The following is a 115,343-nucleotide window of genomic DNA, read 5'->3' on the forward strand; positions in this document are numbered from 1 at the left end:
ACCTCACTTCCACGTCATTCTCTGTTTATCTGATAAACAAATACTCAATACAACTTGAATGAATATTTTCTACTTCCTTGAATTAAGCACTTCCTTTTAATTCAACTTTCCATTGATCCCATTTTTAGCCAAAAATTCAAGATTAGCTTTTTTTATTCCCGTTATCTTTTTGTTAACTGGAATCTTTGATTTCTCTTTATTTCTTAATTGAGGATTGTCAAACATCAATAATTCTTGCTCATTCATATTACCCTTATCATCGAGTAATTCATAAATAGAATTCTTAGATATAAATTCAGGTACAAGCTCTTTCATTCTAGCAACAAGCATATTATCATCTTCAACATTGAGATAATACAAAATTTGTGAAATAGAAGTGTTTACCTCTTCATAATCGTGAAGACGAACTTGACCTATCATGATTTTATCATTGTGAGTTGGCAAGGTATTTTCACTTCTTGCTAATAACTCTTCATAAAGTTTTTCTCCAGGTCTAAGTCCTGTAAAAATGATATTGATATCAACATTTAATTTTAAGCCAGCCAATTGAACCATTTTCTTGGCTAAGTCGAGGATCTTAACAGGTTTACCCATGTCAAAAACAAATATTTCACCACCTTGCCCCATACAACCGGCTTCCAAAACTAACTGACATGCTTCTGGTATGGTCATGAAATAACGCGTAATATCGGGATGTGTAACCTTTATAGGACCTCCTTGCTCAATTTGCTTCTTAAATAGTGGCACAACAGAACCATTTGAACCTAAAACATTTCCAAACCGAGTTGTTATAAATGCCGTTTTAGTATTTTCTTTTTGCGACAATGCCTGAATATAAATTTCACACATACGCTTTGAAGCTCCCATAATATTAGTGGGATTTACCGCCTTATCAGTCGAAATCATGACAAATTTTTCGACGTTAAATTCAACAGATAAATCAGCTAGATTTCGTGTCCCCCTTACATTAACATTTATTGCTTCGTAAGGGTTATCCTCCATCAAAGGCACATGCTTATATGCCGCAGCATTAAAAACAAAGTCAGGATTAAACTTTTCAAAAACGTGACGCATTCGTAGCTCATTTGAAATATTACCAACTATTATCTCAAATGATGCCTTTTTATACTTGAACTTTATTTCTTGTTGTAAATCATACAAAGCTGATTCTGCCTGATCTAAAAGAACTATTTTTTTTATTGGAAATCTCAATAGTTGACGAACAATTTCAGAACCTATTGACCCCGCAGCTCCAGTCACTAATATTGTTTTTCCAGATAAACTTTGGCGAATTCGTTGTAGATTCAGATGGATTTCATCACGTCCCAAAAGATCTTCAATTTTTACATCTCTAACACTTTTAGCAGACATTTTACCATCTATCCAATCATCAATTGTAGGTAAAACTTTTACTTCCCAATTATTTTCCAAACAAATTTCAGTAATCTCACTTATTTTCTCCTTGCGCATTCTAGATGCGGCCAAAACAAGCATCCCAACACCTTTTTTCATACCCGAAGACAGAGCTTTAGGAAAGCCACTAACTTGAATATCTCTTAAATTTGTTGTCCATTTGTTTTTATCATCATCTACAAAACCCACAACTTGATAATTTTCTTTTCGCTCCTTATTTAATATCTCCAAAGCTAAAAGACCTAAATCACCTGCCCCATAGATTAAAGTCTTCTTCGTTTTCTCACATCTCGACAAATAAGTATATACACCTCTAACAAGCAATCTAAATCCTGTTAAGAAAAATAAAGTAAATGTAAATTGAAGAACTAATACTAAATAAGGAATATGAATAACACCTAAGTTAAAAGTTTGATTAATAAAATCTAAAGCAAATAGACTTACAACAGAACTGAAATTAGTGTAAACTAAACGTATCAACTCATTAAGTTCTGTATGACGAATAACCCCTTTATACGAAGAAAAAAGTAAAAAAAACAGAGCATATACACCAATACATATTCCTCCTGCTATAAGAAAATCTGATACACTAATAGTCGGTAATTTAAAATTCAAACGAACAATATATGCAATAATAAATGCAAAAGCGACTAATGCCAAGTCTATCAAGAAAATCCACCAAGGGGATAGAATACGCTTATTTAATAGGTTAAATAATATCTTTTTCATATCGGCAAGTTTATCTAAGTCGAAGTAATACGTGTAGCTAACTAGAAATTAAAATTAACCACAGAGATAACATTAATGTATATTGAGATATCCATTAAAATAAACTAGAGTATAATACCAGACTTAAATTAGGTTCTAATTTTTTAAAACTAAAACTTCAATATCTGTTTCAAAGTTCTTTTTATACGTTCCATATCATTTTCACTCATATTACTTCCCGATGGAAGACACAAGCCTTTTTCAAATAGTGATTCTGAAACACCAGTACTATAAAAAGGATATTTGGAAAAAATAGGTTGCAAATGCATCGGTTTCCATAAAAGTCGGGATTCAATATTCTCTTTCTCTAAAGCCAAGCGGATATCATTATGAGTAATTCCTCCTGTTTCCTTTGGATCAACAATAATTGAAGTCAACCAATAATTAGAATAGTAATCCTTTGTGGGTGCATTATGAAAATGAATTCCTTTTTGCTCAGCTAGTAATATTTTATACCAAGCATTTACTTTTCTACGTTGTTTAACTCTATCACTAAGCACTTCCATTTGTCCTCGCCCAATACCAGCTACAATATTACTCATACGATAATTGTAACCAATTTCACTATGCTGATAATAGGGTGCATCGTCTCGAGATTGAGATGCTAAAAAACGAGATTTTTCAATTAATGTTTCATCATCAGAAACTAAGGCTCCTCCACCTGAAGTTGTTATTATTTTATTCCCATTAAAAGATAAAACACCTAATTTTCCCCAAGCTCCCATTTTTATTCCGTCAAGCGTAGAACCCAATGCTTCAGCAGCATCTTCAACAATAGGAATAGAATAAAAATTCGCTATCTCTTTTATTTCCTTCATTTTAGCAGGCATCCCATATAAATGAACAGGAATAATCGCTTTAGGTTTCTTACCTTTTGAAATTCTATCATCAATAGCTTCTTTAAGAGCTATAGGACTCATATTCCAAGTATCTTCCTCTGAATCAACAAAAATTGGTGTTGCTCCTAAATATAATACGGGGTTAACAGAAGCCGAAAAAGTAAAACTTTGTACAATAACTTCGTCTCCAGCTTGAACTCCAAGCATAATAAGAGCCAAGTGCAAAGCAGCTGTGCCTGCACTTAAGGCAGAAGCCTGCTTCACATCAATATAATCTGCTAAGGATCTTTCAAATTCATTTACATTATGACCTAGGGGAGCAACCCAGTTTGTATCGTACGCTTCTTGCACATAAGTCATTTCATTACCTCCCATATGAGGAGACGAAAGCCATATTTTATCTTGCATGATCAACAATTTTTAAACTAATTGAATATATTTTAAATCTTAAAAAACTTCATAATTATAAAAAAGAGACGGTAATTTATCTAGGAATACATTCGGAATAAAAGGAAAAGGTCAATTCACGATATAAAACATCAAAATGCGTCAACAATTCCTTTTCTTAAAATCAACGAATAGACAATACAACTTGGAGTTGTGAATATTATACCCCACATAAAAGGGAATAATTTCCTCTGGGGAAAGATTTTTTATGGGAAACTATCTATGGAATTGTAAAAAAGATCAAGAATAGATAAGCTTAATTTCTTCGAAACAACTTAGCCAGACATGAGGTTGAAATGTAATGTCTAAAGGTATATCTTGAGAATGAATATTATCTCCTTTATCTTTGATACCTATTGTATACCATCCCATACTATTAGGAGTTATAAAATCTTTTTGTGGATTATCTCCAATGTAAATAAAGTTTGAACCAATATATTTTTGAGAGATAGTTCTATAATTTTTAAAATTGGGCTTTTCTGAACCTAACTCCTCAGAAATTACAATCTCATTAATCCAATCATTCAATCCTAGAGCTTTAATTTTATGACGTTGGCTTAAGGAACGTCCATCAGTAATAAGCCCCATCACGATAGAATAATTATATAATTCTTCAATAAATAATTTTGCTCCAGAGTTTAGTTTTATGTTAGGGAAATGCTTTCTATACTGCTCTATCAGTTGTAATTTATTTTTTCTTAGATCATAATTTTCATAAAGATTCTGAAAAACATCCTTTCCCTCTCGAAACCAAGACATCATCTGCATATACATAATACGAGAACTAACATAAGGATCAACAATCTCTTTATAAGCTGATTTTAAATAATCAACTTCCTGATAAAGCGTATCATCCAAATCAAAAATAATTACCGATTTTTTATTTATATGTAGATCCATGAACTAATATTTCATCATCATAACGAAGCATAACCAAACCATCTTCCCAGTCATCAAATTCTTCAATTGATTTACCTAAAAGATACTCTTCTATAATCCATTTAGGATAGTTGGCACCAGCATGATAACTTAGGGGATATCCTCCTCCAAAACGAGGGTTAATTTCTATTCCACACACAAAATTAGTTTTAGCATTATAAAAGAGTTGTAAAGTAATACATCCATGAAAACCTTTTTCTTGAGAAAAATGATTTTTCACATAGTCAACTAATTTATTTTTGGATGTTATCCCCTTGGTAATTTCCCCACTACGAACCTCTATACGTTCTCTTGGAACCACACATTTAAGATCGCCATGCCTATCGTAATATAAATCAAGCGTATATTCTTTATGTTTTTTAGGATTAATATATTCTAAAAACATTAATTTTTTATTTTCAATTAAATCCAATGTTAACTGAGATTCATCTTCGATAAAATACAAACCCTTACTTGAACTACCATCAATTGGTTTTATGAACATAGGAAACTGTGGTGAATCATGAGAAAATTCCTTTGCAAAAGGAACATGATATTTTTTAAAAAGCTTATGGGTTAAGCGTTTGTTTCTGCAAGCTCCTACAAGCTTTTCATCAGCCACCAAACAATGCACACCTATATCGGCAAATCTGCCTTTATTACATACTAACGGAATCAGTTCCGTATCAATTGTAGGTATAATTATTTTGATACGATTATCAATACACAAACGTATTAAATAGTCAATATATCTGTCATCTGTTACTTTATTTACTTTAAAGGAACCGTCAGCCACTTGACAGGCAGAAGACAGTGTTGGATTCACATCTGTAGTATAAACCTTACCATCAGGAAAATATTGTTTTAACTCTTTTTGAAAAGCACGTACCAATGATACTCGTCTTCCTGCTGAAGTAATTAATATATTCATAAAATGAATAATAAAATTAAGATTTGAAAAACTTTATTTAATAATTTTTAAGCAGCTATTTAATTTCATAAAAAAGAACAATAATGTTTTATGATTAAAAATCGTTGTTAATATTTTAAGTTTTATTGAATTATAATCAAGACCAATAAAGTTATTTAAAGGATATACATTAATGGAATCCATTTCTAGAATAAATTGTTTAATCTCTTTAAAAGACACATTGTCTTTAAGTAACCTAATGAAGAGAAAAAACACATAAGATTCCTGCCTAGCCCTCAATCTTTTAATAGCATTACTATCAGCACCTTTGCGATCAGCCAACTTTATGAGATTTGTAAATTTATGCACTATAAATTTGAAATCCTCGCTTATCTTTGCCAGGTGAGATTTCGACTTATTATGCATAATAGAATCTTCATTAATAAAATATCTATAAATATTTAAATCTAAATACGAAGCCCGCTTGCAATTAAGAAGCAATTCTGTAGTAAAAATTCCATCCTCAATAATCTTTCCTTCCTCAAATAACAGGTTTGTAATAACAAGTATATCTCTTCTAAACAAATACCACCATACTGTATTATAATAATTAAAGTTTGATATATATGAAAGCCCATCATATACCTGGATATCATCTGGATTAAATTTTGAAAAATCTACAATTGACTTGTAATTCGAACTAGACGTGTTAGTCATAGAAAAACCTAAGAAATCTAATTGTGAAATAACTGCAATATTTATAAGATTTTTTAAAACAAGTGGAGCGATATAATCATCTGAGTCAACAAAAAATAGATATTCACCTTTAGCTTCCCTTATGCCAATATTTCGTGCGGCACTTTGGCCTTGATTCTCCTGACTTATAATTTTAAGATTTTCATATTTACTCTTATAAATATTAACTATATCTAAGCTTGAATCTGAAGATCCATCATTCACAACAATAACTTCATAATCTCGATGATCTAAATCTTGATTAAATAAACTATCAAAACATCTAGCTAGATATTTTTCTCCATTATAAACTGGAATAATAATACTTAACAACATAATTAATAGTTTTATTTAAATTTCTCTATTGCAACATGATTACAAACTCTAATAACCTCAGTAATCTAAACTTTTTTCACACTCATAATCAATTGATGGGAATCTAATTTCAAGACAAATTATAAAAAATATGTTAATAAAATCACATATTGCATTAATAATATTCTAACGAGATTTAAAAGTTAACTCTTTTCGTTTTTCTATATTAATTTGTAAATCGTGCATTGTATAAAAAGTACTTCTTTATTTTTAGGTAAAACGATATGTCTTTAAATCCATTTTCAATAATTTCATTGCAAATATTTATGTAGTTACAATACAAAGCAGTAACAGAACTCTAGCTTCATAACTCAAATTGGAAAAAGACTCTTGAAAAAAATAAGTGAAAATATTCTAGAATTAAAAAAAACGTATATCTTTTTTTAAAGAGAAACTCTAATTCATTTAAGACTGCATCCGGTATAGAGGAAAAAACTCGGAATCTCGATTCAGGACATCGAAATTCTCCAACAATTTTTTTTCCTTAAGTTCAACCAACTGACAATACAACTTAGGGTTATAGATTTTTTTCCCTACATAAAAGGGAACAACACCCTCTGGAGCAAAGGCTTTTTTATAGGAAAATAACGAATCTAACAACTTATGACCTCCTCCTAAAACGTAATAACTTTTATTATTATCTATTCCCCATTGAATAATGTTATATTTAACAAAATCATTTGGCCTGTATTGAAAAGAATCTCTATCTGTAGCCGAAAGAAATGAGTAAATTTTATGATCTGATATTAAAACTAAATCAACAGATAGAATTTGATTACCCTTTTTTGCATAGAAATAAACAAAATGACCTTTCAATTTATCATGAATTCGTTCAAAAAATTCACGCTTAAAATAATATTTTTCATTTGCCATTAGTCTATCCATTGTACCATAATAAATATCCAAAAAAGCTTCAATCTGTTTTCCATCAAGATCTAAGACTAAACTCAAATCATTTTTAACAGCTTTTCTTACATTATTTCTCACCTTAGGTTTAAATTCCTTCCAAAGCTGATCTTTACCTTTCCGTAAATCGCATACAATATTCTCATTATTATGACTTACTTCACCATTAAATTTTTCACGACTTTTGCTGTATAAATCAAAACGAATAAACTCACTAATCACGTTTTGCGATATGGCCCATTTTTCAAATTTTGAGTAAAATTCATCCAAAATCGAGTTGAAATCACCCTCACCAATAAGGTACAAACCTCCATATCCATAAGGAGAGATAATATCTTTGCATTTTTTATAATCATGGTTTTCGTTAAATTCAACAGATAAACTTCTTAAACAAAAGGGATAAATAACCATTAGATCACCCCTGCTCAACACAGCACATAATGCTTCTGAATAGTCATCAAAAAGATTTAAATAATCAGGATGTGCAAAAATTTCTTTTCCATTCCATCCTTTCCAAATATTTAACCAAGCTTGATAATCTGCTTCTTTTTTGACATAAAGTATTTTCATATGACAATATTTTCAATATAAAAGACGATCTTCTTTAATAGAAATTTGAAATCTAACTTCAAACATTATTTAATTAAAAAATTAAAGACTAGAACTCAAATTCGATTTATTTTTTAGAGAATCACCCAAAGACCATAATTTTTGTTGAGGTTCATAATACCTTATAATACGACCTGGGTTACCAACCACAATCGCATAATCTGGCACATCTCTAATAATCACTGCACCAGCTCCAATAATGCCCCAACTACCAATTTTTATTCCAGGTATAACAGTTGCTCCAGCTCCAATTTGAGTACCCTCTCCTACCTTAACATTACCACACAAGGTTGCCTGAGGCGATATATGTACAAAATCGGACAAAGTACATTCGTGACCAACGGAAGATCCCGTATTAAGAATTACATGCCTACCAATTTTACAATCAACCTGTAAAATGGCATTTCGTATAATGACTGTTCCTTCTCCAATTTGAGCCGTTGGAGAAATGCTAGCAGAAGGATGTTGAATTGAGCCAAATAAAGCTCTAACCTGTTCAACAATTCTTTTTCGAATTCGATTATCGCCAATAGCCACAATCAAAGGATGTGTGTGATTTTCGCTTCGATATGCACCTAAAAAAGGAACATCCTTAAAGCCTGTCAATTCGGGGTTATCATCAAAAAAACCCATAACATTCCCATGATTAGCCTTAATACATTCTACAACAACCTTGGCATGCCCGCTACCTCCATAAAGTAAATAGTTTCTATCTTTCATTTCCTAAAAACTCCTCCATTATTTCAGCATTAATAGGCGTTTCATCTTTCCCCATCAACACATTAAAAATTGTTTTAAATAATATCTTTAAATCCAAACCAAAACGAATATGGTCCACATAGTAAATATCTAAACCAAATTTCCTACTCAAAAAAAAATTCCAACAAGATTCAATCATAAAAAGCCATAAGCACAAAGCCCTTTATAATGCACAATCCTCTTTCTTATTCTTCCCAGAGAAACTGGTAACCATAATCTCAAAGATCACTAGACTATTTAAGCAATATAAACAGTCTATTACACGTTTTTTTATCTATAACCACTATATTTTTTCTTTCCGTTCATAATCTAACCTATCGCCATTAACATTAGATATCACGACAATATCTTTACAAATAATTACATTTTTAATGGTCAGTAGAAAAATAGAAACATCTTGTTTAAGTGACATATTATGGACGTATTCAACGTCTAATTGTAACTTGTTCTCCCATGATAAATTATTACGACCTAAAACCTGAGCCAAACCTGTAATGCCTGGACGAACAGTATGTCTTAAAGTTTCTTCTTTGGTGTAATAGGGTAAATATTCTGGAAGTAATGGTCTTGGTCCTATCATACTCATTTCTCCTTTTAGAACATTAAATAATTGAGGCAATTCGTCCAAAGAGGTTTTTCGAATAAAGTTTCCAATTTTAGTTAAACGTTGGGCGTCAGAAAGTAATTCTCCATCAACACCCAGCTCATCTGTCATGCTTTTAAATTTAATAAGCTTAAAGATTTTTTCATTTTTACCAGGTCGATACTGAGTAAAAAAAGGATTACTATTATTAACAATAAAAAGTGCAATCGTAATAATAAAAAAAAAAGGTGAAAAAACTATCAAACCTAAAAAAGCTAGAATCCTATCCAAAATCCATTTAACACGTAAATACATATTCAATTCGTTTTATTAGAAATAACTCACTTCAAGTTATTCTTTGATCTCATTCAATAGACTTTCATATTCCTTAAGTAACTCATCCCATACAAATTGCCTTTCATATCTATCAATAATATTTTGACGAGCTGTAAGAGTCAACATTTTTCGTTTCTCTTTATTCACAAACAAATCCTTCATTGCAGCATAGAGAGCTTCAACATCTTTAGGTGGAATGATAATCCCATTATGACCATCTTCAATAATTTCATTAGACCCATTTATATTGGTTACAATACAAGGTAAATCCATAGCTCCAGCCTGCATAACAGCATTAGGAAAACCTTCTCTATAGGACGGTAAAATGAAAACATCAGATATAGCAAAAAAAGGACGCACATCCTCTTGATAACCTACCCAAATAATTCCAGGATGATTTATTATTTTTTCTTCTGTTAATGGTAATAATGGATCTAATTCTTTTTCGAAAGGACCAACTAAAAGTAATCGAGCAAGGTCATCAAATTCATAAAGTCTACTAAATGCTGCAACCAATTCATTAATTCCCTTATCACCAACAATTCGACCAACAAAAATATAAACAATATGATTCTTATTAACATCCAATTTAGAACATAAAGCCAACTGTTTATCTTCAGATATCTCACACTTAGAAAAGTATTTCGTATCTATACCATTAACATTACCGTTGCCTATCACTTCTAGAGGTTTTCTAGTTATCCAATTATTTATCAAATCATTTTTAACCCCTTGTCCTTCAGGAATAATCTTTGTCGCAAATAAGCATGTTAAACAATCCATGGTTTTCAATAAAAAACACATAAAACCATATTCGCTAGGAAAAATTAACCCAGTAAAAGTGTGAATTCGTATAGGTACTCTTGCAAAAAAGCCAGCAGTCATGCTTAACAAACCAGCCTTAGGAGTCATAGAATGAATTATATCTGGTTTTTCCCTTCTGAATAAATGATATAACTTGAACAATGATATTAAATCCTTACGCATATTTATTCTACGCTCAATATTTATTTCAAAACTACCAACACCTTCGCCTTTATGAATATCAGAATGGGCACTCCCTGGCGATGCAACAGCATAAATATCAAAATATTTATTCAGGAAGCGAAGTTGCCCTTTCAGAAAACCAGATAGCGTTACTGGAACCGCAGCAATACGAAATATTTTTCTTTTACTCATTGATACAAAGTCAACCATTTTTCAACTACAACATCCATCAAATATTCTTCTCGGATTTTCTCAATAGAATACGCTCCCATTTGTTTTCTATCACCTTCTGAAAGATTCATCATTTTTTGCATTGAAATTGCAAGCTTTTCAGAATTTCTAGGAGAAACTAAAAAACCATTTTTATCATTCTCGATAATTTCAGAACAGCCTCCAACATTTGTAACCACAACTGGTAATCCATGACTTGCAGCTTCTAAAATCGATATGGGTAATCCTTCCCAAGCTGAGGACATTACAAATGAATCAGCTTGACAGATTAAATCTGCAATATCATTTCGTCTTCCTAATAGCTTAAAGTACGAAGCCAAGCCTTCAATCTCAATTAATCTTTGTATTGATTCCTGCCCTTCTCCATCACCAGCAATTAATACCTGAAATTTCCGACTATTTTTATCAGCTAAAAATTTAACAGCATTCACGAGATTAGGATAATCTTTTTGAATATTATAACGTCCAATAGCTAAAAAAATAAAAGGTTTATCATTCTTTAAACTAGGCTGTATTGTAAATAATTTATTTTTCTTTTTTGGTAATTCAATACCATTAGGAACAAAGGTTGTTTTATCTTTTGAAAACAAACCTTTTTCTATATATAAATCTGTACCTACTTGACTTACATTAGTATTATAGGATGACAAAAAATCTGTATATCGATAAAAATAATCTCTAATTCCACCACCTTCATCAATATTATGGGCAGTGGATATTAAACGAGGAAACTTCTTAGAAAATATCTTACTAATTCGGGCTAAAAAAACTGCATGTATCATGTGTGCATGCAGAACATGTGGCTTTAACTTTTTAATTATCCTTAACAACCTAGATATAGCTCTCACATCAGGATATCCCTTTTTCATTCCAAGACTAAGAACATCAATACTCAACTTGTTTGAAAGATTTAAAAACTCATCATCAGGTTTAATCATTGAAATTACAGTAACTCGATGCCCCAATTTAAGCATTTTTTCTGCTAAGTGCATTACTTGAAACTCAGCACCACCATAACTCCAAGAAGTAATTAAATAAATGATATTAAACTTTCTATTTTTTATTACATTCATGATATAATTTGAATAATGGACCTACGAAATAATCTGTAAAATATATTTTACTCATATATTAAATTATACATCAGAAATTCTTTATTATAATTTGTACTTGGGATCTTTTAGAAACATGAAAAATCCAGGAACAATAGAGATTAATGTATTCAAAACACCAATCTGTCGTATTTTGTCCTTAATTGATTTTTTAGAATAGGGTGCAAATCTCCAAAAATTGATACCTGCCCTCAATTTATACCACAAGGGAATTTTGTATTTACTCAATTCTGAGTAATGCAATAGATAGGCATCTGGTGTACTTTGTCTGTTTTGAACAATTGTGCTAGACATACTACCCGGCTCGTATTCGCAGAAATAAAGTTTCTCATTAAAAAAACGCAGCATCTTCTTATGGGACATTCTATTCCACAAAAGAGCATTTGGGGCATATTTACCCTCAAATATTGGAAATAAATGTTCCTTGATCAATTTAGTTTTAAAACATTCATACTTATCACCAGTATACTTGTATTTATACCTATAATCAATATTCGTACAATCAAGCGTATCATAATCGACCTCACCTCCGACACAGCTTCCATCAAAATATGCTTTTAGGCCTGCAACACCCGCGAATTCATCATTACTTTTAATTTTTTCGAAAAAATAAATTAAACGCTCAATAGCATTGTCTGCCAAATAATCATCACTATCTAAAAATGCAAAAAGTTCACTATTCGCATTAGTAATTGCTGTGTTAGTTGCAAAATATTGTCCTCTGTTTTCTTGATAGATATAGACAATATCAATTTCATTTTCTAAAATATAACTTTCAATTAAAGCTCGCGTTTCATCCTGACTTCCATCATCAATAATTAGCCATTCGAAATTTTTGCATGTTTGCCTTTTTAAACTATCGTAAGCTCTAGGTAATAATGCAACGCGATTGTAGGTAGGAGTGAAAATTGTAATCTTTTTCATATAGAATTTGATTGCTTAATTACTAATCCTTTAAATAAATTCAATTAATATTCCCTAAAAGCCAGACACCAATAGGGCTATTTCATTGCCCCCTCCAAGAGGTTCACGCATACCGAGATAATAAAACATGAAATATGTAAAAGAGAAATACAGCAGAATCACAAGCCCTATTAAGGCGTATTGATACTTCAACATTTTTTCCTTTAGAAGAGGGTATATAATAACGATAGCCATTAAAAACCAGGATAAATAGGCAAAACGATTGGAAAAACTGGCACGGATAACTAAAATCCAAAAGGCATTACTCAGTAAATAGGTATTATAAATTTGATGATATAACTTATCCTTAAAATGATATTTATATATATATACTGCTCCTGCTGCTACAGCTGTTGAACTATACAATAAGAAATCCCATCGAAAACCAGTATGTGAAAATTGATCAGCATTCCCTGTACTTGTTAAATAACCAGCAAACCTATCATCAGCAAAACCCAAGCTTGCAAAGAAATGCTCCCAAAAGCCACCCATTGTTACAGAAAGAACAATAGAACATATCCAAGCATATAGGTACAGTTTTGAACTGTTATTTATAAATGTTAAGCCAAAAGCTAATAAAGGCAAAAGCATCGACTTGTGAAAAAGAACCGAAATCAGAAATAATATCGACATGATGCCTATCGATTTTCTGTAGGATAATGCACAAATAAAAAAAGAACTTGCTATACCTGCCCGAATACCATTTGTTCCATAAGACCAAAAAGAAAAACTACCAATAAAAATTAAAAGAGCGAAAAAAGTGTAATTGGAATACCAACGAGTAAATGCCAAATAAACAGGTAAAATATACAAGAGACTACACAATACAAAAAATGCATGCACATTCATTACAGATGCACTCTTACTCATGAAAAATTGAAAAACAATATCCTTTTGAACTTGTTTGTTACCACCACTTGCAAGGTATTCAAATTGCTTAGCATAAGTTGCCATATCCCCAAAATACTTACCACTAATAGGTCGAACCCCCATATATAAAACTACAAATAGAAGCGTTAAAAGTGCAGCTGTTTTATTAAACACAAGACAACTAGATTCATATCCAACAAAAGAATTGGTATGAATAATAATAATCAGAACAAGCAGTAAGATTACATTGTAATATACCTCAGTATAATACTCTAAGGGAATTTCAAACATTTATTAAACTTCTAGTTATTAAACCCGATGAATTATCTAGAATTAACGCCCTCCAGTAATTTTGGTGTAAAAGAGAGGATGTCTTTTTAATAATTTTTTACCAACAAAAACACTCAATAATATCACTACTAGTGGTACTAAAAAATAAAACAGCAACTCCACATAAGAATTATCACCCAAAATTCCAGAAAAAAACTTTTTGAAAATCACAATAGGAATACCATGAAATGCGTATATGATAAAAGTAAAAGAATAGATATTACTTTTGATTTTCTTAAATGACTTAGGTAATAAATCATAACCGAACCACAATGTTAGAACACCAATCATTATTTCTATTTTGCCTAAAAAATCTATAGCAAAATCAGAAAATCCATTAGATATATTTGAAATACGACAAATAATTAAAATTATCCAAACTACTGATATAAGTAGCCACTGATACAATTTCAGTTTTAAGATTAATGAATACTTACGAAGCCCTGCTATGGAACCTGCAACGAAAAACAGAAATGAAAAAAAATGAATAAACGGAACTTTCCAAATAATTACAAGAGACGTTTGAATCAACGATACACCAAATATCACTAGCAAAAATAATATCTGTGCTTTTCTAGGGACAAAATATAATGGTGGAATTAAAAATATATAAACTATCAATTCACGAATAAACCAAAATGGATAATTAATCGGTTCATAAAATGCATTCCAAATATTATCGGCAAAGGACATTTGATACAAAGGATGACTAAAATAAACTTTGCTTATTGGTAATATCTGCAGAATAAAAATAAAACAAAACCAAAAAGCACACCAGTAAAAATAAGGTAAGATTAAAGTATTAATCCTCCTTTTAAATTTTCTCTTAATATCTTGAAAAGTTTCTGTAAAGTTCCGAAAAAAAAGGAATCCCGAGATAAAAAAAAATGTAGGAACTGCAATTTTAACAATTCCATTTGAAATGAAATTTTGTATAAAAAAATTAAATGATGATTCCGAAACATTCATAACTTCATAACTATATGCATGCAGAATGACTACCATGATAATAGAAAGAAATGAAATCTGTCTAATTTTAATACTCGTATGTATATCCATACTGATATGATATCAATGAATATTCCTAATCAAACGCTGCAATTAATCCACTTTTAGTCAATAAAATAACACTCTTATAGATATTGATTTTAAATTGAACAAAGGTGCTTCACAACTCTATTTACTTTACATATTGCAAAAAATAATTTTGAATTAACAATTGTAGTAAAAAGCGATCTTTTACAAGTTAATCCACTCCTAGAAACAGGATAAATACCCTGACTTTTCATCTCTCTAATAATTCGTTTTATAAATTCTAAATCATATTCAAATCGATATAAACTGAAAAACAAACCAAACCAGAAATTATTGAGCCACTTTTGGAATTGAATCTTCTTATAATCATTATTATTATTTTGAATAAATCTTTCCAAATCAGACCCTACAGACAAACTATCTATTGCAATATTTTCTAAATGTTTATGTCCTCTCTTATTACTAATAGATATAGGGTTATATAACCAATTGTAAGCATAAAAATCAGTCATAATTATCTCCTGTGCATAAAACATAACACGAAAACTCATATGAAAATCATCCGCCATTAAAGTATCATCTTTAAACAACAAACTATTTCGTTTCATTAATTTAGAACTAATAAGCTTATTCCACAATTGATTAGGAAATATACCTCTTTTCATCAAAGAAGTTCCATCGGTTATTCCATTTTTATATTTAGTATGAGATTTTATTTCACCATCACTGGTTACATGTTTCCATCCCATCAAAACAACATCAGGTGAATGAGCATTTAAAATTTTATAAATTTTACTTAAAACAAGACTATCTATGAAGTCATCCTGATCAATAAACCATAAATACTCACCCTTAGCATATTTTAAGGCTGTATTTCGAGCTGCTGCAGATCCAGAATTTTTTTGTTGAACAAGAACAACATTAGAATATTCTAACTGGTACGCTCTAATTATCTCAACACTTTTATCCGTGGAACCATCATCAACCAAAACAATCTCATATTCAAATCCAATATCTTGATTCAAGATACTTTTTAAACACTTATGTAAAAGGTCTCCAGCATTATATACTGGTATAAGTAAACTTATTTTCATACTCATTTTGTTAATGGCAACATAACAATCACTACAACACTAAACATAAATTAGGTTTAATGCTATATCAATTAAAATATTGTCAATAGAACTTTTTTTAATTATCACACACAAGTAAAAGAACTTAGTCTTGACATATAACTTTTGCTGGATTGCCAACCACAGTTGCTCCACTAGGTACATCCTTAACAACAACTGCTCCAGCCCCTATAGTAGCATTATCGCCAATGGTAACACCTCCTATAATTATAGCATTTGCACGGATACTAACATTCGCCCCAATAGTAGGTGTCTCACCATTTTTCGCTCCAATAGTAACTAAATGATTAATAAAAAGATTAGGCCCAATTTCCTTTGCATTAATTATTGTAGAGAATGGGTGTCCTAAGAATATTCCTCCAGCTAAATTTGTATGAGGAGAAATTAGAAAACTAGGATCTTTGGGATAGAAAATTCGTAGAATCTTAGAGAAAAATCCAGGTGTTCTGAAATAAAATAAGGTTCTAAAATATCTATTGGTTAACAATTCAAGAGTTAAATAGTACCACAAGCACCCTTCCTTCTCTGCTCTTTGTGCAAATAAATCCACAATAATTACTTTCTTATTCTTTGAAAAAGAAAATAAAATAAAATGAGGTAAAAAAAATAATTGACCAAAAAAAAATAATAATTTCATAATCATTAATAAATTAAAATTTAATAATCCTCTACATTATAGTATCAGCTAAGATTCAATTTTAAGAGCTTTTAAAAAAAAAGCCTATAATTATACTCTTTTGATATTAATATCAAAACACAAATTATCAAAAACATCAAGAAACCTATATTATTATCTAATACACCAATGTCATTAGTATAAATAATATTAAATTTCCTATCGAACAATCGAATTAAATAAGTGGAAATTCAAATGGACAAGCTTCTAAAAAAGTATTCAAAACAACCCAAATACTAATTTACAAAAGCTTCATACAATATTATAGATCTTGTTTACTTCAATCTCATTTCCATAGTCTGTAGAATGTAAGTTTGTAATTAAACGTATTTGCATATCTTTATTTTTAATAAAACTTTTCAATTCTCTCGCCACACTATCATTATCTATAGGAACTATAATTCCATCAACTCCATCAGTCAACTGACTTTTTGCTGTTGGAAAATTTGTAATAACAACAGGTTTATAAAGCATCTGTGCTTCCCGAACTGTTACAGCTTTCCCTTCATATCTTGATGGTTGAACATAAATATCACAAGCTTTCATAAAAGGGTAAGGGTTATTTTTTTTCCCTAATAAAATAACATGTTCTTGCATTCCTTCTTTTACAATATTCTGTTTAATAAGATTTAAGTCACCACCAAACCCGATGATATACCACCTAACATTTAAGCCAGCTCTAATAATTTTATTACAAATACTTGGAACATTATCAAAGTTTTTTGCTCTAGTAAATCTGCCAACAGAACATAACTTTATCACCCCTTCCTCATTAGGCATTTCTGATTCTACATTTTCAGATTCTGCTTGTTCTCGAACAAAATTGGGAGAAAGGATATTCTCTATCAAGACAATTTTATCTTCTAGAGATGGAAAGACTTTCAAGAATGTTTTTGAAACACTTTCTGAAATTGATATAATATTATCATAGGAATTCCAAACCGGTAATTCAAGTTTTTTATTTATCTGTACATTGGAATAATCTGTATGTATCCAAGCAATCTTCTTTTTTGCCAATACCTTATCACGTATAATATTATGTGGCGTAACAAAACTAATAGCTAAATCATATTCTCCTAATTTATTAAGGGATGGAAGGAGAGGCGTAGTTGCATTAGCTATAAATTGGAAACTTGATGAATGATCAATTAACTTATTCTTTGAAATATATCGTTGATACTTATACTTCGCAATTAATCTAGCAATGACAATATCAACAAAACCCTCTTTTAAAACATCAATCATAGGACGTTCAATTGTGGAATATTTTTTTATCTCAGGAAGTAAATTTATATTTTTTGGAATTAATGACATAAACTCACCTGTATGCTGATACACAAATAAATCAACATCAAATCTACTCAAATCGAAAGCGTTTAATAAACCCAATAAGCTTCGCTCCGCTCCACCAATTTCCATATAATGAATACAAATAAATACACGCTTCTTTTTAAACATAAGACAAAACAATTAAATATTCATCAAAAAACATTCTACATATAAATGTTTAGATTATCCAAAAGGCAAAAGTTTATCCATAAAAAGAAAAGAGAACGACATATTTGGAAAATTTTATGAGTGAAAAGTTCCATGTCAAGAATAAATATACATAGTATTTAATTACGATTTATTCTCAAGTAAAAAGAGTTTAAACCCTTGTCTAGTATATAAATTAAAGGTTATATTGATTGTCTATGCTAGTAATTGTAATTTCACAATTAAAATTTACAACCCAATAATTAATTTTTGTTGCTGACTTTTTCATAAAACCTATATATTCTGTGGATTAGCTGAACAGTATTACGATTCTCTTTACACTCAAGTTGTTAAATAACGGAATAAATTATCCCATTGATTCACTACTTTAGCAGGACTGTATCTAAGAACATTTTTCCTCGCAAGTTTTCCCATATCAGATCTTTTGTTAGAATCTTTTATTAACAATTTGATACGATCAGCAAACAGATCAATATCCCCATTTGAAACGAGAAAACCATCGACTCCATCTAGTATAATATCAGAGGGGCCATACGGACAATCAAATGAGATACATGGTACTCCATAGCTCATTGCTTCTATTAGAACCATACCAAAACCTTCGAAGCGTGAAGTCATTAAATAAATAGAGGCACATTTATATTTATCTCCAATGTCCTTCACTGGAGGATAAAAATTTACTGATGGACCTATATTAAAATCTTTCACCAATTCCTCCAAGCCCGAATTAGGATCTAATACTCCATAAATATCAAGCTTCCAATCTGGATAGTCTTGATGAACTTTTCTCCAAATTTCTAGTAATCGATCATAGCCTTTTTGATACGATTGTTTTCCCACCACAAGAATATTTTTACTATTAAGTTCTGAAAATTCCGAATCATAAAATGGTAAGGGATTGGGTATAACCATTAAATTATTTAGATTCCACTCCTTTAAATTTCCTTTAGTTAAAACAATAAATTTATGAAATTTAGATCCTCCATAATTCATTAATAGGGCTTTAATTCGTAGCCACAACTTATCATGTACTGAAATCTTATCACTTCTGAATTCGATTTGTCGAGAAACATGACGTTCAAATATAACAGGTATCTTTTTTCCAAAAATAACGGGAAACAACATTCCTTTTAAACCGTCATCACACACAGATATTACATCAGGCTGAATCTTATTAATAATTCTTTTGATACCTTTTATATAATCAAATATGTATAAGAAAGAATTGTTTTGTCTGACACTGATATCATGATAATTAAGAGACTCACTAAAGTTATAAAAAAGAGATTTATCTCGCTGATTTAGCGTTATAATATGAATTTCATAGCCTAAAATATCAGCTAAATAATTTGCTTTAACAGAAAGAACACGTTCTAAACCACCCGAACCATAAATTTGATTTGTTATATATAATAATCTCATTTTGAAATTTCTCTTTTGGTTAAAACACTATTCAAATATTTTTTTGATTTCTGAACTAAATTATCAATTTGAATATTTACTTGAGAATAGTTAATTGCTTGTAATGGTTGATAAGTTGTTATTAGTCGTTCTTGAATATTTAAATTCTTTAAAAGGTCAATCATTCTAGCATTGATTCCTTCCGAGCGTTCTACGACAACAAATTCTTTTTCAAAAATCAAGGCAAACGCTGTTCCATGAAAAGAATTGGAAACAACATATTTGGAATATTTTATTAATGAAAGAAAAGTTTCTGGTCCTGAATAAGAGAACTTCTTATCGATATATGAACTTGTACAATTAATTGAAAAAATTTTCAATTTATGTTCTTTGGCAATTTTCAAACAAATCTTTTTTATTTGCTCACTGCCTTCAAAATCATAAACAAACAAGTATTCATCGTTATAATATTCTGTAGCCAAAGCATTCCAGTAGGTCTTATCGAGAAGAAAAACGGGATCTAGAACTTGTTTTGCATTATTGATTCCAATTTGTTTAAGAATTTCGAGACCACTTGATTCCCGTACGGAAACGTAGTTTAAAAACGATACCCTTTCTTTTACCATATTATGGTATTCTTTATCTAATGTTGACCCAGCAAAACTAGCTGCATAAGAAGCTCTTACCTTTTCTTTAGGTACAAAATCAAGATAAAAAGCAGGATCTCTACCATTTGGAAATAAACAATTCCATATTTGATCACTACCTGCAATAAACACATCTCCCTCAGGACAATTAGCTTTTAACTCCTCATTAGATTTATATCTATGAGTTGAAATCTTTAAATATTTCTTTGCAAATACATCAAAAGAACGCTTCCTTTTTAAAGAGATAAGTCGATTGGGTAATTTTAGTAATACATATATAATTCTAAGTATTATATATTTATAATAAAAAGGATTCCCCACTAACCATAAATCATAGTGTTTACTTAAATAAGGAGGCTTATAATCGATGATTTCCACATCATGACCTAAACTCTCCAAATATGTTTGTAAAGCATAAGTTTGCAAACTTGCTCCATGATTATACACTTCGTGACAGGTAATTGTCTTTATTTTCATTTCCTTTAGTGAAAAATTTTAATTACGTTTTTTATTATAATCAATATACTCAACAAGGCAACCCTTCATTGATTTTAAAAAGCTGTCATACCAATCTGAATCAAATTCATAATATTTATCCCGTTGAATCATATGTGTTATCTTCACTCTTCCAAAAGTTGTTAGAGGAAATGGCAACGACATTTCTTTCTATAATATGATATTCTTTTGTTAATTTAGGTCTTAATATATCTTTATCTCTATGAGCAATTATTAAAAATAAATACTTAACAAATAGGAATAAATCGTATATCTTATTTAAAATATCCAAATTGAATTTGGGAAAAAAAAACATAAAAGTTAGCTGTTATTCTTTCAATCATATTGTTATTTTTTAAGTATCGAATTAAAAAACGACTCCCATTTAGGAACAATATTTTTATATGTGAATAATTTACTCTTTTCAACAGCCGCAGCACCCATTTTACGTCTTAAATCTATATTTTCTATAAGCTGCTCCAACTTAATTATAAATTCATTTTTATCATTTTCTGCTATCAAAAAACCATTCAATCCATCTTCTATAATGTCAGAAGGTCCTGTGGGACAATCATAAGAAATACAAGGCAAACCAAATGACTGTGCCTCAAGCAATACCATAGGCAATCCTTCTGCAGACGATGTGAACATAAATATAGACGAGGAAAGATAATTATCAGGCATTTTATCAGAACTACCATGTAATATAACTTGTCCATTCAAATCCAAATTATCAACCAATTGAGTATAATAACTACGCCTAGCTCCATCGCCAAATAAATGTAAAATCCATTCAGGATGTTTCTTAGCAATATCTTTCCAAATAATTATTTGTTTTTTGAAACCTTTACGCTCATCTGACATACTCCCAACACTTATAACACTTTTAGCTTTTAAGTCAGAAACTCTATTTTCTCCTTCAAACTCAACAATATTGGGAATAACGACAGTATTCGTTTTATAATTTCCTTCTTGTTGATCTTTATTGGTAAGTAAGATTAAATAATCATATTTATTAAATTGACGAAACAATAGAAAATATAAAAATCGATAATGTAAACTTGCTATTAATGGTTTAATAATTTTACTATTGTTTTTTACTGCTCCTTTTGCAAAATGGAATTCACGAACCTTAGGTACAGATTTACATATATATGGCAAAATAAAATCATCAAAACCTCTCTCACATACAATTATTACGTCAGGATTTATTTTGTTTATTCTAGCTTTATACACCTTTCTAAGTTTCCTAATAATTACAAAAAAAGAGATACCTTTTATAACTAATTTAGGAGCGTATTGACTTGTAGCCATATCATGAAACTTGATATTTTTAGAAAATTCATAACAAAACGGAAGTCCTTTCTGATCACTAATAAAAATATGAATTTCATAACCCAATTTATCAGCAAAGTAATTTGCCTTATTAGCTAAGACTCTTTCTGTACCACCTTTTTTTGCTAACGAACCAATACAGTATACAATTTTCATGTTATCAATTTTATAATTAAACTTAATAAAAACTCACCTTAAATACTTTGAAGTAAATTCTTCTGCACTTAACTCAAAATCCTGTATTCTATCTTTTATATCATCCAATCTCCAGTTCCACCATTTAATCGTGTTAAGCCTTTCAATTATAGAATCGCTATATTTAAAACGTATAATTTTTGCAGGAACACCTGCTACAATTGCATAATGAGGTATATCTTTTGTTACTACAGAATTAGCTGCTATTACAACTCCATTACCAACTATAACACCTGGCATTACATATGCTCCCATTCCAATCCAAACATCATTCCCAATAATAATACCTTGTTTTTGAATATGTTTATCTTTAAAATCATCACACGTCATTCTTGTATTCATATTTAATATTTCATTATTATCAAATAGATTATTAAATATTGGGAAAGATGTAATTGAAGACGAATTATGAAATGCTTCATCAACTATAAAATTAACGCCATTAGCAATACTGCAAAATTTACCTATTATAACTTTTGCTTTTGTCCATCGCCATATCTTTGCTCCATTTTCATATGTATGTTCACCAATTTCAGTATATGGATCACTTGATAAATATACAGTATCATTATTACGAAGAACATTTTCATAACTAAACCCTAGAAAACGCCAAAATAGTTTTCTGATTTTAAATACAATAGATCTCATATAGACGTTTACATAGTTGATTTCATTGTGATTAAAATCACCCTTTAGAAGAAAAAAAGAATGATAATGCAGGTTTGAATATTTGAGAAAACAAATCTTTTTCAGATTGAATCATTCCAATTTTATACATGAAAACTGCATATATTACAGTATATATAGCGGCAACAAAAACAAATGATAACCACGTAGTTATATCCATTATACTGAGGAAGTATGCAGGTACAAGTATTAAACATAGTGCCATAATTATTTTATGACTCAATTGTTTATAGAATCTATAAATATTTAATCCAATAACCCGGTGGTAATATACATTCATGATCAATTGAAAAGTGAAAAGCGAAAATGAAATACCTAAAATCATTCCTGTAGCACCATAAACTTTAACCAAAGCGATGCCTATAGCAGTCCCAATTACAATCATAGATAAATTAATATAGGCTTTAAAAGCGAGCTTATTCTTGGCTTCCAAAATAGAGCTACCAAAACCTTGAATTAAAGGTAAAGTCATCGCACACATAATGCAAAGAGCTATTTGCCAAGATTCAAGATATTCTGGTCCTACCCAAAGTAGAATAAACTGCCTCCCAAATAAAATGAAAGCAATTAAAATATATAACAGAATAATAAATGATATTCTTCCAATACGAATCATCATATCGGTAAGTGTCTCTCCAGTATTATCACTTACAACCATTTGCGTCGCTCTTGGTAAAAATACACCTGATATTGCACCTGAAAATGCTCCGTAATAAGTTCCTAACATGACTCCTATTGCATAAATTGCGACAAGAGTCGTATCAGTAATTATACCTAAAACTACCTGACCAACTCTCCATTGAAATTGCTGAACAATAGCAAAAACAAAAATAAAACTAGAGTATCCTAACATCTCTTTCAATAAAAAACTATCAAATCGATGTAGTTTTATGCGAACCTTCAGTTTTCCAAATACAATCGTAGCATTAACACCTATTATTAGAATATTCATTACTGTATCAAGAATAACAATTGAAATCGCTTTTCCTCCAAAGAATAAAATAGCTACAAGGACTCCACTCCGAAGTAAATAACGAAATATATTGACAGTACGAGGCAATATGAATTCTTCATATCCTGTACAGATACCTCTTAATGATCCTCCAGGTAGAGTAATTGCTAGATTAAAAATTAGAATTATGAACATTACTTTTGCCTTTTGAATTTCATCAAAAGTTAAAGATGATCCAAAAATCTCATCAATATTTAAGTAACATACAAATCCAATTATTATAACTAAAACAGAAATACAAGCATAAGTAACCATACTTAAAGCAAGAAAGTTTTCTTCCCCTTTTCTATCACCTTCAGCTCGATATTTTGCGACAAAACGAACAATTGTATTATTTAAGCCCAAATCTAATACTGACATATAACCAACAAATGCACCAATCAAAATATATAAACCATATTCAGCAGTTCCTAACATCTTTAATATATAAGGTGTTAGAAACAATCCAATAATATTGGTCAAAAATATAGTTATATAAGAAAGAGCGGCCCCTCCTTTAAGCTGATTTATTGCCATAGTCTTAAACTCTTATATAATAAAAAAAACATTGAAATCTCTTTCTTTACTATTCAACATATTCATTTGATCTATTGGTGACAAAATATTAGTTTTTAAAATTAGAATATTAGATTACTTATCTTCCTCTTTTCTGTAATCGGGCTCATATATAAACCATTATAATAGTTTATATATATTAAGAGTCTTCTTATTCATTTCATGAATTTATTTTTGTTTCAATTCTTCTAATATATTTTTAATATGAGAGCTTTTTAACAAACCTCCATATGCGATATCACTCGCTGGTAAATCGGGCTGCCAATTAGCTTCAACTATTATAGGGCCATTAGGTGTAATCGCAACATCCCAACCTATAAATCGATCTGGAATAACCTTAACGCCCTTAAGAACTTCGTCACAAGCTTCTTTAAAATAAGGCACTTTAAACCCTTCAAATTTAAAATGGCTATCTGGATGTTCATAAACTACTTTTCCGCCATTATTAAGATCATTGTACCCCTCTTTTTTTAATGTGCCATTATTCATATTTACTCCAACAAAAAAACCACCTGAAGTAACATTATCAACAACGGAATTACCAACTCCAAATCTCATAAACGCACAAATAATTTTAGGTTGATTTTCAGAAGTAATCAAAGATATTATTCTTAATGTGCTTACTGATTTATCGTGAATCTTATTAATTTCGCTATGCTGTTTTATGATTTCAGTATGCACATAATACCCACTTATAATCGCGTCAAATATATCATCTAATTCTTTTTTTAAACAGGCTCTGTTTATTTTAAAACAGCCCTTACCTCCATATTCCGATGGTGGTCTAAAAAAAAGACCATCTAGCTTATCTTCCGTAAAAACATGTTCAAAAAAGCTAAGCAGTTCACTTTTGTTAAAAATTTGTGTGGTTGTATTGTTGTGATAGAAGATATTCCCCAAATTATAACTGATTAACTTTGGTATGTTAAGAGAAGATTTTTCACATAACAGCGCAAAAAATAATTTATTTTCTAATAAAGACCGGTAAGCAGGATTATGCAATATAAAACTACTCCCAATAACATTAACTTCTCCAGTGCTTAAGTAATCCAAATAATTTTCAACCTCTTTTCTAAAAAAATATTTAAAATAATAGAATGGAATTTCTCTTTTTATAAAGAACAGTACAAATACCTCTTTAATTATTTTTAAAAAACTCTTTTTATTTGAGTCTTTAATAAAAACCATAATTTGTCCTATATTCTCAAAATGACGCATCCTCTTTATTGTTTAATGATCATGAAATCTAACATGTTGCTTTCTTTTCTTATTGCTAATCACAAATATTTTTCAAGCTCTTTTCTGATTCCTCTTTTAAGTGCTTTTTCAATAAGAAATATCCCCCAATCATGATTTCCTTCAATAAAATCAACTCCATCGGCTGTGATTGCCAAATCCCAACCAATGGTTCTTACCTGTGGAAAAACTTTAGCAGCTTTTTTCACAGTATTAATAAGAAGTTCCCAATGTGGAAGAGAATAAGCATCTAAAACAACCTGTGTAATAGGATGTTTAAAAAAAGTTGAAGGTTCAGATTGAGCCAACTTAAATCCCTCCCCAGTAAGACATCCTGTATTAATATCAATATTTACTGCTATTCCACCTGCTGACAGATTATCAACATCATTTTCCACTCCTAATCTCAGTACTGCTCCAATAATATTTACATTATTATTTTTATCAATTACAGTAACGATTCGTACAGTATTTAAACAACTCGGATTTAGTCTATTTATTTGTTCATGCTGAACAACAAACTCTTCCAGAATATCATGTTTTTTTATACTTATAAAAGCATCTTTTAATTCTTTATTATTAAAATATATAACACCCTTATCTTTATGAATATCTATTTTTTTAATTCCCAAACCACCAAGACCATTGGCTTTTTTAAGCATCAGAGAATTTCCCTCTATATTATCAATCCATTCTCTTAATTCCTCAAGTGTGATATTCTTAAGGTTCAAGAATTTGTGACACATGTATGACTTAAAATATTTATTAAAGAGTCTCTTATCCGAAAAATATTTTATGAAAGCCTTATTATTTAGTCTTTTTTGAAAATTATACGTAAAAAGCGAATTTGCATGTTCATTAGGATCAAACTCCTTATCCCCATATGCATCAGTATAAAAATAATATAAAGGATGCATACTGTACTTTAATGCGTATATATAAGCCATAAAAAGAAAATAGCCTGACGATCGCTTATATTTTTGCTTATAAAAACGACTATACGAAATAAGTTTGTTTCGATGCTTTACATATGTTAAAACCACAAAAATGAAATAGAGTAACTTTTCCATAAAATGCATTTCTAACTAATTATCTATTAAGCTTTATAAATCTATCAACTAATTATTCTTTCTTATAAGAGAAGACTCTTTTATATGTCACATTTTATGACTCATCATAAATATGCCTCAAGCTCTTTTCGTATACCTCTTTTAAATGCTTTTTCCATAATAAGCTTGTTCCAATCATGATTTCCTTCAATTAAGGTAGGCTCATTGGCTGTGATTGCCACGTCCCATCCAATAGTTCTAGCTTGTGGAAAAATACTAGAAGCTTTTTTCACAGTACTTATAAGAAGATCCCAATGTGGAAGAGAATAACCATCCAAAACAACTTGTGTAGTAGGATGTTTAGTGAAAAACTCCGGTTCAGATGGAGCCAACTTAAATCCGTCTCCACTAAGACAGCCAGTATCTACATCAATATTTACAGCAATTCCTCCAGAATGGAAATTGTCTTTATCATTATTTACACCTAATCTTAAAACTGCTCCTAGAATATTTACCTTATTATATTTGTCAATTATAGTAACAACTCTTATCGTATTTAAACAACTAGGATTTAGTCTATTAAATTTTTCATGCTGAACAACAAACTCTTCCAAAAGATCATATTTTTTCAAACTATGAAAAGCATCTTTCAGTTCTTTGCCATTTACATATATAAGACCTTTCTCTCTTTTAATATCTAATTTTCTGACTCCAAAGCCTCCAACACTATTGGCTTTTTTAATCATCAAATGCTCTCCCTTTATATTTTCAATCCATTCTTCTAATTCCTTAAGCGTAATATTTTTAAGATTAAGGTTTTGGTGTCCCATATATGCCTTAAAATATTTATTAAAGAGTCTCTTATCAGAAAAATATTTTACAAAGGCCCTATTATTAAGCTTTTTATGAAATTTGTACATAAAAAACGTGTTGGCATGTTCGCGGGGATCAAATTCCTTATTTCCATAAACATCAGCATAAAAATAATCTAAAGGATGCATACCGAACTTTAGATAATGCAACCAAGCCATATAAAAGAAATAGTATACTGATCGCTTATATTTTTGTTTATAAAAACGACTATAAGAAATAAGTTTCTTCCAATGTTTTAGGGACGATAAAACCACATAAATAAAAAAACGAATCTTCTCCATAAATATATTTTTATTTAATAAGCTGATGATCGTTATAAATATGAAATAGAATTGAACTTAAAAATATTATAACATTGTGCTGATAGAATAAGTTTCAAGCTCAAATTCTACACATCCATTTACAAGACATATTTATAAGAAATATCATTCTCCAATTGTTTCAAATAGTCACCATACACATTATTTCCGTAGTGTTGAATCGCTTCATCTAGTTTAGTTACACTAATCCAATGTTTTTTAAAAGCAATTTCTTCTAAACAGGCTACTTTTAATCCTTGTCGTTTTTCTATAGTTTGAATAAAACTACCTGCCTCCATAAGCGATTCATGCGTTCCTGTATCTAACCAGGCAAATCCCCTTCCCATTTTTTGTAATATCAATCTTTTCTCATCAAGGTAAAGTTGATTTAAACTTGTAATTTCCAATTCACCACGTACAGAAGATGTTATATTTCCAACTTTTTGAACAGCATCGTTCGGATAAAAATAAAGTCCAACAACAGCATATTTAGATTTAGGATTTTGAGGCTTTTCTTCAATACTTATAACGTCTCCTTCCTGATTAAACTGAGCCACACCGTAACGCTCAGGATCATTTACGTAATAACCAAAAATACAAGCTTTTCTATTTTCTGTAACTTCAAAAACGGCATTTTTTAACAAAGGAATCAATCCTGTTCCATAAAAAACATTATCGCCCAAAACCAAACAGACATCATCACGTCCAACAAAAATTTTACCCAAAATAAGGGCATGAGCAATTCCTTCTGGTTTTAACTGCACAATGTAAGACAGCTTTATACCCCATTGTGAGCCGTCTCCTAAAAGTCTAATAAACGCTTGTTGATCTTCAGGTGTTGTTATTATTAAAATTTCACGAATATCAGCTAACATTAATACAGATAAAGGATAATAAATCATCGGTTTATCATAAATAGGAAGCAATTGTTTTGAAACTCCCTGCGTAATAGGATGTAAGCGAGAGCCTACTCCACCTGCTAGTATAATTCCTTTCATGCTGATTTATATATTAATAAACGATAAATTCCTTACAACTAGATACTAGATTAAATTCTCCCAAAACCATTCAACAACTACTTTCAGTCTATCCTCACCAAAACATTGAGTTTTTTGCAAAAGAAGCTTGGATTTCTCACTTAAACCTAAAAAATGAGGCATATAGATGAATTTATCAGAACTAAACAAAAACATCAGCGATCGACAACAAAAAAGAATTGCTGTATTTCCATTGAGCAATAAAAACTCACACCGCTATAAATTTAGTTATGTTCCTCACTAAATTCTCCATACTCATCACCATAGCCTTGTCCGTAGGTGTATCCATAACCATATTTTTGAGATTTAATACCATTCATAACAAGACCCATATTTTTAATATTAGCCTCTCTCAACATTTTCAAATTTTCCTCTAAGAATTGTTTATGCGTAAATTGGTGTCTTACCACAAAAATATTTGTATTGGCATATGGAGTTAACAATAAAGCATCCGTAACAATACCTACCGGACTGGTATCTATAACAATACAATCGTATCGCTTTTGTAATTCCATAAATAGGGTCTGAGTTTCTTTAGAATCTACTAATTCAGCAGGATTAGGAGGAATAGGTCCCGATACAATACAATCTAAATTTTTATATTTTGTAGAATTAATCACCTCATCAAGCGTATTATTACCTATTAAATAGCTCGTTATGCCTTTTTCTTCGGATAAACCGATATACTGTCCTAATTTTGGTTTTCTAAGATCAAAACCTAGAACGATAGTTTTACGACCAGCTAGGGCAAATATTCCAGCCATATTAACTGCACAAAAAGTTTTCCCTTCTCCTCCAGTTGAAGAAGTTACAAGAATGACTTGTTTATCACTACCATTTTTAAAGTAATCTAAACGTGTTCTAAGTGATCTAAAAGCCTCAGTAATTGGAGCCCTCGGGTATTTTTGTGTCAAAACATCTCCTTCTTTTTTACTTAAAGCAATATTTCCAACTATTGGAATAGAAGTAATCTCCTCTAAATCTTCTTTAGATTGTACTTTATTATTAAAAAACTCTTTCAGAAAAAGGAATAATGCAGGTAGAATTAAACCTAGCAACATAGCCATTTGAAATATCTGATTTGTTTTAGGTGCAATTATATCTTCAAAATAGGCTTGTTCTATAATTTCATTGTCAGGAAGATTAGATGCTTTCTGAATTTGAGCTTCAACCCGTTTCTCCAATAACATGGTGTAAAGGTTATTATTCAAATCGAAATTCCTTTTTATATTCATAAACTGCTGTTCCTTACCAGGAAGCAAATTCTGTTGTCTCGAGATCTGAATTTTCTGATTTGATAAAACAGTTTGTTGATGAATAATATATTCTTGTTGTGAATTTATGTTTTCGTATAGGTTTGCTAAAATAGTAGCCTCTTCCCTTTCCAGTTTCTCTAAAATAGGATTATTCAATTTTTCTTTTCCTTTGTATTGAAAAAGAGCCGATCGAACTTTAGCTAACTGTGTAATATATTCATTTAAAACACTATATTCCAAACCGACTGAGGCAGGAGAAATCAAATTATTATAATCTTCTCTTTTATTTAAATAGCCTTTTAAACGGTCAAAAAATGAAGCCTGCATCTGAAGTTTTAAAGCTTGTGCATCTATTTCTTGCAATCGGGTATAACCAGCCTCGACCTGTACTGTAGGCATAACCACTTTATTCGACGTTCTAAACCGTTGTAGTTTTGCTCCCATACGTCCTAAAGTATCTCCTAAACCATAAAGTTGTTGATCAATAAAAGAGATAGTATTATTGGCAATCAAATTTTTCTGATCCAAGCCATTTTGAATCCACACCTCCATCAATTTATCTAAAAAGGCTTTCGACTTTTCAAAACAAGTTCCGGTGGTAGACATTGTTGCGATGGAAGCGCCTTTAGCGGCATAAGAAACTTTAATGTCTTTAAAATCCTTAACCATCCTCTTATTATTGCGAATAATAAAGAAGAAATCATTTTCATATAATAATTCTTCGAAATCTGGATTTATACTTTCGATTGTAAAACCAAAATTCTGACCAACTATAACCTTACCCAATTCAATCTTTTCATCCAAATTAATACTAGGTATCAAATCAACATCTTCATTTTTAGCGAAATTATGTGCTATAAGCTCCTCACCTTCGGCTATTAATCTCAGTTCTCCAAGTTCATTTCTTCTAATATGGAATTCAACATCTACAAGCTGAGCTTGAGTCGGGTCCAAAATGACCTTAAAGGGATTATTCAAATATAATTCTTGAGCACCATTTTGACTATGAGGAAATAAAAATGAGTTTATCGATTTTAAAATATTATGAGTATTATATCCTTTGATATCTTCCCTCATAAAATAACTCACATTAAAATCAAGTTGATCTAAAGTTTGTAATATTTGAGATTCTGTTTTTAACAAAACAACTTGATTCTCGAAATTTTGCATATCGGGAGTAGAGAATCCACCCATCATAGACATTTCGTCAGGTAATTGACCTGCAGATTCACTTTTTATTAACACTGTAGAATTAACTCGATAAACAGGTGTTGTGTTTATATTAATAAAAAATGCAACTACTAGTCCAATTAAAACGCAAATCACAAACCAATGCCACTTTCTCAAAAAAAGGTAAATCCATTTCTTAATATTTGGCTTTTCACGCTTAGACGTGTTCTCATGGTTAAATACATCACTGTTCATTGAATTATTTTGATTATTTGAGTGATACATGACTTAGTGTATTTGATGAGATAAAATAGTGAGACTATTAAAATCTATTATTTAATAGAATCAGCCAATAAGAAGAAAGTTATTAAGCTAGTAATTAAGCTTAATGAGAATGTTTCTCCGAAACCAAACATCTTAGCTTTTATAGGTTCTACATAGATAAGATCGTTAGGTTGGATATAATAATTTTTGCTATCAACAAGATTTACATCTGTTAAATCAATATTTATGGTCTTAGTCCCATCAGTAGATGGACGAACAATTCTCACTTTCTTTCTTTTCCCATATATAGTCAAATCCCCTGCTAAAGAAATCGCTTCAAATATCGTTAGTTGATCCCTACTCATGTTATATTGCCCAGGATCGTTCACTTCACCTAAAATTGTAAACTGAGTGTTAGTCAACTGAACCTGAAGCGTAAACGTATCGATATGCTTTTTCAAGATAGCTTGCATTTTTGATTTAACTTCTTTTATAGTTAAATCAATAACATTGACCTGACCAACATATGGGAAATCAATCTCTCCTTCATCACTTACTTGGTAACTCTGGAACTTAACACTACCCTCTTGCCCCATATTTGTTGTAGCCTGTGCACCTCCTAAATTATATAGACTAGCCACTGCTTCATCTGGAGTAAGAACTCGAATATAAATATAATCTCTAGGTTGAATTGTATAAGCTTCAGTTACCTCAACAGCCTTTGTATAAAGATTTATATAATTTTTCTTTCCACTCACATCTCTCATATAAATGGTCTTTTTCTGAGGGATACAGGAAACAATAAAAAATAAGAGTAGCAGTAATAATAGTTTATGGGATTTCATGATTTATCGTATAAGTTTAACCATTAAATTAATTCTTTATTTTCATACCTTTTAAACTGAAATTTAAATTCTTTTTAACACGTCTAGGCTTGAATATTTTATTTGGCAAAATTCAAGTAGTTAAGCCTAGGAACTCATATGCAAGATAATATGCTATTGAAAAACACACTGCTCAAAAACCTTAACGTATTGTAGCTTTTTGTTACCAAAATTAAAAAGCAGACCTAATGGTGGATCAACATCTGTTAAGCTATTCTTAAATACATTTTCTTGATCTTCCGACAAGAATAAATGCGTATTTAACTCAACGAGTATTTTATCAAAACACACAAACGACTCGCTCTTCTCTTGAGTATTGGAGTCTAATTTTTTATTTCTTGAATAAGGAATATTCCTCAACTCCAACTCAAGTTCTAGAACTTCTTTGTAAACATCCTCTTGGCAACCTTGTCCAAGTTGTTTATAAATATAATTTCCAACTTCTATGAGTTTATCAACTTCTGCTTGATATATATTATTTTCCATGGCAGGTATCAGTTTTAGAATTAATATTATTTACTTTCTAAGACTTCACTATTGTTATTTCTAGTTTTACGTGCAATCTATCCACTCATTATTTGAAGCTAATTGTAATTGAGGATTCCAAAAGAAACAGAATAAATAAACAAATGTATTCTCCCTTAAATCTAGCGTATATGCTTCGTGCTTTCTAAGTGCATCGCAAGGGAATTCTTTTACTTTTAAATCCAAGTTCATCCCAAATAATTTGAACTGATTTTCTTCACTTGTTTTTTTATCTCTAGAATTATTATTCCATTTAAATCGAATAATATTATCACCAGCCTTCTCTACTCTTAAACCATTAACCTCACCTAAATCTCCTGTAGTTAGTTTTAATCTTGTGATATCTGGGAAACCATTAGAATTAAAAGCATGCGTATTAAGTTTACAAAATAAGTTTTGACCACTCATTGCGTTGCGTCTTCCTTCTGGATTCCAATAGGGTCTGATTAATTCATCTAGATTCCGACTTACAAATTGACTAGCAGATTTAAATTTACTCCTTTGTATAACTTGCCCTGGAGTTCGAGGGTTTTTAACCTTAATTGGCTTGCTCCTGATATAAGATTTACCGTAACGATGTGAAATAATCACAGGTCCGACTAATCCGCTTATTAATTTATCTTTAATACTTGCCATGGTTATTGATATGTATATATACAGAAGAGGAAGTCTAATCTATATTTCTGTAATATTGCAAATTCTAAAAGAGCATACAGTATAATTATTCAGGTAAGAATAATTATCTTCACGGGCTTTATAAACGAAACAAATCGCTTTCTACAATGGATAATAGTCATACAATAGACCATCAATAGGAAAGAATAGCCTTAGGGAGTACAATAAGCCCCTATCTAGACTATAACATAAACGGCTATATCCAAGCTTGTTCCAAAGAGCATCCAGTCTTGATCCAGCTTTGTTTGAAAGACAAAACAAAAAAATAAATTAATCTAAAGCATAATTTATCTCTACAGGTATTTTCAATCTTTTCACTTCGTCCATCGAGATATCAGCATGAACACAGCAGCCTAGACTTAAGAAACGAAGAACAATTCTATGTTGTCCTCTCAATTCAAGAAGTTCCCCACGAACGCCTTTTAATGGACCAATAGTTACTTCAAGATGATCTCCTTTTTTCAAAGTATTTTGGGTAAGCTCAACATGACGATTCGTATCTTCTAGAAGCAACTTTAATGATTCAATCTGAGAATCTGGAATTGAAACCGCACGATTTTCAAAACAAACGTAGCGAACAGCCCAACAAGATTTAATAGCATCATAATATTCACTATTACTAACCTTAACGAACACGTAGGATGTAAACAAAGGTGTTTCTACCCATTTTTTTCGATCACTCCAAACTCGGAGTTCCTTTTTCAATGGCAAATAAGCTTCAATACCTTTTTCTTCAAGCTCTCTATACAACTTCTTCTCCGACCGAGATCGTGTATATAAAGCATACCATTTGTATGTTCTTTTTAGTATTTCCAATGGTTTTTTTTTAGTGTGAAAATGATCAAATAAACTAAGTAGAATCAACGATTTACACAATAACTTAGCAAAGCTCCGCTCATTCGGCCCCAATTCATATTTTAGAATTGCACCTACTATTATGAACATTTTCAGTTAGTACTTATTAAAAACTGAAGAGTCGTTAAGTAAAACTATTATACTTTTAAATAAATTTCAATACCCTAAAAAAATGTTTAGGCCAAAATTTCCCTAGAAATACTATTTTATAAAGTCCTATTATTCACGTTTCTTTTAAAACTTAAGATCCTTAATAGTTCCTTATTTTGGAGTGAGAGAGTTTAGGGTCGTATAGTAATTACTCAAGTCTATATTTGATATATCCTTTTTCTACTATCACATATTCAATTACAATAGTTTCGATTCATCAAAATTATGAACTTTTATTTAGATATGAAGAATATATCTTTAATCCATTTGATGAATGCAACATCAATATAGACAAACTGTCAAAATACAATGATCTAATAGATAAATATATTGTTAACACATACTAATCTAAATTATTAAATATTACAATATAAATAGACAAATCCCAAGTAATAAAAACACATATATATTGATAAATTAAATACATAAAAAACCTATTATCCATACTCTCACAAACCTCCCAAAACTCCTATTTACAAATACATACAAAACATCAACAATTAAACAAAACATTCAAAAAATGAAAAATAAACGACACTCCATATCAATAGGCTTTTTGATAATTAAACCTGAATAAGTTATCTTTTTTAAGTAATATAGTGTACTTGTTAATTTATTCTTATTTGACCATAATTTCCGTCAAATAGAGATTATTATACCACTCAAAAGTGTAGATGAAAAATTTAATTAAATATTTCTATTGTACATTATTTAAGAGAGGTATCAGAGGACTAATCGAAATAAACAAGACTAAAAAAAGCCCTATATAGATTCTATTGATTAAAAGGAGAAACACATTTATTCCCTTCAATCATATAGTCAACTTTCTTTCTCTGATCTTGTAAAAATTTCATGATATATTAGGGCAAATCGAACTCTTATAATTTTCCTTTCAATCAACAATAATGAAGGACAAAACCTTAAAAGACATCTTTCCAATATTCATTAGCATTCCTTCTATATTTTAATCTGTATGTCTTGATTAATATAGTTGATTCTAAATTTTATTCTTCTGAAAGAATAAGATGTACAAAATCAAATCGGGAATATCGCTTATTTTAGTGCAAATTCAGATTGAATCTGTCTTATTATTTGTGGAGATCCCAATATGGGAACTAGGAACAATCAAGTTTGTAACTAATTTTTATTGAAGGCAAACAAAAATTCTCAAGATCAAGAATGATATTTTTTACATTCAATAAAACTTCTTAAAAATACATATTCAACTTATTAAGAAAATGCTTTTTCGATTTATCTTTCATTTAGCAATATTGTTTCTAACATCAAAATCACTTGAATTACAGAATTAATTTTGAAAATGAATTTGTCTCACATACTTATGAGCTTGAAAAAAAATAGAATAAGTTCCATTATAAATAATATTATACTTACAAGTAAATAGTCGAACTGATACTATCAGATGTAAGGTTGATGTTCTATAATTGTAACAAATCAAACTTAAAGACACATTTTATTCTTAAAGGAAGAAAACCCAAAGCAATATTAAAACCCGAAACTTACAAGCACTGCAGAAAAAAATAAAGCAATCGCAAACAACAACACCAACAACAACCTTCATGCCTGAAAAGCATGAGTGGTGCAAGGCACCATTGGCCAATTTTTCTGTTTCCACAACAAAAAAAAGCATCAAGGTTTACAAACCTTGATGCTTTTTTCTTAAGATTCAACAAATTCTTATTCAACAACAATTCCGTTTGAGTTAGAAACACTCACTTTTCCACCTGATAATTCATTTCCTGATACGCTTACGGTATTACTTAACTGACCAACCTCAAGATTAACATTTATAAAAGCAATTGACTGATAAGAAACGTCAATATCATTGTTTTTAATTTCAACATTATTTACGCTAGCTACATGAACAAAAATACCATAACAGTTAGCTTTTCTACTTGTAATTGTATTATTATAAATCTCAGCATCAGTCATGTCCTTAATACTTATACCTGTAGAACAATCACTAATTATATTATCAAATACCTTAACACCTTTGTTATAAACAATAATTCCTTGTCTTGATGAAGAAACAATATTACCAGAGATTTCGTTACCATATGTAGTAAGTGATTCCTTAGCAACTCCTCCCGAAATAGCAGCTGATAAATCTTTTCCAGTAACCGTGTTATTTCTAATCTTAACTCCATTGGCTAAAGAAAATCCTAAATTCTTTTCAACTGTATTATTTTCTATAATAATATCCTGTCCAATAGCTACTAGAAAAGAACTAACCACACTACCTTTTGAAATATTATTTCTAATTGTAATGTCTTTTGCGACTTGATAAAGAACTAAATCACCGCTAGAATTTCTTTGTCTATATGCTTCAATATCAATTGCACATTTAGGAGCTGTTCCTTTTGAATATTGCGTATCAACTCCCGCATTTAAAAATAAATTATTTTCCACCAACATATTATATCCATCTGTAATAGACAAGTTATTACGTCTGTTACTATCAAAAGTACAACCTGTAATTGTAATATTATTAGATGGTTTGTAATCATTATTATAAGTAAATCCAATACTTTGAATAAATATTCCATCACCTGTTGCATCAGATAGCTTCACATTTTCTACCTTAATATTTATTCCTGTAACAATATCTATTAAATATCCCCATTCATGAGTATACTGAATACTTCCATCTGGATTTACTACTGGCGAATAATCATGATTATCACGATCACCATATAAATTTCCACCATTGATTGTCACATTCGAAACATCTCTTAAGCCAAAAAGTGAATATGCTTTGTATTTATTTCCTTGTACACGTAGGTGAGTTTTCTCAGACATTTGAATCGTTATATCACTTGGAATTGAAATTGCAGCATCTTTCGAAGGGATAAAATTCTTATCCATACTAACTAAGAAATAAGCATCAATTTCATCAATTTCAAAAATGGCTGCTTCATACATTTTAGCCTCAGCTATTGCATTTTCAAGTACTTGCTTATTAACCAGAGCAGTAGCATCATTAATTTCACCTTCAGTAATATTCCAATTCTCCGTAATAAACTTGTAGGTGTTTTCTTGCAATGTTGGCTTGCCTTCAATTTTCAAATCCTTATTGAATAACTCACTAGCTATTTCACCTTGTGTAAAAACAAGAGTTCCATGTATTAATTTCCCTTGATTGTAATTAATGACTACACCAGCAGGAATAGCAATAGATTCTCCTCCAAGATCGTGAGTATAAGTAATATTCAAAGTGTCGCCTGCTTGTAATGTTGAAAAGTCATAATCGCTCGGAGTATTCTTGTCATCCGACTCGGCAGTTGGTATAACTTCCTCTTCAGGTGTTATAATTTCCTCATCAATACTAATGAGCTCATCACAAGAAGTGAATAAAAGAGCTGAAATAAAATAAAGACAAATTAGATTTTTCATGATAATATTAATAAAATTTAAACAATAAACTCAAGACTGTTATTCAGTCTATTATTGCAAAGCGAAATCATCATAAAAATTAATGTCATAATCTCCAAATCTGGATAAATAATCACTTTTTTATCCAATCAAAAACGTTATTTAAAGCAACACAAATATCCAACTTCACAAACGTTTCTCTTCTTCCTTCAAAAAAACTTAACCTAATTTACTTCGTAAATTATATTGTTAACATGTGTAAAAAACAATACTTATTCCTGAAAACTATTCAAACACTATGAATAACTACTTTACTTACACTAAACACAAATAAATACTGACTAACTTAAATTAAGGCTTATTAAAGTTTTTAATTAATCGACATTAATTCTTATTTTGATACGCAATAACAATTATCGTCTATTTCAATTTTTGTTCCAGTTTATGCCAATATTAATGAAGCACAAACACAATAACACAACTATCTAACATACAGACAACTTAATAATTAATTTATTTTTATCATCTAAATTCACTCTTCTAACAAAAATTCATTTTGGGGAATTAAGTCTCAAAATTTGGGGAAATAATCTACACATTAAATACAAGTATCCTTAGATCAATTCTAGATAACAATCTAATAATCAAACATAAAAACAAATGCCCCTTTGGAAATAATTCCAAAGGGGCATTAAAAATAGTCGTCTATATAAATGACATGAAAGATATCTTATCTAGAGTAAATTCTTATCTGTAATATAAATTTTAGATATTAAAGATTTACAAATTTTGATTATTAGATATAACTAGAATCAATCAATTTTTGCTTTCTTAAACTGAGTATACTTTTCTTTTTCAACTTAGGATTCATCTCTTTTATTTTAGATAAATCAATAACAGATTTGTTACTAACATCTAATTCAGCCTTGATAGAAATTGATTCCTTTTCTTTAGATTCTATTGAATCATTATCAAACATTAATAATTCTGTATCTGTTTTCTTACCACGCTCATCAAGTAATTCATAAACAGAATTCTTAGAAATAAATTCTGGTACGAGATCCTTCATTCTAGCTACAAGCTTATCATTATCTTCTATATTCAGATAATCCAAAATTTGTGATATAGCAGTGTTTACATCTTCATAATCATGATGACGAACTTGACCAATCATTATTTTTTTATTGTGTGTTGGCAAGGTGTCTTCACTCCTAGCTAATAATTCTTCATACAGCTTCTCTCCAGGTCTTAATCCAGTAAAAGTTATATTAATATCAACATTTAGCTTTAAACCAGCCAATTGAACCATTTTCTTAGCTAAGTCGAGAATCTTGATAGGTTTTCCCATATCAAAAACAAATATTTCTCCCCCCTGTCCCATACAGCCAGCTTCCAAAACTAATTGACAAGCTTCCGGAATAGTCATAAAATATCGGGTAATATCAGGGTGTGTAACCTTAACTGGGCCACCTTGTTCAATTTGCTTTTTGAACAAAGGAACTACCGAGCCATTGGACCCTAGAACATTTCCAAATCGAGTTGTTATAAATGCCGTATTTATATTTCCTCGTTGGGATAATGCCTGAATATAAATTTCACACATACGCTTCGAAGCTCCCATAACATTTGTAGGATTCACTGCCTTATCAGTTGAGATCATGACAAATTTTTCGATATTAAACTCAACTGATAAATCAGCCAAATTTCGTGTCCCTCTTACGTTTACATTTATTGCTTCGTACGGGTTACCCTCCATTAATGGAACATGTTTATATGCTGCAGCATTAAATACAATTTGAGGCTTATATTGTTCGAATACTTTTCGCATTCTATCTTGGTTAGAAATATCTCCAACTATCGATTCGAATGATGCCTTATCATACTTCGAAACTATTTCTTGCTGCAAATCGTACAAAGCAGATTCTGCCTGATCTAAAAGAATTAATTTTCCAATTGGAAATCTCAATAATTGACGTACAATTTCAGAGCCTATTGATCCTGCAGCTCCAGAAACCAAAATTGTTTTTCCAACTAAACTTTGACTAATTATTTCTAGATTCAATTTAATTTCATCTCGTCCTAGGAGGTCCTCAATTTTCACATCTCTTACACTTTTAGTAGGCATCTTACCATCTATCCAATCATCAAAATCTGGAAGAACTTTTACTTCCCAATTATTTTCTAAACAGATCTCTGTGATCTCACTAATCTTTTCTTTACGCATCTTGGAGATAGCGAGGACGACCATAGTAACACCTTTTTTCATTCCCGACGACATCGCTTTCGGGAATCCACTTACTTGAATATCTCTTAAATGTGTTGACCATTTATTCTTATCATCATCAACAAAACCAACTACTTCATAATTCTCTTTTCGCTCCTTATTCAATATCTCTAAAGCTAAAAGACCTAAATCGCCTGCTCCATATATTAGCGTTTTCTTAGTTCTCTCAAATCTAGATAGATAAGCATATAATTCCCTTACCAGCATTCGAAAACCTGTCAAGAAAAATAAAGTAAATACAAATTGGAGTACCAAAACTAAATAAGGTATATGTATAACTCCAAGATTAAAACTTTGATTTAATAAATCTAATGCGAATAGGATTACAACTGAACTAAAGTTGGTGTAAATTAAACGTATCAACTCCCTTAATTCTGTATGACGAATAACGCCTTTATACGAATTAAAAAACAAGAATGACATAGCATATACACCAACGCTTATTCCTCCAGTTATTAAAAAATCTAGTAGGCTAATTGTAGGTATCTTGAAGTTCAAACGAACAACATAGGCAACAACAAATGCTAAGGATGCTAATAACCAATCTATTGAAAAAATCCACCAAGGGGATAAAACACGCCTATTGAATAGGTTAAATAATTTCTTTTTCATAACGGAGAGCTTATATAGGTCGAAAAATTGCTGTAGTAATTAAAAAATAGGTTGTTGAAATCAAATAACGAATATTGAGATATTCATTAGAATAAGGTAATATATTATACGCTACTTAGAGTCTGAATAATATCATTTAGAACTTTAATATCTGTTTCAAAGTTGTTTTTATGCGTTGCATATCATTTTCGGACATATTACTTCCAGATGGAAAACATAAGCCCTTTTCAAATAGCATTTTTGAAACGCCAGTACTATAAAAAGGATATTTTGAGAATATGGGTTGTAAATGCATCGGTTTCCATAAAGGTCGAGATTCGATATTCTCTTTCTCTAAGGCCAATATAATATCGCTATTAGTAACACCTCCAGTTTCTTTTGGATTTACAATAATTGAAGTCAACCAATAATTAGAATAATAATTCTTTGTAGGCTCATTGTGAAAGGTAATCCCTTCCTGTTCAGATAGCAAAGCCTTATACCAAGTATTTACTTTTCTTCTCTGTTCAACTCTTTCATCTATAACTTCCATTTGTCCTCGTCCAATTCCTGCTACAATATTGCTCATGCGGTAATTATAACCTATTTCACTATGTTGATAATGTGGTGCATCATCTCGAGATTGTGATGCTAAAAAACGAGATCTTTCTATTAGAGTTTCATCATCAGAAATTAAGGCTCCTCCTCCTGAGGTTGTTATTATCTTATTCCCATTAAAAGATAAAACACCTAATTTTCCCCATGTTCCCATTTTTTTATCGTTAAGCTTAGAACCGAGAGCTTCGGCAGCATCTTCCACAATAGGAATAGAATAGAAGTCAGCAATTTTTTTTATCTCATTCATTTTAGCAGGCATTCCATATAAATGAACAGGAATAATAGCTTTGGGTTTTTTACCCTTTGAAATTCTATCATCTATTGCACGCCTAAGTGCTAATGGACTCATATTCCAAGTATCTTCTTCTGAATCGATCAAAATAGGTGTTGCTCCCAAATAGAGTATTGGGTTTACCGTTGCCGAAAAAGTAAAGCTTTGAGCAATCACCTCATCCCCAGCCTTAACACCTAATAAAATTAAGGCTAAATGAATTGAGGCAGTACCTGCAATTAACGCAGATGCTTGATTGAGATCTAGATATTTTGCTATTGATTTTTCAAATTCGCTTACATTTTTACCAAGGGGTGCAACCCAATTTGTATCGTACGCCTCTTGCACATAGGTCATCTCATTACCTCCCATATGAGGGGGAGAAAGCCATATCTTATCTTGCATATTCAACAATTTTTAAAGTGATTGATAAGGTCTCACAACTAAAACAACATAAAACCTGTGTTTTATAGAGACATCCAGTTTATTTAACTATTCATTCTATATAAAGGGAAAAAATCAGAATCTCGATCCAAAACATCAGAATTCTCTAGTAATTCATTCTCCTTAAACTCAACCAACTGATTATACAACTCGGCATTATAAATCTTTTTACCCACATAGAAAGGAATAATACCTTCTGGAGCAAAAGATTTTTTATAAGAAAATAAACTATCTAACATCTTATATCCCCCTCCAATAACGTAATCTGTTTTATGCTCATCTACGCCCCAATTGATAATGTTGTATTTAACAAAATCGTTAGGTCTATATTGAAAAGCATCCCGATCTGTCCCCGATAAGAATGAATAAATTTTTGTATCTGATATTAGAACCAAATCGGCTGAGATTACTTCCCCATTTTTTTCTGCAAAGAAATACACAAAATTTCCTTTAAGTTTTTCATGGATTCGTAAAAAGAATTCTCGATTAAAATAATAAGTTGCTTGAGCTAACCTTCGATCCATTGTTCCATAATAAACCTTAAGGAAATCGTCAATTCTATCTCCATTAAAGTCTAATTTTAGACTGATATTATTAGAGGTCGCTTTTCTAACATTATTTCTAACTTTTGCCTTAAATTCTTTCCAAAGAAGCTCTTTCCCTTTTGTTAAATCACAAACAATATTATCATTGTTATGAATAATATCACCATTATACTTATCACGACTTTCATTAAATAAATCGAAACGAATAAATTCACTAATGATATTTTTCGATACTGCCCACTCACTAAATTTAAGATAGAACGCTTCAATAATAGCATTGAAATCGCCATCACCAATTAAATAAAGACCACCATAACCATATGGAGAAATAATATCGTTGCTTTGCTGAGCTAATGAAAAATCGGTAGATAAATCTCTCAAGCAAAATGGATAAAGTACTATTTTGTCATCGTGTTTAAAAACTGCACACATGGCATCTGAATAATCATCATATAGGTTAAGATAATCGGGATGTGCAAATATTTCTTTTCCATTCCACTCTCTCCAAATATTCAACCATGTAAGATATTCACTCTCTATCTTAGTAGATAGTATTTTCATAGTAATTGATTTTATGAAAAATTATATTTCTTATTATAACAAGTAAAAGGATCAATCCATTTTACAATAAACTCTTTAGAGGATTTTTGATTAAATACCATCAAAAATTAGTTATTGTAATCTTCTTATATTCAAGTATCATTGCCAAACCATTCGGCCATTGTTTCTGATGCTTCAGGACTCTCGTCCTTGCCAGATAAAACATTGATAACTGTTTTAAAGAGGATTCTTACGTCAAGAAGGAAACTCTGATTTTCAACGTAATATAAATCCAACTTGAACTTTTCATTCCAAGAAATAGCATCTCGCCCATTAACTTGAGCCCAACCAGTAATTCCAGGTTTTACATTATGTCTTCGAGCTTGATCAGCATTATACAAAGGGAGATAACTCATAATCAATGGTCTTGGTCCTACTAAGCTAATGTCTCCTTTCAAAACATTGATTAACTGCGGTAATTCATCTAGTGATGTTTTTCGAATGATTCGACCTATTAATGTCAAACGATCTTCATCGGGTAACAATTTTCCATCAATATTCTTTTCATCAGTCATTGTCTTAAACTTATATATTTTAAAAGGTTTCCCTTTATATCCAGGCCGCATTTGTATAAAAACCGGATTCATTTTAGACCCAATCAATAGAATAAAATATGTACAAACTAATACTGGTGAGAATAGGATTAACAGAATTAATGCTAAAAAAAAATCTATCACAGGTTTTAAAAAATTCATATACATATTATTAATTTACATTCATCATTAAACATTTTAAATAGAAAAGCAACTAGAAACTTCTATTGCACTATCTATAACAAACTGATTTACTGAATAATCTTGATTTATTCTTTTTACGACACCTATAATTCTTATATCGTATGTTAGAGTACTCACTTCAATATATTTATTCGAAATAGATACTATCGTTCCAGGTTTATTTTGTGAATCACAATTTAAAATTTCAACTTCCAACACTCTATAACAATTTCCTTTGTATTCCAAGCAAGCCCCAGGACTTGGATTTAAACCTCTTACTAATCTTGAAATTTTAAGTGCATCATATTCCCGCCATTTAATAATTGTTTCATCGTATGTCGGATAAGAGTAATAACTACCCTTAGATCGTTTTTCAATAAATGGGAAGTATCCTTCTTCTTGGAAAAACTGGATTGTATCTGCAAGCAATTTGGCACTCGTTAATGATACCTTACTAAAGAGAGTTTTTGAAGTGTCTGTTTCTGATATTAATATTTCTCTTTGTGCTATTATCTCACCATCATCAAGCTTATCAGTTAAATAATGAATGGTTACTCCTGCCTTACTTTCACCATTAATAATACACCACTTAGAAGCATTAGGTCCTCTGTAATCTGGCAGTAATGAATCATGAATATTAACAGCAGCTATCTTCGCTAACTTTATAATCTTATGCGGAATTTTTAAATGAAATCCAGCAACAACAATTAAGTCAAAGTCTAACTGTTTAAAAGTATTTATAACATATTCACAATTAAGAGATTTAGCTTGAAACCATAATAAATTATGCTTTTGTGCTAATTCAATAACCGAATCACTTTGATATACAGAATCGTGCTTTGTAATCACAGCAATGACTTCAACAGTAGGTAATAAAAGTAACTCCTCCAAGGTTTTTATTCCTATTTCATAAATTCCAAAAAATAATATTTTCATAAAATTATTGAGTTTATTTCTATCAAGATTACTTGCTACTTTACCTCTTAACTATTACTAAAAACACTGTCTTTTCTTTCTTTACTTAAGTCTTTAATATTTGCCATAGGATCGATATGCCCACTCTTAAAAGATAAAATGATAGCCACAGATTTTAATACAATCCAAATATCATTTTTAAAAGAAAGCGTCTTAACATACTCAACATCATAAGCCAACCTTTCATTCCAACCCAAAGTGTTTCGTCCATTAATTTGAGCTAATCCTGAAATTCCAGGTTTCACATCGTGTCTTAATTGTTCCTCTTTTGTATAAAAAGGTAAATACTCTGGGATTAAAGGTCTTGGACCGATAAAACTCATCTCACCTTTTAGAATGTTTACGAGCTGAGGAAGTTCATCTGCAGATGTTTTTCTTACAATTCTCCCTAGAAGTGTTAATCTTTGATGATCGGGTAATAAGCTTCCATCTTTATCCCTCTCATCAGTCATGGTTTTGAATTTAATAATCTTGAATATTTCACCATGGAAACCTGGACGTTCTTGAATAAAAAAAGGCATACCCCTGTTTGTAATCCATAAAAAAATGGATATAACTAGTAGTATCGGAAAAAGAAACAGAAGTAAGACCAAGGAGAATATTCTATCCCCAAATGGCTTTAAATATTTTCTATACATCAAAATAAATATGGTATTTATATTAGCTCACTAATCATTCCTTTTCTATATAAAGGAAAAAAATTAGCATCATCTAAAATCTCGACTCCAGATGATACAACTAGTTTATCGTGAACATCGTGGTTATAAATTTTCTTTCCTACATAGTATGGTAAAATGCCAGTTGGAGAAAAATCCTTTTTAAAAGAGAATAACCCATCATTTTTGCCATAACCGCCACCGATCACATAATTCTTCTTCCCTTTACTTATGCCCCATTTTATTATCTCATTCTTAAGCAATTCATTGGGATGTAAATGAAAAGAAGCTTCATCAGAAGCGACTAAAAATGAATAAATATTTTCATCAGAAATTAAAATTAACTCAACAGAAACATCTATACCATTATGAGTTGCATAGAAATAAATGAAATGGCCTTTTAATTTCTTATGAATCATTTCAAAAAATTCTTTCTTAAAATAATACTTATCAAGAGCATTTCTTCTTTTCATGGTACCATAGTACAATTGTAAAAAAGAATCTAAACGCTCACCTTTAGAATCGAATTCAATAGAAACTTCAGCCTTCAATGCCTTTCTAGCATTCTGCCTTATTTTGGGTTTAAATTCTTTCCATATTTGTTCCTCTCCTTTAGTCAAATCACAAACAATATTATCGCTATTATGGATTATTTCACCATGATAATCGTCGACACTTTTACTAAAAAGATTAAATCGAACAAACTCACTCACAATACCATAAGATGAAGCCCATTCTTTAAAATTTAAATGAAATTCTGTTTTCACTGTTACTGAATCACCTTCACCTATAACATATACATCGCCATAACCATATGGTGTAATAATATCGTAGAACTTCTTTTCATCGCTATCTTGATAAACGTCTAGTTCAATTTCTCTTATCGAAAAAGGAAATAAAACGGTAAGATTATTCTGAACCAATATAGCACACATCGCCTCTGAACAATCGCCATAAAGTGACAAATAATCAGGATGAGCATAAATTTCCTTTCCTTTCCAATTACTCCAAATAGATACCCATTCGTTATAATCATTTTTATTTTTAGCTTGTAGTATTTGCATATCCAATATTTTATCGAAATAGTAAACTGTATTTATATTTTTAATAACTCTGCGTTAATCACTTGACTCATCCAGTACATATCCATTTCAGAATATCTAAAGTCTATGGGTAGTGTCAACATTCTTTTTGAGAAATCAACAACTTTATTATTAGCCTGTAGGTTTTCAATCTCCCAAAGTACAATTGGGTATATATTACGTTTAATTAATTCCTGACGAATCAAATTACGTTTCGCATTATTCTCAAATAAAAGAACAAATGAAAAAGGCGTATGTGTTTCTTTACAATGCACAACTTTACATGTTCTAGTCTCAATCAACCTAAGTAATATCTCATAATTGTCTTTTTTCTTTTGATTGAGATAGGATGGTATTTGTCTAAGAATTTCCTCGGAAAAAGAAGAAAGTCTCGAAATCTCTTCATTACCAATAACTGCTTCTGTCTCATTAAATAAATTCAAATAGTCACTTTTTGAAATAGATTTTTTTGAATCTAGATACAAACGTTTCATCATCATTGCTCTATAACGATCATCTGACAATTTGGTGTGATTTTGATTAATAGTTGGCTTTTCAATATTTGAAATTTCATGTTTAGGAGACCATAACATACCTCCATCTGGAATAGGTAGACTTTTTCTTAACGAAGCAATACACCAATCAGCATTACTATTTAAAGCCCACTCTGAAAACAAATCGTGCGTATGGTCTTCAATTACAGGTACATTTAAGTTAGAATTATCTCTAGGACTTCTTAAACCAAAATAGTTCATCCTTAAAAGAACATCTCCCTTTATAAAATCGATGTTATCAATTATAGTCTCATCATCTTCTAACGGTGAATCAGCGTAAAAAACAAGTTCTATTCCTGTTGTTCTTATTGCACCAATAACTTTATAACAGAAGTATTCTGGGACATATAATCGTTTCCATTCACCAATTTTGATATGATGAATGATAAGAGCATTTATCGCATATCGCCCACATCCATAATACAATGCTTCGTCTGGGAAAGAAAGATATTGGGTAGCTGGTGGAAATTGACAGGTATGAAAAACCGATCCTATTTCTTTTATTTCCATAATAGATTTATAAAATATTAGATAACAATGTTGATTTAAACTAAGCTTTTATAAAACTTCAACCATTCTTTTGATAGGTATGCTCCAGAAAAATTATCGTGAATATTAACTTCACCATTTTCACCTAATCTCTCTCGCAAATCTATGTCATCAGTGATTTTCTTCATTTGAACAAATAATGAATTGCTATTCCCGACCTCATGCCTTAATCCAGTAACATCATTAATCATTGCATCCATTAAACCATAGGTATCACTGCAAATAACAGGTATTCTTAAACAAGACGCTTCAAGCACACTTGTTCCAAAACCTTCTCTATAACTTGGTAAACAAAATACGTCGGCTGCTTGAAGAACTTTTTCTGGAGTAAGAGTAGGTCCAAAAAACGTGAAATTTTCGTTTTGTTTGATGTTTGGATATTCAGATAAAGAATCAATCATATTCGCTTCATCCCAACCAATTATTAATAAATGGACACTATCATTCTCTTCACATAAGGTATTAAAAGCCTCAAATAGGTTTAATATCCCTTTGTCTACATTTAATCTTCCTAGAAAACTAAACACCACTTTATTCTTAAGATTTAGATCTCGCCTAAACTCATCTCTTATTGATTTTGATGGTGTAAACCTTGAAACATTAACACCTGAGATTGAACCTTTACCTAATACGCTTGAATTTTGGGTCTTAATTACCTTGTGCTGAATCAAAAATTGTCTTTGAGATTCACCATCTACCAAAATATGTGTATTAAGTTTCGCTATTAACTTATCAAAAGTGATCAACAAAAGCTTCATTAGGCCTTTATGAGTATGCCAAACCTGCCCCGTAAAAATATGTACTCGATTCTCTATGTTAGCCAATCGTCCAGCCAAAGAATTTATTAAACCAGCTTTAGGAGTAACTGAATGTACAACCGAAAACATCTTTTGCTTAAAGTATTTTCTTAACTCAAAAACACTTTTCAAATCGTAATACAAATTGATGTTACGACAAATTGGTATCGACTTACACTCGACTATAGCAAGCTGTTTAGCATCTATCATTTCTTGATCGTCGAAATGACCAACCAAATAAACATCAACTTCTGAAGACAATATCAAAATATGATCTCGAAGAAATCCTCTAGCCGTTCCAAACTGTGAGACAACTATACAAATACGTTTCTTTTCTACTTGCATCCTATTTATATTAAAGTTTCAGATTTCTTAAACGACAAAGGAAAAAGTAAGCGGGTTTGATATTTACTAATACTCTGAAAATATCTTTTGAAGTATTATTTGTCTTATAATGAATTGGGTAAAGCTGAATTTCATTCAACTTTTGTAAAATTTCTTTTTGAATATTTAAACTTTGAGCTTCTCTAAATGATCGGTACAACAAACTCGTAGTTAAAAAACTCAATCTTTTATTGAGATTTAGAAATGCACAAGATTCCATCGATACATTTTTATGAATATATTTTTTCATAATACCAATCACCTCAAGCATATCGTTCATCATTTTCAATTGCTTCTTGTACTCTGCTGAACGTGTTATGGATCCTTCTGTTAAAACAAATTGACCAATTATATTAGGTATAGCTTGAACCCTCTTCGCACAAAATACGGCTCTGGTATTAAATTCTATATCCTCAATGTATACCCTCTCTAAAAACTTCAGATTATTATCTTCCAATAGACTTCTTTTATAAAGTTTATTACAAGCAGAATCCATATAAAGAATCTTTGAAAGATATTCCTCGCCTGTTAGAATATCACTTTCCATATTGATGGTCGAAGTATACTTTACCACTCCAGCAAGACTCACTCCCTGAGCTCCAAATTCGAGGATATCTAAGTTTCCATTTTCAGCTTTATTAAAAAGTTGATTCAAGCTTTTATCACAGATATAATCATCAGCATCAACAAAAAGAATATACTTCCCTTTAGAATTATCGATTCCTGTATTTCTAGCACCGCCTAAACCTTTATTCTTTTGCGTAACCACACGAACATTTTCATATCGTTTCTTGTAAGAATCCAATACAGATAAACTGTTATCTGTAGAACCATCATTTACACAAACAATTTCGTACTCTAAAGAGTCAATATCTTGTTTACCAAGTAGACTCTCAAGGGGTGTCTGAACAAATTTTTCAGCATTATAAACAGGAACAACTATGGAAATTTTAATCATTTATGAAATCTCTTAAGAACATCAAATAGCTAAATAAAAAATGGAAGAATATGACTACACCAATCTTTGCATATTGCCTATGCCAAATTGTTTTCTTCAACAATGGATAGATCAAAATTATTGGAATCATAAACCACGATAAGTATGCAAAACGATTAGAGAAAGAGGCTCTAATTATCAGAATCCAAAAAGCATTACTAATTAGGTAGGTATTAAACAATTGGATATACAGTTTATCTCTGTAACCTCGTTCAAAAATATAATGATACCCCATATAGACGGGTATACCACTATACAAAAGAAAATCCCATCTAAATCCAGAACTTGCAAAGCTTGAATTCGAATTTTCATTAAGTATATAACCAGTAAGTCGATCATCGAATCCTAGGTTGGCAAAAAGGATCTCAAAATAAATTCCAGCTACCAAGGAGAGAGGTATAGCAACTAGCCATCCAATCAAAATATTTTTTGTATTATGATACAGATAACCCAAACAAAAAGCGACAATAGGCAATAAGGTACTTTTATGTATCCCTACAGAAATAAAAAACAGAGAGAACATAAACCATTTTCGATCGTAGAACGAAAATGCGAGCATTAATAAAGAGGTTGATAAACCATTACGAATTCCATTCACTCCGTATCCCCAAAAAGAGAAAGCTCCAAGGCAAATTACAAATGCATAAAAGTAGTAGCCTTTAAATAAACGTTTACAAGCCAACCATAATGCACCCGTGTAGATAACTGCACACAGAAGAAAAAATGTTTCTTTTTCAACATATTGAGCTAAAGTCCAATTAAACCAAGAAAACAACCATTCTACATTTCCGTCCAACTCATATGGCATCCCCTTAACCACCTCAAACATATGCCCATAAGTAGACATATCAACAAAATACCGCCCACTAAATGGACGCAAGCCCATATATAAAATTGTCGCAATGCATAAAATGCCCGCTCCCAATTGTGTACCAGGAATACTTATGATTTCTCTACCAGTATTAGCTTGTGTAAAATACAATGTGTACAATACCAATATAAAACCTACCTGGTAATAAAAAAAGGTGTAATATTCTAGTGGAATTAAAGCCATATGATTATTGCAGTTGATTAAATAACTTCTCCCATTCCTTCATAATAATAGATCCCTCGAAACGTAAGATATTTTGTCGAGCACTTTTACTCATTCCACATCTATACTCCTCATCTTTAATTAGTACCGAAACTGCTTCCGACAACACATTTACATCTCCATTCTTTACAAGAAGACCGTCTTCTCCTTCTGTAACAATATTTCTGGGACCGCAAGGACAGTCGAAACTAACAACAGGTAAACCACAAGACATAGCCTCAAGAAGAACCATCGGAAAACATTCAGTATGCGAACTCATTACATACAATGATGCCTCTTTCATTTTCGCCTCTAAATTATTGGTTGCTCCACGTAGTTCAATAAAATGAACCAAATTGTATTGTTCTATAAGAGATGTCAAAAATTTAATATACTCAAGCTCTCCATCGCCATAAATGTGTAATTTCCAATCTGGAAATTTAAGCCCAATATCTCTCCAAGATTTTATTAACATCTCAAAACCCTTAACGGGAGCAATTCGACCTGCAGCAATTACAATCTTTTCTTTTAACTGCTCATCTTTAGAATAAAAAGAAAGCCCATTGGGAATCACAAACACATTGTTAGAGAAAAAAAATTTTGCCTCATCTTTATTCAAAGCTACAAGTCCATCAAACTTTGATTCAATCCAGTGATTTAAATAATCTCGAAACGATCTCCCGTTCTCTTTAATACGTTTATCATCAAAATATCTGGAAGAATGAAACTCTTTAATCTTAGGTGTTTTGGGAGAAATAAATGGCATAAAATAGAAATCCCAAGCATAATTACACTGTATTATTATATCAGGCTTAATATCTTTTATTGCTCGTTTAAGTCTTTTTACATGCTTTGGTAAGCGAATCAAATTCTTGTAATGAAAATAACTAAGCTTGCGATCATAATTAATACTAAGATCAACATGCCTCAGCTTCGAGCTTACTTCGTAACAAAAATCATTATCCTTCTGCTCAGTTGTAATTAGATAGACTTCATGCTCTGGCTGAGAACACAAATAGTTAATTTTATTAGCTAAAACACGTTCTATTCCTCCATGTATATAAACCTGATCGGTATAGTATAAAATCTTCATTAGCTTTAAATAATTATCTATTTATTGAGTCTTATCTTCTTGAATTAATTGAGTGAATAAGGTATCCCACATTGGCACAATAACCTCAGGAAGATATCTCTTAACATTCTCTCGAGCCTTTTCCCCCATTTGTTTACGAATACCTTCATTCTTGATTAAATATTTTAATCGATCTGCCAAACGATCTACATCTTTAGCTTCGACTAAATAGCCATCTTCATTATCAATAATGATATCAGCAGGTCCACAAGGACAATCAAATGAAACGCAAGGAACACCACACGCCATTGCTTCTATAAGAACCATTCCAAACCCTTCAAATAAGGATGACAATAAATAAATTGATGAATTCTGATATTTCTCAAGAATATTTGGAGTTGGTTTATGAATAAGAATATATTGATCTAAACCTTTATCTTTAATTAATTGTCGAATTAATTCTTCATCAGGACCAGCACCATATATATTCAAATGCCAATCAGGAAATTGCTTGGCTATTTTCTCCCACGTTTCTATCATTAAAGGATATCCTTTCTGATAAAATAAACGGCCTACAGCTATTACTTCTTTATTCTCTAGTTTTGAAACTTCGTCAGGATAAAATGATAGAGGATTAGAAATAACTTTAATATTATTTAAATTCCATTCTTTAGTATTGTCTTTTGTCAAGGATATAAAAGAATCATATAAGCTACCACCTACATCCATCAATCTAAATTTCAATCTATTAATCCATTTCACCCATAAAGAATTGGAAGTATTAAGCAAAACTTGTTTTGACACATGACGTTCATAAACCATCGGACAGAATTTTCCTAATAACCAAGGAGCAAACAATCCTTTTAAACCATCATCACAAACAGAAATTATATCTGGTTCTACCTTCTTAATTATATCTCTTATTTTTTTTCGATAATTCCATATGTATTCCAATGGATTACCTTTTAAACTAACATCATGATAATTAAGATTTTCACTAAAATTATAGAATAAGGCTTCATCACCTTGATTTAGAGTTAAAATATGCACTTCATACCCCATCAAATCAGCTAAATAACTAGCCTTAATAGATAAGACTCTTTCTAAACCTCCTGGTCCACAAATTTGATTTGTTATATACAGAATTTTTCTTCCCATTTTATCCTTTCTTTAAAGCTAAATTCACCCAATAGTTTTAAGCAAATTGTAAACTAACCAGCTTCACGAGTCTTTAATTCTTCTATAAATGAAGTACATGTCTCTTTTAGATCCTTAACTATTGGAAGATGGTTTGATAAATTTGTCACCATTGTATCAGCTGTAATTAAACCGTTTAGGTTAAAATTATTTGTACATCGGCCATTATCATCAACATCAATGCGGTTAAATAGGTTGATAATACCATCGAAGCGGCATGTATCGACCTCAGAATTAAACCCGTTAATAAAAATAACAGGTATTCCCATTGCTAAACATGGCAGTGCACAATGAATACGAGATGTGATTACTAATTTTGCTTTCGCATAATCTTTAAGATAATTCTCAGCTAACGTAAATTTTTCAGCTTCAGTCAATGTCCCTTTGGGAAGAACTTGTGTCTTATATTTAGCTTTCTTAAAAAGATCAGGATGAATTATCTTTTTCAAATCCCGATTCTTTCTAAATATTTTAAATACATCACCATTTATTATACTTCTTGCAAATTGTCTTAAGCTAGAAGTCACCGACGTAGAAGTTGGATAATTATAGAACGGATCAACGATATAAATATCGTCTCCCCTCAAACTATCGTCAACTTTGTAATTATCAAGAGTTAATGTCATACATCCTGAAAAATAAGCCTCAACTCCTTTTTCTTTTAATAGCTTGACTGTAAACCTATCACGACATCCGATTGGTTCATGCTTTTTTAAATAAGCAACACTCTCGTCATTAAGTAAAAATGGAGCTGCACTAGAATTCAAATGAAATGAAACAAACAATGGATGAATAGTTTTAGACGGAACCCAATTAAACAAATTGTGAGTAAACCATCCATTCATTATAAGCTTTACTTCGTCTCCGGCATAATGATAAAGTCGTTCTCTATCAATAAGGATAGGATCTTTCTTTAAAAACTGACGTGCAGCTAAGCTTTGTACATTATCTCCAAGATTGAATGTTCTTTCGCCTTCTTGATAGCTTAATAAAGCATGTTTCATTTGATGAGTTTTAGTCTAAATTTCATATAAAAATTAAATAGGACGGGGTATTTATTAATGAGGGCAAATTTCCATTTTTCCCATGAACTAACTCTTTTTATCAGCTCTGGTTCTTTTATGTGAAAATTGCAAAAAGCTTCTAACTTCAACTTTTCAACTTGCCCATCATCAAAAACGAAAAAATGCTTTTGCTTTATTGCTGTAGCCTGGAGAATTTTCCAATGATTATATATTCCAAGAGTGTTTATCTTAGATTTTAATAAACTATCAACCTTCGAATAAAATGAAGCATCAACTATAAATCCAAAATGATTCGGATTACTTCCTTCCAAAATGATTCCCATTATTGTTCTTAAACATTTCTCACAAGAACTACAGTTCAGAGTTTCTCTTCTTTCAGAATAACAGACTCGTAATCCAATAGATTTTTTCGTGCTTTTTGAGAAGTCTAGAATTGATTTAATCTTCTCCTGTCTTGATAAATCATAACATTCATGAGTTATGTCTACATCTCCCCATTTTAATAACTCATCTGTAATTGGAGTTGAGCCCCAACTTATTTGAGTCTTCTTTGTATGTGTGGATCCTATGTAAAGGCTATCAATTTTAAGCAAATGTGTAAGTGGTGCTGTAACACCTAATAAAGCTAGCCCATGTTGAACTTGCCCCCACCATTTAAGATTCACTTCGTTTTCAAACTTGTAAGTATAAAATGTTCTTAAGTTTGATGAAATTGTATACTTCAGATTTGAGCTTAAATATTTCTGAGTGTTATTATAATCTAATAAATCATTCCAACGTTCGTCATCATCTAGTTCTATATCTGCTCCTCTGATTGAAAATAGTGATAAATCGTTAGTACAATGTCTTATATATGCCGATATGGCATCGACACCACCACTAAATAACATGGCCTTTTTATCACTTTTAGCCTTAGAATTAGTAATTATATTATTGACTATCAGATCCCCTTTTAGTTCATGGTTAGGATACATCTTTTGGAATTCAGATTTAAGCTCATTCACACATGTCACAAAACTGGAGTCTAGCTCTTCAATCTGAATTTTAAAATCTAAGAACCAAGAAATAGGAAGTAAATTAGCTAATAAAGGAATCCCCAATATACTCTTAGGCACCGATGTGATATCAACTTCATAAGAAGCGAAAAACTTATTCTTTTTATCAAAGTACTTCGAGAACATAGTGCTAACCGAATAATCATAGATTATCGTTTTTCCATTCTCAACTACCGAAATATCTTTTATAACAATCATATCAATCTATATCTCAATGGTTTTAAACTCGTGACTCAGATATTCTAGTTGAATTCTTTTTTCTTTTCAATAAGTTCCAAATCAATTCTTTCTCAGAATACCTCATCCCGAATTGAAACATGACACCAGCGTACACACCAGTATATAAAACAGCTTTTATCAGAAAATTAATCCAGTTATTCCCAGGAATAAGGTTTATAAGCCATCCTAAGCTTAGAATTCCAATCATACATATAAGAAAGCGTATTGCTAGCTCCTTAAAAAAACGAAGGATGTTTAGCTTAATAACACGTGTATAATAGATATTCATGATGTTTTGAGAAACTAACCAACCAGAAACACTACCGATAATCATACCTGTGGCACCATATTTTGGTGCGAATAATGCGCCAATTACCGTTCCTATAATCACAAAGGATAAGTATAAAACAGCTTTAAAAGCCAATTTCCCTTTTGCTTCAAGTATTGAGTTTCCAAAGCCTTGTACTAGTGGAACTGTATATGCAAACATAATTAGCATTGCTATTTGCCATGATTCAATAAACTCTGTACCAACCCATAAAATAATAAACTGCTCACCGTACAAAAAGAAGGCTCCCAATACATATAATAGAACCAAAAATGAAATTCGACCTACACGAATCATCATATCGGTTAGTTCCTTTCCGGTAGCTTCTTCTACTGCCATTTTAGTTGCCCTAGGCAAAAACACGCTAGTAATTGCACTTGAAAATGCACCGTAATAAGAGCCTAACATGATACCAATAGCAAAAATTGCAACAGTGCTTGTGTTAGTCAAAACACCCAAAACCATTTGTCCACTCTTCCATTGAAATTGACCTACAATAGCAAATACAAAAATCCAAACGGAGTATTTAAAAACTTCTTTTAATAATGGTTTATTAAACCCACTAAATGAGACTTTTACTTTTAATACTTTAAATATATAATAGGCATTTGCACTTATTAATAGCAGATTCATGATCGTATCCAATACAATCATTCCAACAGCTTTTGCTCCGAAAAAAAGGATCACAACTAATAAAATGGAACGAAGAATGTATTTTATAATATTGACCGACTTAGGGTAAATAAATTTTTCGTATCCTGAAGCTACTGCTGAAAAGGAATTACCGACCAAAGTAAAAGCTAAATTGAAGATCAAAATTGCAAACATCAACTTGGCCTTTTCAATCTCCACAGCTGTCATTGAACTTTCAAATATGCCTTCAAGATTCATATAGAAGATGCCTCCTATAAGAACTAATACCAGAGAAATCATCCCATAGATAAAAATACTCATCCCTAGAAATGAAGCTTCACCTATGCTATCTTTCTCAGCTCTATATTTGGCAACAAAGCGAACTATTGTATTATTTAAACCAAAATCAAGTAAAGTCATATACCCTACAAAAGCACCCATTAACGTATACAGACCGTATTCAGCAACACCTAATTTGGTTAAAATATAAGGTGTTAAAAGTAGACCAACAATATTGGTAACAACTATGGTTACATAGGAAAGTATTGCTCCTGCTTTTAATTGATTGACAGCCATTAATAAATTTGATTTTTCATATTTAATTGAATAGATACTACTCTAATTTTTTGTTACTCAAATATTAATCGTTAGAAACGTAGCCATAACCATAGCCATATTTCTGAGTTTTTAAACCATTCATCACAAGTCCAACATTTTGAATATTTGCATCACTAAGCATTCTCATGTTCTGCTTAAGGTATTGCTTATTCGTATATTGATTTCTTACCACAAAAATATTTGTAGTTGAGTATGGTGTTAATAAGAAAGCATCAGTAACAATACCCATCGGACTAGTATCAATAATGATACAATCATATCGTTTTTCTAACTCCTCAAATAAGTCATGAGTTGCTTTAGAATCAACTAACTCGGCAGGGTTTGGTGGTATAGGTCCCGATACAATACAATCTAAATTTTTATATTGTGTAGATTGAATCACCTCATCGATGGTATTATTACCAATTAAATAGGTCGTTAAACCTAATTTCTCAGACAGACCCATATATTTTCCTAATTGTGGCTTTCTAAGATCAAAACCTAAAACAATAGTTTTTCTGCCAGCCAAAGCTAATATTCCAGCCATATTAACTGCACAAAAAGTTTTCCCTTCTCCTGACATTGAAGAGGTTACAAGAATTATTTGTTTCTCACCTGCTTTTTTAAAATAATCGAGACGTGTTCTTAATGATCTAAAAGCCTCAGTTATTGGTGATCTTGGAAATTTCTGTGTTAATACATCCCCTTCTTTTTTACTTAAGGCAATATGACCAACAATTGGGACGGAGGTAATTTCCTCAACATCTTCATCTGTTTGAATTTTATTATTAAAAAACTCTTTCAAAAGGATCAATAAAGCGGGTAAAATCAAACCTAATAAAACTCCTATTTGGAATATTCTATTTGTTTTAGGCTCAATTATATCTTCAAAATAAGCTTGTTCAATAATTTCATTGTCAGGAAGATTAGATGCTTTCTGGATTTGAGCCTCAACTCGTTTCTCCAATAGCATTGTATAAAGGTTATTAGTCAAGTCAAAATTTCTCTTAATATTCATAAACTGCTGTTCCTTACCAGGAAGCAGATTTTGTTCTCGAGAAATTCTAGCCTTTTGTTTCGCTATGACAGATTGCTGATGACCAATATACTCTTGCTGAGAATTAATATTTTCATAAAGGGTAGCCAATATTGTTGCCTCTTGCCTTTCCAATTTCTCTAGAATGGGATTATTTAATTTTTCTTTTCCTTTATATTGAAAAAGTGACGATCGAACCTTAGCTAACTGAGTAATATATTCATTTAAAACACTATGTTCTAAACCTACTGAAGCAGGAGAAATTAAATTATTATAATCTTCTCTTTTATTCAAATATCCTTTTAACCGCTCAAAAAATGAAGCTTGCATTTGTAGCTTTAATGCTTGAGAATCGATTTCTTGCAATCGAGAATAACCGGCCTCAACCTGTACTGTAGGCATAACCACTTTATTAGACGTTCTAAACCTTTGTAGCTTAGCTCCCATTCTCCCTAGAGTGTCACCTAAACCATAAAGTTGCTGGTCAATAAAAGAGATTGTATTATTAGCTATCGAATTTTTATGATCTAATCCATTTTGAATCCACACGTCCATCAACTTATCTAAAAAAACTTTCGATTTTTCGAAACAAGTCCCAGTGGTAGACATATATGCAATGGAAGCTCCTTTTGCGGCATAGGATACTTGAATATTTTTAAAATCATTAATCATCCTTTTATTATCACGGATAATAAAGAAAAAATCGTTGTCATCTAATAATTCTTCAAAATCAGGACTCAAACTTTCAATGGTAAAACCAAAATTTTGACCAACTATAACCTTATCCAATTCTAAACTTTCATCTAAGTTTATATTAGGAACAAAGTCTACATCTTCACCCTTAAAAAAATTATGAGCAATAAGATTCTCACCTTTTGCTGTTAACCTCAATTCTCCAAATTCGTTCTTTCTAATATGAAACTCAACACCTATTAACTGCGCTTGAGTAGGATCTAAAATAACATTAAATGGTTTATCAGAATAAAATTCTTGTATTCCATTTTGCCCTGTAGAAAATAGAAATCTCTTTACTACTTTAAAAATATTATCAGTATCATATCCATGAATATCAATAGAATTCCTAGAGAAATAACTTACATTAAAATCAAGTTGATTAAGAGTTTGTAGTATCTGAGATTCTGTTTTCAGTAATACAACTTGATTTTCAAAATTTTGCATATCAGGAGTAGAAAACCCGCTCATCATAGACATTTCTTCTGCCAGATAACCTTTAGACTCACTCTTAATCAACACTGTAGAATTAACTAAATACACAGGTGTTGTATTTTTATTAATAAAAAATGCGACGATTAGCCCAATAAAAACACAAATCACAAACCAGTACCACTTCTTTAAAAAAAGATAAATCCATTTTTTAATATTCGGCTTTTCTGGCTTAGTCATATTTCCAAGACTAAAAACATCATTATTTACTGGATTATCCTTATTAGTAGACTGATACATATAACTAGTATATAGGTGTGAAGTAAAATGGTGAGACTAACCAGAACTATTATCTTAGTGAATTAGCTAACAATATGAAAGTTATTAGACTGGTAACTATACCTAAAGAGAATGTTTCTCCAAAACCAAACATCTTAGCTTTTATAGGTTCCACATAAATAAGATCATTAGGTTGAATGTAGTAATTTTGACTATCTACGAGATTTATATCTGTTAAGTCAATAGTTATAGTTTTTGTTCCTTCTGAAGATGGTCGAACAATTTTCACTTTCTTTCTTTTCCCATATATCGTCAAATCTCCTGCTAATGAGATCGCTTCAAATATAGTTAGTTGATCCTTATTCATATTATACTGTCCAGGGGTATTCACTTCACCTAAAATAGTAAACTGTGTATTAGTTAACTGAACCTGAAGAGTGAAAGTGTCAATATGGTTTTTCAATATATCTTTCATTTTCGCTTTAACTTCTTTTAGAGTTAAGTCAACCACCTCTATCTGCCCAACATATGGAAAATCAATATTCCCCTCATCGCTAATCAAATAACTCTGAAATCTCATACTACTAGGATCACTCATTGTATTCATATTCATTTGTCCACCGTCAAGATTATAAAGACTTGCAACAGCTTCATCTGGAGTGAGAACTCGAATATATATATAATCTCGAGGTTGAATAGTATAAGCTTCAGTTACTTCAAAAGCCTTAGTATAAAGGTTGATATAACTTTTTTCACCACTGACATCCCTCATGTAAATAGTTTTTTTCTGAGGTATACAGGAAACGAAAATAAATAACGATAAAATGATAAGAGTATTTTTGAATTTCATATAGTTAATTTTTATTACTCACAGCAAATAACACTTAAGAGAGTATCTAGATTATAATATCCTGACAAACTATTTTTAAATTTCACTGCAGTATACAGTGCCCACCTACTTTAACGTATTGCAGATTTTTATAGCCAAAATTAAAAAGTAAAGCAACTGGTAAATCACCACCTTTTAAACTATCCATAAATGTATTTTCTTGCTCTTCTGATAAAAATGAATGTGTGTCTAATTCTACAACTATCTTATCATAACATACAAACTCCTCACTATTATCCAGTCTATTAGCATTTGATTTTGTTTTCCTTAAATAAGGAATATTTCTCAACTCCAACTCAAGTTCCATAACCTCTTTATAAACTTTATCTAAGCAACCATGTCCTAGTTGTTTATAAATATAATTTCCAACTTCAATAAGTTTATTAACTTCTACTTGATATGTGTTATTTTCCATGGTGGTATCATTTTTAGAATTAATATTCATTATTTTTTATGGTTACACTATTGTTATTTCTGGTTTTACGTACAATCAATCCATTCGCTATTTGACGCTAACTGTAATTGAGGATTCCAAAAAAAACAGAATAAATAGGAAAATGTATTTTTCTTTAAATCCAGTACAAACGACTCATGCTTTCTAATCGCATTGCAGGGTAATTCTTTTACTACTAAATCTAAATTCATCCCAAACAGTTTGAATTCATTTTCATCATTTGTCTTTTTATCCCGTGAGTTGTTAATCCAAATAAATCGGATGATCATATCATTAATCATCTCCAATCTTAAATTATTAACCTCGCCTAAATTACCAGTGGTAAGCTTCAGCCTAGTGATATCAGAATAACCCTCGGAATCGAAAGCATGTGTATTGAGTTTGCAAAACAAATTCTGACCACTCATCGCATTCCTTCTTGCTTCAGGATTCCAATAAGGTCTAATCAACTCATTGAGATTCCGACTTACAAACTGAGTAGCAGCTTTAAATTTACCTCGCTGATTAACTTGTCCTGGAGTCCTTGGGTTTTTAACCCTATTGGGTTTACTCCTGATATAAGTCTTACCATAGCGATGAGAAATAATCACAGGTCCTACGAGTCCAGTTAATAATTTATCTTTTATACTTGCCATAATTTATGGGATATAAACAGAGGCAGTATCATTTCTACATCTGTTGCATTACTAATTCTAAAAGGGAGTAAAGTGTAATTATTTAGGTGAGAATCTGTTTTATTTCAAGGTTTCTGTAACATTAAACAGGTGACTTTTCAGAACGAATATCAGTCTTAATCAACACAATAAAACCTCATCCGCTTTATAACATCTACGGCTCCATCCAAGCTTGCTCCAAACATACCCCAGCCTTGTTCCAGCTTTGTGTTAAGAAAAAAGCAAAAAAAACTGAATTAATTTCAGACATATTCTACCTCAATAGGAATTTTTAAGTGCTTAACTTCGTCCATCGAAATATCAGCATGAATACAGCATCCTAAACTTATAAAACGAAGAACAATTCTATGCCGTCCTCTTAATTGTAGAAGTTCTCCACGAACACCTTTTAACGGACCAAACGTTACTTCAAGATGATCTCCTTTCTTCAGACTGTTTTCAGTAATCTCAATATTACACCTTGTATCTTCGAGAAATATTTTTAACGATTCAATCTGAAAATCTGGTATTGGAACGGCACGACCTTCAAAACAGACGTAACGAACGGCCCAATATGAGTTAACTGCATCAAAATACTCTCGATCACTTACTCTGACAAACACATAAGAATTAAACAAAGGTGTTTCTACCCATTTCTTTCGATCACTCCAAACACGAAGTTCTTTTTTTAATGGCAAATAAGCTTCAATACCTTTTCCCTCAAGCTCACTATATAACTTTTTCTCCGATCGAGAGCGTGTATATAAGGCATACCATCTATATGTTCTTTTTAATACTTTCAATGGTTAGTTTTTTAAAGGTGTATAAAATCAGAAAAGTCTGATAAAATCAAATCTTTATAGGAGTAGCTTAGCACAGCTTCGCTCTTTCAGTCCCATTTATAAATTTTAAATGGAGCTTACTATAGAATCTATTCTTAGTAATAACTTTAGATTATTAAAATTAGAACCATTTATTTAATAATAAAAGATATGCAGGTCTGATTTGATAGATACGGTATCCAAGTGGGTAAACTAACAAAATATCCTGACCGAACTATATTTGATATTGTTAATACTACTAATCTAGATCACTAGATATAACAATACGTTTAGGCGTTTCAACAGTAATTTAACTGTCATATATTGATAACTAAAAGAATCACCAATACTCTTTAGAAAGATTATAAACAACCTATTATCACTACACATACAGCTTCATATGAACAAAGTATCATCATCAAAAAACAAAAGTAAATAGCACCTTGTTTAATGAATATTCTGATGATTTAACATGAATAAGTCCTCTTTTTTAAGTAATATAGTATGATCTTCTTTTTTTCTTGTTTAACTGCAATTCCTATCAAACAAAGATTATTGTAGAACTTGAGAGTATAGATGACATAATTAGTGTCATTATCGTAGAGTTTACAATTTAAGGGAGGTATAAGAAGACTAATCCTAACAAAACCAAAATTAGATACACATGAAAGAACTCCTAGAAAAAGGCATTGAAATCTTTGGAAGCAAAGCTGATTTCATAAATTGGATTGAAACTGAGAATGCAGACTTAGGAAATATTACTCCTGATTCTCTTCTTGATTCAACTCAAGGCTCTTCAATTATTTATGACTTATTAATGAAAATAGAACAGAGCAGAAAAGCATAGACACGAGGAATTAAACATTGGGAACGGGGCCTTTAAAAATCCCAACTCCTACCTATACAGTATATACAAAAAACTCCAATCTACTATAATTGTAAATTGGAGTTTAATAATTTAGGACCTAATTGTTCTACCTCACTTATAATTTTATTCAACTACAAATTTTAAAACCCCAAATGAAGAAGGAATATGAAAATCGGGTTTATCAACTTTCGGATTTATCCAAGATATCCATTTAAATTTCCCATTAGGATTAGGAAGCCTCAGGCAATATCCTCGATAAAGTCCAGCTTGTAGGATATTATCATTTAATAAGCCCAGTTCCTTTAAAGATGACAAGGTGATTTTCCCTTCAACAACATAGCCTTCATTTGTTTCCGATGATTTCACTTCCATATTATTATAACCAGGCCAGTTCCAGTTATATTCAAAATCACGATAATATCGAGTTTTATAATCTAAAACACGTCCTTTTGCATCCATCTCTAAGCAATAATAAGGATCTAGCTTTTCATTTTTTCGAAAAAAAATCTCTACTCGATCTGAATGAACGACTTCCATTTTGTGATTATTCTTTACAAAAGTCAGAACATTCTCATCTTCTACATCGAATCTAAAATAAAAATATGTTGCATCGAATAAAGCTCTAAAAATAGTTTTAGGAGCTTTGCTATCTTCCCATGGAAATGAAAATTCACCCAGAACATTTGCATGTTTCCAGATTGGATTCATACACTCTCCTTCGAACGAGTGCGTATTTACAACTATTTGTTTTACACTATATATCTTCATATTAGTTCGTTCTATATTCAAAATATTAATTTATCTATCAAACAATAAAGCCCTTTGCCTGCGTATAAAAATAAATGTTAGGTATAATATATACTGAAAGTATTTTAAAAATACTAGAAAGCCTAATCGAAATATTATCCTGTAGGAAACTGTGTGTAAGTATAGTAATCAGTCTGATAATTCACGCACCACTTTGAAAGCTATGATATTTTCCTATATTTGCTGCGAACCAAATAAAAAACCAGATGAGATATACCCTATTAATTTTAGTAATTGCCCTTTTTACATCATGCGATTCAGACACAAAAGAGACAACAATTAAAGATTACACAGTAGAAAATGAAGCCGAAATAAAGCAATATATAGAAGACAATCAACTTGAGGCACAAAAAACTGATTCCGGTTTATATTATATAATTGAAGAACAAGGAACTGGCGAGCAACCAACAGCTTACTCTAATGTTACTGTTGCTTACAAAGGTTATTACACAAATAAAGAAGTGTTTGATGAAAGTGACGATGATGGAATTTCTTTTCCTTTAAATGGCGTGATATCCGGCTGGACCGAAGGTATTCCCTATTTTAACGAAGGAGGGAAAGGTAAATTATTAATCCCATCACATTTAGCTTATGGATCGAGCTATTATAAAGGTATTCCTGGTGGTTCTGTTCTTATTTTCGACATTCACCTTATAACAGTAAATTAAGCTTTAACGAATTTAATCTGAAATTAAAAAAGGCTTGACTTAAAGTTTCCACTTTAAAGCAAGCCTTTTTCATATCATTATACTGAGCTTTTAAAACACAAGAACTTAAACACCATATTTTTCGTGCAAAGGCTGATTAATTATCTCGTGCAATTTAGTTTGTAATACTTCAGTATCTGCCTTTGTAAGTCCTTCTGTAGAAATTGGAGGGTGAATGACAACCTCTGCAACTCCAGGACAAGCATTACCCTTAAATAAACTGGCACGCTGCAGTCTTCTCCAGTTGGTCGTTTGAGTAACGGGCAAAATTGGAATTCCCATTTTAATGGCAATAGATACAGCTCCAGATTTGAACTCTCCAAGTTGGGGTGCGTTAGGAGGAATAGTCCCCTCAGGTAAAATGACTAAAGGAAAACCTTCGTTAACGACATCTATCATTGCTTTAAAGCTCTTTAAAGCTCCTACTCTACTGTGTCTATCAACCAAAATATTCATACCTGATGTATAAAAAATATGGAATAAAGGCCACTTCTCGATTTCCTTCTTACCTGTAAAAACAAAATGCTGGTCGAAAATAGCATATAAAGGTGCTGGATCGAGAAACGAGCTATGGTTAGAACAAATTAAGAAAGCTTGGTCTCTCAAAATATTCTCCCGCCCTTTTACTCTTAAATAGATTCCTGATCCCCATAACCAAATCTTAGAATAAACTCTAATAATTTTAAATGCTGTTGGAAACCTCTCTTTCTTAGAAAGAAAATATTTGAATATAGGATAGAATAGAACTAGGGTTAATACAAAGTAGATCAAAAAATAAATTTTGTATAAGAATTTAAAAGGGAATATAATATATTTCATTTGTAATACTTCTTTTATAGATAAGTGAAATATTGACTTTATAGATAAAGTGTTTTGAAAAGTCAATTCATAATTCTAACAAAATTATAATATCCTCAATAATTTCCATCATAATTCTTAAAAAGATCATTTTTACCTCACAGTAAATTCGTATTTAATTGATGAAACAAAATTTTAAAACATTGTATTTCACTTTTGATGCAAGCACTTTTTTTTAATCAATAGCATGCCATCTTGAAAAATAAAGATATCTTAGTCTTGAATTTATAAAAAAAGAAAATGCTTAGTCAACAACTCATACAATCGCCTGTTTTTAGAGGTATAGAAGCTGAAGAAATGGAGCTTATTCTCAAAAAAATTCAACACCGTATACGAAAATACAAAAAAGGAGATATGATAGCTTTTCGCGAAGATCGTTGCGAAAACTTAATGATTGTTCTTAGGGGAAGCGTTAAAGGTGAAATGCTAGATGTTTCTGGAAAAACGATTAAGATTGAAGATATTATGGCTCCTTACCCTATTGCTTCAGCTTTTCTTTTTGGACAAAAAAATCAGTTTCCTGTTAATGTCACTGCCAATGATGATGTTGAAATATTTTATCTTGAAAAACAAGCTGTGATAGAACTTTTTCAGGATAACAAGACATTCCTAATCAATTACTTAAATTCCATTTCGAACCGTTCTCAATTTCTAGCTCAAAAGCTTCTATTTTTAAGTTTTAAAACTATAAAAGGGAAACTAGCTAATTTCATATTAAAACAAGCAGCGCCAGATAAAGAAAAAATCAAACTGCCTAAATCTCAAGCTGAGATGGCTCAATTCTTTGGTGTTACTCGACCATCCTTCGCTCGTAGCCTTAAAGAAATGGAACAAGAAGGCATGATAGAAATTAATCGTCGTGAAATTAAAATCATAAATAAACCAGCCCTAATGCGATTGATGCAGCAATAATTTATTTATTAAATTTATAAATAAGCTGAATATTTCAACCACACACAGAGTATAACTATATAACAAGTACTTATAAAGCTTTCATAACTTCTTTATAACAGACATTTTAATCCTTTTCAGAAAAAAAATAATATTACTTTTATGCTCGAAAAAGGAAATATGATTTGACATGTCTTATAATGACATCATTCACGCCCTTTTTCGATTTATAAACGATAACAATATTCAAAATATATAAATACTTAAGTATGCACAACAAAATTAACATTAGCGATAAAATTTATTGGGTAGGGTGTAACGACAGAAGAACTCATCTTTTCGAGAATTATTGGCCTCTTCCTAAAGGAGTCGCATACAATTCGTATGTTATTGTTGACGAGAAAATAGCTATTGTAGATACCGTTGAGAAGGGTACAATGGATGAGTACCTTGATAATATTGAATTGGTATTAGATGGTCGTCAGGCTGATTACTTGATTGTAAACCACATGGAACCTGATCATTCAGGATCGATTCGTTCATTAACTGAGCGTTACCCTAATATGCAGATTGTTGGGAACAAAAAGACATTCCCAATGTTGAAAAATTTTTATGATATATCAGAAAACTTACTTGAAGTAAAAGAAGGTGATTCGCTTGATTTGGGTGAGCACAAGCTAAACTTTGCTATGGTGCCTATGGTGCACTGGCCAGAAACAATGGTCACTTTTGAATCTACAGAAGGCATTCTTTTCTCTGGTGATGCTTTTGGTGCCTTTGGTACTTTAGATGGTAGTATTTTCGATGATGAATTGGATCTAGAATATCTTGAGGAAGAAATTAGCCGTTACTATTCAAATATTGTTGGTAAATATGGTAGCCCAACTCAACAAGCACTTAAAAAAATAGCTCTTTTAGATGTTAAAATGATTTGCTCTACTCACGGTCCTATTTGGAGATCTCATGTTGATGAAATTATTGCGAAATACGACAAATGGAGTAAGTTTGATACAGACGAAGGAGTTGTGATTGTTTTCTCATCGATGTATGGTAATACTGAAAAGATGGCTGACAATATTGCTAGACAATTGGTTAAGCGTGGCATTAAAAAAATTAGAATTCACGATGCTTCCAAAACACACCCTTCTTATATCATTAACGATATTTTCCGTTTTCGTGGTGTAATTTTAGGATCTTGTGCATACAATGGTGGACTTTTTCCAGCTATGGAAACTCTAATTCACGAATTGCAAAGTATGTCTGTTAAGAACCACGTATTAGCCCTTTTCGGTTCTAAAGCTTGGGGAGGCGGAGGTGTTCGTACTCTAAGCAAATTTGCTGAAACAATTAAATGGGAAGTTGTTGCCGATCCTGCTGAAGCACTTTGTGCGCCTGCCGGAAAAGATTACGACCAATGCGAAATTATTGCTGAAAGCATGGCGAATCGTTTGAAAGAATTGTATAGCGAAAGTAAAGAGTAATTTAAGATATAAGACAAATTACAATTTATATAAGAACACGAAACGCCTTCGAGAAATCGGAGGCGTTTTTTTATAGATATATTTTCAATATTGTCCTAATAAACTGGCGCTTCGCCCAACCGAGCTTGCGAGCTCATGAGCTTTGTGAATAAACCAGACTTTGTTGTTGGTTTGATCCAAGAAACGAAGCAAAAAAAATCCCAACAGCACATGACATACTATTGGGATCAAATTCTCTAAAAATTGCCGAATCGCAACCTTTAACTTTTATTTCACTTCAATCAAACTGATCGCGGCACCTCCACCTGCTGCCAAATGCAAGTCAAGTGTTGATTTGGTATCTACAATTTGTTTTTCAATCTTGTAATCAGTTGGGTTTTTATCCCAATGAGCTTTGTCACCATCTAAATAAAGAGTTGCTTGGTATTTCTTCCCTTCTGGAAGAAAGTCGAGTTTAATGCTCATATCTCTTGCATTCTCATTGGTAATAGCACCCACAAACCAATTGTTTGATGCTCTATCCTGACGTGCAATAGTTACAAATTCACCAATTTCCCCATTTAGAACTTTAGATTGTTCCCAATTAACCACAACATCGCGGATAAATTGAAAAGCAGGATGCCCTTTATAATTCTCGATTAAATCGGGAACCATCTGAATTGGAGAATTTATAACCACATATAATGCTAACTGTTGTGCCAAAGTTGTGTTTACCTGATTGTTGGCCTTATAGGGTTTTAATTTAATATTGAAAATACCTGGCGTATAATCAATAGGACCTGCGAGCATACGCGTAAAAGCCACAATTGGAAGATGTTCTGCTGGGTTTCCACCATCGCTTGACCAAGCATTAAATTCTTGTCCACGTAATCCTTCACGAGATATTGCATTAGGGTAAGTTCGACGTAAACCCGTTGCCTTAATTGGTTCGTGCGCATTAACAGCCACCTTATATTTGGCGCCCATTTTCAAAGCACGACGGTAATTATTCACCATCCATTGTCCGTGATGATACTCTCCTTTTGGAATTAGTTTACCTACATATCCCGTTTTCACAGAATGAATACCCAATTTATTCATTAAGTGATAAGCCGTATCTAATTGTTGATTGTAAGTGCGAGGAGCTCCCGATGTTTCGTGATGCATAATCAGTTCAACACCTTTTTCTTTACCATAACGAACCACCTCAGGTAAATCGTAATCATCGTAGGCAGTTACAAAATCGAATACACCTTCACGGTCTTCGAAACCAATCCAGTGCTCCCAACCCGTGTTCCATCCTTCAACCAAGATGCCACCAATATTATTTTCCGATGCAAAGTCGATCAATTCTTTTGCATACTCAGTAGTCGCACCATGATTACCACTTGCCTTATCCCAAGTTTTGGTTCCCAAGTGCATATCCCACCAAATACCAACATATTTCATTGGTTTAAAGTAAGAAACATCACCAATTTTATTGGGTTCATTCAGGTTTACAATTAAATCTGACTCGATTAAATCGCCAGCTTTCTCAGCAATTTGAATAGTTCTCCAGGGTGTGTGAAATGGTAAGCTACGTTTTACTTTATAGTCCGTTCTATCAGATCCAACTAAAGTCGAAACCATCTTCATATTTGCCGTATCAACCTTAAGAGTCATTCCTGCATAATCAGTCAGATTTGCTTCATGAAAGCTTAAATAAACACCATCAGCCGTTTTCATACTTACTGGCGTATTCACCGCATTATTAGGAATTGAAGTTTGAGCCAAACTTGCATGATCACGTAATTTCGTTGCGTCAATCTCAGAAAACTGTGTTGTATGATAAAGATGTTCGTAAATATCCCAATCGCCAGGAATCCACCAAACTTTATGATCTCCAGTTAGATTAAACTCTGTATTCTCTTCGGCAATCAAAAGCTCTTTCACAGCTTCTTGCTCAGGAAAATCATATCTAAAACCTATACCATCGTTATAGGCTTTAAACTCCAAATTCATTTTTCGGTTAGGTGAGACCATTTCAACCAAAGCCACTACAAGTTGGTTAAAATGATCTTCGACCACGCGCTTTTCGCCCCAGGGCATTTCCCATGTCGAATTGCTGCTTGTTTGTTTTGCTGATACAATTTCCCATCCCGATTTAATAGCAGGCATATTGGTAAAATCGAAACCTAATGTCGAAGGGGCAATTACTGATTTACCATTGAAATTAACTTGATAAGTTGGCTGTCCACTTTCAAGATTAATAATTATTGCAATATGACCATCTGGTGATTTAAGTTCTTGTTCTTGTTTTTGCATATTGCTATTACAAGAAACCATAGCTATTGTCAGAATGACCAAGCCAAATAAAAGTCTTTTAATGTTCATGAGTTTATAATTAGATATGAATTGTCTTTCGATTATCAAAATAAAGGGATTGAAGTTCTAATAACTAAAATACAAACCAATATATAGATATATATTGACAATTAAAACATTAATAAGCTCAAAACGTGATAATTACATAAAACAAAAACACCTTAAGATATAGACGATATAAAAATGAATTTATACCGATTTTATCGCCATCACCTTTAAATCAAACTCATCGTTGGGATAGATAGAACGATTCCTAATTTTGGTTTTGTAGGTGTAAATGGTATTAACTGAGAGATTGAGTATGCTAGCTATTTTCTCGCTATCGGCAACGCCGATTCTAATCAGTGCAAAGATACGAAGATCGGTATTAAGGGATAAATCGTCCTTTAAATGTATGCCGTCCTTTTTATCGAAAAGTTGGTTAAAAGCTTGGACAAAATCAGGAAACAGCTTTAAGAAAATTCGATCGAAATCTTCGAAGAGACGTTTTCGTTCATTCTTAGAGTTATATTTCTTCAGCTCTTGTTCAATATTATCATAGGATTTGGTGATTAACTGTCGGGAGATGCTCTTCTTAAAATCTTCAAGCTTATCGATGTATTGCGAGCTAAAATTGAAATAATAGCCAATATACTCTTCCTTAATTTGACTGGCTTCTCGAAGCATTTCGTTCACATGAGTCAAATTCTGGTTACTACTTTCGATTTCTTTTCGCGCTTGTCTCAATTTCTGCAACTGACGCAGAATAATCAAGGAAAAAGCCAGAACTAACAAGCCGATAAGGCCAACTAACCTTTTCTGTTTATTCTCCTTCTGGAAACGAGCTGACTCGATTAAGGGTAATGTGTATGAAATTTCGAATTTACGCTGCTCTGAACCATAAAAATCAGCATCAGCTTTAGCTAAGAGAATGTATTGGTAAGCTTTATCAATATCTCCATCACGATAAAAAAGTTCAGCTAAAGAACGACAAGCAGTCGTTTCCTTTGTGGCTGATTTTATATCAGCAATACTAGCCTGCATCAGATAATCCTTTGCTTTTTTCGTTTCTCCACGGGCAGAATAAATAGAACCTAAGCCAGATGTAACAATGGCTTTCTCATGATCATTCAAATCAAATTGATTCAAAAGATTTAAATAATGTTTTTCGGCTTTTGATAAGTCTCCACTAACCATTTCTTGAAGAGCCATACCCAAAACTTTCTCAAAACATGGTTCTGGAAATTCATCAATCAATTTTCGACTGAAGTAATGCCCCTGTTCTTTATACTTATCACTATAATATTTATCTCTTGAATAAGCCGACAAATCATAATAAGCTCTATAAGCCGTACTATAAAATTCCTTTCTCTTTTGCTTAGATAAAAATTGATAATTAACTGTTTTTATCGTGTCAATAGAAGAAGTATAAAGTCCTTTTAATAGCATGATTAAACTTAGTTTCGACTTAGATTCTGCAATCTTAGCCTCATCCTTTAAACCATAAGCTAATCGGTTTGCCGTTTGTACATATTTGAATGCCGAATCGTAAACAAAATACTCATAAGCCTTAACCATTTGCATTAAAGCTGCAAACTCCTTATCTGTATTCTTCTCTTCCTTAACAGATTGCAAATTCTTCAGAAGTGTGCTAATTGTTTCTTTTTTGGCGGCATCAAGCTTATCTCGTTGTGAAATATTTTTATCCAATTGCTCCTGCCAATTTGATTGAGCAAAGCTAACCTGACAGAAAATAAATGAAGAAAATACTAGTAGAAAAAATACTCTTAGCATATTGAGACAATATAAGGATGAATTAAGAATTCAAAAGAAAGTATAAAAATAGAATAATTAAGGCAGATGCCAATCTGTTCGCCTAAATACTAAAGCATAATGAGTAAAAACAAAAAATGCTCAGAGACTAATCTCTGAGCATTTCCATCCTAATTGTTTAAGACTAACTACAATCTCAAACCCACACTAACTGTAAACTATATATTTTTCACAAAATTAGCTAACCAATCACCAACTTCAGAAGTAGAATATGCTTTTTTACCATCGGCAATATCTTCTGTTACAACACCAGCTTCAAGCGACATATCGACTGCTTTACGAATTAAGGCTCCCTCTTTCATCATACCAAATGCATATTCAAACATCATAGCTGCTGAAAGAACAGTGGCACATGGGTTGGCAATATTCTTACCTGTAGCCTGAGGATATGAACCGTGAATTGGCTCAAAAACAGAAGTATGAACGCCAATTGATGCAGATGGTAACATACCCATTGAGCCTGCAATAACACTAGCCTCATCGGTTAATATATCGCCAAACATATTCTCAGTAACCATGACATCAAAACGTTTAGGACAAGTAATAATTTGCATCGCTGCATTATCAACAAACATGTATTCCACTTCAATTTCTGGAAATTCAGGCTCAATTCGCTGAGACACTTCTCTCCACAATCTTGATGTAGCCAATACGTTTGCTTTATCAACAATCGTTAACTTTTTGCGACGTTTTCCCGCATATTCAAAACCCAAACGAACAATTCTTTCAATCTCCTCTACAGTATAAACACAAGTATCATAGGCTGTTTGTCCATCTTCCGAACGACCTTGAGGACGACCAAAATACATACCACTTGTTAACTCTCGAATACACATAAAATCTGCTCCATCAACCAATTCTAACTTTAAAGGCGATTTATGAATTAAAGATTTAAATGTATTTACGGGGCGAAGATTCGCATACAAACCTAATTTTTTACGCATGGCTAACAAGCCTTGTTCAGGACGTACTTTTGCCGATGGATCGTTATCAAACTTTGGATGTCCAATCGATCCGAACAAGACAGCATCCGAATTCATACACAATTCATGTGTTTCATCGGGATAAGGATTACCTACTTTATCAATTGCAACAGCTCCTACAAGCGCTTCGGTATATTCAAAATCATGTCCAAACTTTTCAACAACTGCATCAATTACTTTTCTTGCTTGAGTTACGATTTCTGGACCGATTCCGTCTCCTGCTAATACTGCTATTTTGTATGTCATTATTTTAAGATATTTAGGTATGAAACTTCAGATTTAAGATAGATGAATAAACAATTTTAAAATTTATCAAAATCTGGTTACCTATTTTTAGTTCTATTTATTATTAATTGGAAATTGCTCATTGACTATATTATCATGTTGCTCTACCAAATTTAACATTCGAAGAGTCGCTTTTATTGCTGCTTCAATCTGATCAGGATCCAAACCTTTTGTTTTATATTCTTTTCCCTTATAATTCCAAGTAATTAAAGCTTCTACAAGAGCGTCTGTTTTTCCTCCCGGAGGTATTTGCACTAGGTAATCTATAAGTACAGGTTTATCTTTCCCCAACTCTTCATAAATACTCCAAATGGCATTCATAAAAGCATCGTATTGACCATCTCCCGAAGATGTTCCTTCGTACATTTCCCCATTGACTTCCAAATTAATAGACACAAATGGACGCATTCCTTTCGAAAGTGATAATGAGTAATGCTTGATCTGAATTGGCATTTCTTCCATTGCATGATTGAGAACATCAGAAACAATGTATGGCAAATCGTCAATGGTAACCGTTTCTTTTTTATCGCCTAATTCAATAACTCTTTGGGTAATTAGTTTCATTGTTTCCTCTTCCAAAACAATACCCAATTCCTCCAAATTTTTCTTGATGTTCGCTTTGCCCGAAGTTTTTCCTAAGGCATACTTGCGTTCACGTCCAAATCGTTCTGGCAATAATCGATTAAAATACAAATCATCTTTAGAATCGCCATCGGCATGAACACCACAGGTTTGAGTAAAAACATTTTCTCCAACTAGAGGCTTGTTGGTAGGAATTCTAATTCCTGAGAAAGTCTCAACAATTCGACTTACCGTATTAATTTTATTCTCATCAACATTAATCTTTCTATCTAAATGATCATTAATAACACCTACAACGGATGCCAAAGGCGCATTACCCGCTCTTTCTCCAAGACCATTAACGGTTGTATGGATACCATTCATTCCTGCTAAAACTGCAGAATAAACGTTGGCAAGTGCTAAATCATAATCATTATGAGCATGAAAATCAAAATGAAGTTTGGGATATCTTTCACGACAAGCAAAACAAAAATCGAAAGTTTGAACCTGATTCATAACGCCCAACGTATCAGGCAACATGAAACGTTCAATATTTTCATTTTGCAATTCATCCAAAAGGTACAAAACGTATTCTCTTGATGCAATCATTCCATTCGACCAATCTTCTAAATACAAGTTGACCTTAATCCCCAAACTTGAAGCATATGCAATGGCATCTTTCACATCCTGAACATGTTGTTCTGGCGTTTTTTTAAGTTGACCTTGCAAATGTTTTAACGAACCTTTTGCCAATAAATTAACAACTCTTGCGCCGCTTGCATGAATCCAATCTAAAGAAGCCGTACCATCAACAAAACCCAACACCTCAATTTTATCCAAGTAGCCATTTTCATCCGCCCACTTTGTAATTCGTTGTACAGCTTGAAATTCTCCTTCTGATACTCTAGCTGAGGCCACTTCAATTCGATCAACTTTTAAAGATTGAAGCAAGAGCTTCGCCATCCCTAGTTTTTCCTTCGAATTAAAACTAACCCCAGAAGTTTGTTCGCCATCCCTAAGGGTGGTATCCATTATTTCTAGGCTACGCAGTTCTGTCATCTTACACTTCCTCTATTAATTTTTAGCTTCAAAAGCTTCTATTTTTTCTTTTCTATTGAGAAGGAAATCGATATCATCAAAACCATTCAATAGGCAATTTTTCTTATAAGGGTTAATAACAAATTCCTCACTTTTCCCATTTAAGCTGATGGTTTGTTTTTCTAAATCAACAACAAGCTTTTGACTTTTATCAGCCTCTACCGACTTAAACATATCATTCAAAAACTCTGGAGATACCGTAACTGGAAGTACACCATTATTCAAAGCATTATTTTGAAAGATATCGGCAAAGAAACTACTTACAACGACTTTAAACCCATAATCGTGAATTGCCCAAGCGGCATGTTCTCTTGATGAACCACTACCAAAGTTTTTTCCTCCAACTAAAATTTGTCCCGAATATTCTGATTTATTCAAAACAAAATCAGCATTTTCTGATCCATCTGGCGCATATCTCCAATCGCGAAAAAGATTTTCGCCAAAACCTTCACGACTCGTCGCCTTTAAAAATCGTGCTGGAATAATTTGGTCTGTATCCACATTTTCTACTGGAAGAGGCACATAGCTCGATTCCAATGTGATAAATTTATCTACTGACATAATATTTTCTTTAAGCAATTAGCTTTTGACTATCGGAATAACCATTTGCTAAAAATGTTAATGGTATTTTGATTAAAACAATTCACGTGGATCAGAAATGACTCCAGTTATAGCAGCAGCAGCGGCAGTTAATGGACTAGCCAATAATGTTCTTGCTCCTGGTCCTTGTCTTCCTTCAAAGTTTCTGTTCGAAGTAGAAACGCTGTATTTCCCTGCTGGAACTTTATCGTCGTTCATGGCCAAACATGCCGAACATCCTGGCTGACGCATTTTAAATCCTGCTTCTTCTAAAATCTCTACCAATCCTTCTTTTATCGCTTGCTTTTCAACTTGTTTCGATCCAGGAACAATCCATGCAGTAACTGAGTCTGCTTTTTGCTTTCCTTTTACAGCTGCTGCAAAAACACGAAGATCTTCTATACGTCCGTTAGTACAAGAACCTACAAAAACATAATCAATTTTTTTTCCGAGCATTTTATCTCCCAAATCAAAACCCATATAATCCAATGACTTTTTGAAAGACATCAATTCTGTAGGCTCAATATCTTTCTCATTGGGGATGCTACCTGAAATACCAATACCCATTCCTGGATTGGTTCCATACGTTAACATCGGTTCAATATCTGAAGCTTTGAAAGTATATTCTTTATCAAATTTTGCTCCTTCATCCGTTTTTAACTCTTTCCATTTAGCAACTGCCTTCGTCCACTCATCTCCTTTTGGAGCAAACTCACGACCTTCTACATAATCAAAAGTGGTTTGGTCAGGAGCAATCATACCACCACGAGCACCCATTTCGATACTCATATTACAAACGGTCATACGACCTTCCATACTTAAACTGCTAACAGCCGAACCTGCATACTCTACAAAGTAACCCGTTGCTCCACCTGTTCCCAGTTGAGAAATCACATAAAGAGTAAGGTCTTTTGCCGAAACTCCTTTTTGCAATTCACCATCAATAGTAATTAGCATTTTTTTAGGTTTAGGCTGCAGAATACACTGAGTAGCTAAAACCATTTCGACTTCAGAAGTACCAATTCCAAAAGCAACAGCTCCAAAAGCGCCGTGAGTAGACGTATGACTATCACCACAAACCAAAGTCATTCCTGGTTGTGTATGTCCTAGTTCAGGTCCAACAACATGAACTATACCATTGTGAGGTGTATTTAATCCATAAAGGGTAATATTATTTTTCTCACAGTTTGCTGTCAATGTTTCCACTTGTTTTCTCGACAACTCATCCTTAATGGTTAGATGTTGATTTTCTGTGGGAATGTTATGATCAGGTGTTGCGATGGTATTTTCAGGTCGTAAAACCTTTAATCCTCTCGCTTCCAGTCCAGAGAATGCCTGTGGACTAGTTACCTCATGAACTAAGTGCTTATCGATATAAAACACACTAGGACCACCATCAATTTTCTCAACAACGTGCGCATCCCATACTTTATCAAATAATGTTTTTGGTTCCATAATACTCTCTATAATGCTATTCTGTATATAATTTTTTCCTTTTAACTATCTTAAACGACCTTGGCTAAGGCATCGACCAATGCTTCAACCGAGGCAGTAACAATGTCGATATTGGCTCCAAATCCGTAATACATTTTCCCTTTGTGATTCAACTGAACATGTACTTTACCTAGATCATCACTACCTCGAGTCAAAGTCTGAACAAGAAACTCTTCCAAAGAAAACTCCTTTTTAATAATTTTTTTGACTGCACTAAAACAAGCATCGATAGGTCCATTGCCTTCAGCAGTTGCTGCGCAAGATTCGCCTCTAATTTTAAGATGAACCGTTGCCATAGGAATAGTCGATTTACCAGCTACAACTTGCAATAATTCCAATTCTACTGATTTCGTCTCCGAATTTTGATCGCCCATTAACTCAGACAAATCGTGTTCGTTAATATTCTTTCTCTCATCAGCCATCACCAAGAATCGAGCATAAGCGTCATCTAATTCGCCCTTAGACAAGGTGTAACCCATATCAGTTAAGTGATGATTCAATGCTGCCCGTCCACTTCGTGCAGACAAGATGATTGCAGATTCTTTAATTCCAACATCAACAGGATCGATAATTTCATAATTTTCACGGTTTTTCAACACGCCATCTTGATGAATTCCTGAAGAATGAGCAAAAGCATTACGACCAACAATAGCTTTATTAGCTTGTATTGGCATATTCATCAAAGAGGAAACCAATCGACTTGCCTCAAAAATACCTTTGGAGTTAATCTTAGTATGAAATGGCAAACCATGATGTGTTTTTATCGCCATCACAACCTCTTCGAGTGCCGTATTTCCAGCACGTTCACCAATACCATTCATAGTCACCTCAATTTGACGTGCACCATTAAGTGCACCACTTAAAGAGTTGGCTGTAGCCATTCCTAAATCATTATGACAATGAGTAGACAAGATTGCCTTGTGTACATTGGGAACATTCTCCATCAAAAATTTGATTTTTGCTCCATACTCACCTGGTAGGCAATAACCTGTTGTGTCAGGAATATTGATAACAGTTGCTCCTGCTTTAATCACCGCTTCAACAACTCTTGCCAAGTACTCGTTATCCGAACGACCAGCATCCTCAGCGTAAAATTCAACATCCTCAACGTAACGTTTCGCATATTTTACTGCTCTAACAGCACGATCAAGAATCTCATCGGGATTCGAATTTAGTTTGGATACGATATGATATGGAGATGTTCCAATTCCTGTATGAATACGCCCCCTTTTAGCAAATTTAAGTGACTGAGCTGCAACATCTATATCTTTTTCTACTGCACGAGTCAATGCACATACAATAGGATTACTTACAGCCTTGGCTATTTCGACCACCGATTGAAAATCGCCTGGACTTGAAACAGGGAAACCAGCTTCAATCACATCAACTCCCAAAACTTCAAGAGTTCTAGCAACTTCAATCTTCTCAATAGTATTCAACTGGCAACCGGGGACTTGCTCCCCATCTCGCAAAGTTGTGTCAAAAATATATATTCTATCACTCATCTTTTTGTAATATTTGTGGTTAAGTCATTTCGATTAAGAGCAAAAAAAAATCCTTCCTTATGGGAAGAACTTCGTATAATTATCAGATATCCTGATTTAAATTATACCACAGTCTTCCCTATCGATTTTTCTATTAAGAGATCGAGAGTGAGAATTAAATAAATAAGAATAATATTCATTTTATTTTTCATTACTGTGATACTTTGGAATGGAGACATCTTCTCGATTGCTAAACAAATCTAAAAATTTAACTAGCCTAGTGAAAACAAATAATACCATCAGATTACGATCTTCAAATCAATATAACACGACTAGATTTCAACTACACACAAGTACAAATACATAACAATCAGAGGGTTAACAAAACACACCTTATTCTAAAAGCATGGGTTACCCAAGCATGTTTTACAACAATCAAGCCTCATATTTCTTTTTAAAATTTACATATAAAAAAAACAGGAATCAGTTATAAAGCGATCTCCTGTTTTCACAATTCATTGTTTTTGGTCAATATTTAAACGATTAACTGAAATAAATCAGCCTTGTCATTAAGGTATTCAAAAATAAAATTTCGCTCTCTCATTCTTTCCTGTAAACGTTTCAATCCCCCAGATTCATGAACCTCAATTCCAATTACAGCAGGACCTTTTTCACGACTACTTTTCTTGTAATATTCAAAATGTGTTATATCATCACCCGTATCAAGAACGTCATTCACAAATTCTTTAAGAGCTCCAGACCTTTGTGGAAAACGAACAATAAAATAATGTTTCAAACCTTCATACAAAAGGCTACGTTCTTTTATTTCTTCCATTCTAGTTATGTCGTTATTGCTACCACTTAAGACACAAACAACATTTTTACCTTTTATTTTATCAGCCATCAAATCTAAAACAGCAATAGACATAACTCCTGCTGGTTCTGCAACTATGGCATCCTCATTATACAAACGCAATATGGTGGAACAAATTAAACCTTCTGGAACAATTAAAACATCATCCAAAACCTTATCACAAATTTTCCATGTGTAATCACCAACCTTTTGGACGGCAGCACCGTCAACAAAACGATCAATATTTTCAAGGGCGAGATTGCATTTATTGTCTAAAGCCAATTTCATAGATGGAGCACCTGCTGGCTCAACGCCAATAATCTTAGTATTAGGACTAAACTCTTTAATCCAAGCACCTACACCTGAAGCCAATCCACCACCACCAATAGGCAAAATTACATAGTCAATTGGCTCACTACATTGTTGCAATATTTCTAAGCCAATAGTTCCCTGTCCCTCAATTGTTTTAGGATCATCGAAAGGATGAATAAAGGTCTTTCCAGATTCCTTAGCATCAGATATTGCTTTAGATGAAGCATCATCGAAAGTATCTCCTATGAGAAATATTTCAACAAACTCACCACCAAACATTTTTACTTGATTAATTTTCTGACGAGGTGTTGTTTCAGGCATATAAATGCTTCCAAAACATTTTAGTTTCTGGCAAGAGTAAGCAACACCTTGTGCATGATTTCCAGCACTAGCGCATACAATTCCCTTATTTAAATTTTCTTTAGAGAGACTTGATATTTTATTATAAGCACCTCGAATCTTGTAAGAACGAACCAACTGCAAATCTTCTCTTTTTAGATAAATATTTGCCTGATGTCGTTTAGATAAGTTAAGATTCTTAAGTAATGGAGTTTCCACAGCGACATCCTGAACCTTCTTATTCGCTTTGACTATCTCCGACATTTGTGGATAGTATTCTTTCATATTTTCTGACAAAATTTTTCTTTTAAAGTTCAAAGAATTCTGAACCACTTATCCTATGTTATCCTATATAAACTACAGTTTATATAAATAAACTATTAGTACCCCAAATGGATTTGGAGCACTAATAGTTTATTGCAAATTAATAATTGAGTAAATTTTCATTCACACATCATAACTAACTTCTAATTATTTTCTGGACGAAGCTTACGAACGGCTTTTCCTGTTTCCCACATTTCGCTTTCACGCATTTCTTTCAATTCAGCATTCAATTTCGCACGATAGTCAGCCTGAGAGTTAGAATCGATAGAACGTTGAGCTTCCTTACCAGCTTTAACATCTTTATATAACTTTTCGAACACAGGTTTAGTTGCATCACGGAAAGGCTTCCACCAATCTAATGCTCCACGTTGTGCCGTAGTTGAAGTATTGGCATACATCCAATCCATTCCATTTTCAGCAATTAAAGGCATTAAACTCTGAGTTAATTCCTCAACAGTTTCATTAAAAGCCTCAGATGGCGAGTGACCATTAGCACGCAATACATCAAATTGAGCTGCAAAAATACCTTGGATACATCCCATCAAAGTTCCACGCTCACCTGTTAGGTCAGAATATACTTCACGCTTAAAAGTTGTTTCGAAAAGGTAACCCGATCCTACACCAATTCCCAAAGCAACAACACGATCGAAAGCACGACCCGTTGCATCTTGGAAGATTGCATATGAAGAATTCAACCCACGACCTTCAAGGAACATACGACGCAAACTCGTTCCTGAACCTTTAGGCGCAATAAGAATTACATCAACATCTGCTGGAGGTACAATACCTGTTCTTTCCTTGTAAGTGATACCAAAACCGTGTGAAAAATAAAGAGCCTTACCTGGCTTCAAATATTTTTGAACAGTTGGCCAAACTTCAATCTGACCTGCATCTGACAATAGATATTGGATTACAGTACCTTTATCTAAAGCTTCTTCAATCTCGAAAAGATCTTTACCAGGAACCCAACCGTCAGCAATGGCTTTATCCCAAGTTTTAGAATCCTTACGCTGGCCAACAATTACGTTAAAACCATTGTCTTTAAGATTTAGTGACTGACCTGGACCTTGTACACCATAACCGATTACTGCAATGGTTTCATCCTTCAATACTTCACGTGCTTTCTCCAATGAGAATTCTTCACGTGTTACAACTTGTTCTTCTGTTCCTCCAAAATTTATTGTTGCCATCTTTTTTGATTTTTTTGATTTGGAACGTTAGATCGATTTTTATCAACACTAGCTCCTAAATCTTTATTGTTATTGATTTATTTCTTGTTCGAGCCTTTCAGCCTTATTTTTATATACTTATGCTTTTCCCCAAGTTTTACTTGGGTTTCACTCCAGTTTATTCGAATTATATCCCTTCAAGATATTTTCAATCATAATTCTGTATTAGCTTGCCTCAGCCAATCCTTTTAAATAGGATGTGAAATCTTTCTGAGAAGTTGAAATGGCTACTCGACCCGATCGAGCAAATTGCAAAACGCCATACGGCTCAAGTTCTTGAAATAACTCTTGATTTCCAGCCTTATAACCAACTCTCTCAATGACCAAAAAATCAGGACCTACCGTTAAGATCCTTGCGTTATGATTTCTCACCAAAGCTTCCAAATTACCATTCAATTTGTTTGAAATTGCAATTTTGATCAAAGCCACTTCCTGATGAACAATTTCTTCTGCCTCAAAATAGATAGCTTTAAAAACGCCAATAATCTTTTCAATTTGTAAGACGATATTTTCAACCTTACCCTCATCCATAAAAGCTACAATTGTATATCTTGAAACGCCTTTTACTTCCGATTCCGAAACTGTTAAGCTCTCTATATTAATTTTACGCCTTGAAAAAACAATGGTTATTTCATTCAGTAGACCTATATTATTTTCTGAAAAAACTGTTATTGTATACTCTTGCATTATTCTTAGTATTTAATAGTTAATAGCTAGTATCAAGTAATGAGATGATTTACAGCTGCAAATTTTATCTTTAGATTTTACACTTACAGGTTTTGTAGACATCAACAAAAAAGACCACCTCGCCTTCATTCTTCAGGCACTCCTCCTAAAAAAAGGAGGAGAAACTTTTACTTTTTGACCTTTAAACTTTAACCTTGGAGTCTTATTCCAATCTCATTTCCGAAACAGATGTTCCTGGAACAATCATCGGTAATACATTACTCTCAGTTTCTACAACAACTTCAAGGAAGTAAGCATTTGGCGAATCCAACATTTCTTTAATTGCTGCATCCAAATTCTCACGTTTACTTACTCTTTTTGCTTCTATGCCATACCCATCAACAATCTTTACAAAATCAGGATTATCTAATTTAGTACATGAAAAACGCTGGTCGAAAAATAAATCTTGCCACTGTCTTACCATACCCAAAAATGAGTTATTCACAACAATAATCTTAACTGGCAAATTGTATTGTCTAATCATAGCCAGTTCTTGCAAAGTCATTTGAAAACCACCATCACCCGATATGGATACAACCTTAGCATTTTTATCACCAATTTGAGCACCAATTGCAGCTGGTAAACCGAATCCCATAGTACCCAATCCTCCAGAAGTTATCTGTGTATTTGGTCTTTTGAATTCATAATATCGAGCTGATGCCATTTGATTCTGTCCTACATCTGAGCATAAAATAGCTTCACCATTCGTTTGCTCAGAAACAGTTCGAACAACCTCTGCCATATTAATATTCTCTTTCTTGGAATAGGCTTGTTTCTTTATTACTTTATCAAATTCTAATTGATAAAAATCTTTGAACGATTTCATCCACTGAGGCTTCTCAGCACCACGAACCACCTTATTTAATAAACTCAAAGCTTGCTTAGCATCTGCCAACAAAGCCACATCAACCTTAATATTTTTGTTATGCTCCGATGGATCAATATCAATATGAACAATCTTCGCTTGCTTAGCGTATTTGGCTGTATCGCCTGTTACTCTATCGTCAAAACGCATACCAACTGCAATCAAAACATCACATTCGTTGGTATTAATATTCGGTCCATAATTACCATGCATACCCAACATGCCTACATAAAGAGGATGATCAGTTGGAAAACACGATAAACCTAAAAGTGTACATGCAACTGGAATCTTAGTCTTCTCTACAAATTCCATTAACTCTTTTTCTGCACCAGACAATAAAATTCCCTGACCAGCAAGCAATAACGGTTTCTTCGCTCCATTAATCAATTCAGCTGCAGCTTCAAGCTGACTCATGTCTAGCTCTGGCATTGGCTGATAAGAACGAATAAAATCACATTTTTTGTATTTATAATCTGCAGTAGCAATCTGGGCATCTTTTGTAATATCAATCAATACTGGTCCCGGACGACCTGAACGAGCGATATAAAAAGCCTTAGCCATAACTTCTGCGATTTCTTCAACTTTGGTTATTTGAAAATTCCACTTTGTAACTGGCATTGACAAACCTATCATGTTTGTTTCCTGAAAAGCATCCGATCCTAAAAAGCCACTGGCAACCTGTCCTGTTATAATAACAAGTGGAGTAGAATCTAAATAAGCATCTGCCAAACCCGTTAATACGTTTGTTGCTCCAGGTCCCGAAGTTGTAAAACAAACACCAGGTTTCTTACTAATTCGAGCATAAGCTTGAGCTGCATGAACTGCACCTTGCTCATGACGTGCTTGGTAATGTTGCAATTCATCCTGATGATCGTATAAAGCATCATAAACTGGCATAATTGCACCACCAATATATCCGAATATACTATCTACTTTTTCCTCTACCAGACTTCGAACTAATATTTCTGCTCCCGACAAATGATTTGTATTCTTACTCATGGTGTCTGTATTTTGAGTTTTTGTTGCTACTTCCATCTTCTTATTTTTCTGTTCCCCCAGGCGTTGCCTAGGGCTGAATTGATTACAGCCTTTTAGGCTTTTTCGTTAATTCATAACTACCAATTCTTAATTTATAATTGCCTAACGGCTCCCTTATCTGCTGAAGAAACCAATTTTGAATAAGCTTGTAAGGCTTTTGAGACAACTCTTCCACGTCCTCTTGGAGTGAAGGCTTTGTCGCCATAGGCTTCTTCTTCTTTTCTTCGTTTTTCCAATTCTTCATCCGATATACATATATTCAGACTTCGGTTTGGTATGCTGATTTCTATTTTATCTCCTTCTTTTATCAAAGCAATTGCTCCTCCTGCTGATGCTTCTGGTGATACATGACCAATCGATAATCCTGAAGTTCCTCCAGAAAATCGACCATCGGTAATTAAAGCACACTTAGCTCCCAATCCAATAGCTTTAAGATAAGAAGTTGGGTAAAGCATCTCCTGCATTCCCGGTCCTCCTGCTGGACCTTCAAACTTAATCACCACCACATCACCAGCACTTACTTGTTTCGTTAAAATTGCTTCGCAAGCATCGTGCTGTGAATGATAAACCTTAGCTGTTCCTTTAAAATTAAATACCTCTTTGGCGACACCAGCTGTTTTTACAACACAACCATCAGGTGCAATATTTCCAAAGAGTACGGCTAAACCACCATCTTGAGTATACGCATTAGCTATATTTCTAATACATCCATTTTCTCTATCAACATCCACTTCTTTGAACTGTGAATTTTGAGATGCGAAAGTTAAATTTCGACCGCTGCGTCCTGGTGCAGCAGAAAATATTTCCTTTGCTTTTTCTGTTAAACTATCTGCAGTCAAGTCATATTCTTTGAGTGCCTGCTTCAAACTTTTTTGATCTACACGACCAACTTCAGTATGTAACAAACCACCTCTATCTAACTCAGCCAATATGCTCATAATACCACCTGCACGATTTACATCCTCAATATAATAGTCAGGTGAATTAGGTGCTACCTTACAAACATTAGGTGTTTTACGAGATAACTCATCCATATCTTTCATCGTAAAATCTAACTCAGCCTCGTGTGCTATAGCTAAAAGATGAAGTACCGTATTGGTTGATCCTCCCATTGCAATATCCAATGTCATTGCATTCTTGAAAGCATCAAGTGTAGCCACTGATCTTGGTAAAACTGAAGCATCGCCGTCCTTATAGTAAGCATCGGTAATCTTCACAATACAATCGGCAGCATCCATAAACAAATCCTTACGCAACTTGTGAGTTGCAAGCAAAGTTCCGTTTCCTGGTAAAGCTAATCCAAGAGCTTCGTTCAAACAATTCATCGAATTTGCAGTAAACATTCCTGAACATGAGCCACAAGTTGGACAAGCCGACTCTTCAACCTCCTGAAGACGTTCATCGCTTATACTATCGTCACCTGCCTTAACCATCGCATCAACTAAATCAAGCTTTTCACCTTTCGATTCACCCGCTTCCATTGGTCCACCCGATACAAAAACAGTTGGAATATTCAATCGCATAGCTGCCATCATCATACCTGGCGTAATCTTATCGCAATTCGATATACAAATCATCGCATCAACCTTATGCGCGTTACACACATATTCTACACTATCAGCAATTACGTCTCTCGATGGTAGTGAATAAAGCATTCCATCGTGTCCCATTGCAATACCATCATCAATAGCAATTGTATTAAACTCTGCTGCAAAATAACCAGCCTTCTCTATCTCTTTTTTCACCATTTGGCCAACGTTCTGTAAGTGTACATGACCTGGAACAAACTGTGAAAATGAATTTACAATAGCGATAACTGGCTTACCAAACATATCTTCTTTCATGCCATTAGCACGCCACAAGCTTCTAGCTCCTGCCATGCGTCTGCCTTCTGTTGTTTGACTGCTGCGTAATTTATTTTTATACATTTTGATTAATGTTTTATAATTGTTTGTACTAAACTGCTGTCAATTATCAATATCTCAGCAAATTCGAGGCAAAAAAAAGCTCTTCCATTTCGGGAAGAGCGCTCATAAATTTCGTTATTTCGAATTATTATGTGTACGTTACTTCCCCCATCGTCATTCTAATAATGACGATGCTAATAATGACGATAATGACTAGCTTAACTGATACCATACAATAATCTGACCTAAAAAAAAAACCTCTTCGTTTCGGAAGAGGTTTTGAATATTTTGTAAAACTTGTTTCGTTTATTTAAATATGCTCAACCTCGAATCGTGTCCAATAAGGACGCGAATAATGACGTTAATAATAATGACAAATGTCAATTGCATATTGTTTTTTTTATTTTTGAATTTCTAGTTGAAATCCTATTGTTTTAATCGTGTCAACGAACCTTTACAATCATTCTCTCAATCTGATTACACTGACAAATCTATACGACAAATATATGTTATAAAATCTATTATTTCCAAATCCTACGATTTCCAAACGTATTTTTAAGCGAACTAATTATCATAAATAAAGCTTACACCCCAATATTTATAGGCTTTACAACTTTAAAAACATTGCAAGACTTATAAGATACTCACACTAATTTTATTGTTGAAAATAATTTGAATTACACTTGCTTTATCTTGTTTAAAGATAAGACTAAATGAACCAATCTTCTACTGGCACACTATATTTCTTCAAAAAAACTCACTTCAGCCATATTACACTATCTTTACAATTAATTTAATTTCAGCCCCTTATAGTGCTTTATACATTTCAATATGAGGAATGCCATCTTCTAAATACCCTTCTCCTTTTTGGATAAAACCGTGAGCCTCATAGAATTTCTTCAAATATTTTTGTGCTGATATTTTTATAATATCCTCACCGTAATATTCTTTTATAGCTTTTATACTTTCGCTCATAAGGTTATGTCCATAAGCATATCGACGTTCATCTTCAGCAACAATTACACGACCAATGCTACAGGCATCGAAATATTCACCCTTATCGAATAAACGAGCATAGGCACAAATCTTATTTCCTTTAAAACCTAAAACGTGCAATGCCTTTCTGTCTTTCCCATCCATATCGAGATAAACACAATCTTGTTCCACAACAAAAATTTGTGATCGCAGTTGCAATAAATTATACAATTGATCAAGTGTCAATTGGTCAAACTTAAGAACTTTCCACTCTAGATTTACGAACTTATTTTCATCTTGCTTTTTCATTCATTCTCAATTAGAAAAGTAAAGTACCAAAACACAAGTTAGATTCATAAAATATCCAACGTGAATTTGTGTTTATATTAATTCAAGCTTTATTATAAATTCTTATTTTGCATTTGAAGGCAAATCAAGACCATAACCTGAAACCTTATCTTCACGTTTTAATAATATCGCAAATATCAATCCTAAAATTCCCAATGAGGCAAACATGATCATTGTATAAGTATAATTAAGGCTTTCTGCTCCCGGAGCATTGGTTTTGTCCAATACAAGTCCTGCTAATATTGGAAAAATCCATAAGCCAATATTCTGTACCGAGAACATGAAACCATATGCCGTACCAATTCGTTTCTCATCAACAATTTTAGCAACTGATGGCCACATTGAAGCTGGCACCAAAGAGAATGCAATTCCTAAAACAACCATCAAAACATAGGGGTTAATTGTGGTGAATGCGAAACAAGTATGTACAAAAACTAAGATGAGTGATCCATATATCATTAGAGTAGCAGCTCTACCATACTTATCAACAATAAAACCAAATAGAGGTGTAAAAATCATGGTCCCAACAGGCAACATAGATGATATGTCGCTTGAATCGGAAATAGATAAATTGAACTTATTTAAGAAGAAATCAGCTGAAAATGAAAAGAAAGGGAAAACGGCTGAATAAAAAGTCAAGCATAATAAAGTCACATACATAAAAGAACGATTGAATATCAATTCTTTTAAATCAGAAAATTTGAATGGATCACTTTTCTCAGCGATTCCATCTTGTTGGCTTTGTCTATCCAATTTTAGATCGAACATCATATAAATCATGAAAACTAATAAAGAAATAGTTACAAAAAGAGCCGCAAACCAAATAGCTGTTGTCCAGCCTGATGGGGACTTAATTAAATAAGGTGACAGTTGAAATGCCAAGAAAGACCCTGTTCGTGCCAATCCTAATTTCACCCCAAAAGCTAAAGCTAACTCTTTACCTTTAAACCATTTTACAATAATTTTAGAAATAACCACAATACTGGTTTCAGCACCTAATCCGAAAAGGAAACGTCCTAAAAGCATCATCTTAAGCTGAGGCGAATAGTTTGGCAAAAAGGATGACATAAAACCATATCCCCATCCACCATTACTGTAAATATCGCTGGCTCCGTAAGCAGTTACTAAAGCACCAAAGGCCATAAAGGAAACGAACATGAATCCTGTTCGACGAATGCCTAATTTATCAAGAACAATACCGCCAACAACGGCCATACACAAGAAAACATTCGATAAAGAGTATACCGAAACAAACAAGCCATAATGAGTGGAAGTAAAACCAAATTCCTTCTCAAATATCGTTTTTAAAGGTGAGAGTGCATCGTAGAAATAATAGTTGGCTGCTAAAACAAAACCCACCATAAGTAGCATTACCCATCGCATCCAAACATTATCACGTAGGGTCCTTTTTAAGTTTTTCATATTCGTTTTTTGTCGTTTCAATTTTAGGCCGGATTGTAATCAGCTTCGAAAATACGAATTAAATTTTGACTTGTTAATTTTAATCAAAATGAGGGTCTTTATTTTTCACACTATAAATAGCTTTCAAATAAGTAAAAATATTATAAGTCAATTAAACGTATTTATTACCTTTAGTACATTATACATTTATGAAATTCAATTTCGACTAAATATGAAAAATCGTTTATTCTGTTTACTTCTCGCTCTTATCATTCCTTTAGTTTCATTCTCGCAAAAAACTAACGATAGTTTGGACGTATTAAAAGTAAAGGTTTATAAGTTTGATATAAAACAAGAAATAGGACCTCCTGTTTGGCGACAAACTAAAGATGCATTTGCTGAAGCTAAAGCATGGAATGCGGATATATTCCTAATTCACATGAATACCTATGGAGGAGCTGTGGTTGATGCAGATTCCATTAGGACTGCTATTCTTAATAGTGAAAAACCAGTTTATGTCTATATCGATAATAATGCCGCATCAGCAGGAGCACTTATTTCAATTGCATGCGATGGTATTTATATGCGAACAGGAGCTAATATTGGAGCTGCTACCGTTGTAAACCAAACAGGCGAAGCTATGCCCGATAAGTATCAATCTTACATGAGATCGACTATGCGAGCTACAGCAGAATCGCATGGAAAGGATACTTTGATTCAGAATGGAGATACGATCGTGAAATGGAAAAGAGATCCACTTATAGCTGAAGCTATGGTTGATCCCCGCACTTATATTAAAAACGTAATTGATACGGGTAAAGTTTTAACCTTTACCCCAAACGAAGCCATTAAAAATGGATATTGTGAAGGTATTGCCAACTCTGTTGAAGAAGTTTTAAAGCAATTGAAAGTAGAAGACTATGTGATTAAAAAATATGAGCCTTCAGGTATCGAAAAACTTGTGGATTTTATGTTGAATCCTATGTTTCAAGGCCTGTTTATCATGCTTATCATCGGGGGAATTTATTTTGAGTTACAATCTCCAGGAATAGGATTTCCTTTGATTATAGCGATAATTGGAGCATTCCTATACTTTTCACCTTTATACCTAGAAGGTTTGGCTGCTAATTGGGAAATCATTCTTTTCATCGTAGGAGTCGCCCTCATTGGGGTCGAAGTATTTGTGATTCCAGGTTTTGGTGTTGCAGGTGTTTCTGGTATTGTTCTTATTATATCAGGACTAAGCTTAAGTTTGATTGACAATGTGAATCTTGAATTTGAACCTCGTCATATTAAAGCACTTTTAGGTGCAATTCTTCTGGTCACCTTCTCAATGCTCTCCTCTATTATCATATCCATAAACCTGAGTAAAAGACTCTTTGCCGGGAAAGGATATCTTGGAAGATTGGCACTTAAGACCGAAGGTAAAATTGAAGAAGGCTATATTGGTGTAGATATGAGTCCAAAATCACTTGTAGGTCAAAAGGGAATTTGTGGAACCGATCTTCGTCCATCGGGTAAAATTATTATTAATGAAGAAATTTACGATGCAAAATCGGAAGACGGCTTTATAAATAAGGGAACTGAAATTATTGTTCTTCGTTACGAAACAGGGCAAGTTTATGTCATGAAAGCTAATAATGAATAATCAATGAGTGAAAAGATATCAGGAGAATGGTGTTTTGGCAGGCTTCACTAATTTTTTTCACTTTAACCTTTAAATTTATTACTTGACACTTTAGCCTTAATCTCTATCTTTGCGAACCAAATAATACAATATGTCATTATTCGAAGAAATAATAAATGAGAAAACAATCACAACCGGAACAGTAGCTTTTCGAATGCTACTCAGTTTGGCTGTGAGTGTTATTGTAGGTATTGAACGAGAATATCATAAACAACCAGCTGGTTTACGTACCCATGTTCTTATTAGTTTGGGTGCAACTCTTATTATGCTGCTTTCTATCTACATTCCACAAACTTTTACTCAATATAGCCCTGCCGATCCTGCTCGACTTGCCGCACAAGTTGTTTCAGGTATTGGTTTTCTAGGAGCAGGTGCAATTATGAAGTTTGGATTCAACGTAAAAGGTCTTACAACCGCTGCTTCAATCTGGGTAATTGCGGCTATTGGCTTAGCCATAGGTGCAGGTATGTATTTGGCAACCGCTATTGCTGCAGGCATACTCCTTTTCGCTCTTTCCTTTCTTAATATCTTCGAAAAATGGATGTTTCCAGCTAAATCCATCAAACATTTACATGTTTATTCAGCAGTTGGTTTTGAACTTAAAACGGATCCTATTTTAACTCTTCTAAAAAAGAACCAGGTGAATGTCCAAACCATAGATATTGAACAATCATTTGATGAAAAACGTACCAATCTTTACTTTGTTATTCAAATTAAAGAAAAGGTAAAAATCAATAAGCTTTCTGAAGAAATTGGTGCTATTGAAGGCGTTCAGAAAGTTAAACTACAACAAATCGTTTAAGAAATAAAACAATACTTACTCAAACTCTATATGAACCTAATAAATAATGGGAAACTTGATTTTTCCCAACTGGAAAGTATTACAAAAAAACCAAAGCTTTTCACTAAAGATAAAGTCAACTTTTGGCAAGATCCATACATTTCGGAACATATTCTTTACGCTCATTTAGATGATGAAAGTGATGAAGGTTCAAGAAAATACGAAACTGTGATTAAATCGGTCTTATGGCTATCGGAGTATATGAGTATGCCCAATGGATCTCGATTACTCGATTTGGGTTGCGGACCAGGTTTATATAGCGAGCATTTCCATGGTCAAGGTTTCAAGGTAACAGGTATCGATTTCTCACAAAATTCTATTGACTATGCCAAAGAAGAAGCGAAAGCCTCACAATACGATATTGAATACATCTGTCAAAATTACCTAGAGATAGACTACACCAATGAATTCGATGTGATTACGCTTATTTACGGTGATTTATGTGTGCTTTCTCATCAAGACAGAGATTTGCTTTTAACTAAGGTTCGAAAGGCTCTTAAACCTGGAGGCTACCTTATTTTCGATTTATTTACCAGAGAATACTTTAAAAAAGGACACGAAAATCAAAGCTGGTATGTCAGTCAGGAAGAAGGCTTTTGGAAAGAGGAAGAACATCTGCTTCTACATGAACATATCAAGTACAAGAAAGAGAAAGTTCGATTAGAAAAATACACCTTGATCATGAATGATGGACGAATGCAGAATTATCATATCTGGAAGCATTACTTCTCTCTTAAGCGTGCCCAAGAAATGATGAAACAACATCAATTTGATCTTAAGGATTTTTGGAGCGACCTGTGTGGAAAACCTTATGACGTTAAAAGTTCATGGATTGCTATGATCGCTCAAAAGCCTTTATAGGAATTCTTAATAAGAATAATAACTTTTTTATCCTAATAAATATTTCAATTATTGTTTTAACTTCGAAATTGATAAAATGTTAAGTTTAAAAAAATAATTAATAATGAAACGTTTAAATACGATACTTACCTACACAGCCATATTTATTAGTTTTTGTGCCTTTTTTGTTTCAATTTACCAGACCCAAGTCTTAAAGAAACAAACCGAAATCATGCAAGAACAGCAACAGGCTGCTGTCTGGCCAAGACTATTTATTGCTCGAAGTACGAGCTCCAATATATACCAGTATCAGTTAAAAAATGATGGCGTGGGACCAGCTATTATTAAATATGTCGAAATATCTATAGATGGGAAAGCATACAAAACCTGGGATGATATTATAAGCTCTATTAGCGGTCAAAAAGGCAATAGTTTAAGCAGAAGCATGATTAACAATAGGGTTATTAGATCTTGTGAAAACGTTATCATGTTTAGTATCAATGATGTTGAGCTAATAAAAAAAATATATAAACAGAAATCCAAAATAACTATCGATATTTATTATACGTCAGTTTATGGAAAATGCTGGCGATTGAAACAAGAATCAGGTCAGCCTTTTGCAGTTCCCGAGATTGTTGATGACTACCCTAGAACAAAAGATTCTGAATTTATGAATTAAAGGTGTAATAGACAAAATGGTTGCACTTTTTAAGTAAAACATTTCAAGTGGACAAAATGGTTGCTGTATTTTTGCTCTTCATTTTCGTTTGTAAATTCAAGTTAATTACATTTGATTTATCAAGTTAAACAAAAGCAGGCTATGCTGGAGAGCAACCTGTCAGGGATATACTTGATGACTGACGAAAAAGTCAAATATAAGGAGTTCAAAAATGGAATTCCTTATATTTTTTCCGAAGTCTTTATGCCTTTAAAAACTCATCAATAAACTTCATTTTTCTTTTTAAAGTAAGACCATTATGATTTCTGAGTTTGTTCTTTAAATCTGCAAAATGTCCCTCTATTGCACTTGTGGTATTCGGCATTTTTAACTCCATGTTATTATACCATGTAAAAAGCCATTCAGTGTTAGTTTTAAGACTTCTGTAGGCACTTCTTAATCGTTTGTGAGTGTAATGACTTTTTCCTGTTTCAGGATTACTTGTTCGCTCATTTAGAAATGATTCCCATTTGGTATGCCATAATTTTAATCCACCTTCAAATGATTCTTTATCTGTCATTTTCATCATTGCAACAAATTCTTTCAGTTCAATAGCTGCGGGTAGTTTGGTTTTTTTAGTTATGTATCTACGAATGATGGCTACTTGATGAAATTGACACATTTGAACAGGAATTTTACCAAAAGACTGCAATAATCCTCTACGACCATCACAAATAATAGCTGCAACTCTAAATCCCTTGGATTGCAATTCATTTACCCCTTGGATGTACAAAGAATTAGTTTCTGATTTCACATAGTATTTTAGTAGGTTTTCTTTGGTATAAAAATCTTTAAAAAGCATTACGCCAAAGTTCTTTCCCCAATATGTTGTATCCATCAAAACGACAACCACTCTAGATTCTTTTCCAGGAATAATAACTTGATATGAATCTATTTTTCGTTGGATGGTTCGTATAGAACAATTGTACTTTTTTGACAACTGTAGATAAGTCTGTTTCCCTTTAGTATAATCCTCCCAAATATCTTTAGAATTGAATTTTTCACCACCAATAAAATATCTATTACAAGCTAAACATTTATAGCGTTGTCTGTTATTACGAACACCATGTTTTCTCGTAATTGAACTATTGCAAAAAAAGCATTTTTTTATTCATAACCTTTGATTTGCTTTAAAGCTAATAAAACCTAAGCTTAGCGGAAGATTTACCAACCATTTTGTCTATTACGCCGAATTAAAGTATTTAAATCACAGGCTATGCAATAGGTCTGAATGAATAAACTGGTAATTCAATCTTCTTTTAAGCTTCTCATTTGTGATGAGTTTAAAAGAAGAATTGACACCCTCCTCTTCATCGAAAATTGGACGTTCAACTCCAATCACATCGGCAGCTTTCGTATAAAACACCCTCTTTGATGGATGTGTATCAGCTGTACAATTAAAAACCTCATTCCACATATCCTGCTCAATAATTTCATTGATAATTTGTATACAATCATCACGATGAATAAGATTCACAGGCACATCTGCATTTTTCACTTTCCTTCCAGACAAGAAATTACCTGGTTTTCTGTCTCCGCCAAACAAACCCGAAAATCTTAGAATAGTCGTTTGATAATTCGTATTTCCCTTCATTAAGTTCTCAATAGCAACCCAGGGAGATTCACTCAATTCAGAATTTTCATCAACTGGCTTCTCAGAATTCTTATAAACACCTGTTGAACTAATCAAGATCAACTTCTTAATAGGTGATTGTTCTAATACAGGTAAGAATTGTTTGTAGAGCTCAATATCTTTTATGGTCAGGTTTAAAACTAGAATATCTGAATTAAGAAAAGCTATCATCTCATCATTCAAGTCTTCAAACCTCAACTGAAAAGCTTCGATTCCTTTTTCTGATAAGCGTTCTTTTTTAGCTAAGCTGGTAGTAGATCCTTTTACTTGAAAACCCTTTTCTAGCAGATTTACGGCTAAAGATTCCCCTAACCAACCGCATGACAAAACACTTATAAATTTCAAATTAGATTTATACATGAATAGACTATTTTAAATATGATAGCTTTAAACAAAGATTTATAAAATTCTTGAATTCATCATCTTTATTAAAATAAAAAAGCCGAAGAATAAATCTTCGGCTTTGATTGGGTTCAAGTTTTGAGCTTGTCCATATCAGAACTCAATTATCAATTAGTGATTTACAATTATTAATTACAAATCAATAATCACAAATTACTTACAGATCACGACGTTGATATAGAGAATCCTCCAAATCTATTTTATCGAACTGCATATATTTATATATCTCCTCTTTGTGAGCAGCAATTTTATCATTGTAAACTTCCATATACTCAGCAGGAGTTGGTAATTTTCCTAAAACTGAAACAAGAGCACCAAGTTCTGCAGATCCCAAATAAACTTGAGCTCCAGTACCCATACGGTTATTGAAGTTACGAGTTGATGTTGAATAGACATTTGACTTATCTGGCACACGTAGTTGGTTACCCATACATAGTGAACATCCAGGCGTCTCGATACGAACACCTAGCTGAGAAAAAGTTGAGAAAGTTGCTTCTGCTTTCAATACAGACTGATCCATACGAGTTGGAGGTGCGATATAAGTCCTTACTTTATTTGATGGCGTTAAACCACTCCAAATTTTCTCACAAGCACGAAAGTGACCAATATTTGTCATACAAGAACCAATGAATACATCCTGAATCTCAGTATTCTGAACTTCAGAAAGAAGTTTTACATCATCAGGATCGTTAGGACAACAAAGAATAGGTTCATGAATGTCAGAAAGATCAATCTCTATCGTTGCAGCATATTCAGCATTTTCATCTCTTGAAATTAATACTGGATTAGCCAACCACTCATTACAAGCATCTATACGGTTCTGAATCGTTTGAGCATCATCATAACCCATCTTGATCATTGATTCCATCAAGGCAACGTTAGATTTCACATACTCAACAACACGCTCTTCCGATAACTTAATACAACCAGCAGCAGCAGAACGCTCAGCAGTTGCATCGGTTAATTCGAAAGCTTGTTCAACAGTAATATCATCAAGACCTTCCATCTCAATAATCTTTCCATTGAAAATATTGATTTTATTCTTTTTAGGAACAGTTAACTGTCCGTTTTGAATCGCAAAATAAGGAATTGAGTTGACCACATCACGCAAAGTGATACCTGGGTTAAGCTTACCTTTGAATTTGATTAATACCGATTCTGGCATATCCAAAGGCATAAAACCTAAAGCACCAGCAAAAGCAACTAAACCAGAACCAGCAGGGAATGAAATACCCAATGGGAAACGAGTATGTGAGTCTCCACCTGTACCAACAGTATCAGGAACTAATAAACGATTCAACCAAGAGTGAATTACACCATCACCTTGCTTCAAAGGTACACCTTTACGTTCTGACACAAACTTAGGTAAGCTTTTGTGCATTGCTATATCGGTAGCTTTTGGATAAGCAGCAGTATGACAAAAAGATTGCATAAACATTGGCGCTTCGAACTTCAAACATGCCAACTCTTTAAGTTCATCACGAGTCATAGGACCTGTTGTATCCTGAGATCCAACAGTAGTCATCTTAGGAGCACATGATGTTCCTGGCAATACGCCTTCAACACCACAAGCTTTACCAATCAATTTTTGAGCCATTGAATATCCCTGATTTGCTTTAGGCTGTGGGTTATTCGCAACGGTAAAGATATTAGCAGCAGGCATTCCTAATGCGGCACGAGATTTCTCAGTTAAAGCTTTTCCAATTATCAATGGAATACGACCACCAGCTCGATACTCATCAGTTAAAGTATCTGGACTTAAAGAATAAGTACAAACCACTTCGCCATTACGCGTAATTTCACCTTTTACATTATTGATGATAATTTCATCACCCGTATTTAAAGCAGAAACATCAGTTATGATTGGTAACCCACCTGAATCTTGGGTTGTATTATAGAAAATTGGAGCAATAGCACCACCAATTACCACACCAGCAGTACGCTTGTTGGGTACACATGGAATATCCTCACCAATGTGCCATAGCAATGAGTTAGCAGCTGACTTACGAGAAGAACCAGTACCTACAACGTCACCTACGAAAGCAACTTTGTGACCTTCTTTTCTCCATCCGGCAATCGTTTCAATACCATCTTCGAAACGACCAGCCCCCATAGCTAAAGCGTGCAATGGAATATCCGGACGGGTAAATGCCTGAGATGCAGGAGAAAAATCATCAGTATTGATTTCACCTTCTACTTTATAAACTTTAAGCTTGATTTCTTCAGGCAATTCTTCGCGAGTCGTAAACCACTCAGCGTTTGCCCACGATTCAATTACACTTTTAGCAGCAGCATTATTCTTAGCGAGTTCTACTATTTTTTCGAAAGAATCATAAACTAGGATAATTCCTTTAAGAGCTTGTGCAGCCTCCTCAGCCAAAACTTTATCTTGTAAAGCTTCAACTAAAACGCTTACATTATATCCCCCCATCATAGTTCCTAAAACTTGAATTGCTTCAGATTTTGAGATAATTGGGGAACTCAATTCTCCTTTTAAAAGTTTTCCTAAGAATTCAGCTTTTACTTTCGTTGAATCATCAACTCCAGGAGCGATTCTTTCTTTGAATAAATGCAATAAAAAATCCTCTGTTCCTTGAGTAGGATTTTGCAATAGTTCGCAAAGATCTGCAGTCTGTTCTGCATTCAATGGTAAAGCCGGGATACCCTTGGTAGCACGGGCTTTTTCGTGTTTTAAGTATGCGTCAATCATGTGTCTGTTGATACGGTTATGTTAGTTTCGTAACCTTCGTATTTAGAATAAAAAATTATGTCTTTATCCACAACAAACATAGAGTTTTTCCATTTACACGATTAAGAAAAAGTCGTGTTTCGTAATATGTTTAAAAACATAAAACAACCCTACAATCCCAACCGAAACTCAATAAAATGGGAAGTCGAGTCGAATCATAAGAAATAGTCAAGTCTAAAAACACAAAGTAATATAAACACGATCAATTTTAGATTTCATGAAGATACAAACTGAACAATATATACATCAACAACAGGGAATAAAACAACAATATTATTTACAAACAAGAAGTTCGATTTTAAAAAAAGCCTAAACCATTTAAGAATACAATTGCAATGGCAGCTGGTGCAATAAATTTAAGAACAAAGATTAGAGTAGAAATTAATGCATGAGTAAGTTTTGCGCCTTTTGCCAACTCCTCTTCAACCTTTTTACGTCCCCAAAACCAACCAATAAATAAGGATATAAACAGACCTCCTAATGGTAATAGCATATTAGCTGAAATCCAATCTAAAAGATCAAACAAATTCAGACCAAATAAAGTATACTCTTTTAATAAACCCATTGAAAGGGAACAAAACACGCCAACTATTGCAATCATTACAGTTGCTAGAATGGTTGCAGGTTTACGTTTAATCTTTAACTCTTCGCCAAAATAAGCTACAACGACTTCGAGAATAGAGATTGATGATGTTAGAGCAGCAACGGTCAGTAGGATAAAAAATAGGATTGAAAAGAAAAAGCCACCCGGCATTTGTTGAAAAACATTAGGCAGGGTTATAAATACGAGTCCAGGACCACTACTAGGTTCAATGCCGAAGGCAAAAACAGCCGGAAAAATAGCAATACCAGCAAGAATCGCAATTAGCGTATCTGCTATAGTCACCTGCAAAGCCGTTTTGGCAAGATTATTATTATTCCCAATATAAGAACCATATGTAATTAGAGTTCCCATTCCCAAACTCAATGAAAAAAAAGCATGACCTAATGCGCTTAATACACCATCCGCAGTCAATTTTGAGAAATCAGGACGAAAAAGAAAATTTAAGCCTTCACTTGCTCCCTCCAAAGTAACAGATCTAATATCTAAAACAATAATAATTAAAACCAGAATAGGCATCAATATTTTTGCATACTTCTCTATACCATCTTTTACCCCAATAATAACAATTGCCATAGTCATGACCATAAACAAAAGTTGGTAGAAAATAGGGAGCCATGGATTTTCTATAAAGTGTGTAAACATAGAACCCAATTCATCAGGGCTCTTAGTTGCAAAACTATCAGTAACAGATTTCACAATATAATCGATGCTCCAACCCGCTACAACCCCATAAAAGGAGAATATCATAATAGCTGCAGCAACACCTAAAATACCTACTAATCTCCAAGGTGAATTAGGAGCTAAATTCTTAAATGCGCCAAATACATTCGATCGAGATTTTCGACCAATCATAAACTCCGAAAGCATAATAGGTAATCCGATAAGTGCAATAAAACCAAGATAAACGAAGAGAAAAGCGGCTCCACCATAAACGCCAGTTATGTATGGGAACTTCCATATATTTCCTAAACCTACAGCCGAACCTGCTGCAGCGGCAATAACGCCCATTTTACTCGAAAACACATCTCTTACTTGGGGTGATTTATCAGACTTCATATAATATTGAGGGAGTTAATTCATCTAGGTTTGACTAATTAGCTTATAAAGGAAACAAATTCTCAAAATCTGACAAGTTATTTAATAACGAATATTTTTAGGCACAAAAAAAACCCAGATAAAATCTGGGTTTTTAAAATCTATATTTGAATCGTATTAGTTACGTCCAACGGCGTTTAAGTCGTTAAAAGCAATAACCAAACGATCTTTTATTGAAACCTCTGCTTCACGTAACCATTTACGTGGGTCATAATATTTCTTGTTAGGTTTTTCTGCACCATCCGGGTTACCAATCTGTCCTTGTAGGTAATCATGGTTTTTAGCTTCATACTTACGTACGCCATCCCAACATGCCCACTGAGTATCAGTATCGATATTCATTTTAATAACACCGTAAGAAATAGCTTCACGAATTTCTTCTAAAGATGAACCTGATCCACCATGGAATACTAAATCAACAGTATTTTTAGCAACACCATATTTCTCAGAAATAAATGACTGAGAATTTAAAAGAATCTTAGGAGTTAAAACAACATTACCTGGCTTGTACACACCATGTACGTTACCAAAAGAAGCTGCAATAGTAAAACGTGGAGATACTTTTAATAAAGTCTCATAAGCCAAAGCAACATCAGCAGGCTGAGTATATAATAAAGAATTATCCATGTCTGTATTATCAACACCATCTTCTTCTCCACCTGTGCAACCAAGCTCAATTTCAAGAGTCATACCAATTTTGCTCATACGTTCTAAATATTTAGCACAAGTACTAATATTTTCTTCTAAAGTTTCTTCAGAAAGATCTAACATATGTGAGCTAAAAAGAGGTTTTCCTGTTTGTGCAAAAAATTCCTCACCCGCAGTCAAAAGACCGTCAATCCAAGGTAATAATTTTTTAGCAGCATGATCAGTATGCAAAATAACTGGAACACCATAATGTTCAGCTACAGTATGAACATACTTAGCACCAGCAATAGCACCTATAATAGCAGGTTCTTGTCCAGTACCTGCAATTCCTTTTCCAGAAAAGAAAGAAGCTCCACCATTTGAAAACTGAATAATAATAGGAGAGTTAACTTCACGTGCAGCTTCTAATGCCGCATTAATTGAATTCGTGTTTACAACATTTACTGCTGGAAGAGCGAATCCTTCTTGTTTAGCAATTTGAAATACTTTTTGTACATCGTCACCCGTGATTACACCTGGCTTAACTACTTCTAAAACTTTTTTCATATGTGATAATTTTTTATAAGATTAACCCAATAAAACTTTGAGCGGAATATTAACAATCTTAACGAATGAAAAAAACCAATAATCTATATTAATTAAATAGTTATATAAACATGAAAATCTAGTCGTAATCACTAGATAACATCCTAATTTAAGTACGAAGTTAAGAATAAATTATAAATTTAGCCTCCTTTTTTTTCATGAAGAAAATCCGCAAACGAATGCAATTTAAAATGGATAACCAATACCTATATTATAAGTTAACTGAGAGAACTTAAATGCACGATTTCCTATAATCCATCTCTTGTCAGTAGCTAAAGATGGATCTCTTAATTTAAGTCCTAAATCTAATCTAAAGAGAATAAAATTAAGATCGACACGAGTACCAATTCCCGTTCCAATAGCAATCTCCTTATAAAAATCTTTCATCGTTAATTTTGCACCTACACGATTATCTTTAGGCGAAATTGCCCAAATATTACCAGCATCTAAAAACATGGCACCTTCAAACTTCCAAATCAACTTAAACCGGTATTCTAAATTTCCTTCTAACTTAAAATCGGCAGTGTTATTAGGATATACAGCTTCATCATTTGAATAAGAACCTGGTCCTAAAGATCGAACTTGCCAAGCTCGTATACCATTTGCTCCACCAGAAAAATAACTTTTTTCAAAGGGCAAAACCTCAAGATTATCATATGCATATCCTAAACCCATAAAAAAACGTCCTACCAATGAATTCGCCCTATTAAAATACTTGTTGTACCGATAATCAATGTCAACTTTTAAGTACTGAGCATACCTAATTCCCAAGAGGTCATAATAAGTTCCTTCAAGCTCTCCATTGTCATCGTAGTCATAGTTCTTTTTAGAACCCAAAAGCTGATCGATAGCTTTAAGCGTATTTCCTGCAGTCTCAAAATTGAAACGCAAATAACTATAACTACCTAATTTATTTAAATTCTGATTATTATAAACCAAGGAATAACGTGTTGTTGATATAATATGATCGGTAAATGAATTTGCAATATACAAGTTAGTGATATCGTCGATGAAATCTTGACTCAGATTGTTTACCTCAACAAAACTCAATTCAATTAAATTTAGTTTATGAGTAAGATATTTAGATGATTTCCAATTATAACCAAAACTCGCATCAGCCTGTGTTCTAACATAATCCGGACGCTTTTGATAGCTATATGATAATGATAATTTTGAGGTAGGATTGTATTTTTTTCTAAACCCATTTGCATTAAAAAATGGCAATATAAACTTAGGGGTACTTAGGCTAATTTCCCCACCATACTCTCTAGAAAAGAAGTTTTTATTATCATTCGATCTCACACTTTCAGTAGCACTTGAAAAACGAACATCAAGGACCTCAGCACCACGCAACAAATTTTTGTGCTGATAATTCAGTTTCCCAGCAAATCCTATATTGCCAGATGAATTTGTACCTTCTACCTCAATTACATATGATTGCTTTTTAAATGGTGATAACTGAACAAAGCAATTCAGATTTCCTTCTTTAGCGTTTTCAGAATCTGTATCAACTTCAAATCGAATATTAACAAACTTATACTGATTTAAGGCTTGTAACATTTTATACGAATATTCAACATCAGACAGATTATATAAACTACCAGGTTGAAAGCCCAATGAATTTATAATAACGTCAGGTTTAATATTCAATTTCTTAGTATAGATGAATTTACAATTCTCATAGACCAATGTATCCAGTTTATTCAAATAAACTGAGTCATTCCTTAAAATAGGTTTGGGATCGTAATCCGAATTTACAATAATACTTCTAATACGATATTTACGTTCAACACTAGAAGATTTTGGTTTTTTAATTCCTACAAAAACATCCATCTGATGGTCCTTATCTAGGCTATCCATCATAAAATGAATATACTCCTTTGAGAAGTTGAAATAGCCCTTATTCTTCATCAAAATTGCAATACGATCTCGTTCTTTACTCAAAACATCAGCGTCAACATTAGCACCAACTCTAATATTACTATTTACTGAATCAAGCACCAAATATTGTCTAATTAAAGAGCTATCACTAATTTCTTTATCAGATTGATAATAAGACATAAAATTATGAGGCAAGTCAGATTTCTCATCGTAAATATTTCTATATCGATAAGGTTCACCTGCTGTAATCTTGAACTTTAATTTAGCCTTCTTTTTGCGAAAAATAACGGTATCCTCAATTATGGCATTGTAGTATCCTCTTTTTCTTAAATATATACCAAGCTGCAATTTAGATCTATTGGTTTGATAATCTTCGTAAATAACCGGTTCTTCACCAATACGACTTAACCATTTATTAATTCCTTTATCCTTATTCTTCCCCGAAAGGTTATACAAACCCAAATGGAATTTCCAGAATCCAAGTATCTTAATATTAGGTTTTTGTTTAATATTACTACTAAGTCCACTAGAGGAAATATTCTTATTATCAATTTTAATACTTGCCTTACTTAAAAGATATTCATTCTCTCCCACATATTTAGTAGTGGAACAAGAAACAACCCCACTAACTATAAACAGAGCTAAGACTATAGATAGAAAAAAATAACTATTTTTGTATTTATGATTAGGTTTCAAGTAGCGTATTGTATTATTTAGTTATGAATTTTACAAAGGTACTTATCTTATGGAACAATTTACCTAATTAATATTCTCAAAGATAAAAATTCAATCTAAATATTGTGCTTTCAAAAAATCAAATCAAACTCATTAGTAGTTTACAGAAAAAGAAATTTAGAGATCAACATCAGCTTTTTGTTGCTGAAGGTTATAAACTAGTCTCCGACTTGTTAGAATCAGAACTAGAGTCGAAATATATCATTCACACTAAACAGGCTAACACAAATCAATTACCTAAGCACAAAACAGAATTAGAGCTAATTGAATGTGAACCTTCTGATCTTAAGAAAATCAGCAGTCTAAAAACACCCTCAGATTTAATTGGCGTATTTAAAATACCAAACTCAAACATCAATAATACTGAAATTAGTCATTCACTTTCTATTTTACTTGATGATGTTCAAGATCCAGGTAATTTAGGAACAATTATAAGAATAGCAGATTGGTTTGGTATCCAATATATTTTCTGTTCAAAAAACACGGTCGATTTATATAACCCCAAAGTGATTCAGGCAACCATGGGAGCTTTATCACGTGTTAAGGTTATTTATACCGATTTGCCTCAACTTATAGGAGAATTTGTTTCTAAAGATTTTCCTGTTTATGGTACTTTCCTAGAAGGTGAAACAATTTACACGAGTACACTTAGCACTCAAGGTTTTATCATTATGGGGAATGAAGGAAAAGGTATTTCTTCAGAATTAAAACCTATGGTAAGCAAAAAGCTTTTTATTCCTAATTTTCCAAGTGATCAGGCCACTTCGGAATCTTTGAATGTTTCTGTTGCTTGTTCTATCGTTTGTTCAGAATTTCGGAGGGGGCAATTTCAAAAATAAAAAAAAAAGGATTGAAGGCTATTAAAACCTCCAATCCCTGTCCATTTTAGAGTGTGGATCTAAAATGGATTTTATTCAACTCATTAATTATCAAGTTAAATGCTTAGGATAAACTTCCTATTTAGTTCTAATTTTATGCCCTTTAAAACCATAGTATAAAATATAAAGGAAACATGGAACACAGATCCAATAGGCAGCTTGAGCACCCACAGCATCTTTCATAAAACCATAAACGGTTGGAATTAAGGCACCACCTACAATAGCAATAACCATTAAAGATGAACCTGCCTTAGTAAATTTACCCAAATCGGTCATTGCTAAGGGCCACAAAGCTGGCCACATTAATGAACAACCTAAGGCTATAAATGCAATAAAATAAATAGATAAATCTTGAGGTGAGAATACGACCATTAGCGAACCAAACAAAGCTGTAAACCCACAAATTTTTAAGGCTGTAGCCTGACTTAAATATTTAGGAATTAAAACAACGCCACATATATAACCAATAACCATAGCTATTGGAGCAATCCAAGCATAATACTCAGGATTAGGTAACCCCAAACTAGTTGCATAATCAACCAAGGTTCCCAAAGATACGGTTTCAACGCCTACGTATAAGAAAAGAGCAATTACCCCTAATAAAAGGTGTGGAAATTGCCATATAGAAGTTTTATTCTCAGCATATAAACAAACATCATCAGAATTTTCGTCCTCACCAGCTGCTTTGACTTCTGGTAGTTTAGCCAATAATGCTAATACGCCCAAAAGAACAAAAACGCCAATTATAATATAGAATGGAATATTTATATCGGTAAGTGATACGTTCTCTACATTTTTTCCAATAATAAGTGCTAGAAATAACGGAGCAATAGGCCAAGCCAATTTATTAGCAATTCCCATATAACTCATTCGTTTTGCAGCACTTTCCATTGGTCCTAATATAGTAATATATGGATTTACAGAAGCTTGAAGAAAAGTATTACCCATTCCACTTATAAAAGAAGCTACCAAAAAGAGAGGTAAACTCTCCATTTGAGCCGAAGGAATAAATAGATAAAAACCAAGAGCAAACATCAAAAACGATAAAGCCATTGTTCGTTTATATCCTATTTTACCAATGACTAAAGAAGCTGGATAGCCAAAAATTAAAAAGGCTGAAAAAGTTGCTGCAATAACTAAATATGATTCAGCTGAAGAAATATCCAACGACTTTTTTAAAAGAGGTATAATATAAGAATTGATTCCTAATGCAAACCCAATTGCAAAGAACATCACTCCTACAATAATCAATGGGACTACAAAATTCTTTGATTGTGAATTGACATCTTGTTTGTTAGTCATAACTGCAGGCTTATTGGGTTAATAATTTAAGAAAATGAACTATTATGAATTAATAAAATATAAATAGTTTGTGAATTTTAAGAAATATTTTTTCGATTCAATCCGAATATTAAATCGAATAACTTTAGACTCCAATAATTCGTTATCATAAGTTATCTCTTTAGTTTCTGACACAATATTAGGGTTTTTTTCAAAGTCACCAATACTTATAAAGTTTTATTTAAAAGTAACACTTAGGTGTTAAATTATTTGTGGCTTCAAAAACACTTATAAATAATATAGTTAATTACACCAATAGTAAAACGCAACAAAACACAAACCAACATATTCAATACATTGCAACTAAGAGAAGGTGAACAACTAGATAATAGCAGACACAAAAAATGCAACCTTATAAAGCTGCATTTTTTTTATATCTTAAAGTAATTTCAAACTATTCTTTCCAAAAAGATGGTGAAAACAATACCAAAACAGTAAAAAGTTCAAGTCGCCCCAGAAGCATTAAAAATGAAAGAAACCATTTTGCAAAGTCTGGTAATGCTGAAAAGTTTTCCATTGGTCCTATCTCACTAAATCCTGGTCCAATATTTCCCAATGTTGTTGCTACAGCACTTAATGCTGAGAAAACATCACGACTCCAAAAAGACATTACCACAGTTGAAAACATGACGATAATGATATAAAAAACAAAAAAGGCAAGAATATTAGTTACCGTTCTTTCACTAACCACACGCTGATTATAACGCGTAGGAATTACAGCATTGGGATGAATCAACCTTTTTAATTCATAAAAGCTATTCTTAAATAGGAGTAAAATTCTCACAACTTTCACACCTCCACCAGTTGAACCAGCAGAACCTCCAACAAACATCAGCACAAAAACGAGCATGCCTAGGAATGGTATCCACAACAAGTAATCTGCGGTAGCATATCCTGTGGTTGTAATAATAGAAACAACTGTAAATAAAGAATCACGAAAAGCTTGTTCGTAGCCCATATTTGAAGTCAAGATAATACCAATCGTAATTACAGCAGTAAACAATAAAACGATGTAGGAATAAAATCGAAACTCTTCATCTTTAAATATTTTACGAAATCGGCCTGAAACTAATCCATAAGAAAGCGTAAAGTTCGTTCCTGCAATAAACATGAAGGCAATAATAACATATTGCAAATATGCAGAATCAAAATAACCTACACTAGCTTGCTTTGTTGAATAACCACCTGTAGCCATTGTTGTTAAAGAGTGATTTATGGCATCGAAAAATGACATACCACCTAGTTTCAGTAAAACACACTCGACAAATGTAAAAAGAGCATACAAGCCCCAAAGATGTCTAGCCGTTTCTCGTATTCTAGGTGTTAATTTATCGGGAGCAGGTCCTGGAACTTCAGCAATAAAAAGCTCACGACCTCCAATTCCCAGGGTTGGCAGTATAGCTAGGAACATCACAATAATTCCCATTCCACCCAACCATTGGGTAAGTGAACGCCAAAAAAGGATCCCATGAGGTAATTCTTCAATATTATTCAGAATGGATGATCCTGTAGTTGTAAAGCCCGACATGGTTTCGAAAAAAGCGTCGGTAACAGATGAAATAGATCCACTAAACAGATAAGGTAAACATCCGAAAATAGAAAAAACAACCCACACGAGACTTACAATAATGTAGCCTTCACGTTTTCCCATTTCTTTCTTAACTCCTTTTGAAGCCAAATAACTAACTGAACCAACAGTAAAAGTTATTAAACTTGAATAAAGAAAAGACAGAGAATCTGATTCCTGGTAGATAAGAGAAACTAATAGAGAAATAAAAAGAAAAAAACTTTCTCCGACCAACAGTTTTCCAAGAATATTAAATATTATTTTTTTCCTAATCACAGCTTAAGCTCAAGTATTAAACTATTTAAAAATCTTTTCTACCTTCTTAATAGCTGAAGGTAGAGTGAAAACAACAACTTTGTCACCTTCTTGAATTTGAGTATCACCCATCGCAATAAGACCCTCATCACCACGAATAATACCACCAATATTGGCGTCATCAGGAAAGTCAATATCTTTCAACTTATCCAACGTAATTTTAGAATTAGCTTGTGCTACGAGTTCAACAACCTCAGCATCTAAAACAGTTAACCATTTACAATGCTGAACATCAGCATCCATTGTAAATCGATAAATATAACTAGCAGCTAAAAGCTTTTTATTAATCATGGCACCAACACCAATACTGTCAGCCAATTCGATATAATCAATATTTTCAACCTCAGCAATCGTACGTTTCACACCCATTTTACTTGCTAACAAACAAGCAAGAATATTGGTTTCAGAGTTACCCGTTACGGCAACAAAAGCATCCATTTTTTGAATTCCCTCTTCACGAAGAAGATCTAAATCACGCCCATCACCATTGATGACTAATGCTCTTTCTAGAGAATCTGCAAGTTTGATGCTCTTATTCTTATCAATCTCGATAAGTTTAAGATTTAAAGTATGTTCTAATTCACTAGCCGTTTTATAACCGATACGACTACCACCAAGAATCATAGCCTTTTTAATCTTGTATTTTCGTTTACCTGCAAGGTCCATAACTTTTTCAATGCTCTCAGGCTTACTGATAACAAATATCAAATCACCACGCATAAAACGGTTATGCCCACGAGGGATTATGGTTTCGCCATCACGTTTAATCGCTACAGCTCTATAATCATTATCACCTGTTAATTGTGAAACCTCCGATAAGGTCTTGTCCATAATCACAGATTTACTGCTTATTTTAATACCATAAAGCACTAATTTTCCACCTGAAAATTCGTACATCTGACGCGTACCAGAACGAGATAAGTAGTTAATAACTTCTTTAGCCGCCAATCGTTCAGGATATACAAATTCATCAATACCTAAACTCTTAAGAAATTCTTTGTTTTCTGGAATTAAATATTCTTGATTATTAATACGAGCAATTGTTCTCTTTGAGCCAAGTTTTTTAGCAAGTAAACTCGAAGTAATATTCGTCTCCTCAGATTCCGTAACAGCAATAAATAAATCGGCATTCTTCGCGTTGGCTTTTTTAAGATCTTTAATAGAAGAACACGATCCCTCAATAGTCAACAGATCCAAATGAGAATCGATTAATTTCAATTTCTCTTCATCACTATCAATCAAGACAATATCATGATCCTGATGACTAAACATTTTTGCCAGGTGCGTTCCTACTGCGCCTGCTCCAGCAATTACAATCTTCATAGCGGTATTTAAATTGAACTTTTTTGATAGAAATATAACTTCTTCTATCAATCAAATACGAAACGGCAAAATAAAACAATATCATTTAAATATACATCATATATGCAAAAAATTATATCTTTCTATACGCTTTAGATTTTTAGGATTATCATTTTGCTAAGAGAAAGCCCTATTCCACTACAGGTTTGGAACTTTCAAAACATTATTTATATCATAATTTCACCAAAAAATTATAATGGTAGATGAAAAGCTCCTTTTATACGTGTATCCCAAATATTAGTAGCCAAAAGAGATGTGTCTGCTCTATAGTTTCTAGAATAATTACTAGCATCTTTAACAACGACACAACCTTTAAATTCTGTCAATATTTGTCCCCGTACATTGGCATTATTCCTCAAGACCAAGTAATCTACGTCTAAATTCTGAATATCATCTTTCAAGGTTGAGTTGCCTAATATGGCTATTCTCTTATCATTTATCTCTCGAATCTCATTTGCTTTTAATATATCATAAATATAATGCTTCACTCCTTTTGCCATAGCATAAGGATAAACCAAACGAATTTTCTGTTTCTCGTTCAATATGGTGTCACTCAGTACAAGCATATTTTGTCTATCTCTAATGCAAATTACAGTTTGTTTATTCGCATTCAATACAATTAGCTCACTCTCTCGAGATTGATAGAAAACTGAAATATTAACGAGTTGAAAAACAGTTAAAATCAACAGACTTACAAAAAGAGCCATCTTTCTTTTCCACCAAAAACTTAGAGTTAAACTAATAATCAAACTATAAAGTAAGATAACTTGAAATGATGAAAATGTGATTCTTTCGATTAAAGCTCCAGGCAAAGCTTGAATCTGATAAATCATCGAATGAATAAATTCAACAAAATGCTGCAAGCAATATGCAAGCCACTTAGATATAAAATCGATTTCAGAAAAAATTAGTAATAAAGCAGATCCATAAATTAATAGGCCTGCCACCGGAATGATAACAAAGTTAGATAGGAAAAAGTAAGAAGGAAACTGATGAAAGTAATAAACAGACAAAGGAAAAGTTCCCACTTGAGCAGCCAATGAAACAGTAAACAATTTCCAAGCCCATCGCAAAATAAAAGAATTTACCTCTAACAATTTTTCAAACTTGGGTTGAAAGAAAACGATGCTAATAACTGCCAAATATGAAAATTGAAAGCCCACATCGAACAATACAAATGGATCGTACAAAAGTAGCGCACAAGCTGAAATCATCAAAGAATTATAAATCGTTCCCTTCCTATTTATCATGAGTCCTATAGCGAGAATAGAAAACATACTTGCTGCTCGCATTACCGATGGCGACAAACCCGTAAGCAAGGCATACGACCACAAACAAAGAATGAGTATAATAGCTCGAATATAGCGACCGAGTTTAGAACGAGAAAGAAAGCTAAGAAGGAATTGCATCACTCCAAATATAATTCCAACATGTAGCCCCGAAACAGCTAAAACATGTGTAGCTCCTGCTGCTGTCCAAACCGATTTCACATCTTCCGAAACCTCATCGCGAGCACCAAGAGTAAGAGCCGATAAGATTTCGTAAGATTCATTTCTCAATCCTGCCTCTTTGTAAATATCTAATAGCTTTTGTCGCCAAGCAACAGCTTCTTGCTTTATAGAATAGGTTTGATTTTTCTCAACCAATTCCCAATCTGCCCCTCTTACATAGGTCGAATATAATATATACCGATGTTGTAAATATTTTGCGTAATCGAATTCGTTGGGATTACCATTATTCCGAACCCTTTCTAAGTTTGACGAAACTAAAATCTCATCGCCTATACACAATGATTTTGAAAGTGAATCCTTAGCCAAATACAGTAAAACTTGAGCATTATCCTTTTCCCAAATCTTATTTTTGAAAACCTTCTCTACATCCAAAACACAGGCTATTGATTTATTTTTTTCGTCGGGACTGCGTTTTATAAGCCCTTTAAAAGCAGTTATTGAATCGAAGGAAGACAAAAACATGCTCTCATTTGAAGAATTAACACGCATTGCCCCTGTACTTAGACATAGAACAAATATAAAAATGCCAAATATAAAAGTATAAACATACGATTTTCTAAGAGCTGGAATTAATTGATAAACAAGAAGAGCAACAAATGAAAACGTAATTGATATGTAAAGCATCCAATTATCAAGAGAATAGAATTCAGCCAAAACTATTCCCATTATAAAAGGGAATAACAATCGAATAAAAGGCGCCGTGTGTAAAAATTCTCTGAAATACATCCATATCTTTTTAGCAAACAATAAGTTAATACAGAAATATGGTTTAATCAAAAAAAAATCCTCAAACTCAGAAGAGTAAGAGGATTTTGAAATTATGATATAGGTATTCGCTTCGTGTATAAGCTATACTTTATTTTGCTAGAGTAAATCGGTATTTAACATCAAATTTACCTTTAGAAATAGCTGTTAACTTCGATTTTAAAAGACGCTTACGAAGTGGCGAACAATGATCGGTAAACAAGATACCTTCTAAATGATCGTACTCATGTTGAATAACTCGAGCTGCAAAGCCAGAATATTCTTCATCATGAAACTCCCAATTCTCATCGTAGTATTCAATACGAATTGTTTCTGGTCGCATAACATCTTCGTTAAGTTTAGGAATACTTAAACACCCTTCAGACATGCTCCACTCTTCACCATTACGATCTGTAATGTGTGCATTGATAAACATTTTTTTGAAGTCTTTCAACTCTGGCTCTTCCTCCTCAAAACTTGAGCAATCGAGCACAAACATACGAATTGAACGCCCTACCTGTGGAGCTGCTAAACCAACACCATCAGAAAAATACATGCTTTGCCACATGTCAGCCATAAACTTCTCCAAATCTGGATAATCCTTATCTATATCCTTTGCTACTTTTCGTAAAACTGGATGTCCGTAAATTGTAATAGGTAAAATCATTATTTTGTGCTTAAGTCAACTGAACAGTGCCTGTTGATCATTTATTAAAACATATTTCTTTGAGCTTCCATATACGATTGTAGTATAATGGTTGCGCTAATTTTATCGATAACCTCCTTATTGCGTCTTTGCTTCTTGGTCATACCACCATCAATCATCGTTTGAAAAGCAATTACAGATGTAAAACGCTCATCAACCATTTCGATAGGCGTATCTGGAAATCGCTTCTTCAATTGTCCAAGAAAAGGCTTCAGATATTTCATCGATTCGCTATCCTCATTATTCAACTGCTTTGGATGTCCAACCACAATACACTCAACCTCTTCGGTCTCCATATATTTCTGAATGTAATCCAAAACATCTTTAGCATGAACCGTATCCAAACCATTTGCAATAATCTGCATTGGATCACTAACTGCTAATCCTACTCGTTTTCTACCGTAATCTATAGCTAAAAGTCGTGCCAAAGTTCGTATCGTTTTTTTATTTGATGTACAAAGATAGAAAAACTTAATGGAAGCATAAACTATAAAGCTTTTAGTAATAACAATTTTAAACCATATTCTTTAGAATTACAGCCAATAAAAGACAAATAGATCTTTTATTTCAAATTTTAAAAATTCATAAAAACTTAAGTTCTTCTCGATTTTATTTTGAAACACTAGTCTTAAAGTCATAATAAAATCAGGCCAAGCCAAATTTCTGAAGAGCATATTCCTATCGGGATAATCTCCATTTTTTATATAATATGACACAAGTTTAAACCATCATTATTATTTTTAACAGATCAATAACAAACATCACTATTCATTATCATCGAATTAGCGTACTTTTAAGACTTCAACATCTTTATATATATGTCATGAAATTGAAATTGATATTCATCTTGTTTGCTATCCTTTTTATTACGAGCAAATCTTCATCTGCACAAGAAGTTAAAACATTTAACTTTAATGAACTTGAGCCTATCTTTCATTATCAAAATGATACCACTTACGTGATTAATTTTTGGGCTATGTGGTGCAAACCATGTGTAGAAGAACTCCCCCATTTCGAAGCTATTCGTAAAAACTATGCCGATAAAAAAGTGAAAGTAATTTTGGTTAGTCTCGATTTTGGTAAAAATGTACAAGAACGTTTAGCCAAATTTAAAATCAAGAGAAATGTAAATTCGCATATCGTAATACTTGACGATCCGGATGCAGATACTTGGATAAGTAAAGTATCCGAAAAATGGGATGGTGCACTTCCTGCTACTGTTATCTATAATAAAAACAATAGAGACGTTTTTACTCGACAAGTTTCATACGAAGAGCTGGTAGAATCGATTGATAATATTCATGAAGACTAAAACATATTTAGACACTGATTAAATATGATTCTAAATCATCAAAAAAATTAAGCCATGCTCATAAATCATATGAGATTATGAAGATCGGCGTCAAAAAATAAAACTCACTTAGATGCTGATTATATATGATTCTAAATAATCAAAAAAATTAAGCCATGCTCATAAATCATATAAGATCATGAAGACCTGCGTCAGAAAATAAAAAACACTTAGACGCAGATTAAATATGATTCTAAATGATCAAAAAATAAATTTCAAATCATGCACATAAATCATAAGAATCTGCGTCAAAAAATAAAAAGCACTTAGACGCTGATCAAATATGATTCTAAATGATCAAAAAATATTTCACTAGTAATAAACACGTTTAAACAAATTAAAATTTACAATCATGAAGAAAATAATCATTTTAGGCCTGTTTATATTGGCCACAATAGGAGTCAATGCACAATCATATCAAATTGGTGACAAAGTCGCAGATTTTAAACTTAAAAATGTAGATGGAAAGTACGTTTCTCTTTCCGATTATAAGGATACCAAAGGTATTATTGTGATATTCACATGTAACCATTGTCCTTTTTCGGTGGCTTACGAGGATAGAATTATAAAGCTCGATAAAAAATACAAGACTAAAGGCTTTCCTGTTATTGCCATTAACCCCAATGATCCTGAATTATACGCAAGCGATTCTTTCGAAAATATGATTAAAAGAGCAGATGAGAAAGGCTTCACTTTCCCATACTTGATAGACGAAAAACAAGACGTATATAAAAGATTTGGTGCAACTAAAACGCCTCATGTATTTATTCTAAGTACAAAAAAAGGTGTAAATAAACTAGAATACATTGGAGCAATTGACAACAATTACAAAAACGCAGAGCAAGCAGACAAGCATTATGTTGATGATGCCGTTAATGCCCTACTTCAAAACAAAAAAATTGCTGTAACTACAACAAAAGCAATTGGCTGCAGTATTAAATCGAAGTAAGAATAAATATAAAGCATTCATTTTTTCGAATGAGAAAACCCAAGCTTGAGCGCTTGGGTTTTGTGTTTCATGAAAATTTAGTTATTATTGTTTAGCCTCATCAACAATTCCTTCAGTTTTATTGTAATACTCATCTAATTCGCCAATCATTTTTAAAATTTCTTTTTTCTCCGAAACAATATTTGGAAGGAAATCTACATTTTTTCTTATCCCTTTAAATGTAGATCTAGATTTTTTGTAGCTTTTTATAAAAACATCTTTCGACTTAATAGCAATCTCTAAGGCAAACTTCAACTTGTTATATGATATTGACACTCCATCCTCCATACTTGCATGTGTATATTCTTTTATACATATAGACCACCAAGTTATTCGCTCTGCTATATCGTCAGGTTTACCACCAACAGAATTTGCAAACAATCGTGCATTTTCAGCTCTCATAAAAGCTAAATCTTTATCCAATGCAACAAGTGTTTCGGCTTTTATCTTCGGTTTTTCTTCTTCAATAATTCCTTCAAATTCTCTTCTAAACAATTTTTTTGCAACATCAATATTGAACCATGCAAAACCAACAACAAGTAGAGTTACTATAACACCAATCATTACAAGAATATTATCAAAGTTATTGTCTTGGGCAGTAATAAGCTTATCGTA

General features: G+C 32.5%; 93 protein-coding genes (1 of these 93 only partly in view). 11 read left to right on the top strand and 82 right to left on the bottom strand.

Annotated elements, in window-relative coordinates:
• Positions 1-96 precede the first annotated feature (96 nt).
• The 53 genes from EMN46_RS10800 to EMN46_RS11060 all read right to left on the bottom strand — a co-directional run bounded on the left by EMN46_RS10800 (position 97) and on the right by EMN46_RS11060 (position 62,961).
• Positions 97-2,142, bottom strand: coding sequence for a nucleoside-diphosphate sugar epimerase/dehydratase (locus EMN46_RS10800; RefSeq protein WP_154200818.1), 2,046 nt, complete (start codon positions 2,140-2,142; stop codon positions 97-99).
• Positions 2,143-2,291: 149 nt separating this feature from the next.
• Positions 2,292-3,428 carry a DegT/DnrJ/EryC1/StrS aminotransferase family protein gene (locus EMN46_RS10805; protein ID WP_154200819.1) on the bottom strand — a complete coding sequence of 379 codons (1,137 nt, stop codon included), beginning with the start codon at positions 3,426-3,428 and terminating at the stop codon, positions 2,292-2,294.
• Positions 3,429-3,707: 279 nt separating this feature from the next.
• Positions 3,708-4,367 (bottom strand): HAD family hydrolase, encoded by a 660-nt coding sequence (locus EMN46_RS10810; RefSeq protein WP_154200820.1) that lies wholly within the window; start codon positions 4,365-4,367, stop codon positions 3,708-3,710.
• A complete protein-coding gene (locus tag EMN46_RS10815; RefSeq protein WP_154200821.1) occupies positions 4,348-5,316 on the bottom strand; it encodes an ATP-grasp domain-containing protein in 969 nt (322 codons plus the stop codon). The genes EMN46_RS10810 and EMN46_RS10815 overlap by 20 nt, the downstream gene beginning before the upstream one ends.
• Positions 5,317-5,349: 33 nt before the next feature.
• Positions 5,350-6,366, bottom strand: coding sequence for a glycosyltransferase (locus tag EMN46_RS10820; protein ID WP_154200822.1), 1,017 nt, complete (start codon positions 6,364-6,366; stop codon positions 5,350-5,352).
• 444 nt (positions 6,367-6,810) lie between these two features.
• A complete protein-coding gene (locus EMN46_RS10825) occupies positions 6,811-7,881 on the bottom strand; it encodes a GNAT family N-acetyltransferase (RefSeq protein ID WP_154200823.1) in 1,071 nt (356 codons plus the stop codon).
• Positions 7,882-7,962: 81 nt separating this feature from the next.
• Complete coding sequence (locus tag EMN46_RS10830) at positions 7,963-8,640, bottom strand: acetyltransferase (RefSeq protein ID WP_154200824.1); 678 nt, start codon at positions 8,638-8,640, stop codon at positions 7,963-7,965.
• Entirely contained in the window at positions 8,630-8,791 is a 162-nt protein-coding gene (locus EMN46_RS10835) for a sugar transferase (RefSeq protein ID WP_304505400.1), read from the bottom strand. Before EMN46_RS10835 ends, EMN46_RS10830 begins: the two co-directional genes overlap by 11 nt.
• Positions 8,792-8,962: 171 nt before the next feature.
• Positions 8,963-9,577: a sugar transferase gene (locus EMN46_RS10840; protein WP_154200826.1), complete on the bottom strand. Its 615-nt coding sequence runs from the start codon at positions 9,575-9,577 to the stop codon at positions 8,963-8,965.
• A 36-nt stretch (positions 9,578-9,613) separates the two neighbouring features.
• Positions 9,614-10,777: a glycosyltransferase family 4 protein gene (locus EMN46_RS10845; protein WP_229130337.1), complete on the bottom strand. Its 1,164-nt coding sequence runs from the start codon at positions 10,775-10,777 to the stop codon at positions 9,614-9,616.
• Positions 10,774-11,889, bottom strand: coding sequence for a glycosyltransferase (locus EMN46_RS10850; RefSeq protein WP_154200828.1), 1,116 nt, complete (start codon positions 11,887-11,889; stop codon positions 10,774-10,776). The genes EMN46_RS10845 and EMN46_RS10850 overlap by 4 nt, the downstream gene beginning before the upstream one ends.
• Before the next feature lie 84 nt (positions 11,890-11,973).
• Complete coding sequence (locus EMN46_RS10855; protein ID WP_154200829.1) at positions 11,974-12,852, bottom strand: glycosyltransferase family A protein; 879 nt, start codon at positions 12,850-12,852, stop codon at positions 11,974-11,976.
• Positions 12,853-12,906: 54 nt separating this feature from the next.
• Positions 12,907-14,052: an EpsG family protein gene (locus EMN46_RS10860; protein ID WP_154200830.1), complete on the bottom strand. Its 1,146-nt coding sequence runs from the start codon at positions 14,050-14,052 to the stop codon at positions 12,907-12,909.
• Positions 14,053-14,094: 42 nt separating this feature from the next.
• Positions 14,095-15,150: an acyltransferase family protein gene (locus EMN46_RS10865; protein ID WP_154200831.1), complete on the bottom strand. Its 1,056-nt coding sequence runs from the start codon at positions 15,148-15,150 to the stop codon at positions 14,095-14,097.
• An 89-nt stretch (positions 15,151-15,239) separates the two neighbouring features.
• Complete coding sequence (locus EMN46_RS10870) at positions 15,240-16,220, bottom strand: glycosyltransferase family 2 protein (protein WP_195715244.1); 981 nt, start codon at positions 16,218-16,220, stop codon at positions 15,240-15,242.
• A gap of 124 nt (positions 16,221-16,344) precedes the next feature.
• Positions 16,345-16,896 carry a serine O-acetyltransferase gene (locus tag EMN46_RS20295; protein WP_304505401.1) on the bottom strand — a complete coding sequence of 184 codons (552 nt, stop codon included), beginning with the start codon at positions 16,894-16,896 and terminating at the stop codon, positions 16,345-16,347.
• 291 nt (positions 16,897-17,187) lie between these two features.
• The gene (locus EMN46_RS10880; RefSeq protein WP_154200834.1) at positions 17,188-18,393 is read right to left on the bottom strand and encodes a glycosyltransferase; all 1,206 of its coding nucleotides are present in this window, start codon (positions 18,391-18,393) and stop codon (positions 17,188-17,190) included.
• Positions 18,394-18,753: 360 nt separating this feature from the next.
• Positions 18,754-19,854, bottom strand: coding sequence for a glycosyltransferase family 4 protein (locus tag EMN46_RS10885; RefSeq protein ID WP_154200835.1), 1,101 nt, complete (start codon positions 19,852-19,854; stop codon positions 18,754-18,756).
• Positions 19,851-20,957, bottom strand: coding sequence for a polysaccharide pyruvyl transferase family protein (locus EMN46_RS10890; protein WP_154200836.1), 1,107 nt, complete (start codon positions 20,955-20,957; stop codon positions 19,851-19,853). The genes EMN46_RS10885 and EMN46_RS10890 overlap by 4 nt, the downstream gene beginning before the upstream one ends.
• 366 nt (positions 20,958-21,323) lie before the next feature.
• Complete coding sequence (locus tag EMN46_RS10895; protein ID WP_154200837.1) at positions 21,324-22,466, bottom strand: glycosyltransferase family 4 protein; 1,143 nt, start codon at positions 22,464-22,466, stop codon at positions 21,324-21,326.
• 33 nt (positions 22,467-22,499) lie between these two features.
• Entirely contained in the window at positions 22,500-23,153 is a 654-nt protein-coding gene (locus tag EMN46_RS10900; RefSeq protein ID WP_154200838.1) for a CatB-related O-acetyltransferase, read from the bottom strand.
• 37 nt (positions 23,154-23,190) lie between these two features.
• Complete coding sequence (locus EMN46_RS10905) at positions 23,191-24,720, bottom strand: oligosaccharide flippase family protein (protein WP_154200839.1); 1,530 nt, start codon at positions 24,718-24,720, stop codon at positions 23,191-23,193.
• Between the two features lie 207 nt (positions 24,721-24,927).
• On the bottom strand, positions 24,928-25,977 hold the full coding sequence (locus tag EMN46_RS10910) for a sugar-transfer associated ATP-grasp domain-containing protein (RefSeq protein WP_154200840.1): 1,050 nt from the start codon (positions 25,975-25,977) through the stop codon (positions 24,928-24,930).
• 59 nt (positions 25,978-26,036) lie between these two features.
• Positions 26,037-27,065, bottom strand: a complete 1,029-nt coding sequence (locus EMN46_RS10915; RefSeq protein ID WP_195715245.1) for a sugar-transfer associated ATP-grasp domain-containing protein — start codon at positions 27,063-27,065, stop codon at positions 26,037-26,039.
• A gap of 104 nt (positions 27,066-27,169) precedes the next feature.
• Positions 27,170-28,198: a sugar-transfer associated ATP-grasp domain-containing protein gene (locus EMN46_RS10920; RefSeq protein ID WP_154200842.1), complete on the bottom strand. Its 1,029-nt coding sequence runs from the start codon at positions 28,196-28,198 to the stop codon at positions 27,170-27,172.
• A 119-nt stretch (positions 28,199-28,317) separates the two neighbouring features.
• Positions 28,318-29,214, bottom strand: coding sequence for a glucose-1-phosphate thymidylyltransferase RfbA (rfbA, locus tag EMN46_RS10925; RefSeq protein WP_154200843.1), 897 nt, complete (start codon positions 29,212-29,214; stop codon positions 28,318-28,320).
• A gap of 263 nt (positions 29,215-29,477) precedes the next feature.
• The gene (locus EMN46_RS10930; protein ID WP_195715246.1) at positions 29,478-31,934 is read right to left on the bottom strand and encodes an exopolysaccharide transport family protein; all 2,457 of its coding nucleotides are present in this window, start codon (positions 31,932-31,934) and stop codon (positions 29,478-29,480) included.
• Positions 31,935-32,011: 77 nt separating this feature from the next.
• Complete coding sequence (locus EMN46_RS10935) at positions 32,012-32,710, bottom strand: polysaccharide biosynthesis/export family protein (protein WP_195715247.1); 699 nt, start codon at positions 32,708-32,710, stop codon at positions 32,012-32,014.
• A 231-nt stretch (positions 32,711-32,941) separates the two neighbouring features.
• Entirely contained in the window at positions 32,942-33,313 is a 372-nt protein-coding gene (locus EMN46_RS10940; RefSeq protein WP_154200846.1) for a GxxExxY protein, read from the bottom strand.
• 66 nt (positions 33,314-33,379) lie between these two features.
• Entirely contained in the window at positions 33,380-33,988 is a 609-nt protein-coding gene (locus EMN46_RS10945; RefSeq protein WP_154200847.1) for a DUF6266 family protein, read from the bottom strand.
• A gap of 309 nt (positions 33,989-34,297) precedes the next feature.
• Positions 34,298-34,843 carry a UpxY family transcription antiterminator gene (locus tag EMN46_RS10950; protein ID WP_229130338.1) on the bottom strand — a complete coding sequence of 182 codons (546 nt, stop codon included), beginning with the start codon at positions 34,841-34,843 and terminating at the stop codon, positions 34,298-34,300.
• A gap of 1,884 nt (positions 34,844-36,727) precedes the next feature.
• Complete coding sequence (locus tag EMN46_RS10955) at positions 36,728-38,443, bottom strand: right-handed parallel beta-helix repeat-containing protein (RefSeq protein ID WP_154200849.1); 1,716 nt, start codon at positions 38,441-38,443, stop codon at positions 36,728-36,730.
• Between the two features lie 775 nt (positions 38,444-39,218).
• Positions 39,219-41,318: a nucleoside-diphosphate sugar epimerase/dehydratase gene (locus EMN46_RS10960; RefSeq protein WP_154200850.1), complete on the bottom strand. Its 2,100-nt coding sequence runs from the start codon at positions 41,316-41,318 to the stop codon at positions 39,219-39,221.
• Positions 41,319-41,454: 136 nt separating this feature from the next.
• Positions 41,455-42,591, bottom strand: a complete 1,137-nt coding sequence (locus EMN46_RS10965) for a DegT/DnrJ/EryC1/StrS family aminotransferase (protein WP_154200851.1) — start codon at positions 42,589-42,591, stop codon at positions 41,455-41,457.
• 83 nt (positions 42,592-42,674) lie between these two features.
• Positions 42,675-43,736 carry a GNAT family N-acetyltransferase gene (locus EMN46_RS10970; RefSeq protein WP_154200852.1) on the bottom strand — a complete coding sequence of 354 codons (1,062 nt, stop codon included), beginning with the start codon at positions 43,734-43,736 and terminating at the stop codon, positions 42,675-42,677.
• A gap of 131 nt (positions 43,737-43,867) precedes the next feature.
• Entirely contained in the window at positions 43,868-44,470 is a 603-nt protein-coding gene (locus EMN46_RS10975; RefSeq protein WP_304505404.1) for a sugar transferase, read from the bottom strand.
• A gap of 36 nt (positions 44,471-44,506) precedes the next feature.
• On the bottom strand, positions 44,507-45,427 hold the full coding sequence (locus EMN46_RS10980; protein WP_154200854.1) for a methionyl-tRNA formyltransferase: 921 nt from the start codon (positions 45,425-45,427) through the stop codon (positions 44,507-44,509).
• A gap of 47 nt (positions 45,428-45,474) precedes the next feature.
• Entirely contained in the window at positions 45,475-46,104 is a 630-nt protein-coding gene (locus EMN46_RS10985; RefSeq protein WP_154200855.1) for a sugar transferase, read from the bottom strand.
• 17 nt (positions 46,105-46,121) lie between these two features.
• Positions 46,122-47,186, bottom strand: a complete 1,065-nt coding sequence (locus EMN46_RS10990) for a GNAT family N-acetyltransferase (protein WP_154200856.1) — start codon at positions 47,184-47,186, stop codon at positions 46,122-46,124.
• Between the two features lie 32 nt (positions 47,187-47,218).
• Positions 47,219-48,268: a hypothetical protein gene (locus EMN46_RS10995; protein ID WP_154200857.1), complete on the bottom strand. Its 1,050-nt coding sequence runs from the start codon at positions 48,266-48,268 to the stop codon at positions 47,219-47,221.
• Positions 48,269-48,303: 35 nt separating this feature from the next.
• On the bottom strand, positions 48,304-49,449 hold the full coding sequence (locus tag EMN46_RS11000) for a glycosyltransferase (RefSeq protein WP_154200858.1): 1,146 nt from the start codon (positions 49,447-49,449) through the stop codon (positions 48,304-48,306).
• Positions 49,450-49,459: 10 nt separating this feature from the next.
• On the bottom strand, positions 49,460-50,446 hold the full coding sequence (locus EMN46_RS11005; protein ID WP_154200859.1) for a glycosyltransferase: 987 nt from the start codon (positions 50,444-50,446) through the stop codon (positions 49,460-49,462).
• Positions 50,439-51,539 carry an EpsG family protein gene (locus EMN46_RS11010; protein WP_154200860.1) on the bottom strand — a complete coding sequence of 367 codons (1,101 nt, stop codon included), beginning with the start codon at positions 51,537-51,539 and terminating at the stop codon, positions 50,439-50,441. The genes EMN46_RS11005 and EMN46_RS11010 overlap by 8 nt, the downstream gene beginning before the upstream one ends.
• A 4-nt stretch (positions 51,540-51,543) precedes the next feature.
• A complete protein-coding gene (locus tag EMN46_RS11015) occupies positions 51,544-52,650 on the bottom strand; it encodes a glycosyltransferase family 4 protein (RefSeq protein ID WP_154200861.1) in 1,107 nt (368 codons plus the stop codon).
• 21 nt (positions 52,651-52,671) lie between these two features.
• Complete coding sequence (locus EMN46_RS11020) at positions 52,672-53,787, bottom strand: glycosyltransferase family 4 protein (protein ID WP_154200862.1); 1,116 nt, start codon at positions 53,785-53,787, stop codon at positions 52,672-52,674.
• 53 nt (positions 53,788-53,840) lie between these two features.
• Entirely contained in the window at positions 53,841-54,830 is a 990-nt protein-coding gene (locus tag EMN46_RS11025) for a polysaccharide pyruvyl transferase family protein (RefSeq protein WP_154200863.1), read from the bottom strand.
• Entirely contained in the window at positions 54,827-56,104 is a 1,278-nt protein-coding gene (locus tag EMN46_RS11030) for a hypothetical protein (RefSeq protein WP_154200864.1), read from the bottom strand. Before EMN46_RS11030 ends, EMN46_RS11025 begins: the two co-directional genes overlap by 4 nt.
• Positions 56,105-56,126: 22 nt before the next feature.
• Positions 56,127-57,662: an oligosaccharide flippase family protein gene (locus EMN46_RS11035; RefSeq protein ID WP_154200865.1), complete on the bottom strand. Its 1,536-nt coding sequence runs from the start codon at positions 57,660-57,662 to the stop codon at positions 56,127-56,129.
• 64 nt (positions 57,663-57,726) lie between these two features.
• On the bottom strand, positions 57,727-60,183 hold the full coding sequence (locus tag EMN46_RS11040; protein WP_154200866.1) for a polysaccharide biosynthesis tyrosine autokinase: 2,457 nt from the start codon (positions 60,181-60,183) through the stop codon (positions 57,727-57,729).
• A 49-nt stretch (positions 60,184-60,232) separates the two neighbouring features.
• Positions 60,233-61,012, bottom strand: coding sequence for a polysaccharide biosynthesis/export family protein (locus EMN46_RS11045; protein WP_154200867.1), 780 nt, complete (start codon positions 61,010-61,012; stop codon positions 60,233-60,235).
• An 82-nt stretch (positions 61,013-61,094) separates the two neighbouring features.
• Positions 61,095-61,466, bottom strand: coding sequence for a GxxExxY protein (locus tag EMN46_RS11050; RefSeq protein ID WP_195715248.1), 372 nt, complete (start codon positions 61,464-61,466; stop codon positions 61,095-61,097).
• Positions 61,467-61,531: 65 nt separating this feature from the next.
• On the bottom strand, positions 61,532-62,140 hold the full coding sequence (locus tag EMN46_RS11055; protein WP_154200869.1) for a DUF6266 family protein: 609 nt from the start codon (positions 62,138-62,140) through the stop codon (positions 61,532-61,534).
• 281 nt (positions 62,141-62,421) lie between these two features.
• Positions 62,422-62,961: a UpxY family transcription antiterminator gene (locus tag EMN46_RS11060; protein WP_154200870.1), complete on the bottom strand. Its 540-nt coding sequence runs from the start codon at positions 62,959-62,961 to the stop codon at positions 62,422-62,424.
• Positions 62,962-63,643: 682 nt separating this feature from the next.
• Between EMN46_RS11060 and EMN46_RS11065 the strand changes: the two genes are divergently transcribed.
• The gene (locus tag EMN46_RS11065; RefSeq protein WP_154200871.1) at positions 63,644-63,826 is read left to right on the top strand and encodes an MbcA/ParS/Xre antitoxin family protein; all 183 of its coding nucleotides are present in this window, start codon (positions 63,644-63,646) and stop codon (positions 63,824-63,826) included.
• A 144-nt stretch (positions 63,827-63,970) separates the two neighbouring features.
• Here EMN46_RS11065 and EMN46_RS11070 read toward each other — a convergent pair whose 3' ends face one another.
• Complete coding sequence (locus EMN46_RS11070; RefSeq protein ID WP_154200872.1) at positions 63,971-64,615, bottom strand: carbohydrate-binding family 9-like protein; 645 nt, start codon at positions 64,613-64,615, stop codon at positions 63,971-63,973.
• A 245-nt stretch (positions 64,616-64,860) separates the two neighbouring features.
• Here EMN46_RS11070 and EMN46_RS11075 point away from each other — a divergent pair, with 245 nt between their 5' ends.
• Positions 64,861-65,322 (top strand): FKBP-type peptidyl-prolyl cis-trans isomerase, encoded by a 462-nt coding sequence (locus tag EMN46_RS11075; protein ID WP_154200873.1) that lies wholly within the window; start codon positions 64,861-64,863, stop codon positions 65,320-65,322.
• Between the two features lie 105 nt (positions 65,323-65,427).
• On the opposite strand, the gene EMN46_RS11080 is transcribed toward EMN46_RS11075, so the two are convergent.
• Positions 65,428-66,180, bottom strand: a complete 753-nt coding sequence (locus tag EMN46_RS11080; RefSeq protein ID WP_154200874.1) for a 1-acyl-sn-glycerol-3-phosphate acyltransferase — start codon at positions 66,178-66,180, stop codon at positions 65,428-65,430.
• Between the two features lie 279 nt (positions 66,181-66,459).
• Between EMN46_RS11080 and EMN46_RS11085 the strand changes: the two genes are divergently transcribed.
• Positions 66,460-67,131: a Crp/Fnr family transcriptional regulator gene (locus EMN46_RS11085; RefSeq protein ID WP_154200875.1), complete on the top strand. Its 672-nt coding sequence runs from the start codon at positions 66,460-66,462 to the stop codon at positions 67,129-67,131.
• A 248-nt stretch (positions 67,132-67,379) separates the two neighbouring features.
• On the top strand, positions 67,380-68,591 hold the full coding sequence (locus tag EMN46_RS11090; RefSeq protein ID WP_154200876.1) for an FprA family A-type flavoprotein: 1,212 nt from the start codon (positions 67,380-67,382) through the stop codon (positions 68,589-68,591).
• A 267-nt stretch (positions 68,592-68,858) separates the two neighbouring features.
• Here the strand turns inward: EMN46_RS11090 and EMN46_RS11095 are convergent, their stop codons facing one another.
• The 14 genes from EMN46_RS11095 to EMN46_RS11160 all read right to left on the bottom strand — a co-directional run bounded on the left by EMN46_RS11095 (position 68,859) and on the right by EMN46_RS11160 (position 89,568).
• Entirely contained in the window at positions 68,859-70,943 is a 2,085-nt protein-coding gene (locus EMN46_RS11095) for a glycoside hydrolase family 97 protein (RefSeq protein ID WP_229130339.1), read from the bottom strand.
• A gap of 180 nt (positions 70,944-71,123) precedes the next feature.
• Positions 71,124-72,707 (bottom strand): DUF6377 domain-containing protein, encoded by a 1,584-nt coding sequence (locus EMN46_RS11100; RefSeq protein WP_154200877.1) that lies wholly within the window; start codon positions 72,705-72,707, stop codon positions 71,124-71,126.
• A gap of 197 nt (positions 72,708-72,904) precedes the next feature.
• Positions 72,905-73,975, bottom strand: coding sequence for a 3-isopropylmalate dehydrogenase (leuB, locus tag EMN46_RS11105; protein ID WP_154200878.1), 1,071 nt, complete (start codon positions 73,973-73,975; stop codon positions 72,905-72,907).
• Between the two features lie 93 nt (positions 73,976-74,068).
• Positions 74,069-75,634, bottom strand: a complete 1,566-nt coding sequence (locus EMN46_RS11110) for an alpha-isopropylmalate synthase regulatory domain-containing protein (protein ID WP_229130340.1) — start codon at positions 75,632-75,634, stop codon at positions 74,069-74,071.
• A gap of 15 nt (positions 75,635-75,649) precedes the next feature.
• On the bottom strand, positions 75,650-76,234 hold the full coding sequence (gene leuD, locus EMN46_RS11115) for a 3-isopropylmalate dehydratase small subunit (RefSeq protein ID WP_154200879.1): 585 nt from the start codon (positions 76,232-76,234) through the stop codon (positions 75,650-75,652).
• A gap of 72 nt (positions 76,235-76,306) precedes the next feature.
• Complete coding sequence (leuC, locus tag EMN46_RS11120) at positions 76,307-77,707, bottom strand: 3-isopropylmalate dehydratase large subunit (RefSeq protein WP_154200880.1); 1,401 nt, start codon at positions 77,705-77,707, stop codon at positions 76,307-76,309.
• Positions 77,708-77,757: 50 nt separating this feature from the next.
• Positions 77,758-79,251 carry a 2-isopropylmalate synthase gene (locus EMN46_RS11125; protein WP_154200881.1) on the bottom strand — a complete coding sequence of 498 codons (1,494 nt, stop codon included), beginning with the start codon at positions 79,249-79,251 and terminating at the stop codon, positions 77,758-77,760.
• A gap of 514 nt (positions 79,252-79,765) precedes the next feature.
• Positions 79,766-81,019, bottom strand: coding sequence for a threonine ammonia-lyase IlvA (gene ilvA, locus EMN46_RS11130; RefSeq protein WP_154200882.1), 1,254 nt, complete (start codon positions 81,017-81,019; stop codon positions 79,766-79,768).
• 182 nt (positions 81,020-81,201) lie between these two features.
• Complete coding sequence (gene ilvC / locus EMN46_RS11135; protein ID WP_154200883.1) at positions 81,202-82,248, bottom strand: ketol-acid reductoisomerase; 1,047 nt, start codon at positions 82,246-82,248, stop codon at positions 81,202-81,204.
• A gap of 204 nt (positions 82,249-82,452) precedes the next feature.
• Positions 82,453-82,974 (bottom strand): acetolactate synthase small subunit, encoded by a 522-nt coding sequence (gene ilvN / locus EMN46_RS11140; RefSeq protein WP_154200884.1) that lies wholly within the window; start codon positions 82,972-82,974, stop codon positions 82,453-82,455.
• 202 nt (positions 82,975-83,176) lie between these two features.
• Positions 83,177-84,913: a biosynthetic-type acetolactate synthase large subunit gene (gene ilvB / locus EMN46_RS11145; RefSeq protein ID WP_195715249.1), complete on the bottom strand. Its 1,737-nt coding sequence runs from the start codon at positions 84,911-84,913 to the stop codon at positions 83,177-83,179.
• Between the two features lie 95 nt (positions 84,914-85,008).
• Positions 85,009-86,844: a dihydroxy-acid dehydratase gene (ilvD, locus tag EMN46_RS11150; RefSeq protein ID WP_154200885.1), complete on the bottom strand. Its 1,836-nt coding sequence runs from the start codon at positions 86,842-86,844 to the stop codon at positions 85,009-85,011.
• Between the two features lie 786 nt (positions 86,845-87,630).
• On the bottom strand, positions 87,631-88,107 hold the full coding sequence (locus EMN46_RS11155) for a GNAT family N-acetyltransferase (protein ID WP_154200886.1): 477 nt from the start codon (positions 88,105-88,107) through the stop codon (positions 87,631-87,633).
• A gap of 102 nt (positions 88,108-88,209) precedes the next feature.
• Positions 88,210-89,568: an MFS transporter gene (locus tag EMN46_RS11160; RefSeq protein ID WP_154200887.1), complete on the bottom strand. Its 1,359-nt coding sequence runs from the start codon at positions 89,566-89,568 to the stop codon at positions 88,210-88,212.
• Positions 89,569-89,779: 211 nt separating this feature from the next.
• On the opposite strand from EMN46_RS11160, the gene EMN46_RS11165 reads away from it, so the two are divergent.
• The 4 genes from EMN46_RS11165 to EMN46_RS11180 all read left to right on the top strand — a co-directional run bounded on the left by EMN46_RS11165 (position 89,780) and on the right by EMN46_RS11180 (position 93,594).
• A complete protein-coding gene (locus tag EMN46_RS11165; RefSeq protein ID WP_154200888.1) occupies positions 89,780-91,195 on the top strand; it encodes a nodulation protein NfeD in 1,416 nt (471 codons plus the stop codon).
• A gap of 130 nt (positions 91,196-91,325) precedes the next feature.
• Positions 91,326-92,036 (top strand): MgtC/SapB family protein, encoded by a 711-nt coding sequence (locus EMN46_RS11170; RefSeq protein WP_154200889.1) that lies wholly within the window; start codon positions 91,326-91,328, stop codon positions 92,034-92,036.
• Positions 92,037-92,066: 30 nt separating this feature from the next.
• Positions 92,067-92,936, top strand: a complete 870-nt coding sequence (locus tag EMN46_RS11175; protein ID WP_154200890.1) for a bifunctional 2-polyprenyl-6-hydroxyphenol methylase/3-demethylubiquinol 3-O-methyltransferase UbiG — start codon at positions 92,067-92,069, stop codon at positions 92,934-92,936.
• 103 nt (positions 92,937-93,039) lie between these two features.
• Positions 93,040-93,594: a hypothetical protein gene (locus EMN46_RS11180; protein WP_154200891.1), complete on the top strand. Its 555-nt coding sequence runs from the start codon at positions 93,040-93,042 to the stop codon at positions 93,592-93,594.
• Positions 93,595-93,835: 241 nt separating this feature from the next.
• On the opposite strand, the gene EMN46_RS11185 is transcribed toward EMN46_RS11180, so the two are convergent.
• The 6 genes from EMN46_RS11185 to EMN46_RS20430 all read right to left on the bottom strand — a co-directional run bounded on the left by EMN46_RS11185 (position 93,836) and on the right by EMN46_RS20430 (position 103,824).
• Complete coding sequence (locus EMN46_RS11185; protein WP_154200892.1) at positions 93,836-94,573, bottom strand: hypothetical protein; 738 nt, start codon at positions 94,571-94,573, stop codon at positions 93,836-93,838.
• Positions 94,574-94,840: 267 nt separating this feature from the next.
• Positions 94,841-95,626: an NAD(P)H-binding protein gene (locus tag EMN46_RS11190; protein ID WP_154200893.1), complete on the bottom strand. Its 786-nt coding sequence runs from the start codon at positions 95,624-95,626 to the stop codon at positions 94,841-94,843.
• Positions 95,627-95,825: 199 nt separating this feature from the next.
• Positions 95,826-98,378 carry a bifunctional aconitate hydratase 2/2-methylisocitrate dehydratase gene (locus tag EMN46_RS11195; RefSeq protein WP_154200894.1) on the bottom strand — a complete coding sequence of 851 codons (2,553 nt, stop codon included), beginning with the start codon at positions 98,376-98,378 and terminating at the stop codon, positions 95,826-95,828.
• A 337-nt stretch (positions 98,379-98,715) separates the two neighbouring features.
• Positions 98,716-100,077, bottom strand: a complete 1,362-nt coding sequence (locus EMN46_RS11200) for a sodium-dependent transporter (protein ID WP_154200895.1) — start codon at positions 100,075-100,077, stop codon at positions 98,716-98,718.
• A gap of 156 nt (positions 100,078-100,233) precedes the next feature.
• Positions 100,234-101,310, bottom strand: a complete 1,077-nt coding sequence (gene fbaA, locus EMN46_RS11205) for a class II fructose-bisphosphate aldolase (RefSeq protein WP_154200896.1) — start codon at positions 101,308-101,310, stop codon at positions 100,234-100,236.
• A gap of 225 nt (positions 101,311-101,535) precedes the next feature.
• The gene (locus EMN46_RS20430) at positions 101,536-103,824 is read right to left on the bottom strand and encodes a BamA/TamA family outer membrane protein (RefSeq protein ID WP_154200897.1); all 2,289 of its coding nucleotides are present in this window, start codon (positions 103,822-103,824) and stop codon (positions 101,536-101,538) included.
• A 206-nt stretch (positions 103,825-104,030) separates the two neighbouring features.
• On the opposite strand from EMN46_RS20430, the gene EMN46_RS11215 reads away from it, so the two are divergent.
• Positions 104,031-104,804: an RNA methyltransferase gene (locus tag EMN46_RS11215; protein WP_368667528.1), complete on the top strand. Its 774-nt coding sequence runs from the start codon at positions 104,031-104,033 to the stop codon at positions 104,802-104,804.
• Positions 104,805-104,921: 117 nt separating this feature from the next.
• Here the strand turns inward: EMN46_RS11215 and gluP are convergent, their stop codons facing one another.
• From gluP to ruvX, 6 genes are all read right to left on the bottom strand, one after another.
• Complete coding sequence (gluP, locus tag EMN46_RS11220) at positions 104,922-106,145, bottom strand: glucose/galactose MFS transporter (RefSeq protein WP_229130341.1); 1,224 nt, start codon at positions 106,143-106,145, stop codon at positions 104,922-104,924.
• Positions 106,146-106,578: 433 nt separating this feature from the next.
• Positions 106,579-108,027: a TrkH family potassium uptake protein gene (locus EMN46_RS11225; RefSeq protein ID WP_368667529.1), complete on the bottom strand. Its 1,449-nt coding sequence runs from the start codon at positions 108,025-108,027 to the stop codon at positions 106,579-106,581.
• 21 nt (positions 108,028-108,048) lie between these two features.
• The gene (trkA, locus tag EMN46_RS11230; RefSeq protein ID WP_154200898.1) at positions 108,049-109,389 is read right to left on the bottom strand and encodes a Trk system potassium transporter TrkA; all 1,341 of its coding nucleotides are present in this window, start codon (positions 109,387-109,389) and stop codon (positions 108,049-108,051) included.
• A 230-nt stretch (positions 109,390-109,619) separates the two neighbouring features.
• Positions 109,620-111,665 carry a ComEC/Rec2 family competence protein gene (locus EMN46_RS11235; RefSeq protein ID WP_154200899.1) on the bottom strand — a complete coding sequence of 682 codons (2,046 nt, stop codon included), beginning with the start codon at positions 111,663-111,665 and terminating at the stop codon, positions 109,620-109,622.
• A 130-nt stretch (positions 111,666-111,795) separates the two neighbouring features.
• A complete protein-coding gene (gene def, locus EMN46_RS11240) occupies positions 111,796-112,350 on the bottom strand; it encodes a peptide deformylase (protein WP_154200900.1) in 555 nt (184 codons plus the stop codon).
• A gap of 44 nt (positions 112,351-112,394) precedes the next feature.
• On the bottom strand, positions 112,395-112,817 hold the full coding sequence (ruvX, locus tag EMN46_RS11245; protein WP_154200901.1) for a Holliday junction resolvase RuvX: 423 nt from the start codon (positions 112,815-112,817) through the stop codon (positions 112,395-112,397).
• Between the two features lie 395 nt (positions 112,818-113,212).
• Between ruvX and EMN46_RS11250 the strand changes: the two genes are divergently transcribed.
• Positions 113,213-113,701: a TlpA disulfide reductase family protein gene (locus tag EMN46_RS11250; RefSeq protein ID WP_154200902.1), complete on the top strand. Its 489-nt coding sequence runs from the start codon at positions 113,213-113,215 to the stop codon at positions 113,699-113,701.
• A gap of 391 nt (positions 113,702-114,092) precedes the next feature.
• Positions 114,093-114,689, top strand: a complete 597-nt coding sequence (locus tag EMN46_RS11255) for a thioredoxin family protein (RefSeq protein ID WP_154200903.1) — start codon at positions 114,093-114,095, stop codon at positions 114,687-114,689.
• 84 nt (positions 114,690-114,773) lie between these two features.
• Here the strand turns inward: EMN46_RS11255 and EMN46_RS11260 are convergent, their stop codons facing one another.
• Positions 114,774-115,343, bottom strand: the 3' portion of a protein-coding gene (locus tag EMN46_RS11260) for a hypothetical protein (RefSeq protein WP_154200904.1). The gene runs 156 nt beyond the window's last position; only the last 570 of its 726 coding nucleotides appear in the window; the start codon falls outside the window, past its right edge; it ends in the stop codon at positions 114,774-114,776.

It is taken from the genome of Ancylomarina sp. 16SWW S1-10-2 (assembly GCF_009669305.1).
GTDB lineage: Bacteria > Bacteroidota > Bacteroidia > Bacteroidales > Marinifilaceae > Ancylomarina.

Bases quoted from the DNA above. Each gene is read 5' to 3' on its own strand.
- EMN46_RS10800 (WP_154200818.1), bottom strand. From the start codon at position 2,142: ATGAAAAAGATATTATTTAACCTATTAAATAAGCGTATTCTATCCCCT.
- EMN46_RS10805 (WP_154200819.1), bottom strand. From the start codon at position 3,428: ATGCAAGATAAAATATGGCTTTCGTCTCCTCATATGGGAGGTAATGAA.
- EMN46_RS10810 (WP_154200820.1), bottom strand. From the start codon at position 4,367: ATGGATCTACATATAAATAAAAAATCGGTAATTATTTTTGATTTGGAT.
- EMN46_RS10815 (WP_154200821.1), bottom strand. From the start codon at position 5,316: ATGAATATATTAATTACTTCAGCAGGAAGACGAGTATCATTGGTACGT.
- EMN46_RS10820 (WP_154200822.1), bottom strand. From the start codon at position 6,366: ATGTTGTTAAGTATTATTATTCCAGTTTATAATGGAGAAAAATATCTA.
- EMN46_RS10825 (WP_154200823.1), bottom strand. From the start codon at position 7,881: ATGAAAATACTTTATGTCAAAAAAGAAGCAGATTATCAAGCTTGGTTA.
- EMN46_RS10830 (WP_154200824.1), bottom strand. From the start codon at position 8,640: ATGAAAGATAGAAACTATTTACTTTATGGAGGTAGCGGGCATGCCAAG.
- EMN46_RS10840 (WP_154200826.1), bottom strand. From the start codon at position 9,577: ATGTATTTACGTGTTAAATGGATTTTGGATAGGATTCTAGCTTTTTTA.
- EMN46_RS10845 (WP_229130337.1), bottom strand. From the start codon at position 10,777: ATGAGTAAAAGAAAAATATTTCGTATTGCTGCGGTTCCAGTAACGCTA.
- EMN46_RS10850 (WP_154200828.1), bottom strand. From the start codon at position 11,889: ATGAATGTAATAAAAAATAGAAAGTTTAATATCATTTATTTAATTACT.
- EMN46_RS10855 (WP_154200829.1), bottom strand. From the start codon at position 12,852: ATGAAAAAGATTACAATTTTCACTCCTACCTACAATCGCGTTGCATTA.
- EMN46_RS10860 (WP_154200830.1), bottom strand. From the start codon at position 14,052: ATGTTTGAAATTCCCTTAGAGTATTATACTGAGGTATATTACAATGTA.
- EMN46_RS10865 (WP_154200831.1), bottom strand. From the start codon at position 15,150: ATGGATATACATACGAGTATTAAAATTAGACAGATTTCATTTCTTTCT.
- EMN46_RS10870 (WP_195715244.1), bottom strand. From the start codon at position 16,220: ATGAAAATAAGTTTACTTATACCAGTATATAATGCTGGAGACCTTTTA.
- EMN46_RS20295 (WP_304505401.1), bottom strand. From the start codon at position 16,896: ATGAAATTATTATTTTTTTTTGGTCAATTATTTTTTTTACCTCATTTT.
- EMN46_RS10880 (WP_154200834.1), bottom strand. From the start codon at position 18,393: ATGTTTAAAAAGAAGCGTGTATTTATTTGTATTCATTATATGGAAATT.
- EMN46_RS10885 (WP_154200835.1), bottom strand. From the start codon at position 19,854: ATGAGATTATTATATATAACAAATCAAATTTATGGTTCGGGTGGTTTA.
- EMN46_RS10890 (WP_154200836.1), bottom strand. From the start codon at position 20,957: ATGAAAATAAAGACAATTACCTGTCACGAAGTGTATAATCATGGAGCA.
- EMN46_RS10895 (WP_154200837.1), bottom strand. From the start codon at position 22,466: ATGAAAATTGTATACTGTATTGGTTCGTTAGCAAAAAAAGGTGGTACA.
- EMN46_RS10900 (WP_154200838.1), bottom strand. From the start codon at position 23,153: ATGAGATCTATTGTATTTAAAATCAGAAAACTATTTTGGCGTTTTCTA.
- EMN46_RS10905 (WP_154200839.1), bottom strand. From the start codon at position 24,720: ATGGCAATAAATCAGCTTAAAGGAGGGGCCGCTCTTTCTTATATAACT.
- EMN46_RS10910 (WP_154200840.1), bottom strand. From the start codon at position 25,977: ATGCGTCATTTTGAGAATATAGGACAAATTATGGTTTTTATTAAAGAC.
- EMN46_RS10915 (WP_195715245.1), bottom strand. From the start codon at position 27,065: ATGGAAAAGTTACTCTATTTCATTTTTGTGGTTTTAACATATGTAAAG.
- EMN46_RS10920 (WP_154200842.1), bottom strand. From the start codon at position 28,198: ATGGAGAAGATTCGTTTTTTTATTTATGTGGTTTTATCGTCCCTAAAA.
- rfbA (WP_154200843.1), bottom strand. From the start codon at position 29,214: ATGAAAGGAATTATACTAGCAGGTGGAGTAGGCTCTCGCTTACATCCT.
- EMN46_RS10930 (WP_195715246.1), bottom strand. From the start codon at position 31,934: ATGAACAGTGATGTATTTAACCATGAGAACACGTCTAAGCGTGAAAAG.
- EMN46_RS10935 (WP_195715247.1), bottom strand. From the start codon at position 32,710: ATGAGAGATGTGAGTGGAAAGAAAAATTATATAAATCTTTATACAAAG.
- EMN46_RS10940 (WP_154200846.1), bottom strand. From the start codon at position 33,313: ATGGAAAATAATATATATCAAGCAGAAGTTGATAAACTCATAGAAGTT.
- EMN46_RS10945 (WP_154200847.1), bottom strand. From the start codon at position 33,988: ATGGCAAGTATTAAAGATAAATTAATAAGCGGATTAGTCGGACCTGTG.
- EMN46_RS10955 (WP_154200849.1), bottom strand. From the start codon at position 38,443: ATGAAAAATCTAATTTGTCTTTATTTTATTTCAGCTCTTTTATTCACT.
- EMN46_RS10960 (WP_154200850.1), bottom strand. From the start codon at position 41,318: ATGAAAAAGAAATTATTTAACCTATTCAATAGGCGTGTTTTATCCCCT.
- EMN46_RS10965 (WP_154200851.1), bottom strand. From the start codon at position 42,591: ATGCAAGATAAGATATGGCTTTCTCCCCCTCATATGGGAGGTAATGAG.
- EMN46_RS10970 (WP_154200852.1), bottom strand. From the start codon at position 43,736: ATGAAAATACTATCTACTAAGATAGAGAGTGAATATCTTACATGGTTG.
- EMN46_RS10975 (WP_304505404.1), bottom strand. From the start codon at position 44,470: ATGAATTTTTTAAAACCTGTGATAGATTTTTTTTTAGCATTAATTCTG.
- EMN46_RS10980 (WP_154200854.1), bottom strand. From the start codon at position 45,427: ATGAAAATATTATTTTTTGGAATTTATGAAATAGGAATAAAAACCTTG.
- EMN46_RS10985 (WP_154200855.1), bottom strand. From the start codon at position 46,104: ATGTATAGAAAATATTTAAAGCCATTTGGGGATAGAATATTCTCCTTG.
- EMN46_RS10990 (WP_154200856.1), bottom strand. From the start codon at position 47,186: ATGCAAATACTACAAGCTAAAAATAAAAATGATTATAACGAATGGGTA.
- EMN46_RS10995 (WP_154200857.1), bottom strand. From the start codon at position 48,268: ATGGAAATAAAAGAAATAGGATCGGTTTTTCATACCTGTCAATTTCCA.
- EMN46_RS11000 (WP_154200858.1), bottom strand. From the start codon at position 49,449: ATGCAAGTAGAAAAGAAACGTATTTGTATAGTTGTCTCACAGTTTGGA.
- EMN46_RS11005 (WP_154200859.1), bottom strand. From the start codon at position 50,446: ATGATTAAAATTTCCATAGTTGTTCCTGTTTATAATGCTGAAAAATTT.
- EMN46_RS11010 (WP_154200860.1), bottom strand. From the start codon at position 51,539: ATGGCTTTAATTCCACTAGAATATTACACCTTTTTTTATTACCAGGTA.
- EMN46_RS11015 (WP_154200861.1), bottom strand. From the start codon at position 52,650: ATGAAGATTTTATACTATACCGATCAGGTTTATATACATGGAGGAATA.
- EMN46_RS11020 (WP_154200862.1), bottom strand. From the start codon at position 53,787: ATGGGAAGAAAAATTCTGTATATAACAAATCAAATTTGTGGACCAGGA.
- EMN46_RS11025 (WP_154200863.1), bottom strand. From the start codon at position 54,830: ATGAAACATGCTTTATTAAGCTATCAAGAAGGCGAAAGAACATTCAAT.
- EMN46_RS11030 (WP_154200864.1), bottom strand. From the start codon at position 56,104: ATGATTGTTATAAAAGATATTTCGGTAGTTGAGAATGGAAAAACGATA.
- EMN46_RS11035 (WP_154200865.1), bottom strand. From the start codon at position 57,662: ATGGCTGTCAATCAATTAAAAGCAGGAGCAATACTTTCCTATGTAACC.
- EMN46_RS11040 (WP_154200866.1), bottom strand. From the start codon at position 60,183: ATGTATCAGTCTACTAATAAGGATAATCCAGTAAATAATGATGTTTTT.
- EMN46_RS11045 (WP_154200867.1), bottom strand. From the start codon at position 61,012: ATGAAATTCAAAAATACTCTTATCATTTTATCGTTATTTATTTTCGTT.
- EMN46_RS11050 (WP_195715248.1), bottom strand. From the start codon at position 61,466: ATGGAAAATAACACATATCAAGTAGAAGTTAATAAACTTATTGAAGTT.
- EMN46_RS11055 (WP_154200869.1), bottom strand. From the start codon at position 62,140: ATGGCAAGTATAAAAGATAAATTATTAACTGGACTCGTAGGACCTGTG.
- EMN46_RS11065 (WP_154200871.1), top strand. From the start codon at position 63,644: ATGAAAGAACTCCTAGAAAAAGGCATTGAAATCTTTGGAAGCAAAGCT.
- EMN46_RS11070 (WP_154200872.1), bottom strand. From the start codon at position 64,615: ATGAAGATATATAGTGTAAAACAAATAGTTGTAAATACGCACTCGTTC.
- EMN46_RS11075 (WP_154200873.1), top strand. From the start codon at position 64,861: ATGAGATATACCCTATTAATTTTAGTAATTGCCCTTTTTACATCATGC.
- EMN46_RS11080 (WP_154200874.1), bottom strand. From the start codon at position 66,180: ATGAAATATATTATATTCCCTTTTAAATTCTTATACAAAATTTATTTT.
- EMN46_RS11085 (WP_154200875.1), top strand. From the start codon at position 66,460: ATGCTTAGTCAACAACTCATACAATCGCCTGTTTTTAGAGGTATAGAA.
- EMN46_RS11090 (WP_154200876.1), top strand. From the start codon at position 67,380: ATGCACAACAAAATTAACATTAGCGATAAAATTTATTGGGTAGGGTGT.
- EMN46_RS11095 (WP_229130339.1), bottom strand. From the start codon at position 70,943: ATGAACATTAAAAGACTTTTATTTGGCTTGGTCATTCTGACAATAGCT.
- EMN46_RS11100 (WP_154200877.1), bottom strand. From the start codon at position 72,707: ATGCTAAGAGTATTTTTTCTACTAGTATTTTCTTCATTTATTTTCTGT.
- leuB (WP_154200878.1), bottom strand. From the start codon at position 73,975: ATGACATACAAAATAGCAGTATTAGCAGGAGACGGAATCGGTCCAGAA.
- EMN46_RS11110 (WP_229130340.1), bottom strand. From the start codon at position 75,634: ATGACAGAACTGCGTAGCCTAGAAATAATGGATACCACCCTTAGGGAT.
- leuD (WP_154200879.1), bottom strand. From the start codon at position 76,234: ATGTCAGTAGATAAATTTATCACATTGGAATCGAGCTATGTGCCTCTT.
- leuC (WP_154200880.1), bottom strand. From the start codon at position 77,707: ATGGAACCAAAAACATTATTTGATAAAGTATGGGATGCGCACGTTGTT.
- EMN46_RS11125 (WP_154200881.1), bottom strand. From the start codon at position 79,251: ATGAGTGATAGAATATATATTTTTGACACAACTTTGCGAGATGGGGAG.
- ilvA (WP_154200882.1), bottom strand. From the start codon at position 81,019: ATGAAAGAATACTATCCACAAATGTCGGAGATAGTCAAAGCGAATAAG.
- ilvC (WP_154200883.1), bottom strand. From the start codon at position 82,248: ATGGCAACAATAAATTTTGGAGGAACAGAAGAACAAGTTGTAACACGT.
- ilvN (WP_154200884.1), bottom strand. From the start codon at position 82,974: ATGCAAGAGTATACAATAACAGTTTTTTCAGAAAATAATATAGGTCTA.
- ilvB (WP_195715249.1), bottom strand. From the start codon at position 84,913: ATGGAAGTAGCAACAAAAACTCAAAATACAGACACCATGAGTAAGAAT.
- ilvD (WP_154200885.1), bottom strand. From the start codon at position 86,844: ATGTATAAAAATAAATTACGCAGCAGTCAAACAACAGAAGGCAGACGC.
- EMN46_RS11155 (WP_154200886.1), bottom strand. From the start codon at position 88,107: ATGAAAAAGCAAGATGAAAATAAGTTCGTAAATCTAGAGTGGAAAGTT.
- EMN46_RS11160 (WP_154200887.1), bottom strand. From the start codon at position 89,568: ATGAAAAACTTAAAAAGGACCCTACGTGATAATGTTTGGATGCGATGG.
- EMN46_RS11165 (WP_154200888.1), top strand. From the start codon at position 89,780: ATGAAAAATCGTTTATTCTGTTTACTTCTCGCTCTTATCATTCCTTTA.
- EMN46_RS11170 (WP_154200889.1), top strand. From the start codon at position 91,326: ATGTCATTATTCGAAGAAATAATAAATGAGAAAACAATCACAACCGGA.
- EMN46_RS11175 (WP_154200890.1), top strand. From the start codon at position 92,067: ATGAACCTAATAAATAATGGGAAACTTGATTTTTCCCAACTGGAAAGT.
- EMN46_RS11180 (WP_154200891.1), top strand. From the start codon at position 93,040: ATGAAACGTTTAAATACGATACTTACCTACACAGCCATATTTATTAGT.
- EMN46_RS11190 (WP_154200893.1), bottom strand. From the start codon at position 95,626: ATGTATAAATCTAATTTGAAATTTATAAGTGTTTTGTCATGCGGTTGG.
- EMN46_RS11195 (WP_154200894.1), bottom strand. From the start codon at position 98,378: ATGATTGACGCATACTTAAAACACGAAAAAGCCCGTGCTACCAAGGGT.
- EMN46_RS11200 (WP_154200895.1), bottom strand. From the start codon at position 100,077: ATGAAGTCTGATAAATCACCCCAAGTAAGAGATGTGTTTTCGAGTAAA.
- fbaA (WP_154200896.1), bottom strand. From the start codon at position 101,310: ATGAAAAAAGTTTTAGAAGTAGTTAAGCCAGGTGTAATCACGGGTGAC.
- gluP (WP_229130341.1), bottom strand. From the start codon at position 106,145: ATGACTAACAAACAAGATGTCAATTCACAATCAAAGAATTTTGTAGTC.
- trkA (WP_154200898.1), bottom strand. From the start codon at position 109,389: ATGAAGATTGTAATTGCTGGAGCAGGCGCAGTAGGAACGCACCTGGCA.
- EMN46_RS11235 (WP_154200899.1), bottom strand. From the start codon at position 111,665: ATGTATTTCAGAGAATTTTTACACACGGCGCCTTTTATTCGATTGTTA.
- def (WP_154200900.1), bottom strand. From the start codon at position 112,350: ATGATTTTACCTATTACAATTTACGGACATCCAGTTTTACGAAAAGTA.
- EMN46_RS11250 (WP_154200902.1), top strand. From the start codon at position 113,213: ATGAAATTGAAATTGATATTCATCTTGTTTGCTATCCTTTTTATTACG.
- EMN46_RS11255 (WP_154200903.1), top strand. From the start codon at position 114,093: ATGAAGAAAATAATCATTTTAGGCCTGTTTATATTGGCCACAATAGGA.